This window comes from Streptomyces hyaluromycini (genome assembly GCF_002217755.1).
GTDB lineage: Bacteria > Actinomycetota > Actinomycetes > Streptomycetales > Streptomycetaceae > Streptomyces > Streptomyces hyaluromycini.
Window position 1 is genome coordinate 88063 of record NZ_BCFL01000028.1, and the last position, 109973, is coordinate 198035.

117 protein-coding genes, 3 pseudogenes and 1 riboswitch (1 of these 121 running past the window's edge) are annotated in these 109973 nt (G+C 71.6%); of the genes and pseudogenes, 69 read left to right on the forward strand and 51 right to left on the reverse strand.

Translation table 11 applies throughout. From position 1 onward, the window contains the following. Nucleotides 1–918, reverse strand: a 918-nt coding sequence (locus tag SSP29_RS57080) for an NADP-dependent oxidoreductase (RefSeq protein WP_089105442.1), incomplete at its 3' end; no start/stop codon positions are given. 530 nt (nt 919–1448) lie between these two features. Beyond that, entirely contained in the window at nt 1449–1982 is a 534-nt protein-coding gene (locus SSP29_RS37825; protein ID WP_167450092.1) for a MarR family winged helix-turn-helix transcriptional regulator, read from the reverse strand. Between the two features lie 174 nt (nt 1983–2156). Between SSP29_RS37825 and SSP29_RS37830 the strand changes: the two genes are divergently transcribed. Together SSP29_RS37830 and SSP29_RS37835 are read left to right on the forward strand one after the other, a co-directional pair. Beyond that, nucleotides 2157–2585, forward strand: coding sequence for a nitroreductase family deazaflavin-dependent oxidoreductase (locus tag SSP29_RS37830; protein ID WP_089105444.1), 429 nt, complete (start codon nt 2157–2159; stop codon nt 2583–2585). 533 nt (nt 2586–3118) lie between these two features. Beyond that, the gene (locus tag SSP29_RS37835; RefSeq protein WP_089105445.1) at nt 3119–3844 is read left to right on the forward strand and encodes a lysophospholipid acyltransferase family protein; all 726 of its coding nucleotides are present in this window, start codon (nt 3119–3121) and stop codon (nt 3842–3844) included. A gap of 83 nt (nt 3845–3927) precedes the next feature. Here SSP29_RS37835 and SSP29_RS37840 read toward each other — a convergent pair whose 3' ends face one another. The 8 genes from SSP29_RS37840 to SSP29_RS37875 all read right to left on the reverse strand — a co-directional run bounded on the left by SSP29_RS37840 (nt 3928) and on the right by SSP29_RS37875 (nt 11051). Beyond that, nucleotides 3928–5532 (reverse strand): alpha/beta hydrolase, encoded by a 1605-nt coding sequence (locus SSP29_RS37840; RefSeq protein ID WP_174856041.1) that lies wholly within the window; start codon nt 5530–5532, stop codon nt 3928–3930. A gap of 130 nt (nt 5533–5662) precedes the next feature. Continuing rightward, nucleotides 5663–6424: an urease accessory protein UreD gene (locus tag SSP29_RS37845; protein WP_089105660.1), complete on the reverse strand. Its 762-nt coding sequence runs from the start codon at nt 6422–6424 to the stop codon at nt 5663–5665. Beyond that, complete coding sequence (gene ureG / locus SSP29_RS37850) at nt 6421–7101, reverse strand: urease accessory protein UreG (protein WP_089105446.1); 681 nt, start codon at nt 7099–7101, stop codon at nt 6421–6423. Before ureG ends, SSP29_RS37845 begins: the two co-directional genes overlap by 4 nt. A gap of 181 nt (nt 7102–7282) precedes the next feature. Beyond that, entirely contained in the window at nt 7283–7960 is a 678-nt protein-coding gene (locus SSP29_RS37855) for an urease accessory protein UreF (RefSeq protein WP_089105447.1), read from the reverse strand. A 15-nt stretch (nt 7961–7975) separates the two neighbouring features. Continuing rightward, entirely contained in the window at nt 7976–9697 is a 1722-nt protein-coding gene (locus SSP29_RS37860) for an urease subunit alpha (protein WP_089105448.1), read from the reverse strand. Then, nucleotides 9690–10001 (reverse strand): urease subunit beta, encoded by a 312-nt coding sequence (locus tag SSP29_RS37865; RefSeq protein ID WP_089105449.1) that lies wholly within the window; start codon nt 9999–10001, stop codon nt 9690–9692. The genes SSP29_RS37860 and SSP29_RS37865 overlap by 8 nt, the downstream gene beginning before the upstream one ends. Nucleotides 10002–10012: 11 nt before the next feature. Beyond that, nucleotides 10013–10315 (reverse strand): urease subunit gamma, encoded by a 303-nt coding sequence (locus SSP29_RS37870; RefSeq protein WP_037782101.1) that lies wholly within the window; start codon nt 10313–10315, stop codon nt 10013–10015. Between the two features lie 163 nt (nt 10316–10478). Next, a complete protein-coding gene (locus tag SSP29_RS37875) occupies nt 10479–11051 on the reverse strand; it encodes a TetR/AcrR family transcriptional regulator (protein WP_089105450.1) in 573 nt (190 codons plus the stop codon). 73 nt (nt 11052–11124) lie between these two features. On the opposite strand from SSP29_RS37875, the gene SSP29_RS37880 reads away from it, so the two are divergent. Further along, the gene (locus tag SSP29_RS37880; protein ID WP_089105451.1) at nt 11125–11808 is read left to right on the forward strand and encodes an SDR family oxidoreductase; all 684 of its coding nucleotides are present in this window, start codon (nt 11125–11127) and stop codon (nt 11806–11808) included. Between the two features lie 69 nt (nt 11809–11877). On the opposite strand, the gene SSP29_RS37885 is transcribed toward SSP29_RS37880, so the two are convergent. After that, the gene (locus SSP29_RS37885; RefSeq protein WP_089105452.1) at nt 11878–12168 is read right to left on the reverse strand and encodes a type II toxin-antitoxin system Phd/YefM family antitoxin; all 291 of its coding nucleotides are present in this window, start codon (nt 12166–12168) and stop codon (nt 11878–11880) included. Nucleotides 12169–12307: 139 nt separating this feature from the next. Between SSP29_RS37885 and SSP29_RS37890 the strand changes: the two genes are divergently transcribed. From SSP29_RS37890 to SSP29_RS37900, 3 genes are all read left to right on the forward strand, one after another. Then, nucleotides 12308–12943: an ATP-dependent Clp protease proteolytic subunit gene (locus SSP29_RS37890; RefSeq protein ID WP_089105453.1), complete on the forward strand. Its 636-nt coding sequence runs from the start codon at nt 12308–12310 to the stop codon at nt 12941–12943. A gap of 7 nt (nt 12944–12950) precedes the next feature. Then, the gene (locus tag SSP29_RS37895; protein WP_046730013.1) at nt 12951–13259 is read left to right on the forward strand and encodes a hypothetical protein; all 309 of its coding nucleotides are present in this window, start codon (nt 12951–12953) and stop codon (nt 13257–13259) included. Nucleotides 13260–13623: 364 nt separating this feature from the next. Further along, a riboswitch (cyclic di-AMP (ydaO/yuaA leader) is annotated at nt 13624–13805 on the forward strand. Nucleotides 13806–13808: 3 nt separating this feature from the next. Further along, nucleotides 13809–14282 (forward strand): C40 family peptidase, encoded by a 474-nt coding sequence (locus SSP29_RS37900; RefSeq protein WP_089105454.1) that lies wholly within the window; start codon nt 13809–13811, stop codon nt 14280–14282. A 268-nt stretch (nt 14283–14550) separates the two neighbouring features. Here the strand turns inward: SSP29_RS37900 and SSP29_RS37905 are convergent, their stop codons facing one another. Further along, complete coding sequence (locus SSP29_RS37905; RefSeq protein WP_089105661.1) at nt 14551–15009, reverse strand: ATP-binding protein; 459 nt, start codon at nt 15007–15009, stop codon at nt 14551–14553. Nucleotides 15010–15220: 211 nt separating this feature from the next. On the opposite strand from SSP29_RS37905, the gene SSP29_RS37910 reads away from it, so the two are divergent. Next, nucleotides 15221–16081, forward strand: a complete 861-nt coding sequence (locus SSP29_RS37910; RefSeq protein WP_089105455.1) for a helix-turn-helix domain-containing protein — start codon at nt 15221–15223, stop codon at nt 16079–16081. A 9-nt stretch (nt 16082–16090) separates the two neighbouring features. Continuing rightward, entirely contained in the window at nt 16091–16318 is a 228-nt protein-coding gene (locus SSP29_RS37915; protein ID WP_089105456.1) for a DUF397 domain-containing protein, read from the forward strand. 126 nt (nt 16319–16444) lie between these two features. On the opposite strand, the gene SSP29_RS37920 is transcribed toward SSP29_RS37915, so the two are convergent. Further along, nucleotides 16445–17572 (reverse strand): 8-amino-7-oxononanoate synthase, encoded by a 1128-nt coding sequence (locus SSP29_RS37920; RefSeq protein WP_089105457.1) that lies wholly within the window; start codon nt 17570–17572, stop codon nt 16445–16447. A 147-nt stretch (nt 17573–17719) separates the two neighbouring features. Between SSP29_RS37920 and bioB the strand changes: the two genes are divergently transcribed. From bioB to bioD, 3 genes are read left to right on the forward strand one after another with little or no spacing between them, the layout of a single operon-like run. Further along, nucleotides 17720–18961, forward strand: coding sequence for a biotin synthase BioB (bioB, locus tag SSP29_RS37925; protein WP_089105458.1), 1242 nt, complete (start codon nt 17720–17722; stop codon nt 18959–18961). Beyond that, nucleotides 18954–20234: an adenosylmethionine--8-amino-7-oxononanoate transaminase gene (locus SSP29_RS37930; RefSeq protein ID WP_089105459.1), complete on the forward strand. Its 1281-nt coding sequence runs from the start codon at nt 18954–18956 to the stop codon at nt 20232–20234. Before bioB ends, SSP29_RS37930 begins: the two co-directional genes overlap by 8 nt. Nucleotides 20235–20236: 2 nt before the next feature. Beyond that, the gene (gene bioD, locus SSP29_RS37935) at nt 20237–20953 is read left to right on the forward strand and encodes a dethiobiotin synthase (RefSeq protein WP_089105460.1); all 717 of its coding nucleotides are present in this window, start codon (nt 20237–20239) and stop codon (nt 20951–20953) included. Between the two features lie 101 nt (nt 20954–21054). On the opposite strand, the gene SSP29_RS37940 is transcribed toward bioD, so the two are convergent. After that, a complete protein-coding gene (locus SSP29_RS37940) occupies nt 21055–23226 on the reverse strand; it encodes a helix-turn-helix transcriptional regulator (protein WP_245883474.1) in 2172 nt (723 codons plus the stop codon). A gap of 119 nt (nt 23227–23345) precedes the next feature. On the opposite strand from SSP29_RS37940, the gene SSP29_RS37945 reads away from it, so the two are divergent. Both SSP29_RS37945 and SSP29_RS37950 read left to right on the forward strand, forming a co-directional pair. Further along, a complete protein-coding gene (locus SSP29_RS37945; protein WP_089105462.1) occupies nt 23346–24032 on the forward strand; it encodes an esterase/lipase family protein in 687 nt (228 codons plus the stop codon). A 74-nt stretch (nt 24033–24106) separates the two neighbouring features. Then, nucleotides 24107–24790, forward strand: coding sequence for a class I SAM-dependent methyltransferase (locus tag SSP29_RS37950; RefSeq protein ID WP_089105463.1), 684 nt, complete (start codon nt 24107–24109; stop codon nt 24788–24790). 30 nt (nt 24791–24820) lie between these two features. Here the strand turns inward: SSP29_RS37950 and SSP29_RS37955 are convergent, their stop codons facing one another. Both SSP29_RS37955 and SSP29_RS37960 read right to left on the reverse strand, forming a co-directional pair. Further along, entirely contained in the window at nt 24821–25195 is a 375-nt protein-coding gene (locus tag SSP29_RS37955; RefSeq protein WP_089105464.1) for a fic family toxin-antitoxin system, toxin component, read from the reverse strand. Nucleotides 25196–25199: 4 nt separating this feature from the next. Continuing rightward, entirely contained in the window at nt 25200–25451 is a 252-nt protein-coding gene (locus tag SSP29_RS37960; protein ID WP_089105465.1) for a toxin-antitoxin system HicB family antitoxin, read from the reverse strand. 140 nt (nt 25452–25591) lie between these two features. Here SSP29_RS37960 and SSP29_RS37965 point away from each other — a divergent pair, with 140 nt between their 5' ends. From SSP29_RS37965 to SSP29_RS37975, 3 genes are read left to right on the forward strand one after another with little or no spacing between them, the layout of a single operon-like run. Then, complete coding sequence (locus SSP29_RS37965; RefSeq protein ID WP_089105466.1) at nt 25592–26380, forward strand: ABC transporter ATP-binding protein; 789 nt, start codon at nt 25592–25594, stop codon at nt 26378–26380. 4 nt (nt 26381–26384) lie between these two features. After that, nucleotides 26385–28952, forward strand: coding sequence for an ABC transporter permease (locus tag SSP29_RS37970; RefSeq protein WP_089105467.1), 2568 nt, complete (start codon nt 26385–26387; stop codon nt 28950–28952). Nucleotides 28953–28981: 29 nt separating this feature from the next. Continuing rightward, nucleotides 28982–29836: a TIGR03621 family F420-dependent LLM class oxidoreductase gene (locus SSP29_RS37975; RefSeq protein ID WP_089105468.1), complete on the forward strand. Its 855-nt coding sequence runs from the start codon at nt 28982–28984 to the stop codon at nt 29834–29836. 52 nt (nt 29837–29888) lie between these two features. Here SSP29_RS37975 and SSP29_RS37980 read toward each other — a convergent pair whose 3' ends face one another. Then, entirely contained in the window at nt 29889–30449 is a 561-nt protein-coding gene (locus tag SSP29_RS37980) for a MarR family winged helix-turn-helix transcriptional regulator (protein WP_089105469.1), read from the reverse strand. An 87-nt stretch (nt 30450–30536) separates the two neighbouring features. Between SSP29_RS37980 and SSP29_RS37985 the strand changes: the two genes are divergently transcribed. Further along, nucleotides 30537–31445, forward strand: a complete 909-nt coding sequence (locus SSP29_RS37985) for an alcohol dehydrogenase catalytic domain-containing protein (protein ID WP_089105470.1) — start codon at nt 30537–30539, stop codon at nt 31443–31445. 46 nt (nt 31446–31491) lie between these two features. Next, entirely contained in the window at nt 31492–31875 is a 384-nt protein-coding gene (locus SSP29_RS37990) for a limonene-1,2-epoxide hydrolase family protein (RefSeq protein ID WP_089105471.1), read from the forward strand. Between the two features lie 22 nt (nt 31876–31897). On the opposite strand, the gene SSP29_RS58800 is transcribed toward SSP29_RS37990, so the two are convergent. Further along, nucleotides 31898–32053 (reverse strand): hypothetical protein, encoded by a 156-nt coding sequence (locus tag SSP29_RS58800; protein ID WP_167450093.1) that lies wholly within the window; start codon nt 32051–32053, stop codon nt 31898–31900. A gap of 84 nt (nt 32054–32137) precedes the next feature. After that, entirely contained in the window at nt 32138–32299 is a 162-nt protein-coding gene (locus SSP29_RS58805; protein ID WP_167450094.1) for a hypothetical protein, read from the reverse strand. 257 nt (nt 32300–32556) lie between these two features. On the opposite strand from SSP29_RS58805, the gene SSP29_RS37995 reads away from it, so the two are divergent. The 13 genes from SSP29_RS37995 (at nt 32557) to SSP29_RS38060 (ending at nt 46401) form a co-directional block, all read left to right on the forward strand. Then, entirely contained in the window at nt 32557–33441 is an 885-nt protein-coding gene (locus SSP29_RS37995) for a hypothetical protein (RefSeq protein WP_145969000.1), read from the forward strand. Further along, entirely contained in the window at nt 33441–35597 is a 2157-nt protein-coding gene (locus SSP29_RS38000) for a bifunctional serine/threonine-protein kinase/ABC transporter substrate-binding protein (protein WP_089105473.1), read from the forward strand. The genes SSP29_RS37995 and SSP29_RS38000 overlap by 1 nt, the downstream gene beginning before the upstream one ends. Nucleotides 35598–35615: 18 nt before the next feature. Then, nucleotides 35616–37850: a bifunctional serine/threonine-protein kinase/ABC transporter substrate-binding protein gene (locus SSP29_RS38005; RefSeq protein WP_089105474.1), complete on the forward strand. Its 2235-nt coding sequence runs from the start codon at nt 35616–35618 to the stop codon at nt 37848–37850. 259 nt (nt 37851–38109) lie between these two features. Further along, entirely contained in the window at nt 38110–38544 is a 435-nt protein-coding gene (locus tag SSP29_RS38010) for a GNAT family N-acetyltransferase (protein ID WP_089105475.1), read from the forward strand. 151 nt (nt 38545–38695) lie between these two features. Next, nucleotides 38696–40030: a hemolysin family protein gene (locus SSP29_RS38015; RefSeq protein ID WP_089105476.1), complete on the forward strand. Its 1335-nt coding sequence runs from the start codon at nt 38696–38698 to the stop codon at nt 40028–40030. Next, on the forward strand, nt 40027–41040 hold the full coding sequence (locus SSP29_RS38020; RefSeq protein WP_089105477.1) for a hemolysin family protein: 1014 nt from the start codon (nt 40027–40029) through the stop codon (nt 41038–41040). Before SSP29_RS38015 ends, SSP29_RS38020 begins: the two co-directional genes overlap by 4 nt. A gap of 79 nt (nt 41041–41119) precedes the next feature. Beyond that, a complete protein-coding gene (locus SSP29_RS38025) occupies nt 41120–41902 on the forward strand; it encodes an SGNH/GDSL hydrolase family protein (RefSeq protein ID WP_089105478.1) in 783 nt (260 codons plus the stop codon). Nucleotides 41903–41911: 9 nt separating this feature from the next. After that, nucleotides 41912–42256, forward strand: coding sequence for a DUF4326 domain-containing protein (locus tag SSP29_RS38030; RefSeq protein ID WP_089105479.1), 345 nt, complete (start codon nt 41912–41914; stop codon nt 42254–42256). Between the two features lie 240 nt (nt 42257–42496). After that, nucleotides 42497–43111 carry a hypothetical protein gene (locus tag SSP29_RS38035; RefSeq protein ID WP_089105480.1) on the forward strand — a complete coding sequence of 205 codons (615 nt, stop codon included), beginning with the start codon at nt 42497–42499 and terminating at the stop codon, nt 43109–43111. A gap of 724 nt (nt 43112–43835) precedes the next feature. Next, nucleotides 43836–44411, forward strand: coding sequence for a hypothetical protein (locus SSP29_RS38045; RefSeq protein WP_089105482.1), 576 nt, complete (start codon nt 43836–43838; stop codon nt 44409–44411). Between the two features lie 201 nt (nt 44412–44612). Further along, nucleotides 44613–45035, forward strand: a complete 423-nt coding sequence (locus SSP29_RS38050; RefSeq protein ID WP_089105483.1) for a hypothetical protein — start codon at nt 44613–44615, stop codon at nt 45033–45035. A 122-nt stretch (nt 45036–45157) separates the two neighbouring features. Next, entirely contained in the window at nt 45158–45640 is a 483-nt protein-coding gene (locus tag SSP29_RS59405) for a hypothetical protein (RefSeq protein ID WP_218036958.1), read from the forward strand. A gap of 41 nt (nt 45641–45681) precedes the next feature. Next, a complete protein-coding gene (locus tag SSP29_RS38060) occupies nt 45682–46401 on the forward strand; it encodes a hypothetical protein (RefSeq protein WP_145969002.1) in 720 nt (239 codons plus the stop codon). Nucleotides 46402–46523: 122 nt separating this feature from the next. Here SSP29_RS38060 and SSP29_RS38065 read toward each other — a convergent pair whose 3' ends face one another. The 9 genes from SSP29_RS38065 to SSP29_RS38100 form a co-directional block, all read right to left on the reverse strand. Next, nucleotides 46524–46889 carry a hypothetical protein gene (locus tag SSP29_RS38065; RefSeq protein ID WP_167450095.1) on the reverse strand — a complete coding sequence of 122 codons (366 nt, stop codon included), beginning with the start codon at nt 46887–46889 and terminating at the stop codon, nt 46524–46526. 361 nt (nt 46890–47250) lie between these two features. Beyond that, nucleotides 47251–48378 carry a methyltransferase domain-containing protein gene (locus tag SSP29_RS38070; RefSeq protein WP_089105487.1) on the reverse strand — a complete coding sequence of 376 codons (1128 nt, stop codon included), beginning with the start codon at nt 48376–48378 and terminating at the stop codon, nt 47251–47253. 9 nt (nt 48379–48387) lie between these two features. After that, nucleotides 48388–49317, reverse strand: coding sequence for a radical SAM protein (locus SSP29_RS38075; RefSeq protein ID WP_089105488.1), 930 nt, complete (start codon nt 49315–49317; stop codon nt 48388–48390). 338 nt (nt 49318–49655) lie between these two features. Continuing rightward, nucleotides 49656–50006, reverse strand: a complete 351-nt coding sequence (locus SSP29_RS38080) for a DUF6415 family natural product biosynthesis protein (RefSeq protein WP_089105489.1) — start codon at nt 50004–50006, stop codon at nt 49656–49658. Nucleotides 50007–50020: 14 nt separating this feature from the next. Then, a complete protein-coding gene (locus SSP29_RS38085) occupies nt 50021–50485 on the reverse strand; it encodes a hypothetical protein (RefSeq protein WP_089105490.1) in 465 nt (154 codons plus the stop codon). An 86-nt stretch (nt 50486–50571) separates the two neighbouring features. Then, nucleotides 50572–51417, reverse strand: a complete 846-nt coding sequence (locus tag SSP29_RS38090) for a helix-turn-helix domain-containing protein (protein ID WP_089105491.1) — start codon at nt 51415–51417, stop codon at nt 50572–50574. Beyond that, complete coding sequence (locus tag SSP29_RS38095; protein WP_089105492.1) at nt 51414–52154, reverse strand: DUF6879 family protein; 741 nt, start codon at nt 52152–52154, stop codon at nt 51414–51416. The genes SSP29_RS38090 and SSP29_RS38095 overlap by 4 nt, the downstream gene beginning before the upstream one ends. 118 nt (nt 52155–52272) lie before the next feature. After that, entirely contained in the window at nt 52273–52440 is a 168-nt protein-coding gene (locus SSP29_RS58810; protein WP_167450096.1) for a hypothetical protein, read from the reverse strand. A 2-nt stretch (nt 52441–52442) separates the two neighbouring features. Beyond that, a complete protein-coding gene (locus SSP29_RS38100; RefSeq protein WP_089105493.1) occupies nt 52443–52775 on the reverse strand; it encodes a hypothetical protein in 333 nt (110 codons plus the stop codon). A gap of 258 nt (nt 52776–53033) precedes the next feature. Here SSP29_RS38100 and SSP29_RS38105 point away from each other — a divergent pair, with 258 nt between their 5' ends. Further along, complete coding sequence (locus SSP29_RS38105; RefSeq protein ID WP_089105494.1) at nt 53034–53525, forward strand: hypothetical protein; 492 nt, start codon at nt 53034–53036, stop codon at nt 53523–53525. A gap of 63 nt (nt 53526–53588) precedes the next feature. Here SSP29_RS38105 and SSP29_RS38110 read toward each other — a convergent pair whose 3' ends face one another. Beyond that, on the reverse strand, nt 53589–53957 hold the full coding sequence (locus tag SSP29_RS38110) for an NUDIX hydrolase (protein WP_089105495.1): 369 nt from the start codon (nt 53955–53957) through the stop codon (nt 53589–53591). A 143-nt stretch (nt 53958–54100) separates the two neighbouring features. Between SSP29_RS38110 and SSP29_RS61380 the strand changes: the two genes are divergently transcribed. Further along, nucleotides 54101–54346 carry a helix-turn-helix transcriptional regulator gene (locus tag SSP29_RS61380; RefSeq protein WP_167450097.1) on the forward strand — a complete coding sequence of 82 codons (246 nt, stop codon included), beginning with the start codon at nt 54101–54103 and terminating at the stop codon, nt 54344–54346. Between the two features lie 379 nt (nt 54347–54725). Here SSP29_RS61380 and SSP29_RS38115 read toward each other — a convergent pair whose 3' ends face one another. The 4 genes from SSP29_RS38115 to SSP29_RS38130 form a co-directional block, all read right to left on the reverse strand. Then, complete coding sequence (locus SSP29_RS38115; protein WP_089105496.1) at nt 54726–55130, reverse strand: hypothetical protein; 405 nt, start codon at nt 55128–55130, stop codon at nt 54726–54728. Nucleotides 55131–55274: 144 nt separating this feature from the next. Then, the gene (locus SSP29_RS38120; RefSeq protein WP_089105497.1) at nt 55275–55466 is read right to left on the reverse strand and encodes a hypothetical protein; all 192 of its coding nucleotides are present in this window, start codon (nt 55464–55466) and stop codon (nt 55275–55277) included. 6 nt (nt 55467–55472) lie between these two features. Beyond that, nucleotides 55473–55652, reverse strand: coding sequence for a hypothetical protein (locus SSP29_RS38125; RefSeq protein WP_089105498.1), 180 nt, complete (start codon nt 55650–55652; stop codon nt 55473–55475). 66 nt (nt 55653–55718) lie between these two features. After that, nucleotides 55719–55931, reverse strand: a complete 213-nt coding sequence (locus SSP29_RS38130; protein WP_150135686.1) for a hypothetical protein — start codon at nt 55929–55931, stop codon at nt 55719–55721. A 350-nt stretch (nt 55932–56281) separates the two neighbouring features. Here SSP29_RS38130 and SSP29_RS38135 point away from each other — a divergent pair, with 350 nt between their 5' ends. The 3 genes from SSP29_RS38135 to mug all read left to right on the forward strand — a co-directional run bounded on the left by SSP29_RS38135 (nt 56282) and on the right by mug (nt 58626). After that, on the forward strand, nt 56282–56506 hold the full coding sequence (locus SSP29_RS38135) for a hypothetical protein (protein ID WP_089105500.1): 225 nt from the start codon (nt 56282–56284) through the stop codon (nt 56504–56506). 132 nt (nt 56507–56638) lie between these two features. After that, nucleotides 56639–58084 carry an adenylosuccinate lyase gene (purB, locus tag SSP29_RS38140; protein WP_089105501.1) on the forward strand — a complete coding sequence of 482 codons (1446 nt, stop codon included), beginning with the start codon at nt 56639–56641 and terminating at the stop codon, nt 58082–58084. After that, entirely contained in the window at nt 58081–58626 is a 546-nt protein-coding gene (gene mug / locus SSP29_RS38145) for a G/U mismatch-specific DNA glycosylase (RefSeq protein WP_089105502.1), read from the forward strand. Before purB ends, mug begins: the two co-directional genes overlap by 4 nt. A gap of 8 nt (nt 58627–58634) precedes the next feature. On the opposite strand, the gene SSP29_RS38150 is transcribed toward mug, so the two are convergent. Next, nucleotides 58635–59345 carry an ABC transporter permease gene (locus tag SSP29_RS38150; RefSeq protein ID WP_089105503.1) on the reverse strand — a complete coding sequence of 237 codons (711 nt, stop codon included), beginning with the start codon at nt 59343–59345 and terminating at the stop codon, nt 58635–58637. 2 nt (nt 59346–59347) lie between these two features. After that, nucleotides 59348–60271, reverse strand: a complete 924-nt coding sequence (locus SSP29_RS38155) for an ABC transporter ATP-binding protein (RefSeq protein WP_089105504.1) — start codon at nt 60269–60271, stop codon at nt 59348–59350. Nucleotides 60272–60379: 108 nt separating this feature from the next. Here SSP29_RS38155 and SSP29_RS38160 point away from each other — a divergent pair, with 108 nt between their 5' ends. The 3 genes from SSP29_RS38160 to SSP29_RS38170 all read left to right on the forward strand — a co-directional run bounded on the left by SSP29_RS38160 (nt 60380) and on the right by SSP29_RS38170 (nt 63458). Then, a complete protein-coding gene (locus SSP29_RS38160) occupies nt 60380–61534 on the forward strand; it encodes a sensor histidine kinase (protein ID WP_089105505.1) in 1155 nt (384 codons plus the stop codon). Nucleotides 61535–61548: 14 nt separating this feature from the next. Beyond that, entirely contained in the window at nt 61549–62199 is a 651-nt protein-coding gene (locus SSP29_RS38165; protein WP_089105506.1) for a response regulator transcription factor, read from the forward strand. Nucleotides 62200–62300: 101 nt separating this feature from the next. Next, the gene (locus tag SSP29_RS38170; RefSeq protein ID WP_089105507.1) at nt 62301–63458 is read left to right on the forward strand and encodes an ROK family transcriptional regulator; all 1158 of its coding nucleotides are present in this window, start codon (nt 62301–62303) and stop codon (nt 63456–63458) included. A 72-nt stretch (nt 63459–63530) separates the two neighbouring features. On the opposite strand, the gene SSP29_RS38175 is transcribed toward SSP29_RS38170, so the two are convergent. Beyond that, nucleotides 63531–64292, reverse strand: coding sequence for a GntR family transcriptional regulator (locus SSP29_RS38175; RefSeq protein WP_089105508.1), 762 nt, complete (start codon nt 64290–64292; stop codon nt 63531–63533). Nucleotides 64293–64794: 502 nt separating this feature from the next. Here SSP29_RS38175 and SSP29_RS38180 point away from each other — a divergent pair. After that, on the forward strand, nt 64795–65625 hold the full coding sequence (locus tag SSP29_RS38180; protein ID WP_089105509.1) for an alpha/beta fold hydrolase: 831 nt from the start codon (nt 64795–64797) through the stop codon (nt 65623–65625). Nucleotides 65626–65996: 371 nt separating this feature from the next. Here the strand turns inward: SSP29_RS38180 and SSP29_RS38185 are convergent, their stop codons facing one another. After that, nucleotides 65997–66971, reverse strand: coding sequence for a DMT family transporter (locus tag SSP29_RS38185; RefSeq protein ID WP_089105510.1), 975 nt, complete (start codon nt 66969–66971; stop codon nt 65997–65999). A 47-nt stretch (nt 66972–67018) separates the two neighbouring features. Between SSP29_RS38185 and pdxR the strand changes: the two genes are divergently transcribed. The 5 genes from pdxR to SSP29_RS38210 all read left to right on the forward strand — a co-directional run bounded on the left by pdxR (nt 67019) and on the right by SSP29_RS38210 (nt 76234). Further along, complete coding sequence (gene pdxR, locus SSP29_RS38190; protein WP_089105511.1) at nt 67019–68449, forward strand: MocR-like pyridoxine biosynthesis transcription factor PdxR; 1431 nt, start codon at nt 67019–67021, stop codon at nt 68447–68449. Nucleotides 68450–68795: 346 nt separating this feature from the next. Next, nucleotides 68796–70376 carry an alkaline phosphatase D family protein gene (locus SSP29_RS38195; protein ID WP_089105512.1) on the forward strand — a complete coding sequence of 527 codons (1581 nt, stop codon included), beginning with the start codon at nt 68796–68798 and terminating at the stop codon, nt 70374–70376. Between the two features lie 162 nt (nt 70377–70538). Next, complete coding sequence (locus tag SSP29_RS38200; protein ID WP_089105513.1) at nt 70539–71969, forward strand: SWIM zinc finger family protein; 1431 nt, start codon at nt 70539–70541, stop codon at nt 71967–71969. Further along, nucleotides 71969–74650, forward strand: coding sequence for a DUF6493 family protein (locus SSP29_RS38205; RefSeq protein WP_089105514.1), 2682 nt, complete (start codon nt 71969–71971; stop codon nt 74648–74650). The genes SSP29_RS38200 and SSP29_RS38205 overlap by 1 nt, the downstream gene beginning before the upstream one ends. 144 nt (nt 74651–74794) lie before the next feature. Next, nucleotides 74795–76234 (forward strand): GNAT family N-acetyltransferase, encoded by a 1440-nt coding sequence (locus SSP29_RS38210; protein ID WP_245883467.1) that lies wholly within the window; start codon nt 74795–74797, stop codon nt 76232–76234. Nucleotides 76235–76348: 114 nt separating this feature from the next. Here SSP29_RS38210 and SSP29_RS38215 read toward each other — a convergent pair whose 3' ends face one another. Further along, complete coding sequence (locus tag SSP29_RS38215; RefSeq protein WP_089105516.1) at nt 76349–77527, reverse strand: trans-sulfuration enzyme family protein; 1179 nt, start codon at nt 77525–77527, stop codon at nt 76349–76351. A 59-nt stretch (nt 77528–77586) separates the two neighbouring features. Between SSP29_RS38215 and SSP29_RS38220 the strand changes: the two genes are divergently transcribed. The 6 genes from SSP29_RS38220 (at nt 77587) to SSP29_RS38245 (ending at nt 83688) form a co-directional block, all read left to right on the forward strand. Continuing rightward, complete coding sequence (locus SSP29_RS38220; RefSeq protein WP_089105517.1) at nt 77587–78078, forward strand: Lrp/AsnC family transcriptional regulator; 492 nt, start codon at nt 77587–77589, stop codon at nt 78076–78078. A 33-nt stretch (nt 78079–78111) separates the two neighbouring features. Further along, complete coding sequence (locus tag SSP29_RS38225; protein WP_089105518.1) at nt 78112–79800, forward strand: DUF885 domain-containing protein; 1689 nt, start codon at nt 78112–78114, stop codon at nt 79798–79800. A gap of 182 nt (nt 79801–79982) precedes the next feature. Beyond that, nucleotides 79983–80672, forward strand: coding sequence for a hypothetical protein (locus tag SSP29_RS38230; RefSeq protein ID WP_089105519.1), 690 nt, complete (start codon nt 79983–79985; stop codon nt 80670–80672). A gap of 143 nt (nt 80673–80815) precedes the next feature. Beyond that, entirely contained in the window at nt 80816–81043 is a 228-nt protein-coding gene (locus SSP29_RS38235; RefSeq protein WP_089105662.1) for a ferredoxin, read from the forward strand. Further along, nucleotides 81030–82424, forward strand: coding sequence for an NAD(P)/FAD-dependent oxidoreductase (locus SSP29_RS38240; RefSeq protein ID WP_089105520.1), 1395 nt, complete (start codon nt 81030–81032; stop codon nt 82422–82424). The genes SSP29_RS38235 and SSP29_RS38240 overlap by 14 nt, the downstream gene beginning before the upstream one ends. A 34-nt stretch (nt 82425–82458) precedes the next feature. Beyond that, the gene (locus SSP29_RS38245; protein ID WP_089105521.1) at nt 82459–83688 is read left to right on the forward strand and encodes a cytochrome P450; all 1230 of its coding nucleotides are present in this window, start codon (nt 82459–82461) and stop codon (nt 83686–83688) included. Nucleotides 83689–83695: 7 nt separating this feature from the next. On the opposite strand, the gene SSP29_RS38250 is transcribed toward SSP29_RS38245, so the two are convergent. Together SSP29_RS38250 and SSP29_RS38255 are read right to left on the reverse strand one after the other, a co-directional pair. Beyond that, nucleotides 83696–84211, reverse strand: coding sequence for an immunity 21 family protein (locus tag SSP29_RS38250; RefSeq protein WP_089105522.1), 516 nt, complete (start codon nt 84209–84211; stop codon nt 83696–83698). A gap of 47 nt (nt 84212–84258) precedes the next feature. Then, entirely contained in the window at nt 84259–84732 is a 474-nt protein-coding gene (locus SSP29_RS38255; RefSeq protein ID WP_089105523.1) for a rhodanese-like domain-containing protein, read from the reverse strand. Between the two features lie 134 nt (nt 84733–84866). Here SSP29_RS38255 and SSP29_RS38260 point away from each other — a divergent pair, with 134 nt between their 5' ends. Beyond that, on the forward strand, nt 84867–85313 hold the full coding sequence (locus tag SSP29_RS38260; protein ID WP_089105524.1) for an Lrp/AsnC family transcriptional regulator: 447 nt from the start codon (nt 84867–84869) through the stop codon (nt 85311–85313). Between the two features lie 93 nt (nt 85314–85406). Here the strand turns inward: SSP29_RS38260 and SSP29_RS38265 are convergent, their stop codons facing one another. From SSP29_RS38265 to SSP29_RS57085, 5 genes are all read right to left on the reverse strand, one after another. Continuing rightward, nucleotides 85407–88397, reverse strand: coding sequence for an AAA family ATPase (locus SSP29_RS38265; RefSeq protein ID WP_089105525.1), 2991 nt, complete (start codon nt 88395–88397; stop codon nt 85407–85409). 64 nt (nt 88398–88461) lie between these two features. Next, complete coding sequence (locus tag SSP29_RS38270) at nt 88462–89625, reverse strand: exonuclease SbcCD subunit D (RefSeq protein ID WP_089105526.1); 1164 nt, start codon at nt 89623–89625, stop codon at nt 88462–88464. 131 nt (nt 89626–89756) lie between these two features. Further along, the gene (locus SSP29_RS38275) at nt 89757–90383 is read right to left on the reverse strand and encodes a YigZ family protein (RefSeq protein ID WP_089105527.1); all 627 of its coding nucleotides are present in this window, start codon (nt 90381–90383) and stop codon (nt 89757–89759) included. A gap of 26 nt (nt 90384–90409) precedes the next feature. Further along, nucleotides 90410–90952: a SixA phosphatase family protein gene (locus SSP29_RS38280; protein ID WP_089105528.1), complete on the reverse strand. Its 543-nt coding sequence runs from the start codon at nt 90950–90952 to the stop codon at nt 90410–90412. After that, complete coding sequence (locus SSP29_RS57085; protein ID WP_089105663.1) at nt 90949–91680, reverse strand: hypothetical protein; 732 nt, start codon at nt 91678–91680, stop codon at nt 90949–90951. Before SSP29_RS57085 ends, SSP29_RS38280 begins: the two co-directional genes overlap by 4 nt. A gap of 776 nt (nt 91681–92456) precedes the next feature. Here SSP29_RS57085 and SSP29_RS38295 point away from each other — a divergent pair. The 3 genes from SSP29_RS38295 to SSP29_RS38305 all read left to right on the forward strand — a co-directional run bounded on the left by SSP29_RS38295 (nt 92457) and on the right by SSP29_RS38305 (nt 94359). After that, a complete protein-coding gene (locus tag SSP29_RS38295; protein WP_089105529.1) occupies nt 92457–92930 on the forward strand; it encodes a carboxymuconolactone decarboxylase family protein in 474 nt (157 codons plus the stop codon). Nucleotides 92931–93257: 327 nt separating this feature from the next. Continuing rightward, the gene (locus SSP29_RS38300; protein WP_089105530.1) at nt 93258–93668 is read left to right on the forward strand and encodes a cupin domain-containing protein; all 411 of its coding nucleotides are present in this window, start codon (nt 93258–93260) and stop codon (nt 93666–93668) included. A 67-nt stretch (nt 93669–93735) separates the two neighbouring features. After that, nucleotides 93736–94359, forward strand: coding sequence for a DUF5134 domain-containing protein (locus tag SSP29_RS38305; protein ID WP_089105531.1), 624 nt, complete (start codon nt 93736–93738; stop codon nt 94357–94359). A 127-nt stretch (nt 94360–94486) separates the two neighbouring features. On the opposite strand, the pseudogene SSP29_RS60410 reads toward SSP29_RS38305, so the two are convergent. From SSP29_RS60410 to SSP29_RS38320, 3 genes and pseudogenes are all read right to left on the reverse strand, one after another. Then, a pseudogene (locus tag SSP29_RS60410) lies at nt 94487–94594 on the reverse strand (LysR family transcriptional regulator); the annotation flags it as partial. 149 nt (nt 94595–94743) lie between these two features. Then, complete coding sequence (locus SSP29_RS60415) at nt 94744–95148, reverse strand: hypothetical protein (RefSeq protein WP_150135698.1); 405 nt, start codon at nt 95146–95148, stop codon at nt 94744–94746. A gap of 203 nt (nt 95149–95351) precedes the next feature. Continuing rightward, nucleotides 95352–95957 carry a TetR/AcrR family transcriptional regulator gene (locus SSP29_RS38320; RefSeq protein ID WP_089105534.1) on the reverse strand — a complete coding sequence of 202 codons (606 nt, stop codon included), beginning with the start codon at nt 95955–95957 and terminating at the stop codon, nt 95352–95354. 61 nt (nt 95958–96018) lie between these two features. Here SSP29_RS38320 and SSP29_RS38325 point away from each other — a divergent pair, with 61 nt between their 5' ends. The 12 genes and pseudogenes from SSP29_RS38325 (at nt 96019) to SSP29_RS38385 (ending at nt 106959) form a co-directional block, all read left to right on the forward strand. After that, on the forward strand, nt 96019–97281 hold the full coding sequence (locus tag SSP29_RS38325) for an ABC transporter permease (RefSeq protein WP_368669281.1): 1263 nt from the start codon (nt 96019–96021) through the stop codon (nt 97279–97281). A gap of 247 nt (nt 97282–97528) precedes the next feature. Further along, nucleotides 97529–97930, forward strand: a complete 402-nt coding sequence (locus SSP29_RS38330; protein WP_167450098.1) for a winged helix-turn-helix transcriptional regulator — start codon at nt 97529–97531, stop codon at nt 97928–97930. Nucleotides 97931–98438: 508 nt separating this feature from the next. Beyond that, nucleotides 98439–99104, forward strand: coding sequence for a nitroreductase (locus SSP29_RS38335; RefSeq protein ID WP_089105664.1), 666 nt, complete (start codon nt 98439–98441; stop codon nt 99102–99104). A 9-nt stretch (nt 99105–99113) separates the two neighbouring features. Continuing rightward, nucleotides 99114–99221, forward strand: a pseudogene (locus tag SSP29_RS61620) (flavin reductase family protein); the annotation flags it as partial. A gap of 335 nt (nt 99222–99556) precedes the next feature. After that, entirely contained in the window at nt 99557–99988 is a 432-nt protein-coding gene (locus SSP29_RS38345) for a GntR family transcriptional regulator (protein ID WP_089105537.1), read from the forward strand. After that, entirely contained in the window at nt 99985–100590 is a 606-nt protein-coding gene (locus SSP29_RS60425; protein WP_089105538.1) for a hypothetical protein, read from the forward strand. Before SSP29_RS38345 ends, SSP29_RS60425 begins: the two co-directional genes overlap by 4 nt. 185 nt (nt 100591–100775) lie before the next feature. After that, nucleotides 100776–100952, forward strand: a pseudogene (locus SSP29_RS57115) (methyltransferase); the annotation flags it as partial. A gap of 18 nt (nt 100953–100970) precedes the next feature. Further along, nucleotides 100971–102035 (forward strand): acyltransferase family protein, encoded by a 1065-nt coding sequence (locus tag SSP29_RS38360; RefSeq protein ID WP_150135700.1) that lies wholly within the window; start codon nt 100971–100973, stop codon nt 102033–102035. Nucleotides 102036–102139: 104 nt separating this feature from the next. Then, nucleotides 102140–102919, forward strand: a complete 780-nt coding sequence (locus SSP29_RS38365; protein ID WP_089105539.1) for a polysaccharide deacetylase family protein — start codon at nt 102140–102142, stop codon at nt 102917–102919. Between the two features lie 312 nt (nt 102920–103231). After that, nucleotides 103232–103639 carry a CoA-binding protein gene (locus SSP29_RS38370; protein WP_089105540.1) on the forward strand — a complete coding sequence of 136 codons (408 nt, stop codon included), beginning with the start codon at nt 103232–103234 and terminating at the stop codon, nt 103637–103639. A 383-nt stretch (nt 103640–104022) separates the two neighbouring features. Further along, nucleotides 104023–105660 carry an APC family permease gene (locus tag SSP29_RS38380; RefSeq protein WP_150135702.1) on the forward strand — a complete coding sequence of 546 codons (1638 nt, stop codon included), beginning with the start codon at nt 104023–104025 and terminating at the stop codon, nt 105658–105660. Between the two features lie 75 nt (nt 105661–105735). Beyond that, the gene (locus SSP29_RS38385) at nt 105736–106959 is read left to right on the forward strand and encodes a 4-hydroxybenzoate 3-monooxygenase (protein WP_089105541.1); all 1224 of its coding nucleotides are present in this window, start codon (nt 105736–105738) and stop codon (nt 106957–106959) included. A gap of 73 nt (nt 106960–107032) precedes the next feature. On the opposite strand, the gene SSP29_RS38390 is transcribed toward SSP29_RS38385, so the two are convergent. Continuing rightward, entirely contained in the window at nt 107033–107398 is a 366-nt protein-coding gene (locus SSP29_RS38390) for an ArsR/SmtB family transcription factor (RefSeq protein ID WP_167450099.1), read from the reverse strand. A gap of 63 nt (nt 107399–107461) precedes the next feature. On the opposite strand from SSP29_RS38390, the gene SSP29_RS38395 reads away from it, so the two are divergent. Then, nucleotides 107462–108592: a cation diffusion facilitator family transporter gene (locus tag SSP29_RS38395; RefSeq protein ID WP_089105543.1), complete on the forward strand. Its 1131-nt coding sequence runs from the start codon at nt 107462–107464 to the stop codon at nt 108590–108592. Here SSP29_RS38395 and SSP29_RS38400 read toward each other — a convergent pair. Both SSP29_RS38400 and SSP29_RS38405 read right to left on the reverse strand, forming a co-directional pair. After that, nucleotides 108589–109143 carry a YbaK/EbsC family protein gene (locus tag SSP29_RS38400; protein WP_089105544.1) on the reverse strand — a complete coding sequence of 185 codons (555 nt, stop codon included), beginning with the start codon at nt 109141–109143 and terminating at the stop codon, nt 108589–108591. The two genes, SSP29_RS38395 and SSP29_RS38400, sit on opposite strands and share 4 nt — an antisense overlap. A 31-nt stretch (nt 109144–109174) precedes the next feature. Continuing rightward, nucleotides 109175–109747: a helix-turn-helix domain-containing protein gene (locus SSP29_RS38405; protein ID WP_089105545.1), complete on the reverse strand. Its 573-nt coding sequence runs from the start codon at nt 109745–109747 to the stop codon at nt 109175–109177. Nucleotides 109748–109861: 114 nt separating this feature from the next. Between SSP29_RS38405 and SSP29_RS38410 the strand changes: the two genes are divergently transcribed. Beyond that, nucleotides 109862–109973 carry the 5' portion of a DMT family transporter gene (locus SSP29_RS38410; protein WP_089105546.1) on the forward strand. Its footprint extends 746 nt past the window's final position, so the window shows 112 of its 858 coding nt (coding positions 1–112); it begins with the start codon at nt 109862–109864; its stop codon lies beyond the right edge, outside the window.

The following is a 109973-nucleotide window of genomic DNA, read 5'->3' on the forward strand; positions in this document are numbered from 1 at the left end:
CCTGAGGACGATCTTGCCGTGGGTGTGGCGGCGTTCGAGCTCGGTGTAGGCCTCTCGGACCTGCGCCAGCGGGTAGACGTTCGCGATGGGCACCTCAAGATGTCCGTCGGCGATCAGGCCGGCCAGTTCGGCGAGCACCTCGGCGCCGGGCCCGGCTGCGCTCCCCCCGTCGGTCTTCACCCCGTACTTCGCCGCGGCCGCGAAATCGGCGATGGTATCGATCCGCTCGGCCGCGACACCGAGGGCGAGGGCCAACTCGACGTACCCCTGGCCGAAGGTGTCGACGAAGGCGTCGACGCCGCTCGGCGCGGCGGCCCTGATCCGGTCCGCGACTCCGTCACCGTAGGCGACCGGGATCACGCCGTGGCTCTTCAGCCACTCGTGGTTGCCCTGACCGGCCAGGCCGATGACCGTGGCCCCGGTCCGGCGCGCGATCTGAACGGCCAGCGAGCCGACGCCCCCGGCGGCTCCGGAGATGACGACGGTCTCGCCCTCCTCGGGCCGAACGGCGTGCACCGCCCCCCACGCGGTCACGCCGACGACGTACAGGCTGCCGGCCACCTCCCATGAGACCTTCTCCGGCTTGCGCGTGAGGTCGCCGGCCTCGACCAGGACCAGCTCGGCCTGGGAGGCCCGCTTGTTGCTGAACCCGATCACCTCGTCGCCGGGCGAGAATCCGCCGACCCCGGTGCCGACCTCCTCGATGACCCCGGCGAGGTCGCTGCCCTGCCCGGACGGGAACGTCGACGGGAATATCCGCGCCACCGCTCCGGTGCGGATGGCCGCCTCGCTGGGGTTGATGCCGGCCGCCTTGACCCGCACGAGGACCTGTCCGTCCGCGGGCACCGGGCGTTCCACGTCGTCGACCCGCAACACGTCGATTCCGCCGAACTCGTCGTACCTGACCGCCTTTGGCATGATCTCCGCATCTCCATTCGACTGGCACCCGCCCGGCAGCACCCCAGGCGGTCTCGTCCTGCCACGCCCGGGTCTCCGCCGCTCCCATTCGTTGCCATGTAAACAAACCAGTTTCACCCTAGGAGGCAAAGGGTTACATGTCAACAAACCCGGATGGCCCTGCGGGCGGCGCGCGACTTCGGGCCGACCGAGGCGGCCTGCGTGATCCTGTCGAGGTTGTCCGGAAGCCCGGAGTACCGGCCGCGGGCCCGCGACATGGCAGTCGGCGGCGCCGGGGCTCGGATATCGGCAGCCGCATGCCCATGCACGTCGGGGCACGCGATCAGGACCCCGTTCCGGCCACCGGGGCCGTCCCGGCCGTTGCCGTCGCCGCCGCGTGTTCCGGCCCGGTCCGGCCTCAGTTCAATGCATCAGTGGCTTCGCCGCGTCCCAGGCAGGCCGATTCGAGCGAATCCCCCTCCGCGCAGCGCTCAGCACCAGCCGCTGCCGCTACCGCTACCGCTACCGCTACCGCTACCGCGCCGACACCGTCAGCCCGCGCCGGGGCGTTCAGCGTTCCCGGGCAGGGCCGAGCTGTAGTGACTGTCGATCGTCTCGGCGCCGGAGCAGTGCTGCGCGCTGTAGTGGGCGTCGATCGCCTCGGCGATGCCGGTGAGGGCGTCGAGTTGTTCCCGGGAGAGCACATCGGCGAAGCAGTGGCGGATTCCCTCCACCCAAGCCGGCCAGGCGGCCTGGAACGCGACCCGGCCCGCATCGGTCAGCACGACGTCGTAGCCACGGGCGTCACCCTCACTCGGTGCGCGCGTGACCGTGCCGCGAGCCTCCATCCGAGAGACCTGGCGCGAGAGACGGCTGCGTTCCCAGTGCAGCGCGACCGCCATGTCGCGGGCGCGCAGCCTGTACTCCGGAGTTCTGGACAACCTCAACAGGATCACGAAGTCCGCCTCGGTCAGCCCGAAGTCGCGCGCCAACCGCCGGGCGAGCACCTCGTTGACCTCGATGCGCATGCGTTGGAACGCGATCCAGGCCCGGGTCTCCCGCTCGTCCAGCCGCTCCTGATCCATACGGCCGAGCCTACCCGGGGCGCCGACACGTACCGCCGGCCGATGCCGCTCCCACCTGCCCTCTCCCACTTTCGTTGACATGTAACTCACCGCCGAAATAGCCTGGACTTGTTTACATGGAAACAAAAATCGCGCAAGCGCATGCCCCGGTATCGCGAACAACAGGAGTTCGACATGAGCGACGCGCTCGACCGGAACGCGAGGACCATCGCGGAGTTCCGAGCGAACGAGGGCAAGGTCGGCGGGGTTTTCGAGGGCGCTCCGATCGTCCTGTTGCACCACCACGGCCGCAGGAGCGGGCGAGAGTACGTCAGCCCGGTGATGTACCTTCCGCACGAGACCGAGCCGGGCATCATCTACGTCTTCGCGACCAGGGGCGGAGCACCCGCCAACCCGGACTGGTACTACAACTTGGCTGCCGCCGGTGGCGGCACTGTCGAACGCGGAACCGAGACATACCGGGTGACGGTCCGCGAATTGCCCGGCGCTGAACGCGACCGCGTCTACGCCGAGCAAGCGCGGCGCTACCCGGGCTTCGCCGAGTACGCACGCCGAACCGCGGGAGTCCGCACCATCCCTGTTCTCGAACTTGACCGGGCGTGACCCAGAACCTGAGGACAAGACCGCTCCGCCGACGCGCGTGCACCGAGCGAACACCCGGCTCCCACAGCAGCCTCTCGGGCGTGGTCCGCACGGCCTGTGCCGTGGGGAACGTGCTCATGACCAGCTCTCCTTCGGCTTGCTCACGCGGTGACCTCGGCGACGTAGGGGCGGTTCTCCTACGTGGGCCGCGGACGATGCGCGGCAGGCCCGGGTGTCCGCTCGTAGTGACTCGCCCTCGTATCGCTGGGACACTGACCGAAGATCCAGAAATACTCGACCGCGCATGTCCCCCGGTACATTGAAGCCCCCGAGCACAGCCGCCGCCGAAGTCCCACGCATCAGCCGGCCAATGGCGTAAGGATACGAGAGCCACGTGGCACGCAAGAAGGAGTCGCTCCCGCAGAACGGCGGTCCAGGCCGGCTGAACGTGGCGGCAGATGACCACGGGCGCGCATGGGCCAACTGCCGTGCAACAAATACTGACCTGGGATAACACCAGCTCGCAGGGGAGCTGGTGAAGTGAGGGGCGAGCCGTGTTCTACTACCTGCTCAAGTACGTACTGCTGGGGCCGCTGCTGAGAGTGGTGTTCCGGCCGCGGATCGAGGGCCTGGAACATGTGCCGCCGTCGGGACCGGCCATCGTCGCCGGCAACCATCTCTCCTTCGCCGACCACTTCCTGATGCCGGCCGTCCTCAAACGGCGCATCACCTTCCTGGCCAAGGCCGAGTACTTCACGGGGCCCGGGGTGAAGGGCCGGCTGACCGCCTTCTTCTTCCGCAGCGCCGGGCAGATCCCCGTGGACCGCTCCGGCAAGGAGGCGGGCCAGGCCGCGATCCGGGAAGGGCTCGGGGTCCTGAGCAAGGGCGAGTTGCTCGGCATCTATCCGGAGGGCACACGCTCACACGACGGCCGCCTGTACAAGGGCAAGGTCGGGGTCGCCGTGATGGCGCTGCGGGCCGGTGTCCCGGTGATCCCCTGCGCGATGATCGGCACGTTCGAGGCACAGCCGCCCGGCAAGGTCATCCCGAACATCCACCCCGTCGTGATCCGCTTCGGCAAGCCCCTCGAGTTCTCCCGCTACGCCGGGATGGAGCACGAGAAGGCCGTCCTGCGTGCCATCACCGACGAGATCATGTACGCCATCCTGACCCTGTCCGAGCAGGAGTACGTCGACGAGTACGCGGCCGTCGTCAAGGCCGGGCAGGCGGCGGCGAAGGGCGAGAAGGAGCGCAAGTTCCCGCGTGCGCCGCTCAGTTGAGGCCGTACGGGCGTTGAGGTCCCCCAGGTGGGGCGAGGGGCGGCCGGAGTTTTCCGGCCGCCCCTCGCCGTCGTACGGGAGCGTTACGGCTGCGGGGTGGCGTGCGGGCCGCAGGTGACGTCCGCGCTGTCCAGCTGGCCGGTGAGCAGGTAGGTGTCGACGCGGCTGTTGATGCACGGGTTGACCAGGCCGGTCACGCCGTGCGAACCGGCGCCCTGCTCGGTGATGAGACGGGAGCCCTTGAAGCGCTGGTGCAGTTCGACGGCGCCGGGGTACGGGGTGGCGGCGTCACGCGTGGACTGCACGATCAGCACCGGCGGCAGACCCTTGTGGGTCTTGACGTTCACCGGGGTCTGCTGCTTGACCGGCCAGGTGGCGCACGGCAGGTTCAGCCATGCGTTGGCCCAGGTCATGAACGGGTACTGCGTGTTGAGCTCGGTGTTGTCGCGGTCCCACTTCTTCCAGCTGGTGGGCCACTTGGCGTCGGTGCACTCGACGGCGGTGTAGACGGCGTTGCCGTTCTCCGAGGTGATGTTGCCGGCGGTGTCGGTCAGGTCCGGGGCGGCCGCGTCGACCAGGGCCTGGGTGTCACCGGCGAAGTACTTGCTGAACACCGTGGCGACCGGGACCCACGAGGAGTCGTAGTACGGCGCGCTCTGGAAGAAGCCGATCAGCTCGGCCGGTCCGACGACCCCGCCGATCGGGTTCGCCTTGGCGGTGGCACGCAGCCGGAGCCACTTCGCCTGGACGGCGTCCCGCGTGGTCCCCAGGTGGAAGGCGGAGTCGTGCGCGGCGACCCAGTCCTCCCAGTCCTTCCAGCGGCCCTCGAAGGCGACGTCCTGGTCCAGGTTGGCCTGGTACCAGATGTTCTTCCGCGACGGGTTGACGACGCTGTCGACGATCATCCGGCGGACGTGCCCCGGGAACAGCGTCCCGTACACCGCGCCGAGGTAGGTGCCGTAGGAGACACCGAGGTAGTTGAGCTTCTTCTCGCCGAGCGCGGCCCGGATGACGTCCAGGTCGCGGGCGGTGTTCGCGGTGGTCATCTGCTGGAGCATCGCGCGGCCGGTGCGCTCGGCGCAGCCGTCCGCGTACTGCTCGGCGAGCTTGCGCTGCGCGGTCTTGTCGGCCTCGGTGTCCGGCACCGGGTCGGCCTTGGGGGCCTTCACGAACTCCTGCGGGTCCTCGCAGGAGATGGGCGCCGAGTGGCCGACACCGCGCGGGTCGAAGCCCACGAAGTCGTACGCCTTGGAGGCGTTGACCCACAGGGGGTTCTTGTTGGTGACCCGCAGCGGGAAGCGCATCCCCGAGCCGCCGGGGCCGCCGGGGTTGTAGACGAGCGCGCCCTGGCGCTCGGCCGACGTCCCCGTGCTGCCTATTCGGTCGACGGCGAGCCTGATCTGCTTGCCGTAGGGGTTCGTGTAGTCGAGCGGCACGCTGACCCAACCGCACTGGACGGGCTTGGTCAGAGCCCAGTCGGCCGGGCAGTCGGCCCAGTCGATCCCGGCCTTCGCGGCCCGTTCGGCCGCGATCGCCGCGCCCTGCTGTGCGCGGTCCTGGCCGCCGTGCCGGGCCTCGGCGCCGGCGGCGGGTGCCGCGAGCGCTCCGGTGATCAGGCTGGCCGTGACGAGCGCTCCGGCCGAGCCGAGCGCCAGCACCCGGCTCCTCGATCTGAAGTTGTCCCTCAAGTGGGCCCCTCCCCGTACATGGTTACGAATGGTCAGGGGGGATCCTTCCGGCTGTGAGGTCCCTGAGGACAGGGCCTGACAGGCGTCTTTACCAATCCGATAACCGGACTCCCGCGTCCCGCTGAGCGGATCACCCGCCCAACTGGGCCAACGCCTCGTCCAGTACCCGGCGCAGGCGCAGCGCATCGCCCGCCACCGCACTCACCAACACGGCGGGCCCGGCGAGCGGAGTGAGCGCGGCGCACTCCCCCAGCATCCGCGCCGCCATCGGCTCCACCGCGAACTCCGGCCGCACGACGACGAGTTGCCCCACCGCGCGATGTCCCGCCAGCACCGCGGGCCCGTCCCAGCCGCCGAGTGCCCCGGGCCCGCAGGCCAGTTCCTGATCCAGTACGGCTCTTCCCGCCACGCGCACGGTGAGCCGGCTGCCGAGCCGGCCGGGCTCCTCCCCGACCCGCCCGAGCACCTGCTCCTCCCGCAGCACGAGCCGCCCCCGGGCCCCGACGTCGACACGCGTGGAGACGCGCAGATCACTCCCCCTGGCCGAGATCAACTGCTCGGGCAGCCACCGCAGTTCACCGCCGTCGGCGACATCGAGCCGGACGTCGTACCGGGCCTCCTCCTTCCCCTGCCCCGGCAGGGCGATGGTCGCGGCGGCCGACCCGACACCGAGCCGGGCCCCGTCCTCGACCCGGGCCTCGATCCCGAACCGGTCCCCGCCGAGCGGCCCGCTCATCGCCCCGACGACCATCACCCGCGCCTCGGCCCCGCTCCCCCGGGTGCGCCGCAGCGCGAGCGGCCCCTCGCCCTCCAGCACCGGGAGCGAGGTGCCGCCCCGCCCGTCGTCCCGGGCGACGATCCGAGCGGTCGCGTGTACCCCGGTGAGCGTCATGCGGTCCATGCGGCGAGCCGCTCCCGCACCCACGCGGCCACGTCCGTGACGCCGGTCTCGCTACGCAACGACTGGAAGACGACCGGCAGTTCGGCCCGCTGCGCCTTGGCGTCGGCGGCCATCCGCGCCAGATCCGACCCGACGTAGGGGGCGAGGTCGGTCTTGTTGACGACGAGCAGGTCGGCGGTGGTGACCCCCGGGCCGCCCTTCCGCGGGATGTCGTCGCCTCCCGCCACGTCGATCACGAAGATCTGCGCGTCCACGAGCCCCTTGGAGAAGGTGGCGGTGAGATTGTCCCCGCCGGACTCGACGAGGATGAGGTCCAGTGGCCCGACCTCGTCCTCCAGGTCCTCCACGGCTTCCAGATTGGCCGAGATGTCGTCCCGGATCGCGGTGTGCGGACAGGCCCCCGTCTCCACGGCGGTGATCCGCTCCGGCGGCAACACGGCCTCCCTGAGCAGGAATTCGGCGTCCTCGCGGGTGTAGATGTCATTGGTGACGACGGCGAGGGACAGCTTGTCGCGCAGGGCCCGGCACAGGGCGGCGACGGTGGCGGTCTTACCGGACCCGACAGGACCGCCGAGCCCGATACGGAGGGCGCGGCGGGACCCGTCGGCCCGGTGGGCGTCGGCACTGAGGGCGACGGGACCGTGATGGTGGTCGCGGTCGAGATGCATGTACGGCTCCTTAGTAATACTTGGCCTTCCGATCGGCCTGTCCTGCAACTCCCAGCCCGTCCGGCGTTTGAGGACGAGGCCGTTCAGGCCGAAGCGGGGGTCCGGGGGCGGCAGCCCCCGGGACGGGACGGGCAGGGGCGGCGGGGGCGCTGCATCCGGCAGCGGCTCCGCCCCGGGCCCCCTACGACGCGAACAACCGCACCGCCCACCCCGCATGCCACTCCGCCCCGATCTCCATCAACGGCGCCGAAGCCGCAGGCAACGCATCGACCCCCGCCCCCGCGACCACCTCCCGCGCCGCCTCCACCGCCCGGTCGGCCACCCGGTCCACCTCCGTCGTCAACCGGGCGAGCACCCCCGTCGCCTCGAACGGATCCAGACTCAGCAACCGCACCACCGCCGTGGCCGGCCCGCTCACGCACTCGTACGCCGCGCAGTAGGCCGCGTCCTGCGCCGAGAGCCCCGCCGCCCTGGCCACCACCCCCAACACCACCGGCTGATGGGCCCCCTTGGGGAACTCCCGTGCCAGGGCGTCGAGTTCGGCCGTCGGCCAGGCCACCCGCGCGGCCCGCAGCAGCTGCCGTCCGAGCCTGCGCGCCGCACCCCGCAGCGCGGCCGACGGCGTCCGCGCATCGGCCGCCGAGTCCAGCTCCCGTACCTCCGCGCCGAGTACCGCAGCCGCGGCGAACGCCGCGGCCACCAGCCCGGCCGTGTGCAGCCGCCCCCGGCAGTACTCCTCCAGGCTCGCGGTCCCCGTGATCCGCCCGGCCTTGACGGCCGCCTCCGCCCCGCCGGAGTGCGCATGCCCTCCGGCGGGGAAGCGGCCGTCGGCCAGCACCAACAACGCTGCCCGGGACATCACAGACCTCGGCTCTCAGAACAGGAAGTAGCGCTGGGCCATGGGCAGTTCCGCGGCAGGTGTCGCCTCGACCAGTTCCCCGTCGATGTACACGGCGAAGCTGTCGGGATCGACCCGGACGCCGGGACGCGCGTCGTTCTCCCGCATGTCCGCCTTGGTCACCCCACGGGTCGACTCGATGGCGACGAACCGCTTCCCGAGCTGCAGCCGCTCCGGCAGCCCGTCCTCGATCGCCAACGGGGCGACGAAGTTGAAGGAGTTGGCGGCCGGTGCCCGCCCGATCGCCCCGTACATCGGGCGCGGCAGGATCGGCTGGGGCGTCGGGATCGACGCGTTGGCGTCGCCCATCTGGGCGTAGGCGATCTGCCCGCCCTTGAGGACGAGGTGCGGCTTGACCCCGAAGAACGCGGGCTCCCAGAGCACGAGGTCGGCGAGCTTCCCGGTCTCCACCGAGCCGATCTCCCTGGCCAGCCCCTGCGCGAGGGCCGGGTTGATCGTGTACTTGGCGACGTACCGCCGTACCCGGTGGTTGTCGGCCCGCCCGTCGCCCGGCAGCGCGCCCCGGCGCCGCTTCATCACGTGCGCGGTCTGCCAGGTCCGCAGGATCACCTCGCCCACGCGGCCCATGGCCTGTGCGTCGGAGGAGATGATGGAGATCGCGCCGAGGTCGTGGAGTATGTCCTCCGCGCCGATGGTCGACGGCCGGATCCGCGACTCGGCGAAGGCCAGGTCCTCGGGCACCGCCGGGTTGAGGTGGTGGCACACCATCAGCATGTCGAGGTGTTCCTCGGCGGTGTTCACCGTGTACGGCCGGGTCGGGTTCGTCGAACTCGGCAGCACATGCGGTTCGGAGACGACGGTCATGATGTCGGGGGCGTGCCCGCCGCCCGCGCCCTCGGTGTGGTACGCGTGGATCCCCCGCCCGCCGATCGCGGCGAGGGTGTCCGCGACGAATCCCGCTTCGTTCAGCGTGTCCGTGTGGATGGCGACCTGGATGCCCGTCCGGTCGGCGACGGTCAGGGAGGCGTCGATGACGGCCGGGGTGGAGCCCCAGTCCTCGTGCAGCTTCAGGCCCAGTGCCCCGCCCCGGATCTGGGAGAGCATGGCCTCGTGCGAGACGGTGTTGCCCTTGCCGAGGAAGCCGATGTTGAGGGGGTACTGCTCCATCGCCTCCAGCATCCGGGCGAGGTGCCAGGGGCCGGGGGTGACGGTGGTCGCCTTGGACCCCTCGGCGGGGCCGGTGCCGCCGCCCACCAGCGTGGTGATGCCCGCCGTCAGCGCCTCGTCGGCGATCTGCGGGCAGATGAAGTGGACGTGCGCGTCGACGCCGCCCGCGGTGAGGATGCGCCCGTTGCCGGCGATGACCTCGGTCTCGGGGCCGATCACCAGATCGGGGTGGACGCCGTCCATGGTGTCGGGGTTGCCGGCCTTGCCGATGCCGGTGATCCGGCCGTCGCGGATGCCGATGTCGGCCTTGACGACGCCCCAGTGGTCGATGATCACGGCACCCGTGATGACCGTGTCGGGGGTGCCGTCTGCGCGCGTAGCGCGCGACTGGCCCATGGACTCGCGGATGACCTTGCCGCCGCCGAAGACCGCCTCGTCCCCGGCGAGTCCGGGCCCGCCGGAGCGGTCCTCCTCGATCTCGACGATCAGGTCGGTGTCGGCGAGCCGGATCCGGTCACCGGTGGTCGGCCCGAACAGGTCGGCGTAGGCGGCGCGGGAGATCTCAGGCATCGAGGGCACCTCCGGTCTCGCCGCGCAGCCCGGGGACCACACGGGCGCCGGTGAGCGGGACGAGTTCGACGTCGACGGGGATGCCGGGCTCGAAGCGGACGGCGGTGCCGGCGGCGACGTTCAGCCGCTTGCCGCGCGCCGCGTCCCGGTCGAACTCCAGTCCGGGGTTGGCCTCGGCGAAGTGGTAGTGGGAGCCGACCTGGACGGGCCGGTCGGCGGCGTTGAGGACGGTCATCCGGGTGACCTCGCGGCCCGCATTGAATACGACGGGCTCATCGGCGAAGAGAATCTCTCCGGGAATCATCGGCGGCCCCCTCAGACGATCGGGTCGTGGACGGTGACGAGCTTGGTGCCGTCCGGGAAGGTCGCCTCGACCTGGACGTCGTGGATCATCTCGGGGATGCCCTCCATGACGTCGTCCCTGGTGAGCAGCTTGCGCCCGGAGGCCATGAGTTCGGCGACGGTACGGCCGTCACGGGCCCCTTCGAGGATGTGCGACGTGATGAGGGCGACCGCCTCGGGGTGGTTCAGGCGGAGCCCGCGGGCCCGGCGCTTCTCGGCGACGTCGGCGGCCACATGGATCAGCAGCCTCTCTTGCTCGTGCGGGGTCAGTTGCACGTCCCACCTCACAGTCCTCGCTCCGGACCGTGCGGGGTCCGGTTGCCGCAGCCACCCGTCCGGACACAAAACCGCTGGTGGCGTGGATGGGCAGGCTAGTTCGCCGGAGTTTCAACGACGTTAACCGGGCCGTGGTCGCGCCGAGCGGCCGCTGGAACGGCGTTCAGCGCACCGCGCGGACCACCAGATCCGCCAGCTGCCGGCCCGCCGCCTCGTCGAGGGGTGCGTGGTCGAGGAGCAGGCGGTACCAGAGCACGCCGTAGACGACGTCGGTGAGCAGTTCGGGGTCCAGGCCGGCGGCGATCTCGCCGCGCGCCTTGGCCCGTTCGAGGAGTTCGCCGAGGGCGGCGCGGCGGCTGAACAGGAACCGTTCCCGGAACGCCACCGCGAAGACCGGGTCGAGCAGGGCCTGGGCCATCAGCCCGATCAGGACCGGCCGCCGGCCGCGCTGCCGGAACGTGGCGGTCAGGAAAGCCGTGAGGTCGGCGGGGAGCGACCCCTCGTCCGGGACGGCGATCTCGGTCTCCGCCAGGTCGAGCATGGCGTCGAGCACGACGTCGGCCTTGGACGGCCACCAGCGGTAGATCGTCTGCTTGCCCACGCCCGCGCGGGCGGCGATGCCCTCGATGGTCAGCCCGGCATAGCCGTGCTCCTGCAAGCCGTCCATGGCCGCAGCGAGGATCGCGCGCCGCGACTCCTCGCTGCGCGGCCGGCCCTGCCGTCGCTCACTCGTCATGGAACCCACTTTACAAGACGCCACGTCTCGATAATCTAATAACGAGACGTGGCGTTCCGAAAAGAGGTCGAGCATGCGCGTTGTGATCATGGGTGGGACTTCCGGCATCGGTCTGGCCACCGCCCGGAGGCTGGCGGACGACGGCGCCGAGGTGATCGTCACCGGGCGCAATCCGGAGAGGCTGGCCGCCGTCAAAGAGGTCGTGGCGGCGGAACAGGTGGACAGCACGTCGGAGGAGGCGGTCGCGGCGTTCTTCGACCGGACCGGGCCCTTCGACCATCTGGTGCTCGCGTTCAGCCCGGGGGCGGCGGGCCTCGGCCCGCTGGCGGACATCGGGCTCGCGGACGTCAGGGCGGCGTTCGACGGGAAGCTCTTCCCCTACCTGTTCGCCGTCCAGCGCGCACGGGTGACCGGCTCGATCACGCTGGTCTCGGCCTCCACGGCGCGCTCGGCGCTGGCCGGGACGGTGGCCCTGGCGGCGGTCAACGGTGCGATAGAGCGGATGGTTTCACCACTGGCGGCCGAGCTCGCGCCCGTTCGGGTGAACGCGGTGTCGCCGGGCGCCGTCGACACGCCCTGGTGGGACTTCCTGCCCCGGGAGCAGCGGCAGGCGCAGTTCGCGGCGGCCGCGGAGACGGTGCCGGCCGGACGGGTGGGGCGCCCCGAGGATGTCGCCGCCGCCATCCGCTATCTCGTGGACGCCACCTACGTGACCGGCTCGGTCCTGCCGGTCGACGGAGGATTCACCGTCGCCTGACGACGTCCCGTGACACCCGATCGGCCCTCCTCCGGACGCTCCGGGGGAGGGCCGACGTCATGCCGGCGGTCAGGAGCCCGCAGCCCCCCGGTGCTCCGCCGCGATGCCGAAGCGGCCGCGTTCGGGGCGTGCGGCGGCGGCGGGCTCGCGGACCGCGGAGACCGCGCTGACCACGTGGTCCACGTGCTCCTCGGCGGGTTCCGGGAGCCCTTCGAGGCGTTCGAGGTCGGCGGCGGAGACGAGGGCGACCAGGGGCTTGCCGTGGCGCGTCACGACGACGCGCTCACCGCCGTACACCACCCGGTTGATCAGTTCGGCGAGCTCAGCCCTGGCTTGGGTCACCGGAATCTCGTAGGCCATGAACCCAGCTTAAGGGGCACCCCGGACAACGCCTCGTGTTCGGCGACAGCGGAATCCCTGTCCCAGCGTATGTACGTCCTGTACATTTTTTACAGAGAGCTCGGCCGTCGAGACGCCCAGCCACGAGGAGGGGTACGCCATGACCCGACCGTCCGCCCGCTATGTTCTGCCCGAGTTCACGGAACGCACGGCCACGGGGCAGCGCACCCTGGATCCGTACTCGAAGCTCCTGGAGGAGCGGATCGTCTTTCTCGGCACGCCCGTCGACGAGACCTCGGCCAACGACGTGATGGCGCAGTTCATGCATCTGGAGCACGCGGCTCCGGAGCGGGACATCTCGCTGTACATCAACTCCCCGGGCGGGTCGTTCAGCGCGATGGCCGCGATCTACGACACGGTCCAGTACGTGAGCTGTGACGTGGAGACGATCTGCCTCGGGCAGGCCGGGGCCTCGGCGGCGGTACTGCTCGCGGCCGGCACACCGGGCAAGCGGTCCGTGCTGCCCGGCGCACGCATCGTGCTCCAGCAGCCGTCGCTGCCGGAGCCGGTGCAGGGCCAGCCGAGTGATCTGATCATCCGGGCCGAGGAGTTGGACCGGGTCCGGACACTGCTCGAAGGGATGCTCGCCCGGCACACCGGGCGCACCCCGGAGCAGGTGCACCGGGATCTGGAGCGGGACCTGGTCCTGGACGCGCAAGAAGCACTGGCCTACGGGCTGGTGGACCGGGTCGTGCCCAGCCGCCGGGCCTCGCTCGGTCTGCCGGACGCGGGGTGAGCCGCCGATGCTGCCGCCGGAACTCCCGCCGCTGCCCGCACTGACCCGCGCCGAGGGCGAGCTGATCGACCGTTACCTGGACGTGGTGGACCTGCTGGGCCGGATCAATCCGGCGCAGAACGAGGACACCTACCGCGGGCTGCGCGCCGCGCAGGCGCTGGTGCGCGCGGCGTCCGAGCTGCGCGACGCGCTGGCCCTGATGCATCGCCGGGGCGAGACGGAGCTTCACGGGGACACGCTGGCACGGGCGTTGCGGGTGCTCGACGGTGAGCGCCGGACCGCTCGCGTCGCACTCCCGCCGGACTGCGTACGGTGACACCCGGCGGACTCCGGTCCCGTGCGTCGACGGCGCGACCGGGCCCGAGTCGAAACGATCCAAAGGAGTTACCGCCGTTCGGCGGAGTGTGGCGTGGTTTTACCTTCCCGCACAGGCCGCTCAACCCGCCCGTGCGGGGGTGCCCTTGAGCGGCTTCCGCGCAGGTCCGGGGCTACGCAGGGCAGTTGACGGAGAATCGAACACAGAGTTGTCCACCCGAACGGGTGGGTGGTGAGTAACCCCACAAATCCCCGATTCCGTTGGGATTTTCGGACACGAGTGAGTGAAGATCCCTGTCTGACGACAAGCCCCCGCCACAGCGGCGGGGCGGTCCGGGCGGACGCCGAGTCCTGCCGCCGCCCGGATTGACCCGTCGACAGAAGTGCATCGGCAGGAGTGGAGGACCCAAGCACGACGGGTCGCCGGAACGGTCACACCACGACCGGACCGAGCAGCCCTTGGGGTGAAGCCGTGGCAACACGGCCGGGCAACTTCGCCAGCCCGAATCCGACAGGTCATCCTTCACAGGCGGCTGACGAAGGGTTGCGCATGAATGCGCTCAATCGTGTTCCGTCGCTGATGGCCCGGGCCGGCACGGCCTCGGCGCTGACCATCGCCGCCGTGGGCGGCTCGATCGTGATCCCGGGTGTCGCCTCCGACGCCTCGGCCGCCACGATGGCGACGAAGGCACTTCAGGTCGCCGCCTCGAAGAAGGGCGCGCCCTACAGGTGGGGCGCCACCGGGCCGAACAGGTTCGACTGCTCCGGGCTCACGCTGTACTCGTTCAAGAAGGCCGGCAAGAGCCTGCCCCGTACGGCGGCCCAGCAGTACAACAAGACCCGTCACATCTCGGCCGGCAACCGCAAGGCCGGGGACCTGGTCTTCTTCCACTCGGGATCCAGCGTGTACCACGTCGGCATCTACGCCGGGAAGGGAAAGATCTGGCACGCCCCGAAGACCGGGGACGTGGTGAGGCTCCAGAAGATCTGGACCCGGAGCGTCTGGTACGGCCGGGTCAGCTGACCCGCTCCAGCGACCGGCCGGCAGGGGTCCAGGGCTAGGGCCTGTCCGGCGGGCCAAGCCGCAGAAAATCGGCGGCGGCTATCAGTGCCGGTGAGCGGGGTGTGGTGCGTGCAGCTGCAAGGCGGAGGAGGGAGTCGACACGGTGGGGGCACCTCCCGGCCGAAGGCTGGGGGATGTCGGCGACCGACGACAACGCGGCTGGGGGTACCCCCCTCTGGGGGAGTGCGTGGCACACTCCGCGTCTGCGGCTGGGTCCGCTGGACAGGCCCTAAGGCTCCTGCTGGCCGGCCGCGGTGACGGTCGGGGTCGGGACCGTCCAGGGAAGTTCGATGGAGACGGTCTTGCCACCCTCCCGGGTGGGGCGCACCCTGAGCTTGCCGCCGCACTCGGCGGTCAGCCAGCGGATGATGACCATGCCGCGCCCGTTGTCCTGCTGGACCGCGGCGGGAAGTCTCTTGGGGAAGCGCGGATGACTGTCCGTGACGCCGATGCGCAGCTGTTCGTCACGGTCGAGCACGAGGTCCACCGTGAAGGTGGGTGACTGCCCGAAGGTGTGCTGCACGGCGTTGGTGGCGAGTTCGGAGACGATGAGCCGGATGGTGTCCGCGGTCTCCGTCTCCGGTGGCAGTCCCCACTCCGCGAGGATGTCCAGCACATAGGAGCGGGCCGTGGAGACCGAGGCGGGATCGCTCGGCAGGGTGACGGATGCTTCCAGGTGGTCTGCCATGGCGACGTCGTCCCTTTCCTCGGGACCGGAGTCCGACACAGTGCGGATGGTTCGAGTACGGTCCCGGACTGGTGCTTCTTCGCCAGACTGCCATTACCGGGCCGGTCAGGGGAGCGATCCACCAAGATATGCATATATCTGTCGCTCGAAGCGGTGAACTCTGCTACCTCAGACCGTATTTGGGCGGCTCGGAAGGAGTAAGGAGTAGCCCATGCAGAACGGTCCCGCGGTACGCCGCCGGAAACTGGGCGCCGAACTGCGCACACTGCGCACCGGCGCCGGCCTCACGAGCGGTGAGGCCGCCCGTCTGGTGGGCTGGCATCAGTCGAAAGTGAGCCGGATCGAGACCGGCGCCAGCGGTGTGAAACCGGCCGATGTGCGGTTACTCCTGGACGCCTACGGTGTGGTCGAGGGGCAACTGCGCGAGTTGCTCCTGGTGTTGGCGGGGTCGGAGGACACGGCGGGACGGCACCACTGGTGGCACGCCTACCGCGGGGTACTGCCGCCCGCCTACCGGGATTTCATCAGCCTGGAGTCGCAGGCCAGCGCCATGCGCACACTGGAGACCTCGGTCGTGCCGGGGCTGCTGCAGACCCCGGAGTACGCGCGTGCGGTGACCCGGGCCGCCGTGGACGGGCGGGACGACGAGGCCCTGGACGCCCTGGTGGAGGTGCGTCTGGCCAGGCAGGACGTGCTGCACAACGATCCGCCGCTGGAGCTGAGCGCGGTCCTGGACGAGGCGGTACTGCGCCGGGAGGTGGGCGGTCCCGGTGTGATGGCGCGGCAGCTGGCGCGGCTGATGGAGGCCGCCCGGTTGCCCCAAGTACGGCTCCAGGTGCTGCCGTTCGCGGCCGGGGCGCATGTCGGCATCACCGGACCTTTCGTAATCTTCTCATTTCCGAGCACTTCTGATCTGGACGTGGTTGTTATCGACCAGCTGACGAGTAGCCTCTACCTGGAGCGGAAAGAAGACCTCCAGGCCTACACAGAGGCCTTCGACACGCTTCGGATCCACGCCCTTTCGCCCGAGGACTCGCTGGATTACATCGCCGTGATAGCTGACGGCACGTAAGGAGGCACCATGACCGCACTGCCTCGGAACGTACCTTCAAGTGCTGATCTGCACGGATTGCGGTGGCTGCGCAGCAGCTACAGCACCGGAGCGAACAACTGTGTGGAGACGGCACGGCCGCGCTCCGGCCCGTCGGCCGGACTGCTCGCCGTGCGCGACTCCAAGGCTCCGGCCGGACCCGCCCTGCTCTTCTCCCCCGAGAGCTGGACGGGTTTCGTGACCGCGCTCGCCGACTGATCAGCCCAAGAAGAGTCTGATCAGATTCGAACGAAATCGATCAGAATGAAACTGATCAGACGCCAAGCCGTTCCATGACCGACTCCGTATCCGCTTGCGAGCCAGGCCCGGCCGTGTCACGCCGACTCATGGTCGTGTCTCGCCGATCACACGTACAGCGCGTTCGATCTCGGCCCCGGAGAGGTCCGCACGGGCGGTCAGCCTGAGCCGTGAGATGCCGTCCGGCACCGACGGCGGACGGAAACAGCCCACGGTCAGGCCTGCCGTCCGGCAGTCGGCCGCCCACTGCACGGCCTGCTCCGGGGACGGGGCCCGCACGGAGACCACCGCGGCGTCCGGACGCACCGCTTCCAGACCCGCGGCGGTCAGCCGTGCGTGCAGTTCCGCGGCCACCTCGCGGGCCCGGGCCGCGCGCCCGGGCTCACGGCGCAGCAGCCGCAGGGCCGCCAGCGCCGCGCCCGCCGCGGCCGGGGCCAGGCCGGTGTCGAAGATGAAGGTCCGGGCCGCGTTGACCAGATGGTCGATCACCCGGGCCGGGCCCAGCACCACCCCGCCCTGGCTGCCCAGCGACTTCGACAGGGTCGCCGTGACCACCACGTCGTCGGCCCCGGAGAGCCCGGCCGCGTACGGCGCGCCCCGCCCGCCGTCCCCGAGGACCCCGAGCCCGTGCGCGTCGTCGACCAGCAGCCCGGCGCCGTGCTCCCGGCACGCCTCGGCCAGCGCGGCCAGCGGTGCCGCGTCCCCGTCGACCGAGAACACCGTGTCGGAGACGGCCACCGCGGGCCCCTCGTGGGTCCCGAGCGCCTTGCGCACGGCGTCCGGGTCGGCGTGCCCGACGACCTGGGTGGTGCCCCGGGCCAGCCGGCAGCCGTCGATCAGGGAGGCGTGGTTGAGCGCGTCGGAGACGATCAGGGAGCCGTGCGGGCCGAGCACGGTGACGGCGGCCAGGTTGGCCGCGTAGCCGGAGGAGAAGACCAGGGCGGCCTCGAACCCGCAGAATCCGGCCAGCTCCCGCTCCAGTTCGGTGTGGAGTTCGGTGGTGCCGGTCACCAGCCGGGAGCCGGTGGAGCCGCCGCCCCAGGTCCGGGCCGCCGCGGCCGCGCCCTCGGCGACCTCCGGATGGCGGGCGAGGCCCAGGTAGTCGTTGCTCGCCAGGTCCAGCAGCGGCGAGTCGGCGGGGCGGGGGCGCAGGGTCCGTACGAGTCCGGCGCGGCGGCGCTGCTCCGCCTGATCGTCGATCCAGCCGAACGCCATGGCCCCTCCGGTGATTTTGTAGGCAGTGGACAGACCCTAGCGGGACCATCAGGCACCCACCGTGTGGCAATACCCACACGTTGAACTGACAGGGTTGTGCAAACTCTCCTTGGCCCGGAGCAGCCTCGTAGTACAGGATCGGCTCTCATGGACCTGCTGAACACGCTGGTGGACAAGGGGCTTCGGCGCGAGCTGCCGACCCGCGAGGAAGCGCTCGCCGTACTGGCGACCTCCGACGACGACGTGCTCGACGTGGTGGCCGCGGCCGGCAAGGTGCGCCGGCACTGGTTCGGACGGCGCGTGAAACTCAACTACCTGGTCAACCTCAAGTCGGGCCTGTGTCCGGAGGACTGCTCCTACTGCTCGCAGCGGCTCGGCTCCTCCACCGGGATCCTGAAGTACAGCTGGCTGAAGCCCGACGAGGCCTCGAAGGCGGCCGCCGCGGGCCTGGCCGGGGGCGCCAAGCGGGTCTGCCTGGTGGCCAGCGGACGCGGTCCGACCGACCGGGACGTGGACCGGGTCGCGGGCACCATCAAGGCCATCAAGGAGCAGAACGAGGGCGTCGAGGTGTGCGCCTGCCTCGGCCTGCTCTCCGACGGCCAGGCGGAGCGGCTGCGCGAGGCGGGTGCGGACGCCTACAACCACAACCTCAACATGTCCGAGGGAACGTACGGGGACATCACGACCACGCACACGTACGCCGACCGGGTGGACACGGTCAACAAGGCGCACGCGGCGGGGCTGTCGGCCTGCTCCGGCCTGATCGCCGGCATGGGCGAGACCGACGAGGACCTGGTCGACGTGGTCTTCTCGCTGCGCGAGCTGGACCCGGACTCCGTTCCGGTGAACTTCCTGATCCCGGTCGAGGGCACCCCGCTGGCCAAGGAGTGGAACCTCACCCCGCAGCGCTGCCTGCGCATCCTGGCGATGGTGCGGTTCGTCTGCCCCGACGTGGAGGTGCGGATCGCGGGCGGCCGCGAGGTCCATCTGCGCACCATGCAGCCGCTCGCGCTGCACCTGGCCAACTCGATCTTCCTCGGCGACTACCTGACCACCGAGGGCCAGGCCGGCCAGGCCGACCTGGAGATGATCGCGGACGCCGGGTTCGTGGTGGAGGGCGCCGACGAGGTGACGCTGCCGCAGCACCGGGCCGAGGTCCAGGGGGGCGGCTGCGGATCGCACGGGGCCGAGGGTGCCGGGTGCGGGTCGCACGGGGCGGAGGGCGCGGGCTGCGGGGCGCACGCGGGCGAGGGTGCCGGGTGCGGGTCGGTGTGCGGTTCCCACGAAGGTGCGGCCGAGGCGGTGACCGTCCCCGCCAACGAGCCGCGCACCGACCTGGTCGCCGTCCGCCGCCGGGGTGCCGGAACGGACCTCGCGCCCAATGCCTGACCTGAGCGTCCCGGAGCTGCTGGACCTCGACCGCCGGCACGTCTGGCATCCGTACGGTCCGATGCCCGGCCGGGCCGAGCCGCTCGTCGTGGAATCGGCGAGCGGGGTCCGGCTGCGGCTCGCGGACGGCTCGGGCGAGTTGGTCGACGGCATGTCGTCGTGGTGGTCGGCGATCCACGGCTACAACCACCCGGTGCTCAACGAGGCCGCGCACGACCAGCTCGGCCGGATGAGTCATGTGATGTTCGGCGGGCTCACCCACGAGCCCGCCGTCCGCCTGGCGAAGCTCCTCGTCGACATCACGCCCGCCGGCCTGGAGCATGTCTTCCTCGCCGACTCGGGGTCCGTGTCGGTCGAGGTCGCGGTGAAGATGTGCCTGCAGTACTGGCGCTCCCTCGGCCGCCCCGCCAAGCAGCGCCTGCTGACCTGGCGCGGCGGCTACCACGGGGACACCTGGCAGCCGATGTCGGTCTGCGACCCCGAGGGCGGGATGCACGAGCTCTGGTCCGGGGTGCTGCCCCGGCAGGTGTTCGCCGACGCGCCGCCGGCGGAGTACGAGGAGTCGTACGCCGGGCATCTGCGGTCGATGATCGAGCGGCACGCGCACGAGCTGGCCGCGGTGATCGTGGAGCCGGTGGTGCAGGGCGCCGGCGGGATGCGCTTCCACTCCCCCGCCTACCTGCGGGTGCTGCGCGAGGCCTGCGACGCGCACGACGTGCTGCTGGTGTTCGACGAGATCGCGACCGGCTTCGGGCGTACCGGCGCGCTGTTCGCGGCGGACCACGCGGCCGTCACCCCGGACGTGATGTGCGTGGGCAAGGCGCTGACCGGCGGCTATCTGACGATGGCGGCGACCCTGTGCACGCCCGGGGTGGCCGAGGGGATCTCGCGGGGCGAGGTGCCGGTGCTGGCCCACGGGCCGACGTTCATGGCCAACCCGCTCGCGGCCTCGGTGGCCTGCGCCTCGCTCGGGCTGCTGCTGGGCCAGGACTGGCTCGCGGAGGTCAAGCGGATCGAGGCGGGGCTGCGGGAGGGCCTGGCGCCCGCCCGGGAGATCCCCGGCGTGCGGGACGTGCGGATCCTCGGCGCCATCGGGGTCGTCCAGCTCGACCACGAAGTCGACATGAAGGCCGCGACGGCCGCCGCGGTGCGCCAGGGCGTGTGGCTGCGGCCGTTCCGCGACCTGGTGTACACGATGCCGCCGTACGTCACGGGTGACGCGGACGTGGCACGGATCGCGCGTGCGGTGTGCGCCGCCGCGCGGGAGGGATGAGCATGCCGATCCTGGTGATCACGGGGACGGGCACGGAGGTCGGCAAGACGGTCACCACGGCCGCGGTCGCCGCCGCCGCGGTCGCGGCGGGCCGTTCGGTGGCGGTCCTGAAAGCCGCGCAGACGGGGGTACGACCGGACGAGCGCGGGGACGCCGAGGAGGTCGCGCGGCTCGCGGGTGCCGTGACGGCGTCCGAAGTGGCCCGCTTCCCCGAGCCGTTGGCGCCGGGCACGGCGGCCCGCAGGGCGGGGATGGCCCCCGTGCATCCGCAGGACGTGGCGGAGGCCGCCGCGAAGCTGGCCACCGAGCACGAGCTGGTGCTGGTCGAGGGCGCGGGCGGCCTGCTCGTGCGGTTCGACGCGGCGGGCGGCACGCTGGCGGACGCGGCCCGACTGCTGAACGCGCCGGTGCTGGTGGTGGCGTCGGCCGGTCTTGGCACGCTGAACACGACCGAGCTGACGGCCCGTGAACTGCGGGCCCGGGAGCTGGAGTTGCTGGGTGTGGTGATCGGCAGCTGGCCCGGTTCCCCGGATCTGGCGTCGCGTTGCAATGTCGCTGACCTTCCGGAAGTGGCCGGGGCGCCGCTGCTGGGTGCGGTGCCGGCCGGGGCCGGGGCGCTGGCGCCCGCCGACTTCCGTGCGATGGCGCCGAGTTGGCTGTCGGCGCGGCTGGACGGGAGCTGGGACGCGGAGGCGTTTCGGGGGCGGGTAGCGCCTTAGGGGCAGGCCGCGTCGGTCGAGTGCGGCGCCATCGTGGCTGGTCGCGCAGTTCCCCGCGCCCCTGAAGGGGCGCTCCACCGGCGCCCCCGACCGACGGCCTGCTACGGCGACTCCCCAAGTAGCCGTACCAGTTCGATCCGGGATCGAATCCCCAACCGGCTGAAGACCCCCCGCAGATGGTGGTCGATGGTGCGGGGGCTGAGGTTGAGCCGGTCGGCGATCTCTCGGTTGGTGGCGCCCTCGGCCGCCATCCGGGCGACCATCAGCTGCTGGGCGGTGAGCACGGCGGCCGGGTCGGTCCCGGTGTGCGGGGTCAACGGGGTGCCCAGGGCGCGGAGTTCGGCGCGGGCCTGGGCGGCGCAGTGCGGGGCGCCGAAGGACTCGAAGGCCTCCAGGGCGCTGTGCAGCCGGTCACGGGCCTCGGTGCGCTGCCGCAGCCGGCGCAGCGCACCGCCGAACAGCAGCTCGGTGCGGGCGCGTTCGAAGTCCCGGGTGCCGCGGGCGTGCAGGTCAAGGGCGGCACGGTAGTGCTGGACCGCCTCGGCGCCGGGGGCGAGCAGGGCCCGGCAGCGGGCGCTGAGCGCGAGGTCGTCGGTGCTGCGGACGGCGGTGGCCCAGCGGTGGTAGTCGGCGTGCGCGGCGCGGGCGACCCGGGTGTCGCCGGTGCGGACCGCGGCCTCGACGTAGTGCGGGGTGGCCAGGTGCCGGATGGCCCGGTGGCCGTGTCCGGGACCGAACCCGGCGAGGGCGCGCAGCCGCGCGGCGGCCGCCGGGAAGCGGCCGTTGGTCAGGTCGAGGAAGGCGAGCGCCCACTGCGCGAGGGCGGCGGGCAGGCCCAGTCCGTGCGCCAGGGCGTGCGAGCGGGCGGCCGCAGCGCGCTCCCGGCAGGCCTGTTCGTCGCCGGTGACGGCGGCGAACATGGCGAGCGCGGCCTGGAGATGGCAGGCCCCGTTGTCCTGCCCGGTGGCGTGCGCCTGGCGCAGGGCCTCCTGGGCGGCGGCCTCGGCGGCCCGCGGGCGGCCGGTCCAGAAGTCGGCGTAGGCACGGAACTCCATGGCCTGCGCTTCCGTCCCGGGGATGCCGCGGGCCCGGGCGGAGGCGGCGGCCCGGAGGGTCGCGGTGACGGTCCGGGTGTGGTCGCCGAGCATCAGCGCGGCGATGCCGGAGTGGATCAGCGGACCGGGGGCGCCGCCGGGCCCGCAGCGGCCCGCGGTGGCCTTGAGGAGGACGCGGGCGTCGGCGTAGCGGCCTTCGACGGCGCAGGCGAGTGCGGCGAGGATGCCGGACGGCGGGAGGTCCAGCCACTGGGCGAGGACATGGGCCTCGCGGCAGCGTCTCAGGTCACCGGTGTAGACGGCGGCCTCGGTGGCGAGGGCGAGGAGTTCGACGGCGTCGGCGGAACGTTCCTGCCGTACGGCGGCGGTGAGCAGGGCGTCGAAGGCCTCGGCCGCGTTGCCGGCTCTGAGGGCGAGGACGCCGTTGAGGGCGGAGTTGTCGGTACGGGCGGCGAGCCGTCTGGCCCGGTCGGGCTCCCCGGAGCACCAGGCGTCGGCGGCGGCCCGGGCGAGCAGCCGGGCCTCCTCGGCCGGGTCGGGGCAGAGGTCGGCGGCGCGTTCGGCGAGGGCGCGGGCCAGGGCGGGCCGCCCTTCGGCGCGGGCCCGGTCGGCGGCGGTGCGCAATTCCGCCGCGAGCCGGGTGCTGGGGCCGAGCGCGGCGGCGCCCCGGTGCCAGGAGCGGCGGGTCGTCTCGTCCTTGCCGCCGAGCACCCGGGCGAGCAGCAGGTGGGCCTCGCGCCGGTCGGCCGGTGAGGCGGTCCCGTAGGCGGCGATCCGGGTCCAGGCGTCCCGGAAGAACACCCCGCCGGCACTGGCGTGGGCGACCCCGGCCGCCTCGGCCGCCTCCAGCGGGCGGGTGTCGAGCCGGCCGGCGGTGACCGCCCGCAGGAAGGCGTGGGTGGCCACCGGGTACTGGTCGGCGGCGGCGAGCAGCAACAGCAGCCGGGTCTCGTCGGGCAGGACACGGATCTCCCGGCGCAGGGCATGGAGCAACCCCGGCGCCAGTTCGGCCGGTTCGACCGGCAGCGGGTCGGCGCCGGCCGCCTGCCGTTCGGTGAGACGCGGCACGAGTTCGGCCACGGCGCGCTGATCTTCGTATACGACGCGGAGCACCCGGGCGCGGACGCCCTCGGGGAGTGCGGAAGCCGGGCACGGCCCCGCGTCGGTCGGCTGCGGTGGCGAAGTGCGGTCGAGAGGTGGGGGGTTCACCGGTATCACCACACCAAAGACGTTACTGGCGAGTTAGTTGACTCGTAAAGACTGGCGACTTCGCCGATGCGGCGCGCGTAGACCCGTCCCGACACTCCTGAACAACCCCACCCGTTTCAGGAGGCATCATGCAGCGCGCCAAGCGTCGCATCGCAACCGCTCTGTCGGCGATAGCCGGTTCGCTCCTTCTGTCCCTCCCCCTGACCGCCGGTACCGCGCACGCGGCGAGTCACGAACCGATCGTGTTCGTCCACGGTCTGAGCAGCGACTCCAGCAGCTGGAACACCTGGATCTCGGACTTCGAGGCGGACGGCTACTCGTCCTCCGAGCTGTACGCGATCTCGTACGACTGGACCAAGTCGAACGTCACCACCGCCTCGACGCTGTCCGCCTACATCCAGTCCGTCCTCTCCACGACCGGCGCCTCCAAGGTCGACCTGGTGGTCCACTCCATGGGCGCGCTCAACAGCCGCTACTACCTCAAGAACCTCGGCGGGACCTCGTACGTGGACCACTTCGTCTCGGTCGCCGGGGTGAACCACGGGACGAGCGTCGCCTCGCTGTGCGGGTGGCTGTACACGTCCTGCAAGGAGATGACGACCGGCAGCTCGTTCCTGACCGCCCTGAACTCCGGTGACGAGACGCCCGGCAGCGTCTCGTACGCGGCGTACTGGTCGGACTGCGACGCGGCGATCGACCCGGACACCTCGGCGGAGCTGAGCGGGGCGACCAACGTCGACGTCGGCTGCATCTCGCACACCGACATGAACGACAACTACGGGGTGTACGAACAGGTGCGCGACTTCATCTCGTAGGACCTACTGCGGGGGTGCGGCGGGCCCGTGCGGGGGACAATCACCGTAGGCCTGCTTCCGTAGGGAGGTCCGTCATGCGGCTGCTGTCCGCCGGCGCCGGGACACCGGTGCGGGATCCCGTCCACCACCCGCTGTTCGCCCGTTTCTACGCCCGTTGCAGCGTGACCGCCGAGACCGGACTCGGCATGGCCGCGATCCGGGAGCGGCTGCTCTCCGGGCTGTCCGGGCGCGTGATCGAGATCGGGGCCGGCAACGGGCTCAATTTCGCGCGGTATCCCGGTTCGGTCGCGGAGGTCGTCGCGATCGAACCGGAGCGCACGCTGCGGCAGTTGGCGGCGGAGGCCGCCGTCCGCGCCGATGTCCCGGTGGACGTGGTGCCGGGCGCGGCGGAGGCGCTGCCGGTGAAGAGCGAGGCCTTCGACGCGGCGGTGCTCTCGCTGGTGCTGTGCAGTGTCCGGGACGTGCGGCGGGCGCTCGCGGAGGTGCGGCGGGTCCTGCGGCCGGGCGGTGAGCTGCGGTTCTTCGAGCACGGCGCGGGCGGCGGCCCGGCGATGAGGCTCACCCAGCGGGCCCTGGACCGGACGGTGTGGCCGCTGCTGAGCGGCAACTGCCATCTGTCCCGGGACCCGGTCGCCGAGCTGCGCGCGGCCGGCTTCGAACTCGGGCCCTACCGCCGGGTGTTCCTGCCGGAGAACGGCCCGCGGCTGCCCTCCTCGTACTGCGCGCTGGGCGTCGCCCGCAGGCCCCCGGAAGCCTGAAAAGCCTGGTCACGGGCTCCGCCGGACCGCTCACAGGCTCCAGCGGCGCAGTTCCTCCGCGATGTCGGCAACGCCCGCCTGGCCGTTCTTGACCAGCCGGGCGAGGTCGCGGACCTGCTCGGGCGAGGTGGCGACCTTGAGGCCGCTGGCGACCAGGTAGGCGTAGGCGACCGAGGACGCGAACAGGGCGTTGGAGCGCTCAAGGGCCGGGACGTGGATCAGAAGCTGGAGCAGGGCGGCGGCCCGGGCGTGCGGGGTGTCGTAGACGGGGACGTCGAATATCTCGGCCTGATGCCTGGCGACGGCGGCGATCAGCGCACCCCAGTCGGTGACCTGCGGGTCACCCGGGGTCTTCTGTTCGGCGAGCATGAGAAGCCAGGCGAGGTCGATCGTCAGGTCGCTCAAGGGATCAGTGACGACCTTCGGTCTTGTCAGTGATGTCGACATCGCGCGTCTCGCCGAACTCCTCGGCGAAGACGGACTCGTACTGCTTCATGAAATCGGCGGCGGCCTCGACGAACGTACGGCCCGCTTCACCCGTGTCCTGCATGACCAGTTCCTCTATGTAGCGGTTGACGCTCACACCGCGCGCGAGAGCGCGTTCGCGGGCCGCCTTGGCGGTGCCCTCGTCCACGCGCACGTTCAGCTGGGTCTTCGCCATATCTCGAAGCTAGCGCGGATGCGCTAGCAATGCCAGCGCGCATCGGAATCGAAAAGTGATACCGGCTGTGGGACGGGTCACACTACGCTCGACCCGGACAAAGAGGTCGGGTGACCGACGCATGAAACGGGGAGGCAGTCTTGTCCACAGCAGCTGCGGAGGCACCCGCCGCCGACGGGGTCGCGGCCCGTGCGCGCGGGCTGACCAAGGCGTACGGCGCGGGCGAGACGGCGGTGCTCGCACTGGACTCGGTGGACGTGGACATCGCCCGCGGCCGCTTCACCGCGGTCATGGGCCCGTCGGGCTCCGGCAAGTCCACGTTGATGCACTGCCTGGCGGGGCTGGACACCGTGTCGGCCGGTCAGGTCTGGCTCGGCGGCACCGAGATAACCGGGCTGCGGGAGCGCGAGCTGACGCGGCTGCGCCGGGACCGGATCGGGTTCATGTTCCAGTCGTTCAACCTGATCCCGACGCTGAACGCCGCCGAGAACATCACCCTGCCCATGGACATCGCGGGCAAGAAGCCCGACGAGAAGTGGCTGAACCAGGTCATCGACACGCTCGGGCTGCGGGACCGGCTGGGGCACCGGCCGACGCAGCTCTCCGGCGGCCAGCAGCAGCGGGTGGCCTGCGCGCGGGCGCTGGTCTCCCGCCCGGAGCTGATCTTCGCCGACGAGCCGACCGGGAACCTGGACTCACGGGCCGGTCTGGAGGTGCTGGGCTTCCTGCGGGAGGCGGTCGACCAGCTGGGCCAGACGGTCGTCATGGTGACCCATGACCCGGGCGCCGCCGCCCACTCCGACCTGGTGCTCTTCCTCGCGGACGGCCGGATCGTGGACCGGATGGAGGGGCCGACCGCGGACGCGGTACTCGAACGAATGAAGCGATTCGACGTCGGACGCGGGTCCGCTGGGCCCGAGGAGGACTGACCCGGTGCTGAAGGCAACCCTGCGCAGCTTCCTCGCGCACAAGGGACGGCTGATGCTGTCCGCGCTGGCCATCGTCCTGTCCGTGGCGTTCGTCGCGGGCAGCCTGATCTTCTCCGACACCGTCACCCGCACCTTCGACCGGCTGTTCGCCTCCACCTCCGCCGACGTCACGGTGGAGCCGAAGCAGGACCTCAAGTCGTCGGTGCCGACCGGCGCCGTCCAGACCGTGCCGGCCGCGCTGGCGGGCGAGGTCGCGAAGGTCGACGGGGTCGCGGACACCCACGCGGACGTCTCCGTGCAGAACATCGTGGTGGTCGACAGCCACAACAAGTCGGTCGGTCCGACCACCGGCGCCCCGACCATCGCCACCGACTGGTACCTGACCCGTCGCAGCCCCGTGAAGCTCACCTCCGGGCACGCCCCGCAGGGCGCCGGCCAGGCCCTCCTCGACGCCGACACCGCCGACAAGAAGCACGTCCGGATCGGCGACACGCTGACCGTGCAGGCCCAGCCCGGCACCTTCAAGGTCGAGATCGTCGGGATCGCCACCTTCACCACCACCAACCCCGGCGCGGCCCTGGTCTTCCTCGACCCGGCGGTCGCCGCGAAGGAACTGCTCGGCGCCACCGGCCGGGCCACCAGCATCTCGGTGGACGCGGCGCAGGGGGTGACCGACGCCGAGCTGAAGGGCCGTATCGGCGCGGCGATCGGGACCGGGACGTACGACCTGAAGACCGCCGACGAGCAGGCCAAGTCGTCGGCCGCGGACCTCGGCGGCTTCCTCGACGTCATCAAGTACGTGATGCTGGGATTCGCCGGGATCGCCACCCTGGTGGGCGTCTTCCTCATCGTCAACACCTTCTCCATGCTGATCGCCCAGCGCACCCGGGAACTGGGGCTGCTGCGCGCCCTGGGCGCCGACCGGCGGCAGGTGCGGCGGTCCGTGCTCACCGAGGCGGTGCTGCTGGGTCTTGTCGGTTCGACGCTGGGCCTGGGCGCCGGGGTCGGGCTGGCGTTCGGGCTGATCAAACTGATGAGCGCGTTCGGGATGAACCTCAAGGCCACCGAGATGGTCATCGGCTGGGGCACGCCGGTCGCGGCGTACGTCGTGGGGGTCGGCGTCACCTTCGTCGCCGCGTATCTGCCCGCCCGGCGCGCGGCCACGGTGTCGCCGATGGCGGCGCTCGCGGACGCCGAGATCGCCGGGGTGGGCAGGCCGCTCAGGACGCGGGCGATCGTGGGCGGGGCCGTCGGGGCGATCGGGGCGGCGGCCCTCGCGGGCTGTGCCGCGGCCTCGAAGACCGCCTCCGCCGCCTCGCTGCTCGGCCTCGGGGTCGTGCTGACCCTGATCGCGACGGTCATCGCCGGACCGCTGCTGGTCCGGCCGGTGATCCGGGTCCTCGGCGGGGCGTTCCCCGCCCTCTTCGGCCCGGTCGGCCGGATGAGCCAGCGCAACGCCCTGCGCAACCCGCGCCGCACCGGTGCCACCGCCGCCGCGCTCATGGTGGGGCTCGCCCTGGTCGGCGGGATGTCGGTGGCCAGCGCCTCCATGTCCAAGTCCTTCGACCAGCAGATCGACAAGACGCTGGGCGCCGACTTCGTCGTCCAGAACAGCAACTTCCTGCCGTTCACCCGGGAGATCACCGACAAGGTGCGAGGCACCGAAGGCGTGGGTCTCGTCGTACGGCAGCGGTTCGCGCCGGTGGCGGTACGGCTCCCGGACGGCAAGCGGGTCACCACGACCGCCGCCGGGTACGACGCCCAGGTCGACGAGGTCGCCCATGTCGCCTACAAGGGCGGCGACACCGCGGCCGCGCTGGCCGCCGGCAGCCTCGGCATGGACGTCACCTTCGCGAAGGACCACAAGGTGCGCCTCGGCAGCGTGCTCCCGGTCGAGTTCCAGGGCGGGAAGCGGGCCGAGATGAAGGTGGGCGCCCTCACCGACCAGGACAGCAGCGGCGGCTTCGGCACGCAGGGCGGGCTGTTCTTCGGCATCGCCACCGTGGAGAAGTACGTCCCCGGCGGCCAGGACTCCTCGCTGTACGTCAACCGGGCCCCGGCCACCAGTGCCGACCAGTTGCGCTCGCGGCTGGAGAAGACACTGGCGCCGTACCCGCAGGTGCAGGTCCGCGACCAGGCCGACTACAAGAAGCTGGTGCACGACCAGATCGCCGTGCTGCTCTACCTCGTCTACGCGCTGCTGGGCCTGGCGATCGTGATCGCGGTGCTCGGCGTGGTCAACACCCTGGCCCTGTCGGTCGTGGAGCGCACCCGGGAGATCGGGCTGCTGCGCGCGATCGGGCTGGCCCGCCGGCAGCTGCGCCGGATGATCCGGCTGGAGTCGGTGGTGATCGCGGTGTTCGGCGCGGTGCTGGGGCTCGCGCTCGGCCTGGTGTGGGGCGTGTGCGTCCAGCAGGTCCTGGCGCTCCAGGGCATGAAGGCGCTCGCCGTTCCGTGGGGCACGATCGTCGCGGTCGTGATCGGCTCGGCGGTCGTGGGCATCGTGGCCGCGCTGCTGCCCGCGTTGCGTGCCTCGCGCATGAACGTGCTGGCGGCCATCGCACACGAGTGACTCAAGTCATCGGCTTCTGAGGAGAGTTCATGCCGCGTCCGTTCCGCTTCGGGGTCAACCTGCTCACGCCCGCGTCGGCCGGCGAGTGGCGCGCGAAGTGCCGGCGCGCCGAGGAACTCGGGTACGACGTGCTCCTCGTCCCCGACCATCTCGGCATGCCGGCGCCGTTCCCCGCACTGGTCGCGGCGGCCGGGGCCACCGAGCGGCCCCGGCTCGGCACCTTCGTGCTCAACGCGGCCTTCTGGAACCCGACGCTGCTGGCCCGCGAGGTGGCGACGACCGCCGCGCTGACCGGCGGCCGTCTCGAACTCGGGCTCGGCACCGGCTATGTGCGGGCGGAGCACGACCGGGCCGGGCTGCCGTTCGGCTCGCCGGGCGAGCGGGTGGACCATCTGCGGCGCACGGTCGAGGAGTTGTCGAAGTCCGAGGGGTGCGGGGTGCCGTTGCTGATCGGCGGCAACGGCGACCGGATGCTGCGGCTGACCGCCGAGCACGCGGACGTCGCGGCCTTCGCCGGGGCCCGCCTGACGCCGGGAAACGCGGCGGGCCGCCTGGAGCCGGTCACGGCGGAGGAACTCGACGAACGGGTGGCCCGCTACGCCCGGCTGGAGGCCGGCCGCGAGGAACCCGCCGAACGGAACCTGCTCATCCAGATCGTGGCGATCACCGACGACCCGTCATCCGCGCTCGGCCCGCTGCTGGAACGGCGGCCGGAGCTGACCCTGGAACAGGCCCTCGCCCTGCCGACCGTCCTCGTCGGCACACTGGAGGAGGTCGTGCGGCAGGTGCGGGGGCTGCGCGAGCGGTACGGGTTCTCGTATCTGACCGTGCTGGAGCCGTACATGGAGGCGTTCGCTCCGGCGATCACGGAACTGTCCGCGTAGCGGAATCGGCCGGTGGGCGTGCGCGGTCGCGCGGGGATCCATCGGGTGGTCTCTAAGTCAGGCCCGGCGCCCGCCGCCGGTCACTCGCCCCGGGCGGATGCCAGTCCACCGGCGGCGGCAGCGTGCCCTGCGCGATGATGTTCGCGTAGACGCTCTCCAGCGCCTGGCTCAGCGGCCCGACGAGCTCGCGCGGCAAGCCGTCGAAGAACAGGCGACGCACGAGTTCCACGTGTCCCAGAGCCGCGGCCTCCAGCACCTGCTGGCCGTGTCGGGTCAGACTCACCTCGGTCACGCGCCGGTCGTTCGCGGACAGGCCGCAGCTCACCAGTTCCCGCTTGGCCATCCGCCGCACGTGGTGCGAGACCCGGCTGCGCTCCCAGCCGATCTGCGCGGCCAGCACCGTGATCGGCATCGGGCCCCCGTCGGCGACGCTCAGGGCCGTCAGGACGTCGTAGTCCGGCAGGGACAGATCGCTGTCGGACTGCAGCTGGCGATTCATCTCGTAGGTCAGCCGCAGCTGAACCCGGATGTACGCCAGCCAGGCTCGTTGCTGTTCGCCGTCGAGCCACCCGCCCTCGGGCACCGGCGCGCCGCCGTTGGCATTGCGTGACATATCACCTATGCTTTCTGTCCAGCACACCGTCGAGGCGTGCCCGCTCCCACATCATCTCGCGCGGACCGCCAGGAGCAGGAGGTACCGATGCCGTACGCAGCAGTGCTCACCGGATACGGATCGCCCGAGACGCTCGTGTGGTCGGAAGTCGCCCTGCCCGCACCCGGGCCCGGCCAGATCAGGATGCGCGTACACGCGGCGGGAGTCGGCCCGACCGACCTGAAGATCCGGCGCGGCGGGCTCCGAGAGGTCTTCCCGCTGCCCGACCCCGCCGTTCTCGGCTTCGAGGCCGCCGGCACCGTCGACGCCCTCGGTCCGGGCGTGACCGGCGTGTCGCCGGGTGACGAGGTCGCCGCCCAGCTGCCCGCGCTCGGCGGGTACGGCGAATACGCCCTCGCCTCGGCCTGGACCGTCAAACCGGCGACCGTCAGCTGGGCCGACGCCGCAGCGCTGCCCGCCTCGGCCGAAGCCGCCGTCGGCGTCCTGCGTCAGCTCGGCGTCACCTCCGGCGAGACTCTGCTCGTCCTCGGAGGCGGAGGCTCGGTCGGCGTGATCGCCACCCAGCTGGCCGTGTCCCAGGGCCTCACGGTCTTCAGCGCCACCGGCCCGGGCGACGAGCAGTTCGCCAAGGATCTCGGCGCGATCCCGGTCCGCTACGGACCGGCGCTCCGTGCGCAGATGCGCGCGCACGTCGGCACGGTGGACGCCGTCTTCGACGCCGGAGGCAAGGGCGGTCTCCGCGACGCTGTCGAACTCGCCGGCGGCCCCGCGCGCGTGATCACCCTCGCGGACGAGCACGCGGCCGACTTCGGCGTCGCCCTCTCCGCCCCCACCCCGGACCGTGCCCCCGACGCGGTCGAGCAGACCATGCCGCTCCTCGCTTCCGGGCGACTCCGCCTGCGTGCCCAGCGGCTGCTGCCGATGCGGGACGCGGCGCAGGCGCACGCCCTCCTCGAAGGGGGCGCAGCGCACGAAAAGCTCATCCTCACCGCTTAGCGGCCTGTCGCAGCGTACTGTCAAGATCAACCGCAAGGGGAGCCGGATGGAGAGCCCAATCGAGGTCGTGCGCAGGTTCTGCGCGGCGTGGTCGGACAACGCCGGGGCCGCCGAACTGGCAGCATTTTTCAGCGACGACGCCGTCTACCACAACATCCCGCTGGCGCCGATCACCGGCCGGGAGGCCATCGCTGACACCATCACCTCGTTCATCCGCCCTGGCCCGCCAGGCATTGAGCACATCGAGTTCCGCGTCGTCAACATCGCAGCCGACGGACCGATCGTGATGACCGAGCGGGTGGACGTCTTCAAGCTCCCTGACAAATCGTTCGAACTGCCGGTCATGGGGACCTTCGAGGTCACTGATGGCAAGATCAACGCCTGGCGCGACTATTTCGACATGAACCAGTTCACCAGCCGGATGGGATAAGGCCGGACCTCCTCGTCCTCTGTCAGCGGGTGAACTCGCCGCTGGTCAGGACGCGCAGGGCGCGCGGCAACTCGGTGGCGTGCCGGGCGTTCATCTGTACCTGGTCCAGTCTCCGGGTCTTGGCCGCCGGCAGCCCGATGGCCTCCAGGACCCAGCGGCGCACCGTCGAGGCCTCCACGACACGGGATGTCAGCCTTCTGTGTTACCGCCGCCGGCCCGGTCAGGGACGGGGCGTGAACCTGACCGGCTGCGTCTGGATCAGTCAGCCCCGTTCCACCAGGCGCTTGAGCTTGCTACGCACGCCCTCGATGTTCTTGGCGGCGATCGGCACGCCGAGCTGTTCGCACACGTCCCGACAGGCCACCGCCCGCGGCGGCGCAGCGATCAGCGTCAGGAACCGCTGGTACTCCGCGGGACCCGACACGGCAGACGGCGCGGGTTCCCTCCGGTCGTCTCCAACTAGCTTGGAATCATTGCGTGTTGAGCCGGGCGCGTTCGTGCACCGGCTACGATCCGATCGGCTCCGCAAGTCGTCGTCACCCGCGAAACCGGAATCAGAAGTCCGGGAACCGCCGGATGCCCGAGTGGCATCGGTACAGGGGCGAGGCACACGTCGACTCGGCAGTTCCCCCCGCGGCGCGGGGCATCGCACTGGACGAGCACGCGACGAGGGGCGGGATCGTGGCGAATGCGAGAGGCCTGCACATGTGCGGTGCCCTGGTGATGTGCGGGTTACTGCTGGTCGGCTGCACAGCTGGCGAAAACGGCGGCGACACGAAGGCCGGGGCGGCTGCGGACGCGCGCACGGGCGGGGCCTCGCCGACGGCCTCGCCGACCTTCGAAACGGATCCCGCGAAGCAGCCGAGGACCGCGGCCCAGGCCCGGACGCTGATCAGGAAAGTGATCGCCGGCCCGGAGCTGTTCGGGCAGGGAGTGGTGCGGACGACCCCGTACGAGAGCGACCCGAGCCGCTGGGCACTGCTGGGCGACGGCTGCGCCTGGCAGTCGGAGAACCTGCCCGCTGGCGTACTGGCCACGCTGACCCGGCACTTCGAAGTGCCCGCCGGGGGCGGCAAGGGGCCGGTGCGGCTGTCGGCCACGATCACCGTGCACCGTACGACGCTGGACGCGGCCTGGGAGCAGGCCGGAATGGTGGAGGAGTCCTTCGGCTGCCAGAAGGAGCTTCTGCGGCCGGGTGAGCAACTCACGGAACTGAGCTCGACCGTGTACGCGCGGGGTGAGGGACACAACGACTACAGCGACGAATCGCTGGAGGAGACGGGCCTGTGCGTGAGTGACTCCCGCGGCGGCCCGTATCCGTACAAGTACGACCAGGCCGCGCTGGGCCCCGTGGTGGTCAGCACCTCCGTGTGCGGGGGCCGGGGACGCGCAGTGGACGAACTGTGGACCCTTGTCCAGAGAGCCCTGCCCAGGATGCTGCTGAACGTGAAGTACGAGATCGGGAGCCCCGCCGCGTTGGGAGCCGCCTCGCCGGAGCCGGAGACCTCGGCCGGTGCGGGCACGTCGACGCCGAAGGCGACGTCGGACCCGGAGGAGGGTGCGTGATGGAGCGTCTGCTTCCCTCCGATCCGTCCCGCCTCGGCGGCCACCGGCTGCTGGGACGGCTGGGCGCCGGCGGCATGGGCGTGGTCTACCTGGCCCGTACCGAGGCCGGGGACCTGGCCGCGGTGAAGGTGATCCAGCCGGAGTACGCCGACCAGGCGGAGTTCCGGGCCCGGTTCCGCCGGGAGGTGGTCTCCGCCCGGCGGGTGGACAGCCCGTGGGTGGTGCCGGTGGTGGGCGCCGACACCGAGGCCGGGGCACCGTGGCTGGCCACGGCGTTCGTGCCGGGTCCGTCGCTGGCCGAGGCGGTCGTGGCCTGCGGGCCGCTGCCGACGCGCGCGGTGCGGATACTGGGCAAGGTGCTGGCGCGGGCGCTGGCCGCGGTGCACGACGCCGCTCTGGTGCACCGGGACGTCAAACCCGGCAACATCCTGCTCGCCCTCGACGGGCCCCGGCTGATCGACTTCGGCATCGCGCGGCCCACGGCTGCCGAGGAGACGGAACTGACCTCGGACAGCGTGGTGGTGGGCACGCCCGGTTTCCTCTCCCCCGAGCAGGCGCGGGCCCTGGAGGTCGGCCCGGCGAGCGATGTGTTCTCCTTCGGCTGCGTGCTGGCGTACGCGGCCACCGGCCGGCCTCCGTTCGGCACCGGCACGGCGGACGCGTTGCTTTACCGGACCGTCCATGACACGCCGGACCTGGACGGCATCGACGACGCCGAACTGCGCACGCTGCTTCAGCGCTGCCTGGACAAGGAGCCCGCGGCCCGGCCCACGGCGGCCGAGGCGGACACGGAACTGGTGGAGGACGCCCCGGCCGACTCCATCGACTGGCTGCCGGACGCGGTGGTCACCATGGTCGCGGACCGGTCCGCCGAGATGCTGGCCCTGCCCGGCGTCGAACCGACCGAGGTCTCCGCGGGCGACGGGCCGGACACCGGTGCCGGGGCGCCGGGGCGCCGCCGGGTCCTGGCACTGGCCGCAGGCGGCGCGGCCCTGCTCGCGGCGGGCGGCGGCGCTGCCCTCTGGGCGGCGCTGCGCGGCGACGACAAGCAGGATGCGGCGGCGCGGTCCACCGGCCGGCGCTGGGTCCTGGGCGTCCACGCGGACCTGAGCGGACCGCAGAAGGAGGCCGGGACGGCACAGGAGCGCGCCGCCCGGCTGGCCGTGGAGCAGTTCAATTCCCGCGAGGACAAGCCGTTCACCCTCGCTCTCCGGGTGGCGGATGACCGGGGTGAGGCGGCCCGGGCGGAGCAGGTGGCCAGGCAGCTGACCGGCGAGGACGATGTGCTCGCCGTCCTCGGCCCCACCGGCTACGCCTCGGCCGAGGCCGCCCTGGAGGTCTACGAGGGAGCCGGGCTCCCGGTGCTGACCGTGTCCGAACTCTCCCTCACCGCCGCGGAGTCGGCCCTGCTGGCTGAACCGAAGGCGTATTTCCGGACCGCGCCCATGGCCGCCTTCGCCGTCTACAACGCCGTCTTCACCCTGGCCGCCCTGGGTTCCCGCCGCCCGGGCCTGCTGATCGACCGCGCGGGGCGGATCACCGGCCTGGAGTCCGCGCAGATCGTCCGCGACACCTCCCGCGCCCACGGAACCGGCCTGTACGCCAGGGTCGTGCCCGCCGCCGCGCCGGACGCGTCCGTGGTGGTCGCCGACATGCTCGCCCACGACATCGACGGCTTCTTCTGCACCGGCACCCCCGAGCGCGCCGCCAAGGTCGCCCGCGCCCTGGCCGACCGGGGCTTCACGGGGCCACGTTTCCTGGACGCGCCCACGGCCACCGCGGCCTTCATCACCGCGGCGGGGGACGCGGCCGACGGCTGGCAGACCCTGACCCCGTACAGCAGCCCGGACGCCACACCCGTACGTGCCTTCGCCACCGCCTACCGCAAGCGCTACGGCAGCGCACCGGGTGTCTGGGCGCCGGAGGCCTACGACACCGCCCGCCTCGTCGCCGACCGGCTCACCGCCCTGGCCCGGGAGGGCGTCGGACGCCCCAGCCGCGCCCAGGTCACCAAGGCCCTCGCCAAGGCCCGGTTCAAAGGGCTGACCACGACGTACGCGTTCAACAAGAACAAGGAGCTCACCACGCAGCACACGTACCACTACCGGGTCGACGGCGGCCGGTTCGCCTACGTCGGCACGCTGCCCGCGTCCTGACGGCGGCGGGAGCAGGCGATGCGTGCGCTGCGGGCCGAGGACCCCGAGACACTCGGCGGGCACCGGCTGCTCGCCCGGCTCGGAGCCGGCGGCATGGGCACGGTCTATCTGGCCCGCGCCGCCGACGGGGCACTCGTCGCCGTGAAGATGATCCGCGCCGAGTACGCCGCGGATCCCGCCTTCCGGGCCCGCTTCCGCCGCGAGGTACGGCTCGCCACCGGGCTCGACGGCCGCTGGGTGGTGCCGGTGACGGCCGCCGACACCGAGGCGCGCGAGCCATGGCTCGCCACCGCCTTCGTGCCCGGCCCGTCACTGGCCGAGACGGTCGACGGACACGGCCCGCTGCCCGCGCACACCGTCGTCGTACTCGGCGCGCGTCTGGCGCACGCACTGGCCGAGGTGCACGCGGCGGGCCTGGTCCACCGCGACGTCAAACCCGGCAACATCCTGCTCGCCCACGACGGGCCCCGGCTGATCGACTTCGGCATCGCCCAAGGCACCGGCACCACCGCGCTGACCGCCCCCGACGTGATCATCGGCACCCCCGGCTACCTCTCCCCCGAACAGGCCCGGCCCCATGAGGGCGAGGTGGGCCCGCCCGGCGACGTCTTCTCCCTCGGCTGCGTGCTGGCGTACGCGGCCACGGGCCGACGGCCGTTCGGCACCGGCGACGCGGCCGCGGTCCTGTACCGCACCGTCCACGAGAACCCCGACCTCACCGGCCTGGACCGTCTCCTGCCGCCACCGGTGCACGAGGCGATCACCGGTTGCCTCGCCAAAGACCCCCGGCACCGGCCCACGGCCGCCGAACTCCGTGACGCGTTCGAGGCGGTGACCGTCCGGGCACCGGACGCCGGCCGGGCGCCGGGCGGAGCGGAGGGGCACGGCACGAGCCGGGGTGCCGGACCCCACGGGCAGGGCGACTGGCTGCCTCCCGAGGTGCTGCGGCTGGTGGCCGACCGTTCCTCCCGCGCCCTCAACCCGCCGCCGCGCCCGCCGGCCGCCCCGGACCCGTCTCCCCCGGAGCCGGTCCAGAGGCTGCCCCGGCGCCGCATTATCGCGATCGGCGGCTTGGCGGTCGCCGCCTCGGGCACCGGCGCCGCCGTACTGCTGAGCCGACGGAACACCGCGGCGCCGGCCGGCACGCCCCGCACCGTGCCGACGCACACCATCGGCTTCCAGGCCGACCTGACAGGGCTTCAGAAGGACTCCGGAACAGCGCAGGAACGCGGGGCCGCCCTCGCCGTCACCACCCACAACGCACGCGCCGACGCCTCCTTCCGCCTCGCCCTGGCCAGGTACGACGACCGAGGCGAGACCGCGCGGGCGAAGGACGCGGCCCGCAGCCTGCTCGCCCGGTCCGCCCTCCGTGCGGTCGTCGGCCCCACCACGACCGCCGCCGCACGCGCCGCGGGTACGCTCTACGCGGCCGCGTCGACACCATTCGTGCTCGTGTCGGTCGACGCCGACGAGGCCGGGCTGTCCGGGGACTCCCTACGGCGCACACTGTGCGAGACCAGGACATCGGGTTCCGAGCGCGCCCTGCCGGTCATCCTCTACCTGACCCGGGTGCACGCCACGCGCCGCACCGCCGTCATCGAGGACCAGGCCGCGGGACAGACGGCCTGGGACACCAGCCAGTACATCCGCGAGGCACCGCCCGGCGAGGGCACGGTCACCGTCCATCCCGTGGCAGCCGGCACCGACGACTTCCGCCCGGCCGTCGCCAAGGCCCTGGCCACCGACCCGCAGGCCGTCATCCACGCCGGTGTCTCCCCGAGCCGGGCCGCAGCCTGCGCCCGCGCCCTGGCCGCGGCCGGATTCACCGGTCCCCGCATGGGATTCGAGCCCGTCATGCGTCCGGCCTTCCTCGCCGCGGCGGGCGATGCGGCCGAGGGCTGGATATGCGAAGCCCCGTACACCGAACCGCAGTCGGCCGGCACCAAGGCGTCCAAGGCGTTCACCGCCGCGTACCGCAAACGCTACGGCCAGGCACCCGGAACCTGGGCCGCCGAGGCCTACGACGCCGTCGGCCTGATCGCCCGCGTCCTCGACGCACTCGGGGGCGGCGCGGGAATCGAGCCCGGCCAGGTCGCCGAACGCCTCTTCCGCACTGCCTACGACGGCGTGGCCAAGCCGATCCGCTTCACGCAGGACGCCACGCACACGCTGAACGCGGAGAAGGCGAGCTTCCTCTACCAGGCCAGGGACGGGAATTTCCGGTTCCTGGGGCGATACGACCAGGCACGATGAGCAGCAGCGACGGGAAGACCACCGCCACGGACCGGCGCGGATTCCCCGCAGCGGCTGGGCCCGTACGTCAGCACGGCCGGACACCCCCCTTGCGTTGGACCGGCGCAGGGTCCGCCGGATACACACCGCGTCCGGCATCCGCCGGAGTGGGCGATGCACAAGGGTCCGGCAGACGGGCGCGCAGCTCGCCCCCCCCCTCGGCTCCCGGGCCGGGAAAACCCGCTCGCCAGAGCTGCAAGCACACTGCTTGGCTCACCCCATGAGTGAACTTCGCATCCGCTGCGCCGCCCTCTCAGACGTCGACATCGTGCTGCGGTTCTGGCGCGACGCCGCCGAAGGAACGAGCATCAGCGACGACCGCGGCGGGGTGGACCGCCTCCTCGCCACGGACCCCGCGGCCCTGCTCCTCGCCGAACTGGACGGTGAACTCGTCGGCACGGTGATAGCGGGCTTCGACGGCTGGCGCTGCCATCTGTACCGGCTGGCCGTGCATCCCGAGCGACGCCGCCGGGGCATCGGGTCGGCCCTGCTGACAGCCGCGGAGGAGCGCTTCGTACGGCTCGGCGGGCGGCGCGGGGACGCGATGGTGCTGGTGCGCAACGAGACCGCGCACCATGCCTGGCGGGGAGCGGGGTACCAGCCCCAGGAGCAGTGGCGGCGGTGGGTGAAGCCGCTGACGGACGGCGATCACTGAGGTAACTTTGCCGATCCTTTACCATTGAGGGAGCCGTCGATCCTCGAAAGGTGCGTGAGCGTCTCCCCATGGGCGAGCCTCCCAGTCCTGCCCCCCGCCGACACCGCGCGGTCCCGTCCGCCCTGTCCGATCATGGGACGGAGGTGACCCGATGACCGAAGTGCTCCTCCTGCTGGTGGCGATCCTGCTGTCGCTCGCCTGCGGTGCCTTCGTCGCGGCCGAGTTCTCGCTGACCACGGTCGAGCGCGGCGAGCTGGAGCGCGCCGTGGAGCGCGGCGAGCGCGGGGCGGCGGGGGCCCTCAAGGCCGTACGGAGCCTGACGTTCCAGCTCTCGGGGGCGCAGCTCGGCATCACGGTCACCAATCTGGTGGTCGGCATGCTCGCCGAGCCCTCGATCGCCAAGCTGCTGGCCGGCCCGCTGGAGGCGGTGGGCGTCGGCGCGTCGGCGGCGAGCTCGCTCGCGCTGGTGATCGGCACCGCGCTGTCCACGGTGTTCCTGATGGTCGTCGGCGAGCTGGTGCCCAAGAACTGGGCGATCTCCGCGCCGCTGGCCGTGGCCAAGCGGGTGGGCAACGCCCAACGCTGGTTCAGCGCGGCCTTCCGTCCGTTCATCACACATCTCAACAACACCGCGAACCGGCTGGTACGACGGCTGGGCATCGAGCCCGCCGAGGAGCTGGCCTCCGCGCGCGGGCCCCAGGAGCTGGCCGCCCTGGCCCGGCACTCGGCCAAGCAGGGCGCGCTGGAGGCGGACACCGCCGAGCTGTTCGTGCGCACGCTCAACCTCGCCGATCTCACGGCCGAGAACGTGATGACCCCGCGCGTCCAGGTCGTCGCCCTGGAGGTCCGGGCGACCTGCGAGGACGTGGCGAACGCGACCCGGGCGACCGGCCTGTCCCGCTTCCCGGTCTACGAGGACAGCCTGGACTCAGTCGTCGGCACCGCCCACATCAAGGACATCCTGACCATGCCCGCCGAGGAGCGGTCCCGGGTCCGGGTCGCCCAGGTGATGCGCGAACCCCTGCTGGTCCCCGAGTCCCTCACCGTCGACCGCCTCCTGGACCGCCTCGGCGGCCGGCGCACCATGGCCGTCGTGATCGACGAGTACGGCGGTACGGCCGGGGTCGCCACCCTGGAGGACATCGTCGAGGAGGTCGTCGGCGAGGTCCGCGACGAGCACGACCCGCACGAGACGCCCGACCTGGCCCCCGCCGGCGCCGACGCGACGGGCCGCTCGCTCTACTCGGCCGACGGCGCGGCCCGCATGGACCAGCTCGCGCGCGTGGGCCTGCGGGCGCCCGAGGGGCCCTACGAGACGCTGGCCGGGCTGGTCGCGGCCGAGCTGGGCCGGATACCCGAGGCCGGGGACGGCGTCGAGGTCGCCGGCTGGCGGCTGGACGTGGTGGACGCGTCGGGGCGCCGGGCGGCCCGGGTGCTGCTGCACGCGCCGCTCGCCGACGAGACGGAGCAGGAGGGGCAGCGGTGACCGTCGTACAACTGCTGATCGGTCTTGCGACGCTGGTCGTGAACGCGTTCTTCGTCGGCGCCGAGTTCGCGCTGATCTCCGTGCGCCGCTCCCAGATCGAGCCGCACGCCGAGGCGGGCGACCGGCGGGCCAAGAACGTGCTGTGGGGGCTGGAGCACGTGTCCGCGCTCCTGGCCGCTGCCCAGCTCGGCATCACGCTGTGCACGCTGGTGCTGGGTGTGGTCGCGGAGCCCGCGATCGCGCACCTCCTGGAGCCGGTGTTCCACGCGCTCGGCGTGCCCGCCGGCGTCGGCCATGCCGTGTCCTTCGTGATCGCGCTGGCCCTCGCGACCTATCTGCACATGCTGCTGGGCGAGATGGTGCCGAAGAACGTGGCACTGGCCGAGCCGGTGCGCAGCGCGCTGCTCCTCGGCCCTCCCCTGGTCGCGCTGTCCCGGGCGCTGCGCCCGGTGATCTTCACGATCAACGCCTTCGCGAACGGCCTGCTCAGGCTGCTCCGGGTGGAGACCAGGGACGAGGTCTCGGCGACCTTCACGGACACCGAACTCGCCGAGATCGTCAGGGACGCCAGTGAGGCGGGCCTGATCGACGACCGGGCGCAGGAGCGGCTGCGCGACGCCCTGGAGCTGGGCCGCCGGCCGGTGCGGGACGTGGTGGTGCCGCTGGAACGCGTCGTCTACGCGCGCGTGGGCGTCACCCCGGAGGAGCTGGAGCGGCTGTCGGCGGAGTCGGGGTTCTCCCGCTTCCCGGTGGTGGACGAGGGACGGCGGATCGTCGGCTATCTGCACGTCAAGGACGCGCTGGACGCCTCGCCCCGGGACGAGGCGTTCCGGCTGCGGGACATGCGGCCGATCGCCCGGGTACGGGAGAGCACACCGCTGGACGACGTGCTCACCGCGATGCGCGGCAGCCGCACCCACCTGGCGGGCCTACTCGGCGACGACGGGCGGCTGGCGGGGCTGGTGACGATGGAGGACGTGCTGCGGGAGCTGTTCGGGCAGCACGCGTAGGCCGCACCGGCGGAGGTGCCGTCGCCGGGGGGAGTGACCGACTGGCGGGTATGCGCCCCGGGATACCATCTCTGTCGCCATGCAGAAGAACCCGGTGCTTCCCGCACACTCCAGCCTGGTCGCGATAGGCGACTCCTTCACCGAGGGCATGTCGGACCTCCAGCCCGACGGCTCCTACCGCGGCTGGGCGGACGTCCTCGCCACCCGGATGGCCGCCCGCACCCCCGGCTTCCGCTACGCGAACCTCGCGGTGCGCGGCAAGCTGATCGGGCAGATCGTCGAGGAGCAGGTGGACGTGGCGGTCGCGATGCGGCCCGACGTGATCACCCTGGTCGGCGGCCTCAACGACACGCTGCGCCCCAAGTGCGACATGGGGCGGGTCCGGGACCTGCTCACCGAGGCGGTGGAGCGGCTGACGCCGGCCTGCGAACAGCTGGTGCTGATGCGCAGCCCCGGCCGCCACGGCCCGGTCCTGGAGCGGTTCCGGCCCCGGATGGAGGAGCTGTTCGCCGTCGTCGACGAGCTGGCCCAGCGGCACGGCGCCCTCGTCGTCGACCTGTACGGCGCGCCTTCGCTGGCCGACCCCCGGCTGTGGGACGTGGACCGGCTGCACCTGACAGCCGAGGGGCACCGAAGGGTCGCCGAGGCGGTCTGGCAGACCCTCGGCTACGAGCCCGAGGACCCCGAGTGGCGCACGCCGATCCCGGCCACGGCGCCGCCCGGCTGGGTCGCGCGCCGGGTCGCGGACGCCCGCTTCACCAGGGAGTACCTCCTGCCGTGGATAGGCCGCCGCCTCACCGGCCGCTCCTCCGGGGACGGCCGCGCGCCCAAGCGGCCGGAGCTGCTGCCGTACGAGGCGTAGGGCGCTCCGGTGCCCACCCGGGTGATCAATGTCAGGGGCCGGATCCACGAGTTCGGCCCCCGGCTGGAACACGCCCCCGCGGACGTCGTCTACGTGGGCCGCCGCTGGACGATGGGCGGCTGGGACCTGCCCCGCCACCCGCTGTACAACCCCTTCGCCTACGACACCCCGAAGAAGAAGCGGGACGGCACCCGGGCCGAGGTGATGGCGATGTACCGGTCCTATCTGCTGGAGCGGCCCGAGCTGCTGGAGCTGGTGGCGGAGCTGCGCGGGAAGACCCTGGCCTGCTGGTGTGCACCGGAGCCGTGCCACGCGGACGTGCTGGCGGAACTGGCCGGCGTTCCGGAGCGGTGACGCGGCTCTCGTAGGTTCACACGAGCGGGCCTGCGGCGCTGGCCTGCACGAATCGCCAGTAGAATCCGAACTGTCGGCGTCGACCGAACCCGAACGCAGCGGCGAGACAGCCGAGGCCCACACCCGGATCTTGGAGGCCGCCGTGACCGCGCTCGGCGTCCTCACCGAGAACGACCTCGACGAGATGGAGCAGCAGCACATCGCCGAGGTGTCCGGTCTGCCGAAGCCGGGGGATCAGTCATGACCATTCCGACGAGGAGCGCCGGTCATGACCATCCGAAGTGCGGCGCGAAGAAGCGGCAGGCGGAAGGGCTGTGCGAGCGGCCGGCCGGGCGGGGGACGTCGCATCCGGGGACGGGGCGCTGCAGGTTGCATGGCGGGTCGACGCGGACGCAGTCGGTTGGGGCGGAGCGGGAGGTGTTGGAGGCGCAGGCGCGGACGTTGTTCGAGAGGGTGGCGCCGGAGGTTGTGCCGGTGGACAACCCGCTTGAGGCGTATCAGATGTTCGCTGGCCGGGTAATGGCGTGGCTTGCGCTGATGGAGCAGTTGCTGACGGATCTGGAGTCGCCGCGGTATCGGGGGGCGACGGCGGAGCAGATCCGGGGTGAGGTGCTGCTGTATGAGCGGGCGATGGATCGGGCGAATGCGGTGTTGTCGTCCTACGCGAAATTGAACATTGATGAGCGTCTAGTCCGGCTTTCCGAGGAGCAGGCGAACATCCTGGTTTCTGTGATCAAGGCGGGTCTGAATGCGGCGGGGGTGACTCCGCAGCAGCGGGAGTTGGCCCATGCGGAGATCGCGCGGCAGCTGCGTGTGGTGCGGTCGACCGAGGGCGAGGTGCGTGATGCCGGGTGATGGGATCACGTTGCGGGGTTTGCAGGGTGCGATCGCGTTGGTGTCGGCGGCGCAGGCGGGGCTGGAGGTTCCGCAGGAGCAGCTGTTGGGCGATACCCCGCCGGAGGAGGCGTTGCGGGCGTTGACGGGCCTTGCGGCCGCTTTCCTGGGGCTCGCACCGGGGGCGCCTTGGGAGGCTCTGCGGTCCGTTGGTGGCCTTGCTGCCCGGTTCGAGACGGAAGGCACGGTGGAGTGATGGGGGCGCCGTTCCCGGGCGGTCGTGCGGCGCGGGATGACCGCCCGGCCCCGGTGCCGCTATGGGACGGCGTGGGGGTGCCGGGGGCGCTCTGCGAGGAACTCACGGCCGCCTTGGATCGATTGGAGGCGTATGAGCGTGGTACGCCGCCTCCTCGGCGCCTGGGTGGGCTCACGCGAGGGACGTGGGCGGTGCGGGATGTGGTGAGGGCGGCTGCTGTGCAGTTCCGGGCGCAGCAGGAAGCCCATGCGGCTACCGCGGCCGCAACCGGCCCGGTGGTCGCGGTTCTTGCGCCTGCGCAACCAAGATCACAGTCGCGTCCAGAGGAACTCACGACCGAGCAGGCCGCGACGATCCTCCGGGTGACTGAGGCCCGTGTGCGTCAGCTGGCAGCAGCTGGGGCGGTCGAGGGCCGTAAGACGAGCCGGAATGTGTGGCTTCTGACCCCGGAGAGCGTGCGTGCCGACCGCGATGCAAGGGGTAACCGGCATGGCCACCAGGAACGCACCGAACATCGGGCAGCAGCTCGCCGAGGCGCAGCGTGAAGCGCGCGACCTGCGTATCGAGCTGGACCGGGCGGAGGGCGAACTCGCCCAGGCCCTCGAAGCCAAGGACTACGAGGCCGCGGCGGCCCTGAAGCGGAAGGCCGACGATGTCCGCCCGCACGTGCTGCTGGCGGAGGCGCAGGTGTCGGCTGTGCAGTCGACGGTGGCCGCGCTCGCCGAGCACCAGCGGCAGGAGAACGCGGCGGCGGCGGAGAAGGAACGCCAGGAGCGCGCACAGGCCATCCAGGCGGAGGCCAGGGCAGCGGAACAGCAGGCGCTGGAGGAGTCGGCGCGCCTGTTCGACGAGGCGAAGGCCGGTGTCGGCAAGCTCCGCGACCTACTGAAGCAGGCTCTCCTCGTCGAACAGCAGGCCGGCCACCACCGGCAGACCGCCTACCAGGCCCGTGTGGATGTCGGACTGGAGGCGCCCAGCATGTACGGCATCTCACGGCCGAACTACGTACAGGCCGGTGTGGATGAGTCCCGGCTGCTCACGGACATCTTCCGGCACATCGACTGACCGCCGGGGCCGCGCGTCATACGGGCGTCAAAGTCGCCGCAGCGGATGTCGTGGTGCTCACTGCTGTGGAGCCAAGGGCAGAGAGCGGGTCTTTCCTCCTTTCACCTGCTGTGACCTGTCCTGCGCCATCGGCGGCGCGCGGCCCAACACCCTCACGCCCTCAACTTCCCCACTGCCTTTCGAGCAGCCGAGGAGCCGACCATGACCAACCAACCGCGTTCCCCGTACCCGAACCCGTGGGCGCAGGCCCGCCGGATCGCCGAGGAGTGGGAAGAAGCCGGCCGCGATGGCGCAGACCGGCAGACCCAGATCGCTCGCGTGAAGGCGGCGCGTGCTCGCCGGGCGGCGGCCCTGTCGGAGGCGCGGATCAAGGCCGCGGTCGACAAGGCTGTGCGCGAGACGCTGGCGGCGCCCGGGTTCGCCGAGTCCCTCGGCCAGCTCGCCCAGGCTGCGGTGCCCGCGCAAGCAGCTCCCCAGGTCCCGGAGAAGCCGTTGCACGAGATGACGGCCGAGGAGTGGGACGCGCACCGTCAGGCGTACTGGGCCGACCGGCTGCCGAACCACAGCCGGCCGATGACGATCAGCGACCTGGTTGGCGGCCGGTACGAGGGGGACGAGGCGTAGGGCGCGGCCTATCGCTCGTCATCTCAGCCCGGCCGCCCGCCGACGGGCCGCCGAGGGGCCTGCGTGTACTGTCCTGCCGAGCTGCGACTCAGTAAATCTGACCAGGGGAGATAGGGAGGCGTGTGAACACGTGCACGACCGCGAAGGGTATTCCGTGCCGAAATCCACTCATGGTTTGGTACGGCATCGGTCCTCACCCCCTAGTCTGCGAGCGCCACGCCACCCCGGAACAGAAGGCCGCGTCAACGGCGGCGCTAGACATCCCTGTCGACATCGCTCGCGCTGACCCCGCTGCGGTGTTTCCCGGGGTGTCCATCACGCCGCAACGGCTCATCTGCGAAGTCATGAGGGGGTGGGCGGCCAAGATCCGTGGCACGAACGAGGAGTACGTGTACGCGCGCACGTTCCTCAACCGAAGCCGTAATCAGCCTTACGGTTGGCCGCTGCCTGGCAACGGCTTGTACGAGTGTCGGGAGATCGGCCCGTATGGCAAGTTCTCGTGCTTCTTCGTGGTCAAGGGCACGTTCCGCAGCAAGGTGCAGCTGGTGACCCCGGAGGAAGCCACGCGGATCGCTGGCCGGATGGGACCACAGCCCTCGGAGTGATGCCGGACCGGGCGCAACCCTGGCCGTGGAACACTCCCTTCGTGAAACTCCCTCGCGACCCCCGCTACTGGATCACCCTGGTGACGCTCGCGGTCATAGCCGCCGGAGCTGCTCTCGTCGTAGGCGCCGCCTTCGATGGCTGGACGCTGGGGCTTGGAACTCGTGACCGGGCGGTCACCGTGAACACGGCCCTGGTGATCTACACCTGTCTTCTGACCGCCGTAGCCGCCATCGTGGCACTGTGGGCCTACCGGTCCGCCACCGGCCGCCCCGCCCTAGACATCGAGATCACGTTCAACTTCAGCTTCCCGAACGAGCCCGTCTTCGTAGCGGAACGCGACGAGGACGAGGTCACGGCGTGGCGAAAACTGCAGAGCTTCAAGCAGACATGGGCGACGGTGACGCTGAACAACGCGAGCGAGTACGCTGGCAAGAACCCGGGTGTCCGGATTCAGCTAGAGGGACTGGGCAGCCTCGGACCGCAAGAGGGCTGGCAAACGGTCACCTTTGTGTCCTCCGTGGGGATCACGGCGATTCAGTGGGACGGCGGAACCGACAGCATCGTTCACGGGCAGTGGTCGCGGGCACTGCCAACACTCGATTTCAGTAACGTCCTTGAGCTCGTGCCTGGTGGCACTGCCCTCGTCGTCACCATCGTGGCGGATGGCGTCGCACCGCTTGTCAGAAAGTTTCCGGTCCGCGTTCTGGACCAAGACGAGTACAGCGTTTACACGGAGCAGCGAGCCCAGCGGCTGACGTAGGGGTAAAGCTCCCCCCTCGTCGGCTGTGGGTGTCTTGCCCACGAGCCGCCCGTCTTGATTGCGCGATCGTGTAACCCTGGGCGAACCGTTGCTCGGACGGCAACGGTTGCGGGCCCGCTCAGCTACGGTGTCGGGCCGTCTTCGTGGTCGGTCTCCGACTGCTCCGACCGGAGGGCCAGTTCCCGCAGCACGTCTGCCGACGTGATGTCGGTTTCTCCGGCGTCGTGGTACTCGGCGAGTTGGAGAAACGCTGAGGCGAAGGCTGCTGCAATGTACTGAAGAGGCACACTGAGCTGTCGGTTCAACTCGGTGGAGAACTGCTCATCTGTCCAGTTCCGCTCAATCCGAAGCGGCGGCAAGCAATCTGTTAGAAGTTCCCCCATGATGCCGGACTGGTCGTCTGCTTCTGGGTTGCGCACATGTTCTTGTGCTTGGGTCAGCACGCCCACGACGCGCTTCATCACTTCGTCGAACTCCATGTGCTCCATGGCGAGGGCCTAGACGTGGCAACGCCCCGCCCTGGTGATGTCCAACGGGCGGGGACCTGGGGACCATGTTCGCGGCGCCGGGAAGAAGGTCCCGGCAGCGGGAAGCTTCCTGCGATCCCAGGAAGTTGCAGGTCGTCCTGGTTGCGGGATCTCGTAACCGCTGGTCAGAAGGCTGGACGGACGTTATAAACGTCCAGGTCCCCGACCGGGTGTAGCTGACCGTGTCATAAAACTACGCCGATCCGTACACCAGCCCACGGGTCGGCCCCGGCCGGATGCACCTACGGCCGGGGCCTGGGACCCGCCCGCCCCCTGGTACATGGGGTGCAGGGACGGGCGGGCGATCGAGTGACGGCTGGGGCTACAGGGTGGTCGTCCAGGACCCGCGGGAGAAAGTGGTCGTGCCGTCCGTGTTGATGGCCACCTGGGCCCCGTACACCGGCAGTCCGCCCTCACGGTTGAGGCGGTGCCGGATCTTCTCCAGGACGTCCCACAGTCGGCGCGGGCCGCCCTGATGCACGGTTGGTGAGTCGAGGAAGCCGGACGCGGTAGCGCGGGCCCACGACCCGTCCTGGTGGAGCAGCCATACGGTGCGCTCGTCTCCTTCCTGGGTGACGCGGTGGTCGATGCCGGGGGCCAGGAGTTCGAGCATCGACATCACCTCCCAGGAGTCCGGCACGTACAGCAGCGGGTACCGGCTGGTGCTCACCTGGTCGCCGTCGGCGGCCAGCGCCTTCTCCCACACCTCCCCGGTGGTGTGTTCGTAGTCGTCACCGTGGCGGGTGCGCATGAAGCCGGCCGCGTCCGGAGCGATCCGGCCCTTCGCTCCGCCGTCGCCTGTCTTGTCCGCGACGAGGACCAGACCGGTCCCCGCGATCGTGGTGACGAGGCGCCCGCCGGGGCGGAGGGCTGCCAGCCACGAGGCTGGGATCGGTCGCACGGACACCGTGGACACGATCCGGTCGAACGCACCGGGTAGCGGGCCTGTGATGTCCGCGGCGGCCATCTGCGGGTTCAGGCCGATCGACGTGAGCCGTTCGGCGGCCACGTCGACGAGGTGCGGGTCCACGTCCACGCTGGTCACCATCTGGTCGCCGAGCCGCCTGCACAGCAGCGCGGTGCCGTAGCCGGTACCTGTAGTCACCAGGACCCGCGACTCATCGGTGATCATCGCGTGCCGGTACATCGAGACGACCAGGCCGGGCAGCGTCGACGACGAGGTGGGCTTCCCCTCCGTGATGGCTCCCGGTTCGGCGACGTCGGCGTGCACCGGGCCGATGCGGGTCACCAGGGTCCGGTTCGCGTAGGCCGCCCGCATCCATGCCTCGGGATCGGCCTCGCCGTCGTGTAACTCCCAGGCTCCGTCGCTGTTCTCCCACCAGTGCGGTACGAACACGTGCCGCGGGGTGCTGGCGAGGGGTTCGTGCCAGTGTGAGTCGGGCCGGACCACGTCAGCCGCCAGGCGCCGTGCGTAAGTCTGCCAGTCCATCGGGGTCTCCTAGTCGTCGTATGACGGTTCGCAGGCGGGCGTCTCGGCCGGGGAGCAGTCCGAACCGTCCTGGTCGGGGTTGCACGCCGTGACCTGCCTTCCGGGCGACGGCATGCACGAGTCCTCGTCGGGCGTGCACGCGGCCCGGTGCCGCCGCGGGATGGTCGCGGCGACCTCCGCCCACCGGGCGCTGCTGAACACCGCGGCCAGGGGGCCAGCCTTGGCGTCGCCGGCGGGCAGGAAACGGCCGAGTACGCAGGGCGTGACCGTGCCGTCCGGCAGGATCGCGGCCTTGCCGTCCGCGCAGCGTCCGCACAGCTCCGACGTGGACGGGATCGGGATGCCTGTCTTGGCCGCGTTGCCGACGGCGCGCACGTTGTCGACGTGCACCCGGTGCACGCCGAGCGCCTGCATCTCGGCGAGGGCCTCCTGGGAGCGCTGGCCGTCCCGCATGTGGATGATGCCGACCTTCACCAGGATCCCTCGGCGAGCGGCCTCGACGATGTTGGCCCGGGTCGAGTCGTGGGAGCCCACCCGGCCGGTGATCGCGTCGTGCTCGGCGGGGTCGTCGGAGTAGTACGACGTCCCGAGGCTCACCTGCGGGCGGGAGAACAGCGCCCAGTGCTCGCGCCGGACCCGGTAGAGGTTGCTGAACACCTGCACCCGCAAGCCTGCGCCCAGGGCGTGTTCGACGAGGTCGCCGAAGGCGGGGTGAAGGGTGGGTTCGCCGCCGATGAACTGCACGGTCTTCGTCCCGCCGGCGGCGGCCTGGTCGAGGACGCGCTTCCAGTCGTCGGCGGTCATGCTGCCATGGTCCCGCGTCGGACCAGCCTCCGCGTAGCAGTGGGACCCGCACGTGAGTTGGCAGCGGCCCGTGATTTCCAGTTCGAGGAACTCAGGGGTTCCCACACGGGCGGGGTGTTCGGGGGCGATCGTCATAGCGCGTATTCCTCCCGTTTTGGATGTGGCGTCCTCGCTCGGGGCGCCGGACCTCCCGCGTCACGGAGCGGGAGGGGACTCAGAAGCCGGCGTGATGGCACGCCGGCCGGACAGGCGGCGACCGAATGGCGGCTATCTCTTGCCGCCGACGGCCGGGACCTCGCCGGACGGCGAATCAACCAGGCCGTCCGAGAGCGGCCTGAGGCCGCGCAGCCGAATGTGCACCGGGCAGGCGTACCGACTGACCTGACGGCTCCCCGAGCCCTGATCCTCCACGTGGATCAGCCGCACGTTCGCGGTGTAGCCCCGGCACTAGGCGCAGAACCCGAACGCCGGCATCACGCGCCGCCGAGGTTCTCGTAGTGGTCGCACAGGGCTTTCACTGACCAGGCGAGTTTCATCGCCACCGTCATCTGTCCGGGGCTGTTGTAGCCAGGGACCAACCCCAGGCGCATGCGGGCCTCCCGGGTGCAGGCCAGGGCGCACGCGCTCGGGATGTCACCGGCCGGGAACGAGCGGGTCTTGGCCTCGATGGTGGGGATGAGTTCCTCGATCTGCCCGCGCAGTGCGCTGCTCAGCGTCTTCACCTGGTCGGCGGGAATGGGGCGGGCGTCCGGTGCGAGAAACCGGTGCGCGGTTCTACGCATGGTCTCGATGCCCGGCGCGAGCTGCTGCTGTGTCTCAGTCATGGACGCGTCCGCGGTCATTCCTGCACCCCCGCGCGGAAGCGGTAGCCGCCCGGGCCGAGCGCCGCGGCGAGGACGGCCGGATCCGTGAGGACACCGGACCCGTCCGGGTGGTTCAGCCACAGGTGCCCGAACAGCATCCGGCCGGCTGGCGGACAGTCCAGAGTCCAGCCAGACGGCTTGACGGACACCGCACGGACGTCCGCGAGTTCCTCGGCGGCATCGAGGGGGACCAGCCACCATGCGCTGTCGCCCTGGCCGTCAGCGAGGACGGGCCCACGCTTCCCTTCCGTGATGCGGGTGAGGGCCGGCATGGTGTCGATGAGCCGAGCGGTGGCGACGAGCCAGTGCGCGCCGGACGCTATGGGGGCCAGGATGTCTTTCGCCCAGGCTTCACGGACAAGTTCGGGGTGCGGGGCGCAGTTGGACAGCCACGTGTCCCCGGCCTCGTACCGCAGGGCGGTGCTGGTGGGTTGGGCCATGCCCAGGACCGTAGGTAGGGCGATTGCGCAGCCGCAGAGCGATTGCGCCGGATTGCGCGCGCCGGAATGGCGGTTGCCGCCGGTTGCTACGACAGGTGCAGAGCGGCGCTCGCGCGGCCGATCAGCCGGTGTGCCGTCGGCCCGTAGACCGCGGACTCGGCGAGCCAGTTCCACGCCTTCTCGTACAGGGCGATGGACTCCTCGTCGTCCAGCCACATCTCCGTCGACAAGGTCTCGACGATGACGAGGCGCTGGTCATAGATCCAAAAGCCGTGGGACGGGGAGCGCTTCAGCTCAGCGGCGAACGGGATGATCCCGAGTTCCACGGTGTCGATGCCGATCATCGAGCGGAGCCGGTCCAGTTGAGCGGCCATGACCTCCCGCGGGGCATTCAGCGCGTACAGGGCGCCCTCCCACAGCAGGATCCGGAAGGACCGCTCGGGCTCGTACAGGGCCTGCTGGCGGCGCATGCGCGCCCGTACCGCGTCCTCGATGTCCACGTCCGGGACGTCGCGGAAGCGGGCGTTCGCCGTGAACACGGCCCGCGCGTACTCCGGGGTCTGGAGCAAGCCCGGGACCCGGATGACCTCGACGGCGCGGAGCAGCGTGGTCTGCTCGGTCTCGACGAGGCCCTGCTCCTGGCGGGCGCGATGCCCGTTGGCGTACTGCCGGCGCAGCGACCGGTACCGGGTCTCCAGCCCAGCAAGACGTCCGGCGAGCTCGGCGGTCGCCTCGGGGCGGCCGACGGCTTCGGCCCACAGCTGGAGGTCGTCGCGGCTGGGAGTCTGTTTGCCGTTCTCCAGCCGCGAGACCTTCGAGCGCTGCCAGCCGAGCCGTTCGGCGATCCCCTTGCCGTCGTAGCCGGCCTCGGTGCGTAGCTCCCGCATGCGTGCCCCGAGGGACACGCGCCCGGATTGGTAGTCCGTGCTCACACCATGGAACGTACCTGCTCGGCGAAGTCGACGGCAGGGATCGCGTGATGCCAGGCGGCATCCCGTGCCTGACATGCGGCGAGCACCTCGGCGGGGTCTTCGGACCGGATCACGCCGAGGGTGGCGTCGTCCCCGTCGAACACGAACCGGAGCAGGGTGCGGGAGTCGATGAGCCAGAAGTCGAAGTCGGGCAGGCCGAGCCGTTCGGCGTCGCTGCGCCACAGATAGCGGATCTCGTCGCCGACGGCCACGTTGCTCGGTGCCCGGGTCAGCAGGAAACGCTGCCCCTCGGTGGGCGGGTCGTCGACGAGGCGGACACGGCCGAACGTCTTTCCCTGGGCGGTCTGTTCGGCGACGTTCCGGCGCCACGCGTCCGGCTCGTCGTGGGCGACGTCCTCGCCGGCGTGCCAGCGTGCCCACGCCTCGCTGCGCCGGTCGGTGGCGTAACCGCGACGGGTCTCCAGCCGCCAGGCGGTGTGCTTGAAGTCGGAGAAGACGTGGGCGACCTGGACGAACGGGATCACGCCCGTGGGCTCGTGGCGCGGCGCGAACCGGGTGAGCAGGTCACGGGGGACGCGGACGAACGTCTCGGACGGCTTGACGTCCCGCAGCTGTACGAGGTGTGCGGGGTCGGTCTCGCGGTCGCCCTGGACGAGGATCTCGTCGGTGCCCTCGATCTCGTACAGGGTCGGGCAGTCGCCGCCGTCGCTGGTCGTGCCAAGGAACCTGAGCGTCATCACGCCTCCGTCGCCTGGTGGTTGGGTGTTCAGGATGCGCGGGATGGCGCGAAGACGCCGAAGGATTGCGACAGATTGCGAACCTATTGCTGGTCCGGGGCATTGCGTGCAATCGCAGCTACAGGCGGTCCTCGTCCTCAAGACGCTCGATCACATTGACGACTTCCTGCAGCATGCTCCGGAACTCCTCTTGGGTGGGCTCGGCGCGGGCGAAGCGATTGTTCCGATCCCGGTCCGCCTGCACGTAGTAGTCCACCGGCAGGCCGAGCCAGCCGTAACGACGCATGGTCAGTACGAGTGCTGTGGCCTCCGAGACTTCGTGCCGCCGCGGCGATCATCCTCGATGAGTTGCAGCAGCCGCATGCACTGGTCGTATAGCCAGCGCCGGGCAAAGGCGCGTCGCTCCGTGGCTTGCGCTTCGGCGGCAGCTGCGTCAGAGCCGCGCCGGTCCTGTGTGGCGATCAGAAGAGCGACGGCGACGGCGATGATGGCGGCGACGGACTGGGCTACGCCAGCGGCATCCCCTCTTTGCCAGCCGTGCGGTGGCCACGCCACGAAGGCGGCCGCCGCGACGGTGACGGCGACCGAACCGGCGAGGACGGCGGAGTCTTGTCTGTTCACGCTGGGATCATCGCCCCCGGCGGGGCGTGGCGAGAGCGATTCACTGAAATCGGGCAGGGGTCTAACCGCATAAGGGGTGCAGTTTGGTTGCTCTGACGTGCAGTGATGCGCCCCGATGGCACGTGCTTGGCACAGCGCTTGCCTCAAGGCAGACCCGTCTACACTTGGGCGCAGAGCCTGCCGGTAAACAACGGACAACCTCACTGGTCCGGAGTAGTCCAGGTGGTTGCCGCAGTGGACGCATGCTGTCGTTTAGGCATGGCTATGGCCGCTTTGATCGTCTCTATAGCGTCTGCGCTCGGTGCCCTCGGGTCGTTGATCGTTGCGCAGAAGGCCTTCGGCTTCAGCGAGAAGGCGCGCGAGGAGACGCTGAACCTAAATAAGCGAGACCTGTTCCTGACACTGCACGAGAAGCTCTGCACGGCGGACCAACTGTGGGGCCGACGGGTCATCAGGGAGAAGATCAATAGCCCACAGGAAGCGGAGCAGTTGCGAGCGTCCGGTCATCCTGACGGACAAGCCGCAGCAGGCGCCTTGGCCATGCTCGACATGCTGAGCTTGTACGTCGACAAAGGCTTCGTGGAGAAGGACCTCGTCCTTGAAGAATGGGGTCACGTGCTTGCCGACCTTGACGGCAACGCAACCATCTTCATCGGGAACCGCGCCGCCAACCGCGACCGGAAACCGTGGGTGCATTTCCAGGACTTCTCCGCCGATGCTGTGAAGTGGGCGCGAGTGAACCCACGGTAGGGCTTCGCGACATCGCAGAAACCCTTCGCGGAGCGGTTGTAAGAACCGCGCACGGAGGCTTCTTCAGCCAGCGCCGTCGAGGTAGGCCTGCACGGGCCGGTACAGGCCGCGCGGCACATACTGGGGGACCTCGTCGCGGGCTGCCCAGGTGGCGGCGAACACCTCCCGAGGCGAGGCGGGATACGCGGTTCCCTCAAGAACTGTGCATGCCACGTACACGATGAGCCGGCCGGTGTCCGGGTGGATTCGCTCGCCGAGGACGCGTGCGGCCTTCACGGTGAGGCCTGTCTCTTCGAGCGTCTCCCGGACCGCCGCCTGCTCGGCGGTCTCGCCAGTCTCGACGGTGCCGCCGGGCAATGCCCAGAGGAGGTCACCCTCGGGGTTGCTGCGGCGGATCAGGAGGAGACGGCCCCCGTCGAGGATGACGGCCATAGCTACAGCTGGATCTCCGCTCACGCCCCTGATCTACCCGGTCTCGAACCCCTACATCGAGTGATCTTGGTGTGCGGCGTCCTGGGCAGCATGCATCCATGCCTGGTAGCCCAGCTGATCAACCACCACCTCCGCCCGGATGCATGTGGATCGACGAGGCAGCCAATCGCATGGGCGTAAGGAAGGCCACGCTCTACAAGTGGAGGCAGGCGGGCAAAGGGCCAACGTCTTTCCAGGTCGCCCGCCGGATCGTCTCCCGCATCGCCGACCTGGACGCGTACATCGAATGCCAGTATCAGGCGGCCATTAAGCCCGACCCGCAGCACGAGTACGACGCCCGACCACCGGAACCGCGGCACCCTCGACGAGGACCGAGGCGGCCCTCTTGACCTCGAAGCCCCGCCAGCTTCGCCGCCCTCGGTGGCAATACATCCTCACCATCGCATGGTGCGATGCGGGCGGTGTCGACCGCATGGTCACTGAGACCGGAACATGCGGGCCGCCACCCGGGCGGTCGCGATGTCCTTTCGAGAGTTAGGGAGGGAGGCGGCGAAGGGGAGGCCAACACCCCGGGCGCTGCCCTCCCGAGGGGGAGTAGGGCCGCGGTCATCGCATGGGGAACTGGGCGGGCACTCAGGCACCCGCGCCGAGGACGACAGCGCCACCGGCCGCACGCCAGATGGTGTGCTCCAGCGTGCGGAGGCGGGACTCGTGATCGGCGACGTCCTTGCCGACGTCGGAGAGGGCCGGGCCGATGGTGCGGTGTGGTCAGACCTTGCAGAAGTTGAGGCCCTTGAGCGCCTCGTTGATCTGCTTGCCCTGCGCCTCGGTGGTCGTGACGTCCTTGTAGGTGAAGCGCTGGGAAGCGGCCCAGTCAGCCTTGTCGCTGTCGAGTGCGCTGCACTGGTTACGCGCGGCGTCGATGGCCTTGTCCTCGTACTTCACGATGCCCGGGTTGGCTGCGGCAAGGGCGCGTAGGAGTTCGGCGCGCATGACCGCGCTCGGCTCGGGCGGGATACCGACGGCCTTCTCGGCGGCGCTGATGTCGGCGCTGGGCTTGCTGGGCGCGCTGGTCTTCGGCTCGGCAGCGTCGGTTTTGCTGTCGCTGCTGCAGCCGACGAGGGTGATGGCGAGCGCGGCCGTGATGGCAGCGATGGTGGTGCGGGCTCTCATGGTCCCCCCAAGGGTGTGCGGGTGCTGTGCGAACTCTAGGCGCCGTCGCGCTGGGTACAGGGAGGTACCTCGGTCGCATGAACGATGCAGAAAGCCCCCGTCCTCGGCGGCCGAGGCGGGGGCCATCGTGCTGGGAGGCCGCGGTCAGAAACCGCGCGGCACCTCCCGGTTGAGGTGTGCGGCGACAGGCTCCCAGCCACCCTCCGGGGTGAACCCGAGTTTGGCGAGCTCCGCGCCGAACGCGTCGATGATGTCGACGTGGGTGATCCGGCCGACGCCTCCCGGCACTGGCCGGCCGCACAGGACGGCGCACACGGTGCCGATCAGGTTGGTCACGTCGTCCTAGTGCCCGTTCTCCCACAGCCACCCCACCGCCTCGCACACCTTGGTGCTGGGGCGGAATCCGTCGGCCCTGTGCTCAATCTCGGCGGCCTCGTACTGGCCGAGGCCGTGCAAGGCAGTCGCCAGGATGTCGCTGGGCACGGCGATGTGACCGTAGGGGATGGCAGGCTGCTGGGCCATGCGGTGTGCTCCTTCGTGTCGATGCGCGCTGCACGGTGCTGTTCAAGGGCAGCAGGCGAGGGCGGGTCAGCGGGCGCCGTTGTCGTAAGTCCGCCGCCACGAGTTGTGCGCGCGTCGGCCGAGGCGCAGCCGGAGCCGGTGACCGTGGCAGCGCGGGCACGTCCGCGGCTTCCCGAACCGCTCGACCTCGCCCGTGCCCTGGCACCGCCGGCACTTCCCGAACGGCTTCACGGCGCACAGCACTGCCTGGCCGCTGAGCCAGACGACAAGGCCTGCCATCGCAACCAGCATGGGTGTCAATCCCCCTCGGGGCGGCGGTGGCAGCTGGAGGCGAGGCGGCTGGCGGCGCGCTGGCGGAGGGGGCGCGAAGCGTGCGGCGGTTGGCGCGGCGCTCACGGCGAACGAGAGAGTGCGTCACAGCGGACTCCTGTTGCGATCAGGTGGTTCCGTCAGGCCCCGTTCCGGTGTTGACGCACCGGGCGGGGCCGCTTGTGTTGTGGGCGGGTTTCCTTGCCGACAACTCCACTCTAGGGAACATCATGTTCCATCGTCAATAGCCACACCCATGGACATTGCTGCAAGTCTGAGTAACTTCATGTTCCATGACGATGGATGGAACACTATGTGCCATGGACAAGCGATCACTGACGCAGGTGGCGGAGCGATTCCGGGACGCCGAGCGGCGGACCGACATCCTTCGGCAGGAGCTGGCCGCTGCCATCCGCCAGGCAGACACCGACGGGGTCGCCCAGAAGGACATCTGCGAGGCGACCGGCTACACCCGGCAGCAGGTGCGTCGCATCGTGCTCGCCGGCGAAGGGGCCCAGGACGCCGAGACGGCCGCCGAATCCTGACGAGACGGCGGCCATCTCACATTCGTCTCACGGACTCGCGGAAGAGCGCAGGTCGGAGTGCACGCGACCTGCGCTCTCTGGACTGTACCGACGGCTCGGACCCCTCATGGACGCCGGGTAAACTCCGTACACGTGACTTCAGCCGCGCCCGCCAAGCCCCGCATTCCGAACGTCCTCGCCGGACGCTACGCCTCCGCCGAGCTCGCCACGCTCTGGTCGCCCGAGCAGAAGGTGAAGCTCGAACGGCAGCTCTGGCTCGCCGTGCTGCGGGCCCAGAAGGACCTCGGGATCGAGGTGCCGGACGCGGCGATCGCCGACTACGAGCGGGTCCTCGACACCGTGGACCTGGCCTCCATCGCCGAGCGCGAGAAGGTCACCCGGCACGACGTGAAGGCGCGGATCGAGGAGTTCAACGCCCTCGCCGGGCACGAGCACGTGCACAAGGGCATGACCTCCCGGGACCTGACGGAGAACGTCGAGCAGCTGCAGATCCGGCTCTCGCTGGAGCTGATGCGGGACCGCACGGTGGCCGTGCTGGCGCGGCTGGGCAAGCTGGCCGGCGAGTACGCCGAGCTGGTCATGGCCGGCCGCTCCCACAACGTGGCCGCGCAGGCCACCACCCTCGGCAAGCGCTTCGCGACCGCCGCCGACGAGCTGCTGGTCGCCCACGGCCGGGTCGAGGAACTGCTCGGGCGCTACCCGCTGCGCGGCATCAAGGGCCCGGTCGGCACCGCCCAGGACATGCTGGACCTGCTGGGCGGGGACGCGGCGAAGCTGGCCGAGCTGGAGAACCGGATCGCGCGGCACCTCGGCTTCTCGCAGGCGTTCACCTCGGTCGGCCAGGTCTACCCGCGCTCGCTGGACTACGAGGTGGTGACCGCGCTCGTACAGCTGGCGGCCGCCCCCTCCTCCCTGGCCAAGACGATCCGGCTGATGGCCGGGCACGAGCTGGTCACCGAGGGCTTCAAGCCGGGTCAGGTCGGCTCCTCGGCGATGCCGCACAAGATGAACACGCGGTCCTGCGAGCGCGTCAACGGCCTCATGGTGATCCTGCGCGGCTACGCCTCGATGACCGGCGAGCTGGCGGGCGACCAGTGGAACGAGGGCGACGTGTCCTGCTCGGTGGTGCGCCGGGTGGCCCTGCCGGACGCCTTCTTCGCGCTCGACGGCCTCCTGGAGACCTTCCTGACGGTCCTCGACGAGTTCGGCGCCTTCCCGGCCGTCATCGCCCGGGAGCTGGACCGCTACCTCCCGTTCCTCGCCACCACCAAGGTGCTGATGGGCGCGGTGCGCGCGGGTGTCGGCCGTGAGGTCGCCCATGAGGCGATCAAGGAGAACGCCGTCGCCACCGCGCTCGCGATGCGCGAGCAGGGTGCCGAGCGCAACGACCTGCTCGACAAGCTCGCCGCCGACGAGCGGCTGCCGCTGGACCGCGAGCAGCTGGCGGCACTGATGGCCGACAAGCTGTCCTTCACGGGCGCGGCCGCCGCCCAGGTCGGTGTCGTCGCCGGCCGGATCGAGGAGCTCGTCAAGCAGTACCCGGAGGCCGCCGGTTACACCCCCGGAGCGATCCTCTGAGCCGCTTCACGGCGGCGGAACTGGAGGCCGCCCGCGATCGTCTCGTCCCGGACGTGCTCGCGGACGGCCTCGACGTCCTGTTCTGCGGGATCAACCCCGGCCTGATGACGGCGGCCACCGGCCACCACTTCGCCCGTCCCGGCAACCGCTTCTGGCCGGTCCTGCACCTGTCCGGCTTCACCCCGAGGCTGCTGAAGCCCGCGGAACAGGGTGAGTTGCTGTCGTACGGGCTCGGCATCACGAACGTGGTGGCGCGGGCGACCGCGCGGGCCGACGAACTGACGGCCGAGGAGTACGCGGAGGGCGGCCGGCTGCTGACAGCGAAGGTCGGGCGGGCCCGGCCGAGCTGGCTGGCGGTGGTGGGCGTCACGGCCTACCGGGCCGCCTTCGCCGACCGCAAGGCCCAAGTGGGGCCACAGGAGCGGACGATCGGGGACACCCGGGTGTGGGTGCTGCCGAACCCCAGCGGGCTGAACGCGCACTGGACGCCGGCAACGATGGCGGAGGAGTTCGGACGGCTGCGGGTGGCGGCGGAGGGTTAGCGCGGGCGTCAGGCGTCCCGGCGCCGGATGCTCCACGCTCCCGCCAGCAGCGCGGCGCCCGCCCACAGTGCCGTCACCGCAAGCCCGCTCCACGGCCCCAGGGGGCCGTCCCACGTCTCCTGGAACACCACCTGGCCTGCTCTGCCCGGCAGAACATCCGCCACGGAGCCGAACACGTCGCCGATCACGAACGACACGATCAGCAGGAGCGGGATCAGGATGCCGAGGGTCGCGGTCCCGCTCCGCAGCACGGCCGTGAGCCCCGCCGCGAACAGGGCCATCAGCGTCAGGTAGGCGCCACAGCCCAGCGCGGCGCGCAGCCCTTCCGGCCAGCTCGGCCCGGCTGTTCCGAGCAGGAACCTGCCCAGCACGAGGGTGACGAGCCCGGTGACCAGTCCTACGGCGAGTACGGGCAGCGCGATCGCCGTGGCCTTCGCCGCGAACCAGCGCCGTCGGTCGGGCACCGCGGAGAGGGTGAGGCGCAGGGCGGCGCCCCGGAACTCTGACGAGACGGCCGTCGCGCCGAAGGTGACCGCCGCGATCTGTCCGAGGGACACGCCGGCGAAAGCGGAGAAAAGCGGGTCGGAGCCGCCGGAGCCGGCCGCCGAGAGCGCGGAGCACGCGACGGTGGCGGGCAGGACGGCGCACAGAGTGCCGACGAGCGAGCGGAGCGTACGGATCTTGATCCACTCGGCGTGGAGCACGGGCTGGAACGGCACGGTCAGGCCTCCTGGTGGTGCTGTGCGGTGAACTCGGCCTCCGCCGCAGTCAGATCGAGGTAGGCCTCTTCCAGGGTGGCCTCCTCCTGGGTGAGTTCGAGGACGGGGACAGCCGCGTCGGCCAGCAGGCGACCGAGGTCCTCCACGCGCGCGTGCCGTACCGTCCAGACCCCGTCCGCGTCACGCGCCGCGTCCTGACCGTGCCGGGCGAGCAGTTCGGCGAGCCGTTCGTCGTCGGTGGTGCGGACCCTCGCCGCGGGCCGCACGCGCGCGTGGATGAAGTCCCGCACCGGGGTGTCGGCCAGGAGCCGGCCGCGGCCGAGGACGATCAGGTGGTCCGCGAAAGTCGCCGTCTCGTTCATGAGATGGCTGGAGACCAGCACCGTGCGGCCTTCCGCCGCAAGTCGGCGCAGCAGACCGCGGATCCAGACGATGCCTTCGGGATCGAGGCCGTTGGAGGGTTCGTCGAGCAGCACCACCTCGGGATCGCCGAGCAGGGCGGCGGCGATCCCGAGCCGCTGGCGCATGCCCAGGGAATACGTGCGCACCCGGCGCCGGGCGACGGGCGCCAGTCCCGTCTCCGCCAGCAGTTCGTCGATCCGGCCGGCCGGGATGCGGTTGCTCGCCGCGAGGACGCGCAGGTGGTCGCGTCCGGTGCGCGAGCCGTGCGCGGCGTCGGCGTCGAGCAGGGCGCCCACCCGGCGCAGGGGCGCGCGGAGTTCGGAGTACGGCCGCCCGCCGATCGTGGCTGTTCCGGAGGTGGCGTGGTCGAGGCCGAGGAGGAGCCGCAGGGTGGTGGACTTGCCGGCGCCGTTGGGGCCCAGGAAGCCGGTGACGAGGCCGGGGCGGACGGCGAAGGTGAGGTGGTCCACGGCCCGGCGGCCCCCGTACTCCTTGGTGAGGTCGTGCACCTCGATGCTGGTCATGCCGACAGCCTCGCCGGGCAAGGGGGTTGGGATCCTCCCCCGCCGGTGGAGATCGCCTCCCCCGCTCGGGGGAGGGCCGTTGTCAGTGGGGCCTGCCACGATGTCCGCATGGCCCGCTTTCTCCGCCCGCTGCTACGGGGGACGACCTACACGCGCCTGCTGCATCTGTGGGTGCCGTTGCTCGTCGTCGCTCTGTGGCTCTTCATCGACCCGTCGACGCCGTGGGTGCCCGCGCTGCTGCTGATCCCGGTCGGGCTGATCCCCGCCGTGCGCCGGGGCGAGGGCGTGCAGGCGCGGCTGCTGCTCACCCCGGGCGAGGAGGAGTCGGGGATCTCGGAGACGCCGTCGGCGACCTGGCGGGACCGAGGGCGCACGGTGCTGTGGCTGGAGGCGCGGATGCTCCTCGGCTCGGCGGGCGCGCTGGCTTCGGTGTGGCTTCCGGCCATCGCCTTCGACCTCGGCAGACTCGCCGCCGGGCAGGTACCCGGCGGCGTCCCGTTCCTCGACACAGCGCGGCCGCACTGGGCCTACGCCCTGCTGATCCCGGTCCCGCTGATCGCCCTCTACGGGGCCGTCGTCAGCTTCGGGGAGCTGGTCACAGGGCTGGCCCGGCGGTTGCTCGGGCCGTCCGCCGCCGAGCGGCTCGCGGCGCTGGAGGAACGCACCGAGCAGCTGCTGGAACGCACGCGTATCGCGCGCGAGCTGCACGACTCCATCGGACACGCGCTGACGGTGGCGGTGGTGCAGGCGGGCGCGGCCCGGGCGGCGGGCGACCCCGAGTTCACCGACCGGGCGCTGGCCGCCATCGAGGAGACCGGCCGGAGCGCGCTGGAGGATCTGGAGCGGGTGCTGGGCGTGCTGCGCGAGTCCCGGCAGCCGGTGAGCGGGCGGCCCACGCTCGCCGACGCCGACCGGCTCCTGGAGTCCGCGCGCGCCTCGGGCGCCAAGGTGGACGCCGAGGTCACCGGCCCCCTGGAAGCTGTACCGGGGCCGGTCTCCCGGGAGGGCTACCGCATCCTGCAGGAGGCACTCACCAATGTGCTGCGGCACGCGGGGGCCGTGCCCGTGCGGGTCCGGATGACCGTGGCCCACGGAATGCTGGACCTCGAAGTCCGCAATCCGCTTCCGGGCGCGATACCCAGGCCCGGGCGGGGCAGCGGACTGCGCGGGATCCGCGAGCGGGTGGCTCTGCTCGGGGGCCGCGCGCGTACCGGACCGGACGAGGGCGACTGGCAGGTGCACGCCGAACTGCCGGTCGGTTGATCTACGCTGACCGGATGCCGGTCACCGTCCTGCTCGTCGACGACGAACCCCTCGTACGCGCGGGCCTGCGGGCCGTGCTGGAGGCACAGCCCGACATCGAGGTGGTCGGGGAGGCGGCGGACGGGGCGGCGGTGATCCCACTGGTGCGGCAACTGCGGCCGGACGTGGTCGCGATGGACGTACGCATGCCGCTGCTGGACGGGATCGAGGCCACCCGCGCGGTGCTGCGCACGGTCGCCGAGCCACCGAAGATCCTCGTGGTGACGACGTTCGAGGACGACGAGTACGTGTACGAGGCGCTGCGCGCGGGCGCCGACGGGTTTCTGCTGAAGCGGGCCCGGCCGGCCGAGATCGTGCACGCGGTGCGGCTGGTCGCCGAGGGCGAGTCCTTGCTCTTCCCGGCATCGGTGCGGCAGCTCGCCGGCCGATACGGCCAGGGCCAAGGACGAGACGGCCTGGAGTGGGCGCGGCTGACCGAGCGGGAGGCCGAGGTGCTGCGGCTCATGACGCAGGGGCTGGCCAATGCCGAGATCGCCGGGCGGCTCGTCGTCGGAACCGAGACCGTGAAGTCCCATGTGGGGGCCGTGCTGGCCAAGCTCGGGGTGCGGGACCGCACTCAGGCGGTGATCGCGGCGTACGAATCAGGCTTCGTCACGCCCCGCTGATCGCGGATCTCCGGCAGATCGGAGGCGTCCGGCACTCGCCGGGGCCCTCGGCACCGAAGTACGATCCGGCCAACGTGCAGGGTTAGCTGGGAGGACGGACGTTGGCGGGGTTGACCGGCGGTGATCCGTCTCTGCTGCGAAGGATCAATTCCGCAGTGGTGCTGCACGCGCTGCGGGCCACCGACTGCGCGACTCTCACCGAGATCACCCGGGTCACCGGGCTGTCCCGGCCGACCGTCGAAGGAGTCGTCGAAGGGCTCATCGAAGCCGGCCTGGTCGTCGAGAAGGCGGCCGAGGAGGGCGCCACCCGGCGGCAGGGTCGGCCGGCGCGGCGGTTCCGGTTCCGGGCCGAGGCCGGGCATCTGCTGGGCCTGGAGATCGGCCCGCACCGCGTCGCCGCGCTCCTGGCCGACCTGGACGGCCGAATACTGGGGGCGCAGGCCAAGGAGGTGGACGAGACGGCCGACGCGGACGAGCGGCTGGAGCGGCTGCGCACCGCCGTCGCCGACCTGCTCCGCCGGGCCGGGGTGGCGCGCAGTTCGCTGCGGGCCGTCGGGGTCGGCACACCCGGCATCGTGGAGGCGGACGGCCGGGTGCGGCTGGGCACCGCGCTGCCCGAGTGGACGGGGCTGCGGCTGGGCGAGCGGCTGAGCCGGTCCTTCAAGTGCCCGGTCCTGGTGGAGAACGACGCCAACGCCGCGGCCGTCGCCGAGCACTGGAAGGGCGCCGCCACCGAGTCCGACGACGTGGTGATGGTGCTGGCCGGGCTGAGTCCGGGCGCCGGTTCACTGATCGGCGGGCGGCTGCACCGGGGGTACGGCGGGGCGGCCGGGGAGATCGGCGCGCTGCACCTGCTGGGCCGGGAGGTGACCCCGGAGACGCTGCTGTCCACCACCGACGAGCCGCTGCACCCGCTGGACGAGCAGGCGGTCGCCGAGGTGTTCGCGCTGGCCCGCAAGGGGGACGCGCGTGCCCGGGCGGCCGTCGACCGGTTCATCCAGCGGCTGGTCCACGACGTGGCCGCGCTGGTGCTGGCACTGGACCCGGAGCTGGTGGTGATCGGCGGCTGGGCGGCGGGCCTGGACGGCGTCCTGGAGCCGCTGCGCCGTGAACTCGCCCGTTACTGTCTGCGGCCGCCCCGGGTGGCTCTCTCCCTGCTCGGCGAGGCGGCGGTGGCGACGGGCGCGCTGCGGCTCGCCCTCGATCATGTGGAGGAGCAGCTGTTCGCGGTGGACAGGACGGTCACCGCACGCCGCTGACCGGCTGACCTGGGCACATGCGTCGCGCCCCGGAAGAGATCCGGGGCGCGACCTGGTCGTGCGGCGCGGCGGCTAGGAGGCCTGCCGCTCGGGGCCGTGGTGGATCTCCACGCCGCCGGTGTCGCCGAAGGTCAGCCGGCAGGTGTCCGCGCGGTAGGTGGCGACGGAGAGCGCGGCGGTGCGGCCGGCGGCGAGGAAGCGGGTGGTGACGACCAGCACCGGGGCGCCGGGGAGACGGTCGAGCTCCTTGGCGTCGTCCGCGCGGGCCGAGCCGAGCTCCACGGCCTGGTCCTGGCCCTCCAGCTCCAGGCGCTGCAGCTCACGCAGGACCGCACGCGCGCGGGGCGCTCCGGACGGCGCGTCGATCGCCGTCAGCTCCGGAACCGAGTCCGCCGGGATGTAGAGCAGCTCGGCGGCGACGGGCTGGCCGTGCGAGACGCGGGAACGGCGCACGATGTGCACGGGCTCCTCCGCGCCGGTCTCCAGGGCGGTCGCGACGGCGGCGGGCGGCACCGCGAGGATGCAGTCCGCGGGCTGCCAGGCGTCGCCGGAGGCGCCCGGCCAGGCGTGCTCGTCGGAGCCCACCGCCACGCCCATGCGCGGGGGCGCGACCGTCGTACCGACACCGCGGCGGCGCTGCAGCCGGCCCTCCAGTTCGAGCTGTTCGAGGGCCTGGCGGAGGGTGGCCCGGGCCACGCCGAAGCGGGCGGCGAGGTCACGCTCGTTGGGCAGGATCTCGCCGACCGAGAACTCCGAGTCCAGTGCCTCACTGAGCACGGTCTTGAGATGCCAGTACTTCGGTTCCGGCACCGATTCCAGCTGCGTGGTCCCCACCCTGTCCTCCGCAATCGCCGTGGTCCGGCGGCGTTTTAGCGCCCTTGTTTATTAAAGGTTGTTGTACTTATCTGCGACCATAGGGCGGCGCACACCCTTGGTCAAGACCAATCGTCGATCCCTTGGCCAACGCATAGAAAGCGGTGCCATACACCGTTCACGAGGCGTTCGCGTGGGGGCGTTTTCGTGACATGGCAGCAAAGCTCCCGTCGCACCGCGAGAACCGCCCGGAACGGGGTGTTCACCCGAACGGCCGCAGACGGCGCCACCCCGTCCTGCCCGACACGCTCCCGCATGTCCGGCGGAATCACGCCGCGCTCCGCGCCCCCGACCCAGAATGATCCGCAGGACGGCACGGCACCCCGTTTTCAACCTGAAGTCACGCAGGGTGCGTTGACGGGTCGGGCCGACGTGCGACACACCCCGTCGGGGACTACCCGCGAGTAGCAATTGCTGACAAGCTGTCTACGGCGTCCGCCGAAGTCCCAGACGAGGAGCCCCCATGTCCGCCACCGTCTCCTTCAAAGTCCCGGCCGCGCACGGCCGGCAGGATGTGACCGTCTCGTACGCGCGCGTGGGCCGCGGCGAGCCGCTGGTCCTCATCCACGGCATAGGGCATCACCGGCAGGCCTGGGACCCCGTGGTGGACATCCTCGCGACCGAGCGGGACGTGATCGCCGTGGACCTGCCCGGCTTCGGCGCCTCCCCGGCCCTTCCCGACGGCCTCGCCTACGACCTGCCGACCACCGGCACCGTGCTCGGCGCCCTGTTCGAGACCCTGGAGCTGGACCGGCCGCACGTGGCGGGCAACTCGCTCGGCGGGCTGCTGGCGCTGGAACTGGGCCGCGAGAAGCTCGTACGGTCCGTCACCGCCCTCTCCCCCGCCGGCTTCTGGTCGCAGGCGGAGCGGCGCTATGCCTTCGGCGTGCTCATCGCCATGCGGCGGATCGCGGAGCGGCTGCCGCTCCCCCTGATCGAGCGGCTGTCCCGGTCGGCCGCCGGGCGGACGGCCCTGACCAGCACCATCTACGCCCGCCCGGCGCGCCGTTCACCCGAGGCCGTGGTCGCGGAGACGCTGGCCCTCGCGCAGGCCAGCGGATTCGCCGAGACCCTGCGGGCGGGCTCCGCCGTCCAGTTCACCGACGACGTCCCCGGCATCCCGGTCACCGTGGGCTGGGGCACCCGGGACATGCTGCTGGTGCGCCGCCAGGGGGTCCGGGCCAAGCAGATCATCCCCAAGGCCCGGCTGGTCCGGCTGCCCGGCTGCGGACACTGCCCGATGAACGACGACCCGGCGCTGGTCGCCCGCGTCATCCTCGACGGCAGCCGCTGACGCACGACCGAGCGCCGACGCGGCGTGGGCACCGGCCGACGGGCGGCTGTCGGCCGACGGCACGGTGCGACGTGGGGCTGGGGCGAACGCGGTCCCCCGGCTGGCAGGGTCGGGCAGAGCGCGGGCCGTCGCCGACCGACGGTCATCGGGGTGGGGGCAGAACAGCGTGGCATCGGTGACTGACGGTCGGCATGACGGTAGGGAGCAGCCGAACACCGACCAGCGGTCGACGCAACGGCACAAGGCACGGGCATCGGTGACCGGCGGTCGGCAGGGACGGTCCACCGGACATCACCGACCAGCGGTCGACAGGACGGCCGCACAACACCCCTCACCGACCAGCGGTCGGCATGACGCCGAAGAGCACCTGGTCAGGTTGAACGGCGGTCAGCGGAGGGGGGCGGAGTGCGGCCGGGCGCCGCCCGGAGGTCGGCGCGGTGGGGCCGACGGGCGGCCGGTGCTGGTTTGCGGCCGAGGTGGGGCAGGGCGCCGGAGCCCAGGGCGACCCCGGCACCCACCAGGACGCCGCCGACGGCCTGGGCGGGGCCGTAGGAACCCGTTCCGACGAGCGGGGCGGTGCACACGGCGGTGAGCGGGACGAGGCCGGTGAAGAGCGTCGCGCGCTCCGTGCCGATCCGCTGCACGCCCATGTACCAGCACACGAAACCGACGACGGTCACCACGGCCGCCTGCCACAGCAGCGCGGCCGTCTCCGTGGCGTCGGGCCGGCGCAGCCACGCCCCGCCGTCGAGCACGGCCCCGGTCACCGCCGCCTCGGCCGCGGCGAGGGCGCACACCGTGGCGGTCAGCAGCCGTGGACCGAGCGCCCGCAGCACCGGTCCGGCGAGCACCGCGAAGCCGACCTCACCGGCCAGGGCGCACACCGAGAAGGCGAGACCGCCGCCATCCGTCCGCCCCCAGCCCTGGACCACGAAGGCGCCGGCCGCGACCAGCAGCGCCCCGTGGAGGACGAGGCGTTGTGGCCGACGGCCGTCCAGAAGCGGGACCAGGACCGCGACCACCACCGGGGCACAGCCGACGAGGACGCCCGGGACCGCCGGTTCCGCGGTGCGCTCGGCGGCGAGGATCGCCAGGTTGAAGCCGACCATCCCGACCGCGGCGAGCAGGGCCGGCCGCAGCCACGCACGCGCCCCCAGCCCGCGCAGCCGCCCGGCCGCACCCCGCCCCACGAACGGCACGAGCAGCAGGCAGGCCAGTCCGTAGCGGAGGAACTGGCCGCCCGCGTAGGGGTAGTGGCCCAGCACGCTGTTGGCGGTGAAGGAGCCGCCGACGAGGACGTAGGCGAGCGCGGTCAGCAGGGCGCCGCGCGTGGTGGTCGCGTTCATGAGGACGACGCTAGGAACCTCGGCGGCCCGGATTAAGGTCCACTTCCATGACGTCATCGGGGACCAATCCGGGCGCCCTGCCGGGTTCCGCCGCGTGGGAGCTGCTGCTGCCGGCCGCCTCCGCGCCGGCACGCGCGCGTGGCCGTTTCCTCCAGGCAGCGCTGCGGGAGGCGATCCGCGCGGGGCGGCTCGCGCCCGGCACCCGGCTGCCGTCCAGCCGCGAGCTGGCCAAGGACCTCGGGGTGTCGCGGGGGCTGGTCACGGAGGCGTACGAGCAGCTGACGGCGGAGGGCTACCTGCGCAGCGGCCGCGGGGCGGGCACCTGGGTGGGCGGTGCCGTGCGGGCGGCGACGCCACGCGCGCGTGATCTCGCGCCGGGCCCGCACGGCGTCCGGGTGGACTTCCTGCCGGGATCACCGGATCTCTCGCTGTTCCCGCGCGCCGCCTGGGCCGCCGCACAGCGCGAGGTGCTGGCGGAGCTGCCGCACCGCGACCTCGGCTATCCGGACCCGCGCGGACTGCCCCGGCTGCGCTCGGCCCTCGCCGAACTGCTGGCCCGGCGCCGGGGCGTGGTCGGCGACCCGGAGCGGATCGTGGTCGTCTCCGGGGTGGCACAGGCGGCGGCGCTGGTCGGTTCCGTGCTGCACGCGCGCGGGATGCGCGAGATCGGCGTGGAGGACCCCGGCAGCCCGCAGCACGACGGCCTGTACGCGGCGGCCGGGCTGCGGACCGTACCGCTGCCCCTGGACGACGAGGGTCTGGCGCCGGGCCCCCTGCACGCGTCGGGCGTCCGCGCGGCGGTGACGACGCCCGCCCACCAGTACCCGACCGGGATCGCCTGCTCCGCCGGGCGCCGCACCCGGCTGCTGGACTGGGCCCGGTCGGTGGACGGGCTGCTCCTGGAGGACGACTACGACGGCGACTTCCGTTACGACCGGGCCCCGGTCGGTGCGCTCCAGGGCCTCGATCCGGAGCGGGTGGCCTACATGGGGTCGGTCAGCAAGTCCCTCGCCCCCGGACTGCGGCTGGGCTGGCTGCTGGTGCCGGAGTTCCTGGCGGACGACGTCGTCGACCGGAAGCGGACCATGGACCTGGGGCATCCTTCCGTCGACCAGGCGGTGTTCGCCCGGTTCCTGGAGCGCGGCGACTACGACCGGCAGCTGCGCCGCTGCCAGCGCGCCTACCGGGAGCGGCGGGACGTCCTGGTCGCCGCCCTGGCCGAGCACTTCTCGCACGCGCGCGTGTCGGGGATCGCGGCAGGGCTGCACGCCATCGCCGAACTGCCCGGACGATACGGGCCGGAGAGCCGCTTCGTAGGGCGGGCGGCTGCGGCCGGGGTCGCGGTGCGTCCGCTGAGCGCGTGCACACACGCGCGGGGCGACGAGTCCGCGGTACGGCTGGTGCTGGGGTACGCGCATCTGCCGGCGGCACGGATCCGGGAAGGGGTGCGGTTGATGGCGGCGGCACTCGACGGGTGACGGCGACACGGCCGGACCCGGACCGATCACGACACGGCCGGACTCGGACCGATGACGACACCGCCGGACCCGGACCGATCACAACACCGCCGGACCCGGACCGATCACAACACCGCCGGACCCGGACCGATCACAACACCGCCGGACCCGGACCGATCACAACACCGCCGGACCCGGACCGATGACGACACCGCCGGACCCGGACCGATGACGACACCGCCGGGTCCCGCAGGGACGACTTCTGCGGGGTCGGGCAGTTGTTCACTTGCGGTTTCCGTGTGCGCTGCGGCGCCCCAGTAGTTGTGGCTGTGCACAACTGGCCGGATCCCGTTCTGGAGGCCCTTCCATGTCCCTTTCGCTCCCCGGCCGCCGCAGCGTGCTGCGCGGCTCGCTCGCCGCGTCGGCGGCCCTGACCCTGCCCACGGCCCTCGGTTCGGCACCGGCGTTCGCGCTGTCCGGGCGCCCCCGCGCGGAGTGGGGCGTGCAGGCGGGTGACGTGACCGCCGACTCCGGCCTGGTGTGGGTCCGTTCGGACCGGCCGGCCCGGATGATCGTGGAAACCTCGGCCACCGAGTCGTTCCGCAACGCCCGCAGCTGGCGCGGCCCGCTGCTCGGCGCGGACAGCGACTTCACCGGCACCACGCGGCTGCACGGGCTGCCGTCCGGCGAGCAGATCCACTACCGGGTGCTGCTCGCCGACCCCGACGATCCGCGCCGCACCGGCGAGCCGGTCACCGGCACCTTCCGTACGGCGTCCGCCCGCCGGCGCCAGGGCGTGAAGTTCGTGTGGTCCGGCGACCTGGCCGGGCAGGGCTGGGGCATCAACGAGTCCATCGGCGGCTACCGCATCTTCGACGCGATGGCGAAGCTGGACCCGGACTTCTTCTTGTGCAGCGGTGACAACATCTACGCCGACGGCGTGATCTCGGCGACCCAGGCGCTGCCCGACGGCAGCCTGTACCGCAATGTCACCTCCGAGGCGAAGTCGCATGTCGCGGTCACGCTGGACGACTTCCGGGGCAACTTCCGCTACAACCTGCTCGACCAGGCGCTGCGCCGGTTCAACGCCCAGGTGCCGAACGTCATCCAGTGGGACGACCACGAGGTCCGCAACAACTGGTACCCGGGCGAGGTCATCGGCACCGGTACCGCCTACCCGGCCGGCACCAGGCTGGACGACATGGCGCTGCGCTCCCGGCAGGCGTTCTCCGAGTACTTCCCGATCTCCACGATCAGCGGCCGGCCGGACGGCCGGATCTACCGCGTCCACCACCACGGCCCGCTCCTGGACGTGTTCGTCCTCGACATGCGGACCTACCGCAACGCCAACTCTCCCGACGACCAGACGACCGACCCGCAGGGCATCCTCGGCGCCGAGCAGCTGAAGTGGCTCAAGCACGAGCTGTCCCGGTCGCGTGCGCTGTGGAAGGTGATCGCCGCGGACATGCCGCTCGGGCTGGTCGTCCCCGACCCGGTCGAGGGCAAGGCGAACTTCGAGGCCGTGGCCCAGGGCGACCCGGGCGCGCCGCTCGGCCGTGAGCTGCAGATCGCGGAGCTGCTGCGGTACATCAAGCACCGGAAGATCACCGGCACCGTCTGGCTGACGGCCGACGTCCACCACACCTCGGCCCAGCACTACGACCCGTCGCGGGCCGCGTTCAAGGACTTCGCGCCGTTCTGGGAGTTCGTCTCCGGCCCGCTCAACGCCGGTGCCTTCCCGGCGAACGCGCTGGACGGCACGTTCGGCCCCGACCGGGTGTTCGTCAAGGCGCCGACCGCCTCGAACGTGTCACCCGCGGAGGGTTACCAGTTCTTCGGCGAGGTCGACATCGACGGCGACAGCGGCGAACTGACGGTGCGTCTGCGCGAGTACGACGGCACCGTGCTGTTCACGCAGACCCTGCAGCCGGGCCGGGTCGGCCAGTAACTCCCGTACGCTTTTCACAGGGCCGCGCACCGGCGTCATCCCCCGGTGCGCGGCCCTGTCGCAGCTCCCGGCGCGGGTTCTTCCGCATCCTCGAACTCACCCTCCCGCAGCGCGTTTTCGCAGGTCAGGCCGATTGTCAGTGGCCGCCTCTACGGTTTTCCCATGACGCGATCCTCACAGGCCGTGGCCTATCGCCAACCCTCCGTGCTGCGCTCCGCCGCCGACGGCCGCCATCTCGGTCTGGAGACCTCCCGAGGGGCGACGCCCACCGGGGTCGAGGACCATCCGCGGTTCTTCGCGGGCTTTCTGACCTCGCCTCAGGTGGCCGCGGCCGGGCTGCTCGCGGTGGCCGACGTGGCGGCCGCGCGGTACTACCAGCCGCAGCTGCGCGCCTCGCTGGACCCGGTGGTGACGGGCAACGGCGACCGGCTGCGCTTCGAGTCCTTCTCCGGCTGCGGCGGGGTGTACGCCAGGCTGGACGTCCTCGGCCCGGGACTGGACGGCGGCGAGGTGGGCCACGGCACGACGAACGTCGACGTCAACAACGCGCTGCGGGAGGCCCTTTCCCGGCTCGGCTCGGACGACCCGCTCCATCTGCGGGTCGGTCCCGAGGAGTTGGCGGTCACCACGCTGGACGGCCCGGTGGTGGAGAAGAAGGTCCCGCTCCCGGACCGCTGGCTGCGCGGCTTCGTCGAGGCACAGGTCATAGCGGCCGGGTTCGAGCTGCGGGCCGAGCTCCCGGCGGACGAGGCAGTGCGGTTCCTGCGCTCGCTCCCCCGCGGCGGCACCGCGCGCCGGGGCTCGGCGGGTCCCTGCTGGGTGGTGCCGGCGGGCCGGGGGCTGCGGCCGACGACCCGTCCGGTGCCGGGCGCGGCGTGCCTGCCGGGACCGGAGCGGCTGGCCGCGCTGCAGCGGGTGCTGCGCCATGCGACGGCCCTGCGCGTCTACGGCCCGCAGGGCGCGCTCGCCGCCTCCGGTACGGCCGCGGCCTGGGAGGTGGTGCTGCCCGGCATGCGGCTCACGCTGACCCTGTCGCCGGACCCGGCCCGGGGGTTCTCCGGCGAGGGCGGCGTCCTGGACGCGCTGGCCACCGACGAGGCCGCCGAGGACGCGGAGCTGATCGCGGTCCTGCTGGCCTGGGAGCCCCGCGTCGACGTTGCCGACCTGGCCGCCTCCGCCGGGCTCACCCCGGAGCGGGTCCGCGCGGCCCTGATCCGCCTCGGCACCTCGGGACGCGTCGGCTACGACACGGCGGAGGCCGCCTACTTCCATCGCGAACTGCCGTACGACGCGGGGCGCGTGGAGCGGCACAACCCCCGGCTGCGGTCGGCCCGGGCGCTGGTGGCCGCGGGCGCGGTGGCCCTGGACGGCGAGCTGGGCACGGTGACGGCCGAGGACGGTCATGTGCACCGGATACGGGATGCGGCGGGGGTGCTGAGCTGCAGTTGTCTGTGGTGGGCGAAGTACCGGGGCGGGCGCGGGCCGTGCAAGCACGCGCTGGCGGTGCGGATGGTGCGGCGGGGGGCCGCGGTGGAGCACGAGATGAATCAGGACCTGGCACAGGACATGGCGGAGATCGGCGGGGGTGCGTGATGAGCGCGGTGCTGGAGGCGGTACGGGCGGGGCGCGTCGGGGAGACGGCCCTCCTGGTGACGAAGTTGACGGATGCCGAACGACGCGCGCTGCTGCCCGGGCTGCAGGCCCTGCGCAAGGAGCTGCGGGCCGCGCCTTGGGAGACCCGGTCCGAGCGCAGCTATCCGGCGCTCCAGGTGGCCGGGGCGATGTGCCACTCGGGAGCCGCGGCGGCCGCGACCTGGATCGCCGGGGCCGACATGCGCTGGCGGCAGGCGCCGGCGGACATGCTGCTGAAGGTGTTGGCGGACCGGGACACCGGCTGGCAGGCCGATGTGGCCCGCCGGCTGGCCGCGCGGCCGGTCTCCGCGGACGTGCCGTTCCTGCTGATGGCGGGACTGGTACGCCGCTCGGGATGCGAGGTGCCGGTGACGGACGCCTATGTGGTCGGCTGGGTCCGCCACATAGGCCGCACCTGGGGGCGTGTCCCCCTCGTCGACCGGCTGCGCGCCGAGCCGGACCTCGCGCCGCTGGTGAACGGCCTGTTCGAGCTCTCCGATCTCGGCGAGGTCCGCTGGCTGTTCGGCGAGGGGCCCGGTTCCTGGCAGAACGCCCTCGCGGAGCTGACCGGCGCGGGCGTGCTGGAGCGCAAGGCCGTGGTCGACGCCTGTGTGGCCCGTCTGCTGCGCGGCGGCGGCCCGACCGACCACCGGGTCTTCCTGCCGCTGCTGGGCCTGCTCGCCCTCACCCGGGAGGAGGTGCGCGAGCGGGTCGCCGACTGGACGGCCCTGGCCCGGGACGCCGCCTCCCCGGTGGCCGCGCACGCCCAGTCGGTCCTCGCCGCCCTCGCCCTCGACGGCGACCTCACCCCGCGGCAGCTCGCCGAGGCCTCCGAAGGGCTGCTGTTCCGCGCCGAGAAGAAGCTGGTGCGCGCCCAGCTGGTGCTGCTCGGCAAGGTGCTCGCGCGCGACGCGACCGCGGCGGCGGAGCTGCTGCCGGCCGTGGCCCAGGCGTTCGGGCACGAGGACACCCAGATGCAGGAGCGGGCGCTGAAGCTGGTGGAGCGGCATGCGGCGCGGCTCGACGGCGAACCTGCGGTTCGGTCCGAAGTCACCGTCGCGGCCGAGCAGTTGAGCCCGGCCCTGCGTGTTCGGGCGGCCGCTGTCCTGGGCATCGCGCCCGGGGCGGAGCCCGAGGCGTACGAGGAGGTGCTGCCGCTGCCCCCGGAGCCGCTCCGGCTCACGGCCCCGCCGGATTCGGCCGTGGAACTCGCCGAGGAGGTCTCGGCCCTGCTGGCGGCCGACGGGGACGGGGACGTGGCCGCGTTCGAGCGGGCGCTGGACGGTCTGGCCCGGCACGCCCACCGCGACCAGGACGCGCTGCGGGAGGCGCTCGAACCGGTGGCGGCCACCCGCTGGTGGCGGCAGCCCGAGTGGCACGGCCGACGGGACGCCGAGGAGCACTTCGCCCATACCCGACGCGGCCTCCTCGGCCCCGAGGGCGGCCTCGAACTGATCCTGGCGACGCTGTACGGGGCCGTGAGCACGGCCACCCTGCTCGCCGGGCTGCAGCACGGTCCGGCCGACCACGAGTGCGCGCGCCACGGGTTCTCCCGGGTCCTCGACGTCCGGCTGCGTGAACTGGCCTACCGGATCCGGACGGACCCGCAGCCGCTGCTGCTGGCCACGCCGTCGTGGAGCACCGGACTCCTGGAGCCGGGCGAGCTCGTCGACCGGCTCGACACCTGCCGTCGCCTCGGCGCCCGGGTGGGCGAGGCCGACTTCGCCCAGGCCCTCCTGCGGGTCCGGCGCGAGGACCGTACGGCGGCCCTGGCCGCCGCCGGGCGCGCGAGCGGCCTCGGCACGCCGGAAGGCGAGCGGCTGGCGCGCTGGCTGTCCGCCGGGGAGCCCGCCCTGCCCGGCTCCGGCCTTCGGACATCGGGTCCGCGCATCCTGATCGAGTCCGGCGAGGTCCGGGAACTCCAGACGGACTTCCCCGAGGCGTTCCGGCGGCTGGGCCGGCCGTTCACGGCGTCCGACGCGGTCCGGTACTGCTACCACTGGGGCCAGGAGAACCACCGGCACTGGCTGGCCACGCTCCCGGAGCTGCGCGAACTCGTCGCCGTACGGCTGGTGCACGACGTCTCCGAGGCCGCCCTGGACGATGAGAGGGGCGGGGCCGCCGCCCTTCCGCTGCTCGCCGAGTCCGGCGGGGTCGCGGGCGAGAGCACGCACCTGTGCGTGGCGTACGGGCTGGGCGCCCGGCATCCGGAGGACCGGCTGGCCGCGGTGGACGCGCTGCTGGTGCTCGCCGGGCGCGGACAGCTCGACACGGAGCGGCTGGGTGCCGACCTCGGCTGGCTGGTCCGGCTCGGTGCGGTGAAGCCGCTGCGGCTGGCGGAGTCGGCCCGGACGGCGGCGGCCACGGGGGCCAACACCACGATATGGGAGATGCTCCGGCACACCCTGCCCGTACTGCTCGCGGACCTCGCGACTGGGGGGACCGCGGGTGCCGCGGGTGCCGCGGGCGCGACCCGTGGGCTCGGGGAGCTGCTCTCGATCGCCGCGGACTGTGCCGAGCGGTCCGGGGCCCGTGGCGAGCTGCCTCATCTCTCGGGGACGGCTGCCCGGCCCGGTTCGGCGCGGCTGGTGGTCCAGGCCCGTCGGCTGCGGGACGCACTGGGCGTGGCGGCGGCCGCCTGAGAGGGGAAGGAATCGGTCATTTCTCAGACCTCGACAACCGGACAAACAGCCACGAAAAGAACGTAAGCATGCTTTACCCATCGGTCACAGAGCGTTTGTGATCACGCAACACCGTTGCTTCACAGTGGCTGCATGAATCGAGACATGTCTGATGTGACACGCGCACGGGACGGACGCCCCGTGCACCACTGGCGACGGGACCTCGTCGAACTCGCCGCCCTGTTCACGGCCGTCGCGGTGGCGGAGGCGGTGGCCAACCTGATCGGGCACGGGCCCGACGGTCCGGCGCTGCTGGTGATCTCGGCGCTGGTGCTGGCGGCCACGGCGGGCTTCCACGTCTGGTGGGCGAGGCGCCCAGGTCACGCACCGCCGGTGACCGATACCGATACCGGCACCCGGCCGGCCGTCACCGAGACACGGCAGGCCGGGACCGGCGCGGACACCTCGGGGGCCGGGGACCGGGCGAGCACGCTGTGGCGGCTGCGGACGACGGTGCGGGACGAGCCCGGTTCGCTGGCGGCGCTGTGCAGCGCGCTCGCCGGGCACCGCGTGGACATCCTGAGCCTGCAGACGCATCCGCTGGGCGACGGCACGGTGGACGAGTTCCTGCTGCGGGCCCCCGGCGAGCTGATCGCCGGCGAGATCACGCGGGCGGTCGCGCTGGCCGGGGGCACGGACACCTGGATCGAGCGGGCCGACGCCCATGATCTGGTGGACGCCCCGACCCGGGTCCTGGGCCTGGCCACCCGCACCGCGCTGGACGCGGCGGAACTTCCGCTGGCCCTCCGGCAGTTGTTGGGGAGGTGCACGATCCGCTCGCTCCCCGCCCACCCGGTCGGCGGGGCCCGGAGCCCCGAGACGGTTCCCGTCGAGGGTGCGCTGGAGGACACCGTGATGCGGCTGCGTGCGCCGGAGGGGGGAGTGATCACCGTGGAGCGGCCGTATCTCCCGTTCACGCCGACGGAGTTCGCGCGGGCGCGGGCATTGGTGGAACTGGACGCCCGGCTCGGACCGCGCATCCCGCGCAGCCAGGACGTGATCGCGTTGCCCGCGGGCGACGCGATCACCGTGCGCCGGGCCGACACCGGTGACCTGGAAGCGGCGAAGGCGATGCACGAGCGCTGCTCGCCGCGGACCCTCGGGCTGCGCTACCACGGCCCGGTCGGGGACGCGGACCGGTACCTGAACCACCTGCTCAGCCCGCGCTTCGGCCGCACGCTGGCCGTGCAGACCGCGTCGGGCCGGATCGTCGGTCTCGGGCATCTGCTGTGGGACGGGGACGAGACGGAGGTGGCGCTGCTCGTGGAGGACGCCTGGCAGCGGCGCGGCATCGGCGGCGAACTGCTGACCCGGCTGGTGGGGATGGCCGTGGAGGCGGGCTGCGAGAGCGTGTACGCGGTGACGCAGGCGTCCAACACGGGGATGGTGGCGGCGATGCGGGCGCTGGGGCTGCCGTTGGATTATCAGATCGAGGAGGGGACGCTGGTCATCACGGCCCGGCTGGCGGCGGAGCCGGGGGACGCCGTGACTGCCGCGGGGTGGCTTTCGAGTGCGGGCGAGTCGGGGAGGGCCGAAGCGCCGTAGTACTCACGGCCGTCCGGCGAGTGCGGGTGCGTGGGGGCTGGTCGCGCCCGCGCGGCGGGGCCGCACATGAATACAGCCCCGCGCCCCTTACGGGGCGCTACCGCTGACGGGGTGCTACAGCACCCCCAGTGCCCGGTCCAGGTCCGCCCACAGATCGTCCACGTCCTCCAGGCCCACCGACAGCCGCAGCAGTCGGTCGCTCACTCCGGCTCTGCGGCGGTCTCCCTCGTCGACGACTCGGTGGCTGATGGACGCCGGGTGCTGGATGAGGGTGTCGACGCTGCCGAGGCTGACGGCGGGGGTGATCAGGCGTACCCGGGAGACGACCTCGTGCGGGTCGTCGTACGCCTCGAAGGCGATCATCGCACCGCCCAGCCGCGGGTAGTGGACGCGGGCGACGCGCGGGTCGGCGGTGAGGCGGTGGGCCAGTTCGGCTGCGGTGGCGGACGCGGCGCGGACCCGGACCGGGAGTGTGGAGAGGCCGCGCAGCAGCAGGTAGCCGGCGAGCGGGTGCAGGACGCCGCCGGTGGCGAACCGTATCTTCCTCAGCTGCCCGGCGAACTCCTCGTTGCAGGCGACCACTCCGCCGAGCACGTCTCCGTGGCCGCCGAGGTACTTCGTGGCGCTGTGCAGCACGAGCCGTGCGCCGAGTTCGGCGGGGCGTTGCAGCACGGGGGTGGCGAAGGTGTTGTCGGCGAGCAGCGGCACCGTGCCGCAGGCGTGGGCGACGGCCCGCAGGTCGAGTTCGGCGAGGGTCGGGTTGGCCGGGGACTCGACCAGCACAAGGCCGGTGTCGGGACGCAGCGCGTCGGTGATCCCGGCCGGGTCGGTCCAGGTGACCTCGGTGCCGAGGAGACCGGCGGTGAGGAGGTGGTCGCTGCAGCCGTACAGGGGCCGTACGGCGACGACATGGCGCAGGCCGGTGGCCGCGCGGGCGAGGAGGACGGCGGACAGGGCGGCCATGCCGCTGGCGAAGGCGACCGCGGACCCGGTGCCCTCCAGGCGGGCCAGGGCGGTCTCGAAGCGGGCGACCGTCGGGTTGCCCAGGCGTCCGTAGACCGGCGGTCCCGCCGGGTCCGCGCCGTCGGTGGCGAAGGCGTCGATGCGGGCGGCCTCGGCACGGCTGTCGTACGACGGGTAGGTGGTGGACAGGTCGATCGGCGGGGCGTGCAGGCCCTGGCGGGCGAGGTCGTCGCGGCCGGCGTGCACGGCCTCGGTGGCCAGGGCGCGCGGTGCGCGGGAGGCGTGGCCGCGGACGGGCGCCGGGTCGTCGTAGGTGCTCGCTGAGTCCATGGCCGTAGGGTGAACATCCGACGGAACAGTTGGCGCGAACGCCGTGCTACGTTCGGCCCATGACCGATTCTGTCGTACTGGATCCGGTCGATCTGCATCTGCTGCGGCTGCTTCAGAACGACGCCCGGACCACCTACCGCGATCTCGCCGCCCAGGTGGGCGTGGCGCCGTCGACCTGTCTGGACCGGGTGACCCGGCTGCGCCGCTCCGGGGTGATCCTCGGGCACCGCCTTGAGCTGGATCCGGCCAAGCTCGGGCGCGGTCTGGAGGCGCTGCTGTCGGTGCAGGTCAGGCCGCACCGGCGGGAGTTGGTGGGACCGTTCGTGGAGCGGATCCGGGCGCTGCCGGAGTCGCGGACGGTGTTCCATCTGACCGGTCCTGACGACTACCTGGTGCATGTGGCCGTGGCGGACATGGCGGACCTGCAACGGCTGGTCCTGGACGAGTTCACGGCGCATCGGGAGGTCGCCCGGGTGGAGACCCGGCTGATATTCCAGCAGTGGGAGTGCGGGCCGCTGCTTCCGCCGGTGTCGTCGGCCCAATCCCCGTGACGCGCGGTGGTCCGCCGTACGAGGATGGACCGCATGTCACAGACCAACAGCCCGCTGCCCCGTCAGGTCGCCGACACCTTCGTCGACGAGCTCATCGCCCTCGATCCGATCACCGGTACTTTCCTCGGCGTCAAGGAGAGTTCGAGCCGGCTGCCCGACACCTCGCCGGCCGGCGCGGAGGCGCTCGCCCGGCTCCAGCGCGACACGCTCGCCAAGCTCGACGAGGCAGAGCGGCAGCCCGGTGCGGACAGTGACATCGAGCGTCGCTGCGCGCGCCTGCTGCGCGAGCGGCTCAGTGCCTCCCTCGCCGTGCACGAGGCCGACGAGAGCCTGCGTTCCGTCAGCAACCTGAGCTCCGTCGCGCACGCGGTGCGCCAGGTGTTCACGGTGACGCCCACCGCCACCGAGGAGGACTGGTCGGCGGTCGCCGAACGGCTGCGCGCGGTGCCGGCCGCGCTGGAGGGCTACCGGCAGTCCCTCGAACTCGGCCTGGACCGCAAGCTGTACGGCGGTCCGCGCGCCACCGCGACCTTCGTCGGACAGCTCGGCGAATGGGCCGACACGGGCGACGGCAAGGGCTGGTTCGAGCAGTTCGCGGCGTCCGGTCCCGAGGCGCTGCGCGCCGAGCTGGACGAGGCGGCCCGCTCCGCCACCGAGGCGGTGCTGGCGCTGCGCGACTGGATGCGGGACGTGTACGCGCCGGCGGTCGAGGGCGCGCCGGACGTGGTGGGCCGGGAGCGGTACGCCCGCTGGGTGCGCTACTTCAACGGCACCGACCTCGATCTGGACGAGGCGTACGCGTACGGCTGGTCCGAATACCACCGGCTGCTCGGCGAGATGAAGGCCGAGGCCGAGAAGATCCTGCCCGGCGCGGCCACGCCGTGGGTGGCGCTGGCGCACCTGGACGAGCAGGGCACCCACATCGAGGGTGTCGACGAGGTGCGGAGCTGGCTGCAGTCGGTGATGGACGAGGCCATCGAGAAGCTGGACGGCACCCACTTCGACCTGGCCGAGCGGGTGCGCCGGGTCGAGTCCCGGATCGCTCCGCCCGGCAGCGCGGCGGCGCCGTACTACACGCCGCCGTCGGACGACTTCTCGCGCCCGGGCATCACCTGGCTGCCGACCATGGGCCAGACCCGGTTCCCGGTCTACGACCTGGTCTCGACCTGGTACCACGAGGGCGTGCCCGGCCACCACCTCCAGCTGGCGCAGTGGAAGCACATCGCCGAGAACCTCTCCCGCTACCAGGCCAGCGTGGGCATGGTCAGCGCCAACGCCGAGGGCTGGGCGCTGTACGCGGAGCGGCTGATGGACGAACTGGGCTTCCTCACGGACCCGGAGCGCCGCCTCGGCTACCTGGACGCGCAGATGATGCGGGCCGCGCGGGTCATCATCGACATCGGCATGCACCTGGAGCTGACGATCCCGGACGACTCCCCCTTCCACCCCGGGGAGCGCTGGACGCCCGCGCTGGCGCAGGAGTTCTTCGGCTCGCACAGCAGCCGGCCCGCGGACTTCGTGGAGAGCGAGCTGACCCGCTACCTGTCCATGCCGGGGCAGGCCATCGGCTACAAGCTGGGCGAGCGGGCCTGGCTGCTGGGCCGGGAGCGGGCCCGGGAGCGGCAGGGCGCCGGCTTCGACCTCAAGTCCTGGCACATGGCGGCCCTGTCCCAGGGTTCGCTGGGCCTGGACGACCTGGTGGACGAGCTGTCGCAGCTCTGACGGTACGGGCCTGCGCCCGAGGAGCGGCAGGACCCGACGGGCGCCCACCGCGTGTGGGTGCCCGGCGGCGGCCGCGGCCGGGGCGGCGCAGGTCTGCCGTTCGGGGGTGCTCCGGTGGCGGTGGCCGGTGGCAGCGGGCTTGCTGGTGCCGGGGGTCACCGGACACAGGAAGCGAGCCGCGCATGCAGACCTCCACGCCCCCACGGCAGCCGTTGCAGACCCCGCGCGCCGCCGGCGTCGCCGGGATCGTCTTCGCGCTGCTGCTCGCGGCCGCCATGGTGCTGATCCGGCTGGGCATCCCGCAGGGCGCCGACGCGGTCACCGCCCAGCAGCCGGATCCCGCCCAGCTGAGCGCCGTCCGCGCGGCCCTGATGCTGGTGCCGTTCGCCGGCATCTTCTTCCTGTGGTTCGTCGGCGCCGTCCGCTCGCACGTCGGCGACGCCGAGGACCGGTTCATGGCCACCGTGTTCCTCGGCAGCGGCCTGGTCTTCACGGCCACCATGTTCGGCGCCGCCGCGGCGGCCGCGGCCGTGCTCGACACCGCTCACCCGGCGGGCACCTCGCCGTCCCGGCCCACCTGGAACTTCGGCCAGCACCTCGCGTACACGCTGATGACCGGGTACGCGATGCGGATGGCGGCCGTCTTCGCCTGTTCCGCGTCGGTGATCGGGCACCGCCTGGGCATCCTGCCGCGCTGGCTCACGCGGCTGGGCTTCCTGACCACCCTGGTCCTGCTGTTCGTGTCGGCCGCGGTGCCCTGGGCCGAGCTGGTGTTCCCGGCCTGGTCGCTGCTGCTCAGCGCGTACATCGTCATGGAGAGCTTCCGCCGCTCCGCCGCGGCCCCGGTGACACCGGCGCCCCCGGCAGCCTGACGGCTCACCCGATCGGCGGGCCCCGGCGCGCGACCGCGGGTCCTGGCTCCCATGCTGGCGTGCGGGGAGTTCTCCGCCGTCCGAGACCTGAACGACGGATCGCGGTACGCACCGGACCTGGCCACCGGAAGGGCGGAGCCATGATGCGCCTTGTCGTCGACCTCAACAGATGTCAGGGATACGCGCAGTGCGCGTTCCTCGCTCCGGACGTCTTCGCCATGCACGGCGAGGAGTCGCTCGTCTACAACCCGCAGGCCGAGCAGGAGCAGCGGGAGCGGGTGGCGCGCGCCGTCGCCGCCTGCCCGGTGCAGGCGATCACCGCCGACGGCCTGGACGGATGCGCGGGAGGGACCTCCGATGCCGCCCACTGACTATCTCGACTGGCTGCGGCGCGAGGGCCGGATCGTGGTCGTGGGTGCCTCGCTGGCCGGACTGCGGGGCGCCGAGACGCTGCGCGCCGAGGGGTTCGGCGGCGAACTCACCATGATCGGCGACGAGCCGTACGAGCCCTACGACCGGCCGCCGCTGTCCAAGGCGGTGCTGCTCGGCAGGGCGGCCCCGCACCACACCGAGCTGCCGCACCGCCGGGAGATCGACGCGAAGTGGCGGCTCGGTGTCGCGGCCACCGGTCTCGACATCGAGGCCAGGCGGGTCCGGCTGGCCGACGGCGACGAGGTCGAGTACGACCGGCTGCTGATCGCGACCGGGGTGCGGGCCCGGCCCTGGCCCAAGGAGGACGAGGCCCGCCTGGAGGGCGTGTTCACGCTGCGCACCCGGGACGACGCGGCCGCGCTGCTGCGCCGGCTCAAGGCCGGGCCGCGCCGGGTGTTCGTGATCGGCGCCGGGTTCACCGGGTCGGAGATCGCCTCGGCCTGCCGCGAGCAGGGCATCCCGGTCACCGTCGCGGAACGCGCGGGCGCACCGCTCGTGGGCGCCCTCGGCGGGGTGATCGGCGCGGTCGCGGCCGAGATGCACCGCGAGAACGGGGTGGACCTGCGCACCGGAGTCATGGTCACCGCGCTGGAGGGTGATCCGGTCGGGCGGGTGCGGGCGGTCCATCTGTCCGACGAGTCCATCGTCGAGGCGGACGTGGTGATCGTCTCGCTCGGCGCGACCCGCAACACCGACTGGCTGACCGGTTCCGGTCTCGGCGCGGGCCCGCGGGGCATCGCCTGCGACGCGGGCTGCCGTGCCTTCGACTTCCGGGGGATCGTCACCGACGACATCTTCGTCGCCGGCGATGTCGCCCGGTCCCCGCACGCGCTGTTCGGCTACCAGTTCCTGTCCCTGGAGCACTGGGGCAACGCGGTCGCCCAGGCCGAGATCGCCGCGCACAACATGATCAGCCCGAGCGCCGAGCGCAGGCCGCACCTGTGGGTGCCGGCGTTCTGGTCGTCGCAGTTCGGCGTGAACATCAAGTCGGTCGGGGTTCCGCCGATGGGCGAGCAGATCATGATCACGCAGGGTTCGCTGGCCGAACGCAGGTTCGTCGGGGTGTACGGCCACAACGGCCGGACGATCGCCGCGGTGAGCTTCGACAACACGCGGTGGCTGGAATTCTACCAGCGGGAGATCGAGCGGGGCGCGCCGTTCCCGGTGGAGTTCCCGACGGTGGACCGCCGTCCCGAGGGCCGGGTGCCGGTCGACTCCGACTTCCCGGACCCCGCCCTGCCGACGCACGGCCCCATGGTGACCCTCAGCGGCTACTCGCCGACCGACCAGCAGCTGGTCTTCCACCCCGCCCGCCACTGACCGCGCCCCGGCCCCGACGCTGCAAGGAACTGTCATGACGCAGACCTCGATGTTGCGCCAGATCACCGACTTCGCGAACCGCGCCAACCCGTACCCGCTGTACGAGGAACTCCGCAAGACTCCGGTGCTGCACGAGGAGGAGGACGGCCCCTACATCATCAGCACCTACCACGACATCGAGGCTCTGCTCCATGATCCCCGGATCAGCTCCGACGAGTCCAACGTGACCGTCGGCGGGGACGACGAGCTGTCCGGTCCGGAGGCGACGGGGCTGCCGCCGAGCTTCATCCGGCTCGACCCGCCGGAGCACGACCGGCTGCGCCGGATCGCCAACAGCTCCTTCGGGCCGCCGCACCGGCCGCACCGGATCGACGACATGCGCGGCCAGCTGGAGGAGATCATCACCGAGCTGATCGACGGCCTCGGGGACGCGCGGGAGATCGACCTGGTCGACCAGGTCGCCTACCCCTTCCCGGTCACCGTGATCTGCCGGCTGCTCGGTGTGCCGCGCGAGGACGAGCCCCGGTTCCGGGCCTGGGTCGACCCGATCGTCGCCGGGCTGGATCCCGACTCCCGCACGGCCGCCGAATCCCAGCGGACCGCGCAGGAGGCCCGGCTGCAGCTCGGCATGTACCTGAACGGGCTGGTGGAGCAGCGCACCAAGGAGCCGCGCGAGGACATGCTGTCCGACCTGGTGCACAGCAGCGGTCCGGACGGCGCCATGACGACCATGGAAGTGCTCAGCACGGCGGTGCTGCTGCTCATCGCCGGGCACGAGACGACCGTCAACCTCATCACCAACGGCATGCTGACGCTGCTGCGGTACCCGCAGTACCTGGAGCGGCTGCGCGACGACCCGGGGCTGTCGGTGCGGATCGTGGAGGAGCTGCTGCGCTACGAGCCTCCGGTGCAGCTGCTGCCGCAGCGCACCTGCATCGCCGACCTGGAGGTGCACGGGGTGACGATCCCCAAGGGTTCGCGCATCTGGTTCGTGCTGGCCGCGGGCAACCGGGACCCGCACCGGTTCACGGATCCCGACCGCTTCGACCCGGACCGCCAGGACATCCAGCATCTCGGCTTCGGCAGCGGCATCCACAGCTGCTTCGGTGCCCCGCTGGCCCGCCTCGAAGCCCAGATCGCGCTGGCCCGGCTGGCCGGCCGGCTCGACAACCCGCGGCTCGTCGAGGACCCGCCGCCGTACCGTCCGAACGCGGTGCTGCGCGGTCCGCGGCACCTCAACATCTCGGTCGACGGCATCAAGTGACGGTCGGTCAGGACTGGAGGCGGCGCAACTGCACCAGGCCCAGCCAGGTTTCCGGGCCGGGCCTGGTGTAGGCGGCGCGTACCGCGTAGGTGCCGGGCTCCAGCGGGACCCGCAGATGGTCGCCGCCCTCGGCCTCGCCGCCCGGCCAGGCCGAGTCGAACAGGACGACGGGGCCCGGAACATGCCAGCGGATCTCGTTCTCCCACACGGCGCCGTCGAGGGCGGCGGGCACCTGCGCCAGGAGTTCCTCCTCCGAGTTGGCGGCCGACCACCGTACGAAGGTGCCGTGGTCCGGCAGGAAGGACGTCGAGGCGGGTTCGTCGCCGAGTACCAGGGCCGTGCTGTCCCCGACCGGGAGCAGTCCGACATAGCCGTCGACCTCGCAGGCCCGGTCGTAGTCGGTGGCCAGGTCCTCGCTGTCGGCGCCGGCCCAGAACGGCAGGACCGTCTCCGGGACCGCCACCAGCGGGCCGCCGCCCGACTCCACCCACTCCACCGCGCCTGGATCCGCATATCGAGTCATGGGGTGAACCTACACGGACAGCGATGGCACAGGTTCGCCTCCGGGAATCAGCAACCGCAGTCGCCCGCGACGGGTGCCGTGAGCGGGTCCGGGGCGCGCCGCTCACGCCCCTGCCAGGTCGCGAACTCGAAGCCCTCACGCACCCAGTACTCGAATCCGCCGAGCATCTCCTTGACCTGGTAGCCGAGTTCGGCCAGTGCGAGGGCGGCGCGGGTCGCGCCGTTGCAGCCGGGACCCCAGCAGTACGTCACCACGGGCACGGCCTTGTCGAGGAGTTCGGCCGCCTGCTCGGGGATGAGCGCGGTGGGCAGGTGTACGGCGCCGGGGATGTGGCCCTGGTCCCAGGACTCGGTCGAGCGGGAGTCCAGGACGGCGAAGCCGGGGTCGCCGCCGGCCGCCAGGGCTGCGGCCACGTCGGAGACGTCGGCGTGGAAGGCGAGGCTCGCCCGGAAGTGGGCGGCGGCCTCGGCGGGTGCGGCGGGTGCGACCCGCAGGACGGGGCTGACGGTGCTGGCGGTCATGTCGGGCCTTTCGCTCACCGCCTGGGCGGCGGATCTCCATGCCCGGAAATCTACGGCCGGTGATACCGCTCCCTGAAGGTGCGACCCCCGGCTCCGCCCTTGTCCGGCCGGGGATTCCCTGTTATCCATCCCCCATGACCGACTTTTCCCCGGACGCCACCGACCGGCGCATTCTCGACGTCCTCCAGCGCGAGGGCCGGGCCAGCTTCGCCGAGCTGGCGCGGGCCGTCGCGATGTCCCCGAGCGCGGTGACCGAGCGGGTGCGCCGGTTGGAGGAGGCGGGCGTGATCCAGGGGTACGCGGCGGTGGTCGACCCGGAGCGCCTCGGCCTGCCGATCCTCGCCTTCGTCCGGCTGCGCTACCCCAACGGCAACTACAAGCCCTTCCACGACCTGGTCGCCGCCACCCCGGAGATCCTGGAGGCGCACCACGTCACGGGCGACGACTGCTTCGTCATCAAGGTCACCGCTCGCTCCATGCGCCACCTGGAGGAGATCTCCGGCCGGATCGGCACCCTGGGCTCGGTGACGACGAGTGTCGTCTACTCCTCGCCACTCCCCCGCCGGGCGGTCAGCACCTGAACCGCGCCCCGTAGGGGCGCGGGGAACTGCGCGACCAGCCACGACGGCGCCGCAGTCGCCAGACGGCAGATCGCGGCACTTCCAGCGGCGCACTCAGACCCCGTGCTGCAGCAGCGTCGAGCCCGATCTCCCCTTCACCACCTCCAGTTGGGCGTGGACGCGGCGGCGCAGGTCGGCGACGTGGCTGACGATACCGACGCTGCGGTCGCGTTCGCGCAGGGAGTCGAGGACGTCGAGGACCTCGTCCAGGGTCTGGTCGTCGAGGCTGCCGAAGCCCTCGTCGATGAAGAGGGTGTCGAGGCTGACGCCGCCCGCCTCGTCGGTGACGACGTCCGCGAGGCCGAGGGCGAGTGCGAGGGAGGCGAAGAAGGTCTCGCCGCCGGAGAGGGTGGCGGTGTCCCGCTCGCGTCCGGTCCAGGCGTCGACGACGTGCAGTCCGAGGCCGCTGCGGCCGCGTCCGGTGCGGTCGTCGGAGTGCACCAGGGTGTAGCGGCCGGACGACATGCGCTGCAGGCGTACGGTCGCGGCGGCGGCGACCTGTTCCAGGCGTGCGGCCAGGACGTACGACTCCAGGCGCATCCGGCGCTCGTTGTCGGCGGAGGTGCCGGCGGTGAGCCCGGCCAGGCGGGCGACCCGGTCGTACTCCTCGCGCAGCGGGGCGAGTCGGCGTACGCCCTCGGTGGCGCGGGCGGACAGCCGGTCGAGTTCGGCGCAGCAGCGGGCGGCCCGGTCGCGGGCGGAGGCGGCGTCGCGCAGGCGCCGGGCGGCCAGGGCGGCGGCGCGCTCGGCCTCTTCGAGGTCGGCGGGCGGCTGCTGGGCGGCGGCCGCGGTGTCGGCCTCCGCCAGTGCGGCACGCACCGCGGCCTCCTCGGACTGCCATGCGTCCAGGCGCCGTTGGAGTTCGCGGTGGGCGGTGTCGTCGAGGAGGGCGGCGGCCGCGGCCTGCGGGGTGTCGAAACCGGCCCGGTAGGCGGCGTCGGCGAGCCGGGCGTCGGTGTCCTTCAGATGCCGGGCGGTGTCCTCGGCGGCGCGTGCGGTGTCGGCGGCGTCGGTGAGCAGCGCCAGCTGCCGTTCCAGTTGCGCGGCCCGTGCGGACACGCTGGCGGCGCTCCCCCGGGCCTGGGTCAACTCGTCTTCCAGGGCGGTCTGTTCCGCGTCGAGGCCCTCGCGCCTGGTCAGCCGTGCGGTGGCCCGGACCTCGGCCTGCTGCCGCTCGGTCAGCCGCCGCTCGCGTTCCTGCTCGGCCAGCCGCAGTTCCTCGTGCGCCGCGTGCAGGGCGGAGCCGGCCCGTCGGGCCTGGGTGTACTCCCGCTCCAACTCGTCAGCCTGGGAGGCAAGTTGCCCGGTCGGGGTGTCCCCCGCCTCGGCGGTGGCGGCGGCCAGTGCCTCGCGTGCGGTGGCGAGCCGCCGCTCGTCCCGGTCGCGCTGCTCGTCGGCGCGCTGCTGGGCGGCGAGCGCGCGTTCCTCGGCCTCGCGGTCGACGTGGCCCGCGAACTTCTCGGCCGGCGCCGGGTGTTCGGTGGCCCCGCAGACGGCGCACGGCTCTCCCTCGGCGAGTTGCGCGGCCAGCTCGGCGGCGATGCCGTTCAGCCGCTGTTCCTTGAGGTCGAGCCAGTGCATCCGCGCCTCCACCGCCAGTTGCGCGGAGGCGAGGGCGGCGCGCTGGGCCTCGTCGGTGTCCCGGCCCAGCTCGTCCCGCAGCCGCGCCGCCGCCAGCCGCCGGCGGGCGGGGTCGCGCTGTACGGCGAGCCGCTCGGCGCGGGTCGCGGCCTCCTGGGCGGCGTCGATACCGGACTGGAGTCCCGCGCGCCTGGCGTCCCAGCCGGCAAGCCAGCCCGCGGCCTCGCGCAGGACGTCCTCGTCGTCCCGTTCCTGCCGGTCGAGGCGGCCCCGCTCGTCGACGACCTCGGCGAGCCGTCGCTCGGCCCGGCGCGCGGCCTCCAGCCCGCCCAGCTCCTCGGCGGCCCGGCGGGCGGCACCGGCGAGCCCCGCCGCACCGGCTCCCGCGAAGGTCTCCGGCAGCAGGCCACGCGCGCGCACCTCGGCGGCGGCCGCACCGCGGTGCCCCGCCTCGGCGGCCTCCCGCAGCTCCAGCGCCGGCGCCACCGCCGCCGCCTTCCGGGCCCGCTCCATCCGCGCCTGCGCCGCCCGGTGCTCCCCGGCCCGCTCCTCCAGCCGTACGGCCCGCTGCCGCGCCTCGGCGAACCGGGCCTGCAACCGCGCCAGTTCGCGTACGTCGGCCAGTGCGCGGTCGGCCGCGAACTGGGCCGACTCGGCGGCGGTGAGCCGGCAGCGGGCGACGGTGAGGCGCTCCCGTGCGGTGCTGCGGGCCACGGCCGCGGCGGCGAGGACGGCCGAGGCCAGGCCCGGCTCGCCCGGGGCCAGGTCCGGCAGCTCCATCGCGTCGCCGGCTTCCTGCTGCATGCGGTGCGCATCGGCCAGCAGCGCCGAGTCGCCCTCCCGGACCCGGGCCTCGGTCGTCTTCCGGCGCTCGGCAAGGCGCTTCTCGACGTCGGCGAAGCGCTGGGTGTCGAAGAGCCGGCCGAGCAGCTGGCCGCGTGCGCCGGCGTCGGCGCGCAGGAAGCGGGCGAAGTCGCCCTGGGGCAACAGCACGACCTGGCAGAACTGCTCGCGGCTCATGCCGAGCAGCTGGGTGATCTCCTCGCCGATCTCCTGGTGCGAGCGGCTGAGGTCCTTCCAGGCGCCGGCCGTCGCGTCGTACTCGCGCAGCCAGGTCTGGGCCTTGTCCAAAGTGGTGCCCGCGCCGCGCTTCTTGGGGCGCTCCCAGGGCGGCTGCCGGGTGATCTCCAACCGGCGTCCGGCGACGGTGAGTTCGAGGCGGACCTCGGTGCGGGTGGCCGGGTCGGCGTGGTCGCTGCGCAGGGTGAGGCCCTGGCCGCTCTGGCGGGCTCCGGGGACGGTGCCGTAGAGGGCGTAGCAGACGGCGTCCAGGACGGAGGTCTTTCCGGCGCCGGTGGGGCCGTGCAGGAGGAAGAGTCCGGCGGCGGAGAGCGCGTCGAAGTCGACGCCCTGCGAGCCGCCGAAGGGGCCGAAGGCGGTGATGTCGAGCCGGTGGAGTCTCATGCGGCCACCTCCGTGAGGCGGCGCGAGTGTGCCGTCACCGGGCCGCGCACGTGGTCGTGGTCGGTCACCGGGCCACCTCGCGTACCGCGCCGTCCGCGCGCACCGTGTCGAACGCCTCGCCCAGGACGGCCAGTTCGCGTTCGTCGGGGCCCGCGCCGCGTACATGGGCGACGAAGTCCTCGGCGATCTGCCGGTCGCTGCGGCCGGCGAGGCGGCGGGCGTAGGAGACGTCGGGGTCGTCCGGGGCCCGGTCGGGGGCGAAGACCAGGCTGAGGGTGTGCGGGAAGCGGTCGGTGAGGCGGGCCATGGGGTCGGCGGGGCGGACCGGGTCGGTGAGGGTGGCCTCGATCCAGGCGTCCTCGTGCGGGGTGAGTGCGGGGTCGGCGAGCAGGTCGTCCAGGGTGCCGCGGATGCGGGCCAGCGGGCGCGGGACCGGGCAGTCGAGGCGCTCGGCGGTGACCGCCCCGTCGGCGTCGAGGTCGACGAGCCACATGCTCTTGCGGTGGCCGGTCTCGGAGAAGGAGTAGGCCAGCGGGGAGCCGGAGTAGCGGACGCGTTCGGTGAGGGTCTGGCAGCCGTGCAGGTGGCCGAGGGCCACGTAGTCGACGCCGTCGAAGACGCCGGCCGGGACGGCGGCCACTCCGCCCACCGTGATGTCCCGTTCGCTGTCGCTGGGCTCGCCGCCGGTGACGAAGGCGTGTGCGAGGACGACGGAGCGGGTGCCGGGCGCGCGGGCGGCGAGGTCGGCGCGGACCCGGTCCATGGCGGCGGCCAGCACCGTCTCGTGCCCTGCCTTCTCGACGGCGAACTCGTCCTTCACCAGGGCGGGTTCGAGATACGGCAGACCGTAGAACGCGACGCCCCCGAAGGCGTCGGGGAGCACGACGGGCGTGCCGACGGCCGACGGCTCGGTGCGCAGATGGATGCCCGCGCGGTCGATGAGACCGGCGCCGACGCCGAGGCGGCGGGCGGAGTCGTGGTTGCCGGAGATCATCACCGTGGGCACGCCGAGACCGGCGAGCCGGTGCAGAGCGTCGTCGAAGAGTTCCACCGCGGCGAGCGGCGGCACCGCGCGGTCGTACACGTCCCCCGCCACCACCACGGCGTCGACGGAGTGCTCGCGCACGGTCGCCACGAGGTGGCCGATGAACTCGGCCTGCGCGCCGAGCATGTTCACGCGGTGGAACGTCCGGCCCAGATGCCAGTCGGAAGTGTGCAGGATTCTCACGAAACCACCCCGACCTGCACGCTTGCCCCTATTTCACGCATTTGACCCGAACAAACCGGCATGAAATGGCATGAACCGGTACGAGGACTCCCCCGTCAACACCTGCCACGCTAACGCATTTCACCCCCGGCTCACGCGTCTCCGTACGCCTCTCCGCCCAGTTCGAGGCCGGCCGTGCCCGCCGTCGCGTCGGCGAGCCAGGCTCGGAAGGCGGCCACGTCGGCGTCCGGCAGGCCGATCTCGATGGTGACGGCCTCGGCGTAGCGGACGTCGCGGACCTCGCGGCCGGTGGCGCGCAGGTCGTTCTGGACCTTCCCGGCGCGCTGGTGGTCGACGGTCACGGTGGCCAGCCGGAAGCGGCGCCGGGTGAGGGTGCCGAGGGTGTCGAGGGCCTCGCCGACCGCACCGCCGTAGGCGCGGATGAGCCCGCCGGCGCCGAGCTTGACGCCGCCGTAGTAGCGGGTGACGACGGCGACGACGTACCGCATGTCGCGGCGCAGCAGCATCTGGAGCATGGGGACGCCGGCGGTGCCGCCCGGTTCGCCGTCGTCGCTGGCCCGCTGGGTGGCGGCGTCGGCGCCGATGACGTAGGCCCAGCAGTTGTGGGTGGCGTCGGCGTGCTCCTTGCGGACCGCCGCGACGAAGTCCTGGGCCTCCTGCTCGGTGGCCGCCGGGGCGAGGGCGCACAGGAAGCGGGAGCGGTTGACCTCGGTCTCGTGCGTGCCCGCGCGGGCGACAGTGCGGTACTCGTCCTGCATCCGCCCAGCCTATGCGGACACGTCCGCTACTCCTTCCGCCCCCGGGCCACCGTCACCTCCGTCAGCAGCGCCGTCCCCGGGGCCAGGGCCGACCACGCGGTGCCGTGCCAGGCCAGGACGGCGATCGCGGACGTCGGGAACTTCTTGCGCACCTGCTCCAGAGTGTCGTCGAGGCCGTCGCCCGCGAGGTCGAGGACGAGTTCCTCCAGGCCGGGGTTGTGCCCGACCAGCAGCAGCGTCTCCACCTCGGCCGGCACCTCGCGTACGACCGCCAGCAGGTCGGGCACGTCGGCCGCGTACACCCGCCGGTCGTAGCGGACCGGCGGGGGCGTGCCCCACTGGCCGGCGGCCAGCTCCCAGGTCTGCCGGGCGCGTACCGCGGTGGAGCACACCGCGAGGTCGGGCAGGCAGTCGGACTCGGCGAGGGCACGGCCGGCGGCGGGGGCGTCGCGGCGGCCGCGGTCCGCGAGCGGGCGCAGCCGGTCCGGGACGCCCTCGGGCCAGGCCGACTTGGCGTGCCGCAGGACGACCAGGCGGCGCAGCGGGCCCACGCCCGCCCGGGTGATCACGCCGCCCGCCCGAGGTCGCGGGTGAGCTCCAGGGCGAGCAGCCGGTCGGCGTAGGCGCAGGTCTCGAAGCGGGCGCCGGGCGGGATCTCGGGCTGGTCCTCCATCCAGCGCAGCACGCCGAGCACCCCCGGCACGTCGAGGTCGTCCTCCCAGGCGTCCCGCAGCCGGCCCCGGACCTTCTCGGGCACCGGCCGCGAGGGGCTGCGCGCCCAGTGCGCCACCGACTGCCGCAGCCTGCCGAGCCGTCGTCCGGCCGCGTCGAGGGCGCCGGCGCCGAGGTGGACGGCCGTGCCGCGCGGGGCGTCGAGGAGGGCGAGCCGGAGTGCGGCGGGGTCGTCGAGCGTGCTGAGGACACCGGCGTCGGGGCCGTCGGCGGGGGCGACGGCGACGGTCACGCCGGCGCCGTCCACGGTTCCGCCCGCGGCCGTGACGTGGACGACCTGTGCCTCGCCCAGCCCCGCGGCGAGGTCGCGGCCGTCCTCGAAGGGTCGGATGCCGAGGGTGGTGGCGGCGGCGTGCAGTTCGGCCTGGTGGTGGTCGGCGGTGAGCAGGGGCAGGACCGGGGTGCCGCCGAGTTCCAGCGCGCGCAGCAGGAGGTCGGTGGTGAGCAGGACCCGCAGGGCCGTCAGGTCGTACCCGGAGGCATGGACCTCGACCCGGGTCAGGGCACGGCGGGCGGAGACGGCGGGGACGGTCTCACCGGTCTTGGCGTCGAGGATGCGCAGCACGGGCTGAGCGTAGGCGGGCGAAGGACTGCACGGAGGCACCTTGCGACGATTCAGGTCACCGTGGCGGGACATGCGGGACATGCGACCCTCCTGCCGCGCGGACTGTCCCGACGGTACTGCGCGGGCCCGGTCCGGGCCAGGGAATCAGGGTCCGGCGGCCGCTGTCGGCCACGGCGGATGTTCCCCGAGCCCAGGAGGCCGACGGTGTACGGCGACGAAGCGACGATCCGCAGGATTCTGACCGGGACGGGTGACACCTGGACGGTGGTCGGGCCGTCAGCCAACCGGGGGCAGGCGGCGTACGGGGGGGCGCAGGTGATCCGCTCCGGGACAGTCCAACCGGCTGAGGTGCGGGACACGTCCTGCGGGCTCTCGGTCGGCGCCATGCCCACGCTCCCGTCCTGGCGGCCTGACGGTCACTGCCTGCCGCTACGGACGACTGGGAGCGAGCGCGAGCGTGGATAGGGGAAGAGACCGGACTGCCGGCGCGGAGGTGCTTCCGGTGCCGGCCGGCCAGAGGTGCGCGTGGGTGACGGTGGGTGAAGTCAGCCGCTCACCACACCTAGAACCGCGCCGGTGCCACTCTTGTGACAGTCCTCAACACTGCGCCGATGTGTCCGCTGAGCCCACCGAGCACGCTGCGTACGTGCTGCGTGAAGCGTTCGGTTACGCCTACGCTGAGATCGCTGAAATCCTTCCGGGCACGGCCTCGGTGTCACACCTTGCCGGGCTGTCCGGTCAGTAGTGCGTACCAGCAGTTCTGGCTAGGAGGGCCAATGGACGCACGCCTCAACTACTACGGCAATCCCCTCGCAGGCAAGGTGCTGAAGCACCTCCTCTCCGCCAGCAAGGTGCTGTCGGACTCGACGCTGCCGGCCACCATTCAGTATCTGGTGGAGGTCCGCGCCAGCCAGATCAACGGCTGCGGCTTCTGCACCGACATGCACACCAAGGAGGCTGCCCACGCAGGCGAGACCTCGGTGCGGCTCAACCTGATCGCGGCCTGGCGGGAGGCAACCGTCTTCACCGAGGCCGAGCGCGCCGCGCTGGAGCTGGCCGAACAGGGCACCCGCGTCGCGGACGCGGCCGGTGGGGTCACCGACGAGGCCTGGGCGAACGCCGCCAAGCACTTCGATGAGGACCAGCTCGCCGCGCTGACGACCCTCATTGCCGTGATCAACGCCTACAACCGCATCAACATCATCACCCAGCAGCCGGCCGGCAGCTACAAGGTCGGCATGTTCGGCTGAGCCGGTTTCCTCGCGGCCCGGTATCGGGTGCAGGCGACCTTCGGTCGGCAAGGGCCGGCCCACCGTATACCCGACCCCTCTGTCGGCGCACTCATGGCTCGATTTCCACGGCGCGTTGCGCTCTCGATGCTGCAGCCAGCCGAATTATGCAGACCGCCGGCAGGGGGCCGGGTGATATACGGGCTCGCTGCCCGCCAGGCAAGAGGCGCGCGGCGTGTCACAGATGCGGGCCGCGCTTTGTCTTCACTGTAAAGCAAGTTTTTTGTGGACCCGGAATGGCCGACGCGAGATCGTCCGTTCCGGGCAGATCTACGGAGGTGTAGCACAATGCACGAAATGCACTCAGAGGACGGCTTCGGACCCAAGATGCTGGCGGACGTCAAGCCGCCTTTCATTCCCGAGGGCGCCTCGGGGATGACGGTCCTTGTCGAGTGGGCCCCCGGTAACCCTGGGACTCCCCCGCACCGCCACTCGGGGCCGTGTTTCGGCTACGTGCTCGAGGGAGCCGTCCGGTGGGAGCTTGAGGGTGAGCCGGAGCACGTGATCAAGGCCGGTGAGACGTTCTGGGAGCCGGGCGGTGATGTGATCCACTATCAGAACGGCAACGCCTCGTCGGATGCGCCGGCCAAGTACATCGTGTTCATGATGTGCGCGCCGGGCCAGCCGATGCTCACGCTGGTCGACGACGAGGAACTGGAGAAGCGGGCCCATCTGCGCGCCCCGCGGCCCACCGACTGACCTCCCGCCTGTGCACAGACCGGTTCCGGACGGAGCCCGTTCGGTCCGTGGGAGGACGCGGTAAGGCATGAGCGCCACCGATGTCGTGTACTGCATGCTGACAGCGCTGTTCACGGCCGCGGCCGTCCGCGCACTGCGGCATGCCCTCGTGTCACGGAGTCTTGGATGGCGCAGCCGAGTCGACCATCTCCTGCACACCGCCATGGCTCTGGCCATGGCGGTGATGCCGTGGAACTGCGGTCCCGGGCTGCCGGAGCTGCCGCAGACGGTCTTCTTTGCAGCCGCTGCTCTGTGGTTCCCGCTGACCGCTGCCGGCTGCCCTCAGCGGTCGAGACCGACCGCGACCGCACGGCGGCTGCCGTACGCGGTCGGCATGGCCGCGATGGCCTGGATGACGCTCTCCATGGCGAGCCCGTCGCACGAGCCCGTGGCCGAAGGTCTCCCGTCGGAGCGCCAGGCCGTGAACCTCGGTCACTCCGCGGGGGAATCGAAGGCCGGCACCGTGGTCACCGGAGTGCTGGCGCTGTACCTGCTTGTGAGCGCTCTTCGGTCACTCACCCGTGGCATGCCCACGCTACGCGGCGTTTCGGACGCCGTAGCCATCCCCACCGGCACGAGGGGGCCTTACGGCGGCTTCTGGGACGGATCGATGGCTTTGGGAACGGTCATCATGCTGCTCGTACACCCCTGACCGCCGTGCACCCGGACCACGCAGGATGCGGCCGACGTCGGGGGCGGGCAGAGCTCCATCGGCCGCAGCAAGCCGATCGCCCTGTCCGGAGGCGCAGGGCGCCCCCTCGGTCGAGCGCAGCAGGACAGGCGAGGTGGGCGTTCTTGTCGGTGAGGACGTCGCCCTTGACGACGGCGAACATCCCGGCGCCGGGGTCGGTGACGACGCTGCGGTGGTCGCCCTTGTGGGACAAGGTTCGTGCACTCGGTCCAGGGCAAGAGCGGGCGGCGGCTACCGTACTCACCCGAGTGGCCGCCTCGTTCGCTGCACGTGTGCTTCGCCATGGAGGCGCCCCGTCGCGGAAGGCCTCGGTGTACTGCCGGCCGACGCCAACCGGGTGTCCTGTCAGCAGGGCAACCACGGATCGGCGTCAGCGGTCTCTTCCTTGCGCATGCTGAAGGCAGCTGTGTCCGTCCTGTGTGAACCCTGCGGTATCAAGTCGGCGTTCACGCGGCGATCGCCATTGAGGACGAACGTCTCGCCCTCCTGCCCCGAGGACACCTGGACGTATTCGGCGCAGTCCACTGGGCACGCGACGAAGCAGGCTCTGTCCCTGGCGTCGGCGCAAGGCTGCCAGATCATTGCGACCCAGTGCCCGCCGGAAGCTTCCGCGGTCACCGAGCCGTCGGGTGACCCGGCGTGGAAATCAATCCCTTCGTGGGCCCTGATCGGGCGACGGGACAGGATCATTCCGGCAGCCGCGCAGGAGGCGACGGCAAAGGTCGCGAACACCAAGGTGAGGGAGATCAACTCCTCGCACCTCTCCCTGGTCTCCCATCCCGGCACGGTGGCCGACCTCTGCTCATCCGGTAAGTCGCCGGAACACGGCTTGGGTTCACTCACCCCGCCCACCCCAGCAGACGCCGGACCACGGACCCACGACCTCCGACCGCACCCCACACCCTCAGACGGCCACGAACCGCTCCGCGCAGCCCCGTAAGTTGCGAGACCGCTCAGCACTCACCGGCCGGACCCGGCCACAACGCCCGCACCGCGTCAGGCACCTCGGCCACAACAACCGGATCGAGCAGAGCCACTTGGAGGATGTAGCCGGGGAGGATGGAAAGCATCGTTGAAGCGATCGCCTCGGCCGTCGCGTTCGCCGGCAGACCACCGCGTTCCTGGTGGTCACGGACCGAGGTGACCAGATTGGCGCGGATGCGGCCCATGAGATGGTCGAGCTTTCGCGCCAGCGAGCGGTTGCGCATGGCCTCTCCCCAGACCAGAACCGCGAGGCCGGCCACGCCCTCCTCGACGGACTTCGCCCGAATCACATCGAGCAGTTCCGCCATGACCGCCCCCATGGATTGGCCCTGCCGGTTCGTGGCGACGGCGAGCGTGATGTCGAGGACATCGCGCATGTTCTCCTCGGCGATCGCGAGGATCACCTCGTCCTTGCTGGTGAAGTGTCGGTACACCGCGCCCGCGGACAGCCCCGCCTCCGCGAACAGATCCTGCATGGACGTGGAGTGGAACCCGTCGCGGAGGAAACAGCGGCGTGCCGCGTCCAGGATCTGCTCGCGGCGGGCGTCCATGTGCTGCTGGGTGACCTTGGGCATGAGGCCAGTCTAGCAAAGAAAACGAACATTCGTGTTGACGTTCGTCAACGCGCAGGCCAGAATGAGATTCAAGAAAAACGATCATTCTTTTTTACGAGAAGGGCGAGCTGTGAGGAACCCCCTGTCAGGACACCGGGCATGGCGGGAAGTAGCCATTGCCGCCATCGCGCTGCCCATAGTGATCACTCTGGCGGTGATGGCGTTCGCCTGGCCGGCGGGGCGGATCTCGCCACGCGACGTCCCGGTCGGGATCGTGGGCACCGGGCCGGCCAGCCAGCACGCGGTGGAGGGACTGACCCGTGGGAAGCCCGGCGCGTTCGACTTCCGCCTCTACCCCGACCAGCAGGCCGCGCGGTCGGCGATCAAGAGCCGGGATGTCTACGGCGCCTTCGCCGTCTCCGGCCACAGCATCACCGTGCTGAAGGCCACCGCCGCCAGCCCCTCCGTGGCCCAGCTTCTGACCGATGTCGGACAGCAGTTGGCCGACAGGGCCACCCGGCAGATCGCCCAGCAGAAGGCCGCCCGGCAAAAGGCGGACGGTACGCAGCCCCCGGCGAAGGCCCACAAGCAAGCAGCCGCCAAGCAGGGGGCCGCCGGTGCCGACTCCTCGGCGAGGGTCCTCGTGAAGGCGGTCGACGTGGTGCCCGTCGCCACGGAGGACCCCCGGGGCGTGGTGTTCAGCTCATCGGTCTTCCCGCTCACGATCTGCGGCATCCTGATCGGAGCGTTTGTCACGATGGCTCGCGGCCTGGCACGCCCGCGGCACCGAGTGCTGACACTTCTCGTCGCGTGCGCCGTCGCGGCCCTGGGCATCTATCTCGTGGCCCAGGGTTTCCTCGGGGCGCTGCCCCACAACCACGTGGCCACGTGGGCGATGTTGTCGCTCGACCTGCTCTCCATCAGCGCCACCGCCGCCGGCGTGGTCCGACTCCTCGGGCCGGCCGGCCTTGGGCTCAGCGCCGCGCTCATGGTCTTCGTGGGAAACGCCTTCTCCGGCGCCACCTCCGCTCCGGAGATGCTCCCCAAGGGCGTGGACTACGTCGGCCAGTGGCTGCCCCCCGGCGCCGGAGCCAGCCTGCTTCGCGACACCACGTATTTCGACGGCAACGCCGACGCAGGCCACCTCGCCGTCCTCGTTCTGTGGACCGTCTGCGGGCTCACAGCAGTCATGTTCGGCCACTGGGTCATCAGGGAACCCCGCGCCACGAAGACCAGTGCGACGGCTTCCGGGGAGTTGCTCCCGGCCCTGCCGGGGTCCGGCGCTGCCTTGTCGGTTCGGCGTCACGCGCACGCGCACGCCCGTCGCCACGACGGTGACGGCTGACACTGAGCGCTTCATGCGTGCAATCAGGCCCGGCAGCCAAGGACTTCAGCTCGGCGCCGAAGGCGAATGAGGCGCTGACGTAGGGCTGCTCCCGGCCTACATCGCCTCTGGCGCCATGTTCCCTGCCGGGACGGATCGCGGTCCTGGCCGTCAGCGCGGGCCGGCCTTCGGTACGACCACGACCACGGAGTACTGCGCGAGGTGTTGTACCGCGATGCCTCGCGCCGCACCAGAGCGGACACACACCATGCCCACCCCACAACACCCTCAGCCGGCACGCCGGTCCGGGCATCCGCAGTCGGCCGACACCTCTCCGGCCATCGCCCGGGCCTTCACTCTGCTCAGCAGACGCTGGAACGGCCTGGTCCTCATGGCCCTGGCCAAAGGCCCGGCCGACTTCGCACAGATTCGCGAGCGCGTCCCCGGCATCAGCGACCGCATGCTCGCCCGGCGCCTCCAGGAACTGACCGCGATCGGCCTGGTCGCCCAGGACGTCCGGCCCATGCCGTCATCGCGAACCCGTTACGCGCTCTCCGCCCACGGCAAGGCCTTCCTCATCCCCCTGGCCGTTTTGTTCTTGTGGGCGGAGGATCACCTCCCGGCGAGCAGCTCGTCGGCGTCGGATCAACCGGCACCGCCAGGCCACTGACCCCCTGTCCGCCCCGGCAGGGGGCTGGAGCTGGGCACATGCCTCCGGCGGGGATCGACCGACACCGGGATGGAGGGGAGCGCCGTTCTCGACTGCCGCAGGGCGAGGAACGGCGGTGACTTCGCTGTCGTCGACGGGATCTGACCGAGCACGCGGAAGTAGTGCGCCGGGTTCACCGGCGCACCCCCGTCGACGTGCACGAAGATCAGCTTCGGGGGCCCGACGCCACCGCCCCGGGGAGGGCCCGGAACACCTCTGTGCAGCCGGCCTCCGGCTCCGTCATGACTTTCCTGCCTCGCCGCCACCGCTGCGTCCCTTTCCGGGATGCGAGCGGGAGTCACGGCTCGCGACGATCGCAGCGCCGCGCGATGCACTTCCGCGTCGTCGGCCGTGCGAGGCGCGTCCCAGTACTACTGCCCACCATGCCATTTGGAGCATATTGTTACGTTTTGCGACCCTCCGGCCGTCAAGGGGAGGCATGGAGAGCGGACAAGGGAGATGGGTGATCTTGGACGTCTACGAGGCAGTCAGGAGCCGACGAGCGGTACGTGGATTCACCGACAGGCCCGTCTCGAGGGAGGTACTGGAGCGGGTGCTGTCCGCTGCGGCTTGGGCGCCGTCCGGGTCGAACCTCCAGCCCTGGCGCGTCTACGTGCTGACCGGCCGGCCACTGGGCGAACTCAAGGAGCTCGCCGGCGAGCGCGTGACCGCATGCGACCCCTGGGACGAGCGGGAGTACGAGATGTACCCGCCTGCACTGCAGTCCCCGTACCGCGAGCGCCGATCCGCCTTCGGCGCGGAGCGTTACAGCGCACTGGGCATCGCGCGCGAGGACTGGGAGGCGCGCCAGCGGGCCGCTTCCGCGAACTGGAACTGCTTCGGCGCGCCCGCCGCCCTGTTCTGCTACATCGACCGAGGTCTGGGCCGGCCCCAGTGGTCCGACGTGGGCATGTATCTGCAGACCGTGATGCTGCTGCTCCGCGCCGAAGGCCTGCACAGCTGCCCGCAGATGGCGTGGTCGGTGTATCGCAAGACCGTCGCGGAGGTCCTGTCACCCCCGGACGACCTCATCCTCTTCTGCGGCATGTCGATCGGATTCGAAGACGCCGCAGTGCCCTACACCCGTACAGGCCGAGCACCGCTCGACGAGACGGTCACGTTCGTCGATGACTAGTCGGCACCCGACGGACGTACCGAGAACCTGGCCCCGCACTCCTTCTTCAGCATCGCCGGCACCGATCCCCCGATCGTCCAGTTCACCTCGCTCGGCCGGAAGGACTCCCCGCGCTCGCCCTCCAGAGCGGCAGCCGCTCATGTGGCTTTGGAGTGCCGTTCACACACCACCCTGCACTGGGCCGGACGACCTCGTGGCATCGCCCATCGCGTAGGAACATCCGGAAGACGTTTGCGCGGCGCCGGGCGAGCCGTGTCCGGCGAGAACGGGTGCCGACGCCGCCCTGCGTCATGCGTGGGCTCCCAGCCCTCATATCTCACATATGCGGCATGACCCAGCAGCGGTGCTCCCATCGTGCTCGCGCGCTCATCGGCGTTTGACAGCTTCGCCTTGCTTCCACCATGCTTCCATTAATTCATTAGCACAATGATGATGGAACCGAGGAAGGCGACGTGATCGACTACCGGATCGACCGTGGCAGCGGCGTACCGGCCTATGTGCAGATCGTCGAGCAGACCGAACGGGCGCTCCGGATGGGCTTTCTGAAGGTCGGGGACAAGCTGCCCACGGCCAAGGAGGTGGTGGCGGCGACCGCCATCAACCCCAACACCGTGCTCCGGGCCTACCGCGACCTGGAGCAGGCCGGCCTGGTCGAACTGCGCCGCGGCCTCGGAACCTTCGTGACGCGATCACTCGCCCGACCCGGCGCGGAGGACGACTCGCCGCTGCGCCGGGAGGTCACCGACTGGGTGGCACGCGCGCGGGCCGCGGGCCTGGAGCGGGCCGATGTCCTCGCCATGGTCACCGCGGTCCTGGACGTCTACGACGACGAGCACGCCAGCCGCACCCCGGGCGACCGGCAGCGGAAGAAGGAGGACGCATGACCGAGCCTGACGCGCCGGCCGCGCTGTGCGCCACGGGTCTCGGATTCCGGTACCGAAGGCGGGGCGGCTGGGCCCTGCGGGACTGCGAGTTCACCGTGCCCGGCGGTCGCATCGCCGGCATCGGTGCGGCCGCCCTGGTCCTGGCCGCCGTCATCGCCGCCTACTGCCGCTCGGGCATGCTGGACGCCCTGCGCAGCGGGCTGTTCGACCACTGCGCCACCGGGCCGCTGTACTGCACCCGGTCCGGCACCGGCCAGCTCCTCCTGCTGGAGTGGACCCACTGGACCCGGCTGCTGGTCCCGCCGCACACCTACGTCAGCGCCGGCATCATCCCCAAAGCGCCGATGGGCGAGAAGTGGTCGACCGGCGACTACGGCCTGATCACCGCCTCCGGCCGCCACGACTCCGTGTTCAACTGCCCCTTCCCGTCAGGTTCCCAGCTCAAGGAGTGCATGACGGCGCACGGGTACGTCGTCCGCTTCTACGAAGCCGACCCGGCCGGTGACTACTGGACCTTCCAGTGGACCGACACCGCCGTCCTCGGCGGCCTGGCCGTCCTGCTCACGGTCGTCACCGTGCTGCTCCTGCGCCGCCGCGTCTGACCACGGCGACCGCATCGAGGCACATCCGCCTCACCACGTCATCGCCTTCATTCCGCACCGGGACTCCCCCTCTTCTGCACGGAGGCCGCTTCATCATGCCCGCCGACGCCAAGTCACCGAAGAAACTGCGCAACAACCGCGCCGCACTCACCCATAAGACCGGTTACGCCCTGCGCCGCCCCGGCCGCACCGAGGGCACCGAACACCAGGTACTGCGCTAGGACTTCTACTACCGCACCGAGACCCTCCTGGGCCTGGCACAGCGGCACGGCCTGCACGCGCGGTTCATGGAGGACTGGGAGAAGCGCCCGCACGGCCAGTCGAAGATACGCGTCAGCCACTCGCCCCTGCCCATCGCCTGAGACGGTCCTGATTCCGACATGCCGTCCCCCGAACCTCACAGCGGGCAGTCTCGCCTGACCGCGATAGACGGGCTCCGCCTGGTGGCAGCGGTGATGGTGGCCGCCTACCACTTCCTGGGCACGCCCACCCCGCACTTCTGGGGCAGGGCCGAGCTCCGGGATTCCGCCCCGCTCCTGCACGAGATCAGCCGCTACGGCTGGCTCGGCGTCGAGTTCTTCTTCCTCATCAGCGGATTCGTGATCTGCATGAGCTGCTGGGGGCGGACTCCCGCGCAGTTCGCCGTCTCCCGAGTCTCACGGCTCTTCCCGGCCTACTGGTGCGCGGTCCTCCCGGTCGTCCTGCTCGTCCTGGTCTCGCGGCCGGGCCATCGTCCCGCCGCCACGCGCATCGACCCCCGTACGGTCCTGGGGAACCTGACGATGGCCCCAGGACCGCTGGGGCTCGATCCGGTCGACGGAGTCAGCTGGACGCTCTGGGTGGAGGCGCGTTTCTACCTGCTGATGGCCGCGTTGCTGGTCTTCGGCCTGTCCTACCGGAGGGTGGTGGCCTTCTGCGGAGTATGGCTCCTGGCCGGTGTCACCGCCCTTGAACTCCGCTCACCGCTGCTCGACGAATTCGTACTGACCCGGTACACCGGCCTCTTCGTCGCCGGGATCGTGCTCTGCCTCATGCACAGGTTCGGACAGAACCTCCTGCTCTGGCTGCTGCTCGGTTTCGCCTGGTGCTACCAACTCACCGTGCTCGAACTGCGGGTGGCCGACCACGCTGCCGTACCCCCTGGCGAGGGCCGGCCTTCCTGGGCCGCCTGCGCGGTCGTACTCACCCTCTGCCTCGGGCTGCTGGCCCTCGCCGGAATCGGCCCGCTCGCCGGACTGCGACGGCGTTGGCCGGTGACCGCCGGGGCGCTCACCTACCCCTTCTACCTCGTCCACCAGAGCCTCGGAATTCCCCTGGCCAAAGGCTTGATCCGGGCGTTCCCGAGGCTGGGGCCACTGCCCTCGATGGCACGTCCGTCCTCTGCATGCTGGGGCTGTCCCTGCTCGTCCACACCCTGGTGGAGCGTGGGCTCGGACGCCTCCTGAGACATCACCTGACGCTCGACATACGGCTGCGGGACCTCACACCCGCGAAGCCGGCTCTCACCCGCACGCGGTAACCCCGGAACTCCACCGAAGAAAGGGCTCCCATGCTCTTCAGCACTCGTACAAGACGATCACGCATACTCATCGCCGTCGCGACAGCGGCGGCCGCCGTCCTGGCCGTCGCCGTGACTCTGGCCCTGACGGTCACCACCTACGATCACACCTCGCCACGCGCCGCCCGCGCCAAGGCAACGGGATCGGTGGCCGGGCCCGTCGACTGCCGCAGGGCGAAGTGCGTGGCCCTCAGCTTCGACGGCGGCCCCAGCCCGACGACTCCCAGGCTGCTGGACATCCTCAAGCAGCGGGGTCTGCACGCCACGTTCTTCGTGCAGGGCAAGGGCCACATATCGAAGTACCCCGACATCCTGCGTCGCATCGCGGAAGAGGGGAACGAAATCGGCAATCACACCTGGAACCACAAGAGGTTGACGGACCTCGACGAGGACGACGCCCGTCAGGAACTGGCCCGGACGCAGAACGCCATCGAGAGGATCACCGGTACCAAGCCCGTCCTGATGCGTCCGCCGGAGGGCCGCACCAACCGCAAAGTGGCCAAGGTCTGCCGGAACCTGGGGCTGGCGCAGGTGCTGTGGAGCGTCACCGCCAAGGACTACGAGACGACCGACTCGGCCCTGATCACCGAGCGGGTGCTCGACCAGACCCACCGCGACGGCATCATCCTGCTGCACGACCTGCACAAGGGGACCGTGCCCGCCGTCCCGGGGATCCTCAAGGCGCTGAAGCAGCGCGGCTACACCATCGTCACGGTGTCCCAGCTCCTCGCCCCCGCCAAGCCACAGCCGGGGATGGTCTACCGGCCCTGAACGACCGCGACGGACACACGCTGTCGCGCGTCGCATCGCGACGCCTCGGTCAGGGGGGCGGGACCGCTGGCGAACATCGCGAAGCACATCCCTTGCCGGCACCCGAAAATCACGGCGCAAAGGCCGCATCCGCACACGAGTGAAGCCACCTCGAAGGTGAGCCCGGCGTAGCCGGCTGCTGTCGCGAGGCACCTGGCGTCGCCGTCGGAGCCGGCCGGCCCGGATGTCCGGTTACGGCCGAGAGGAATCGTCACGGTCCACCGGCTGTTGTCGGACGCAACAGTCTCTGCATCGACCTCAAGGAGCCCGTGCGTGTACGCCGACGAAGGTACAGTCCGCAAGATCCTCACCGAGCTCGGCGACACCTGGGCGGTCGTCGGCCTGTCGACGAACCAGCAGCGTCCGGCATACGGCGTCGCCGCGGTGCTCCAGCGCTTCGGCAAGCGCATCGTGCCGGTGCACCCGAAGGCGGAGACGGTCCACGGCGAGGTGGGGTACCCCTCGCTTGACGCGATCCCCTTCGAAATCGATGTTGTCGACGTTTTCGTCAACAGTGGCCTCGCCGGCGCCGTCGCCGACGAGGCGGTCTCCATCGGAGCCAAGGCCGTCTGGTTCCAGCTCGGCGTGATCGACGAGGCCGCGTACCAGCGCACCCGTGACGCCGGCCTCGCCATGGTCATGGACCGCTGCCCGGCCATCGAGATCCCACTGCTCGGCTGACCAGCCCAGCTCACTGACCCACCTCCACACACGACGGAACCGCGCCTGTGGACACCGGACAAGGCGGCATACGAGCGGGCGCGGGCCGCGGGTCTTGACATGATCACGGACCGCTGCCCGGCCATCGAAATCCCCCACCCGGGCCAGGACCTGAGACAGATTTGAGGAAAATCTGAGCTTGCCTGTCTCACCCTCTTCTCACATATCGCCACTGAATACGGACATTCCGTAACCCGTGCTGACCAGTGCAAAAGCTTTGACCAAGACAAGAAAGATCGAGGGTCAAATCTTCGGAAACACTCTTCACCGCTTGCGGCATGCGCCCTTAAGTTGTGCCGTCTTGCTCGTTAAATCTGCGTTCAGAAACTGAGAGGCCACTTGACATGGTGAGTGTCGAGAATGCCGCGACGGAGGACATCACACCTTCGGGCGGTCTGAGGCGGGACGTCGGGCTCATCGGCCTGATGTGGGCCTCTGTGGGCTCGATCATCGGCTCCGGATGGCTGTACGGCGCCGAGAAGGCGGTCGGCGTGGCCGGCCCCGCGGCGATCATCTCGTGGGTGATCGGCGCGATCGCGATCGTGCTCCTGGCACTGGTGCACGCCGAACTCGGCGGCATGTTCCCGGTGGCCGGCGGTACGGCCCGCTACCCGCACTACGCGTTCGGCGGCCTGGCCGGCATGTCCTTCGGCTGGTTCTCCTGGCTGCAGGCCGCGACCGTGGCCCCGATCGAGGTCGAGGCCATGATCGGTTACGCCGGTCACTGGAAGTGGGCCCAGCACCTCCAGCACGCCGACGGCACCCTGACCGCGAGCGGCCTGCTGGTGGCCGTCGTGCTCATGGCCCTGTTCGTCGGCGTCAACTTCTTCGGCGTCCGGGTGCTCGCGCACACCAACAGCGCCGCGACCTGGTGGAAGATCGCCGTGCCGCTGGCCGCGATCTTCATCATCGCGATCGGCAACTTCCACCCGGGCAACTTCCACTCGGAGGGCTTCGCACCCTTCGGCGCCAAGGGTGTCCTGACCGCGATCAGCACCAGCGGCATCATCTTCGCGCTGCTCGGCTTCGAGCAGGCCATCCAGCTGGCCGGCGAGAGCCGCAACCCGAAGAAGGACCTGCCGCGCGCCACGCTCGGCTCGGTCGCGATCGGCGCCGTCATCTACGTCCTGCTCCAGGTCGTGTTCATCGCCGCGCTGCCGCACAGCACCTTCGCGCACGGCTGGGGCCACCTGCACTACAAGGGCATCGAAGGCCCGTGGGCGGGCCTCGCCACCCTGGTGGGCCTCGGCTGGCTGGCCTGGGTCCTCTACCTGGACGCGATCATCTCCCCCGGCGGCACCGGCCTGATCTACACCACCGCCACCTCCCGCGTCTCCTACGGTCTGGCGAAGAACGGCTACGCGCCGAAAATCTTCACCCGGACCGACTCCCGCGGTGTGCCGTGGTTCGGTCTCATCATGTCCTTCGTGACCGGCGTGGTCTGCTTCCTGCCGTTCCCGAGCTGGCAGCAGCTGGTCACCTTCATCACCTCGGCGAGCGTGCTGATGTACGCCGGCGCTCCACTGGCGTACGGCGTCTTCGCCGACAAGCTGCCGCAGCACGAGCGCCCGTACCGGCTGCCTCTCGGCAAGCTGGTCTCCCCGCTGTCGTTCGTGGTCGCCAACCTGATCATCTACTGGTCCGGCTGGGGCACCCTGTGGCGGCTCGGCCTCGCGATCATCCTCGGCTACCTGCTCCTCGGCGGCTACGCCTTCTACGCCCACAGCAAGAACCTGCCGGACGCGCCCCGGCTGGACTTCCGGGCCGCGCAGTGGCTGCCGGTCTACCTGATCGGCATGGGCCTGATCTCCTGGCAGGGCAGCTTCGGAGGCCAGAACAACATCGCGCTGTGGTGGGACATCCTGGTCATCGCCGCCTTCTCGATCGGCATCTACTACTGGGCCAAGGCGACCGCTTCCACGGCCGAGGACATCGAGCGCAGCATCGACGAGGTCGTGGTCACGGACGCCCCGGCGCACTGACCTCTCCTCCTCACCTGTGTCCCGTCAGCCACGGCGGCAGTGCCGTGGCTGACGGGACACCGTCATAATGCGGGGGTGACTCACCCCTCCCCCCACACCAACTCCCCCTCCGAAGAACGCCGTACGGTCGTCGTCGTGGGCGCCGGGCCCGCCGGGCTGACCGTCGGCAACATCCTGCGGGCCGCCGACGTCGACTGTGTGGTCCTGGAGACCGAGAGCAGGCAGTTCATCGAGACGCGGCCACGGGCCGGGGTCATCGAGGAATGGGCGGTGCGCGGGCTTCGACAGCGCGGCCTGGCCGACAATCTGGTGGCCCGGGCCCAGGTGCACAGCGAGTGCGAGTTCCGGTTCGCCGGCGACCGGTTCCGGTTCGACTACCGCGAACTGACGGACCATCACCACTACGTCTATCCGCAGCCGTTGCTGGTGACGGACCTGGTGCGGGAGTACGCCGACGTACGCGGCGGGGACATCAGGTTCGGGGTGCGGGACGTCACCCTGCACGGCCTGGAGACGGACCGGCCCGCCGTGTCATACCTCGACCCCGCGACCGGCGAACGGCACTTTCTGCACTGCGAGTTCGTGGCGGGCTGCGACGGGGCGCGCGGGGTGACGCGGGACGCGATACCGGACGGGCGGGTGCGGATCGCCCGGCAGGACTACGGCATAGCGTGGCTGGCCCTGCTCGCCGAGGCGCCGCCGTCCTCGGACTGCGTGCTGTTCGGCGTCCATCCGAACGGTTTCGCCGGGCACATGGCACGCAGCCCCGAGATCACCCGCTACTACCTGCAGTGCCCGCCGGGCGACGATCCGGAGAACTGGTCGCACGACCGGATCTGGGACGAGCTGCGCGAGCGCCTCGGCGCGGCCGGAGCGCCGCCGCTCACCGAGGGACGGCTGATCGAGAAGCGCCTGCTGGACATGCACGACTACGTGGTCGAACCGCTGGTGTACGGCCGCCTCTTCCTCGCCGGTGACGCCGGGCACCTGACCGCGCCGATCGCCGCCAAGGGCATGAACCTCGCCCTGCACGACGCCTTCCTGCTGGGCGACGCGCTCGCCGCGCACGTCACCAAGGGCGACGACACCGGTCTGGAGGGCTACTCCCACGCCTGCCTGCGCCGGGTCTGGGACTACCAGGAGTTCTCGCAGTTCCTGTCCGGCATCTACCACGGCACGGCCTCCGGCGATCCGTTCCTCGCGGGTACCAGCCTGGCCCGGCTGCGCAGGCTGTTCACCTCACGCGCGGCGGCGACGGCCTTCGCCGAGCAGTACCTCGGTGCGGCCACGGCCTACTGAGCACCACGCGGGGACGGCCGCCGGGCGGATGCCGGCGGCCGTCCGGACGAGGCGCTCGCCCTGCCGGCGAAGCTCAGGCGTCTGTTGCGGCAGCGGTCTCGGTCAGCCGGTGGTCCGCCACCTTCAGCGCCTCCTCGACCAGCCGCCGCAGATGACCGTGGCGCAGCGCGTACACCACCCGGCGCCCCTCCTTGCGCGTGCCGACCAGACCCGCGAGCCGCAGCCGGGCCAGATGCTGGCTGACGGCGGGCCGTGCGGCGCCGCACACCTCGGTGAGCGTGCTGACGTCGGCCTCCCCCGTCGTCAGGGCGTGCAGCAGGGTGAGCCGGGTGCGGTCGCCGAGCAGGGCGAGGACCTCGGCTGCCAGCGCGAACTGCTCCTCGCCGGGAGTGCGCGGATGCGCATGATGCGCAGGTGATAGGTGCAAGCGTGCGCTCATACGCACATAATGGCGTCGTGGGCGTCGGATGTCCACGTCCCGCGCACCGGAGAGGGGAGCCGCATGAGCGACCGGCACCACCACGAACACGCCCACACCCCCGACCGGCACGGCGAGCCCGCCCACAGCCATGCCCATGACCACGACGACGGCCAGGGCCACGGCCACCCGCACTCCGAGCCCCACTCCCACCCCGCGTCCGCCGGTCTCCGCCACCGCCTCACCCACCTTCTGACGCCCCACTCCCACGAGACGGCGGACAAGCTCGACCCCGCGCTGGAGTCCTCGGCACGGGGTATGCGGGCGCTCTGGGTCTCGCTGGCCGTGCTCGGCGCCACGGCGCTCGTGCAGGCGGTCGTGGTCGTCCTGTCCGGCTCCGTCGCCCTGCTCGGGGACACGGTGCACAACGCGGCGGACGCGCTGACCGCCGTACCGCTGGGCATCGCCTTCGTGCTCGGGCGCCGCGCGGCGAACCGCCGCTTCACCTACGGCTACGGGCGGGCCGAGGATCTCGCGGGGATCGCGATCGTGCTGACGATCACCGCGTCGGCCGCCTTCGCCGCGTGGACCGCGGTCGACCGGCTGCTGGATCCGCGCCCGGTCACGCACCTCCCGGCGGTCGCGGTGGCCGCGCTGGCCGGGTTCGCCGGGAACGAGTGGGTGGCCCGGTACCGGATCCGGGTGGGCCGGGAGATCGGCTCGGCCGCGCTGGTGGCCGACGGGCTGCACGCCCGTACCGACGGATTCACCTCACTGGCCGTGCTACTGGGGGCCGGCGGCTCGGCCCTCGGCTGGCAACTCGCCGATCCGCTGGTGGGGTTGGCGATCACCGCGGCGATCGTGCTGGTGCTGCGGGACGCGGCGCGCGAGGTGTTCCGGCGGGTGATGGACGCCGTGGACCCGGAGCTGACGGACCGGGCCGAGCGGGCGCTGCACGAGGTGCCCGGGGTGCGTGCGGTGGGTGAGCTGCGGCTGCGGTGGATCGGGCACCGGCTGCGCGCCGAGGTGGCGGTCGTGGTAGACGGCGAGACGACCGTACGGCAGGCCCACGCGATCGCCGTCGGGGCCGAGCACGCGCTGCTGCACGCCGTACCGAGGCTGACGGCGGCCCTGGTGCACGCCGATCCGGCGCCGGCGCCGGGCCAGGCGGACCCGCATCTGGCGCTGGCGCACCACACGCACGCCCACTCCTAGACGCCCAGCCCCTCCAGCACCACCGCGCCCGGCAGCTCGGCGAACGCCTTGCCGGGGACGAGGAGTTTGCCGCGCCGGCGGCCGCTGCCGACCAGGACGTAGGGCAGGTCGACGACGGCCGAGTCCACCAACAGCGGCCAGTCGTGCGGGAGTCCGATCGGGGTGATGCCGCCGTACTCCATGCCGGTCGCGCCGGTCGCGGTGTCCATCGAGGCGAACGAGGCCTTGCGGGCGCCGAGTTGGCGGCGCACCACGCCGTTGACGTCCACCTTGGTCGTGGACGGCACCAGACAGGCCGCCAGGGTGGTCTCGCCGCCGCGCTTGCCCGCCACCACCACGCAGTTGGCCGACCGCTCCAGCAGGTCGCGCCCGTAGTGCTCGACGAAGACCGCGGTGTCCGCCCACTGCGGGTCGGTCTCGACGTAGACGATCCGGTCGGCGGGCACGGCGCCGGTCCAGCGGCGTACGGCGTCGGCCACCGGCGCGGTCAGCTCGTCGAGGCAGTCGGGGGCGGGGACGGCGGTGTCGAAGTCTCCGATGGGTGCGCGCATGTCCGCACGCTAACAGCCCGGCGCGGGAGGCTCAGGGCACGGGCGGAACGGAGACCGTCATCACCATCTCCATCGGCACGTCCCCGGTGTTGCCGTACACATGGGCGGTGTTGGCCTCGAAGGAGGCGCTGGCGCCCGTCGGCACGCGGTACTCGGTCCCGTCGACGGTGAGGGTCAGTTCACCGGCGGTGACATGGACGATCTCCACCGTGCCGGTCGGGTGGGGTTCCGACGGGCTGCTCTCGCCCGGCATGAGGTGCCAGTCCCACATCTCCAGCGGGCCGGGCGCCTCGGTGCCGGCCAGCAGCCGGTTGAAGCTGCCAGCCTCGGTGTGCCACAACCGTACGGCCTTGTCCTCGGGGACGATCTGCACCTTCGGGCCCTGCTCGTAGTCGAGGAGGGTGGTGATGCTGATGCCGAGCGCGTCACCGATCTTGACGACCGTGCCGATGCTCGGGTTGGTGCGGGCCTGCTCGATCTGGATCAGCATGCCGCGGCTGACCCCGGCCCGGGCCGCGAGCACGTCCAGGGTGAAGCCGCGCACCGCCCGCCAGTGCTTGACGTTGCGGGCCAGGGACTGGGTCAGCAGGTCGAGGTCCGACACGTTCCGTCCATCGTGGGGAGCATTGAGGTCCAATATTTTAGATGACACAGTTCATCTTGGTGAACTACGGTGGGGTGTACCTGATGTTCACCGAACTGTACTGCGAGGCGGGTCGTGACAGCATTCTTCGCCCTGACCACCAGTCTCCTGTGGGGGCTGGCCGACTTCGGTGGCGGGCTGCTCACGCGACGCGCCCCGGCGCTCACGGTGGTCGTCGTGTCGCAGG

Coding starts and splice junctions, on each gene's coding strand:
- SSP29_RS37825 (WP_167450092.1), bottom strand. CDS start 1,982: ATGGATCAGGAGCGGCTGGACGAGCGGGAGACCCGGGCCTGGATCGCG.
- SSP29_RS37830 (WP_089105444.1), top strand. CDS start 2,157: ATGAGCGACGCGCTCGACCGGAACGCGAGGACCATCGCGGAGTTCCGA.
- SSP29_RS37845 (WP_089105660.1), bottom strand. CDS start 6,424: ATGACGCTCACCGGGGTACACGCGACCGCTCGGATCGTCGCCCGGGAC.
- ureG (WP_089105446.1), bottom strand. CDS start 7,101: ATGCATCTCGACCGCGACCACCATCACGGTCCCGTCGCCCTCAGTGCC.
- SSP29_RS37855 (WP_089105447.1), bottom strand. CDS start 7,960: ATGTCCCGGGCAGCGTTGTTGGTGCTGGCCGACGGCCGCTTCCCCGCC.
- SSP29_RS37860 (WP_089105448.1), bottom strand. CDS start 9,697: ATGCCTGAGATCTCCCGCGCCGCCTACGCCGACCTGTTCGGGCCGACC.
- SSP29_RS37865 (WP_089105449.1), bottom strand. CDS start 10,001: ATGATTCCCGGAGAGATTCTCTTCGCCGATGAGCCCGTCGTATTCAAT.
- SSP29_RS37875 (WP_089105450.1), bottom strand. CDS start 11,051: ATGACGAGTGAGCGACGGCAGGGCCGGCCGCGCAGCGAGGAGTCGCGG.
- SSP29_RS37880 (WP_089105451.1), top strand. CDS start 11,125: ATGCGCGTTGTGATCATGGGTGGGACTTCCGGCATCGGTCTGGCCACC.
- SSP29_RS37885 (WP_089105452.1), bottom strand. CDS start 12,168: ATGGCCTACGAGATTCCGGTGACCCAAGCCAGGGCTGAGCTCGCCGAA.
- SSP29_RS37890 (WP_089105453.1), top strand. CDS start 12,308: ATGACCCGACCGTCCGCCCGCTATGTTCTGCCCGAGTTCACGGAACGC.
- SSP29_RS37895 (WP_046730013.1), top strand. CDS start 12,951: ATGCTGCCGCCGGAACTCCCGCCGCTGCCCGCACTGACCCGCGCCGAG.
- SSP29_RS37900 (WP_089105454.1), top strand. CDS start 13,809: ATGAATGCGCTCAATCGTGTTCCGTCGCTGATGGCCCGGGCCGGCACG.
- SSP29_RS37905 (WP_089105661.1), bottom strand. CDS start 15,009: ATGGCAGACCACCTGGAAGCATCCGTCACCCTGCCGAGCGATCCCGCC.
- SSP29_RS37910 (WP_089105455.1), top strand. CDS start 15,221: ATGCAGAACGGTCCCGCGGTACGCCGCCGGAAACTGGGCGCCGAACTG.
- SSP29_RS37915 (WP_089105456.1), top strand. CDS start 16,091: ATGACCGCACTGCCTCGGAACGTACCTTCAAGTGCTGATCTGCACGGA.
- SSP29_RS37920 (WP_089105457.1), bottom strand. CDS start 17,572: ATGGCGTTCGGCTGGATCGACGATCAGGCGGAGCAGCGCCGCCGCGCC.
- bioB (WP_089105458.1), top strand. CDS start 17,720: ATGGACCTGCTGAACACGCTGGTGGACAAGGGGCTTCGGCGCGAGCTG.
- SSP29_RS37930 (WP_089105459.1), top strand. CDS start 18,954: ATGCCTGACCTGAGCGTCCCGGAGCTGCTGGACCTCGACCGCCGGCAC.
- bioD (WP_089105460.1), top strand. CDS start 20,237: ATGCCGATCCTGGTGATCACGGGGACGGGCACGGAGGTCGGCAAGACG.
- SSP29_RS37945 (WP_089105462.1), top strand. CDS start 23,346: ATGCAGCGCGCCAAGCGTCGCATCGCAACCGCTCTGTCGGCGATAGCC.
- SSP29_RS37950 (WP_089105463.1), top strand. CDS start 24,107: ATGCGGCTGCTGTCCGCCGGCGCCGGGACACCGGTGCGGGATCCCGTC.
- SSP29_RS37960 (WP_089105465.1), bottom strand. CDS start 25,451: ATGGCGAAGACCCAGCTGAACGTGCGCGTGGACGAGGGCACCGCCAAG.
- SSP29_RS37975 (WP_089105468.1), top strand. CDS start 28,982: ATGCCGCGTCCGTTCCGCTTCGGGGTCAACCTGCTCACGCCCGCGTCG.
- SSP29_RS37980 (WP_089105469.1), bottom strand. CDS start 30,449: ATGTCACGCAATGCCAACGGCGGCGCGCCGGTGCCCGAGGGCGGGTGG.
- SSP29_RS37985 (WP_089105470.1), top strand. CDS start 30,537: ATGCCGTACGCAGCAGTGCTCACCGGATACGGATCGCCCGAGACGCTC.
- SSP29_RS37990 (WP_089105471.1), top strand. CDS start 31,492: ATGGAGAGCCCAATCGAGGTCGTGCGCAGGTTCTGCGCGGCGTGGTCG.
- SSP29_RS38000 (WP_089105473.1), top strand. CDS start 33,441: ATGGAGCGTCTGCTTCCCTCCGATCCGTCCCGCCTCGGCGGCCACCGG.
- SSP29_RS38005 (WP_089105474.1), top strand. CDS start 35,616: ATGCGTGCGCTGCGGGCCGAGGACCCCGAGACACTCGGCGGGCACCGG.
- SSP29_RS38010 (WP_089105475.1), top strand. CDS start 38,110: ATGAGTGAACTTCGCATCCGCTGCGCCGCCCTCTCAGACGTCGACATC.
- SSP29_RS38015 (WP_089105476.1), top strand. CDS start 38,696: ATGACCGAAGTGCTCCTCCTGCTGGTGGCGATCCTGCTGTCGCTCGCC.
- SSP29_RS38025 (WP_089105478.1), top strand. CDS start 41,120: ATGCAGAAGAACCCGGTGCTTCCCGCACACTCCAGCCTGGTCGCGATA.
- SSP29_RS38035 (WP_089105480.1), top strand. CDS start 42,497: ATGACCATTCCGACGAGGAGCGCCGGTCATGACCATCCGAAGTGCGGC.
- SSP29_RS38045 (WP_089105482.1), top strand. CDS start 43,836: ATGGCCACCAGGAACGCACCGAACATCGGGCAGCAGCTCGCCGAGGCG.
- SSP29_RS38050 (WP_089105483.1), top strand. CDS start 44,613: ATGACCAACCAACCGCGTTCCCCGTACCCGAACCCGTGGGCGCAGGCC.
- SSP29_RS38065 (WP_167450095.1), bottom strand. CDS start 46,889: ATGGAGCACATGGAGTTCGACGAAGTGATGAAGCGCGTCGTGGGCGTG.
- SSP29_RS38070 (WP_089105487.1), bottom strand. CDS start 48,378: ATGGACTGGCAGACTTACGCACGGCGCCTGGCGGCTGACGTGGTCCGG.
- SSP29_RS38075 (WP_089105488.1), bottom strand. CDS start 49,317: ATGACGATCGCCCCCGAACACCCCGCCCGTGTGGGAACCCCTGAGTTC.
- SSP29_RS38080 (WP_089105489.1), bottom strand. CDS start 50,006: ATGACTGAGACACAGCAGCAGCTCGCGCCGGGCATCGAGACCATGCGT.
- SSP29_RS38085 (WP_089105490.1), bottom strand. CDS start 50,485: ATGGCCCAACCCACCAGCACCGCCCTGCGGTACGAGGCCGGGGACACG.
- SSP29_RS38095 (WP_089105492.1), bottom strand. CDS start 52,154: ATGACGCTCAGGTTCCTTGGCACGACCAGCGACGGCGGCGACTGCCCG.
- SSP29_RS58810 (WP_167450096.1), bottom strand. CDS start 52,440: ATGCGTCGTTACGGCTGGCTCGGCCTGCCGGTGGACTACTACGTGCAG.
- SSP29_RS38105 (WP_089105494.1), top strand. CDS start 53,034: ATGGCTATGGCCGCTTTGATCGTCTCTATAGCGTCTGCGCTCGGTGCC.
- SSP29_RS38110 (WP_089105495.1), bottom strand. CDS start 53,957: ATGGCCGTCATCCTCGACGGGGGCCGTCTCCTCCTGATCCGCCGCAGC.
- SSP29_RS61380 (WP_167450097.1), top strand. CDS start 54,101: ATGTGGATCGACGAGGCAGCCAATCGCATGGGCGTAAGGAAGGCCACG.
- SSP29_RS38115 (WP_089105496.1), bottom strand. CDS start 55,130: ATGAGAGCCCGCACCACCATCGCTGCCATCACGGCCGCGCTCGCCATC.
- SSP29_RS38125 (WP_089105498.1), bottom strand. CDS start 55,652: ATGGCCCAGCAGCCTGCCATCCCCTACGGTCACATCGCCGTGCCCAGC.
- SSP29_RS38130 (WP_150135686.1), bottom strand. CDS start 55,931: ATGGCAGGCCTTGTCGTCTGGCTCAGCGGCCAGGCAGTGCTGTGCGCC.
- SSP29_RS38135 (WP_089105500.1), top strand. CDS start 56,282: ATGGACAAGCGATCACTGACGCAGGTGGCGGAGCGATTCCGGGACGCC.
- SSP29_RS38155 (WP_089105504.1), bottom strand. CDS start 60,271: ATGACCAGCATCGAGGTGCACGACCTCACCAAGGAGTACGGGGGCCGC.
- SSP29_RS38160 (WP_089105505.1), top strand. CDS start 60,380: ATGGCCCGCTTTCTCCGCCCGCTGCTACGGGGGACGACCTACACGCGC.
- SSP29_RS38165 (WP_089105506.1), top strand. CDS start 61,549: ATGCCGGTCACCGTCCTGCTCGTCGACGACGAACCCCTCGTACGCGCG.
- SSP29_RS38180 (WP_089105509.1), top strand. CDS start 64,795: ATGTCCGCCACCGTCTCCTTCAAAGTCCCGGCCGCGCACGGCCGGCAG.
- SSP29_RS38185 (WP_089105510.1), bottom strand. CDS start 66,971: ATGAACGCGACCACCACGCGCGGCGCCCTGCTGACCGCGCTCGCCTAC.
- pdxR (WP_089105511.1), top strand. CDS start 67,019: ATGACGTCATCGGGGACCAATCCGGGCGCCCTGCCGGGTTCCGCCGCG.
- SSP29_RS38195 (WP_089105512.1), top strand. CDS start 68,796: ATGTCCCTTTCGCTCCCCGGCCGCCGCAGCGTGCTGCGCGGCTCGCTC.
- SSP29_RS38200 (WP_089105513.1), top strand. CDS start 70,539: ATGACGCGATCCTCACAGGCCGTGGCCTATCGCCAACCCTCCGTGCTG.
- SSP29_RS38205 (WP_089105514.1), top strand. CDS start 71,969: ATGAGCGCGGTGCTGGAGGCGGTACGGGCGGGGCGCGTCGGGGAGACG.
- SSP29_RS38210 (WP_245883467.1), top strand. CDS start 74,795: ATGTCTGATGTGACACGCGCACGGGACGGACGCCCCGTGCACCACTGG.
- SSP29_RS38215 (WP_089105516.1), bottom strand. CDS start 77,527: ATGGACTCAGCGAGCACCTACGACGACCCGGCGCCCGTCCGCGGCCAC.
- SSP29_RS38220 (WP_089105517.1), top strand. CDS start 77,587: ATGACCGATTCTGTCGTACTGGATCCGGTCGATCTGCATCTGCTGCGG.
- SSP29_RS38225 (WP_089105518.1), top strand. CDS start 78,112: ATGTCACAGACCAACAGCCCGCTGCCCCGTCAGGTCGCCGACACCTTC.
- SSP29_RS38230 (WP_089105519.1), top strand. CDS start 79,983: ATGCAGACCTCCACGCCCCCACGGCAGCCGTTGCAGACCCCGCGCGCC.
- SSP29_RS38235 (WP_089105662.1), top strand. CDS start 80,816: ATGCGCCTTGTCGTCGACCTCAACAGATGTCAGGGATACGCGCAGTGC.
- SSP29_RS38240 (WP_089105520.1), top strand. CDS start 81,030: ATGCCGCCCACTGACTATCTCGACTGGCTGCGGCGCGAGGGCCGGATC.
- SSP29_RS38245 (WP_089105521.1), top strand. CDS start 82,459: ATGACGCAGACCTCGATGTTGCGCCAGATCACCGACTTCGCGAACCGC.
- SSP29_RS38250 (WP_089105522.1), bottom strand. CDS start 84,211: ATGACTCGATATGCGGATCCAGGCGCGGTGGAGTGGGTGGAGTCGGGC.
- SSP29_RS38255 (WP_089105523.1), bottom strand. CDS start 84,732: ATGACCGCCAGCACCGTCAGCCCCGTCCTGCGGGTCGCACCCGCCGCA.
- SSP29_RS38260 (WP_089105524.1), top strand. CDS start 84,867: ATGACCGACTTTTCCCCGGACGCCACCGACCGGCGCATTCTCGACGTC.
- SSP29_RS38265 (WP_089105525.1), bottom strand. CDS start 88,397: ATGAGACTCCACCGGCTCGACATCACCGCCTTCGGCCCCTTCGGCGGC.
- SSP29_RS38275 (WP_089105527.1), bottom strand. CDS start 90,383: ATGCAGGACGAGTACCGCACTGTCGCCCGCGCGGGCACGCACGAGACC.
- SSP29_RS38295 (WP_089105529.1), top strand. CDS start 92,457: ATGGACGCACGCCTCAACTACTACGGCAATCCCCTCGCAGGCAAGGTG.
- SSP29_RS38300 (WP_089105530.1), top strand. CDS start 93,258: ATGCACGAAATGCACTCAGAGGACGGCTTCGGACCCAAGATGCTGGCG.
- SSP29_RS38305 (WP_089105531.1), top strand. CDS start 93,736: ATGAGCGCCACCGATGTCGTGTACTGCATGCTGACAGCGCTGTTCACG.
- SSP29_RS38320 (WP_089105534.1), bottom strand. CDS start 95,957: ATGCCCAAGGTCACCCAGCAGCACATGGACGCCCGCCGCGAGCAGATC.
- SSP29_RS38325 (WP_368669281.1), top strand. CDS start 96,019: ATGAGATTCAAGAAAAACGATCATTCTTTTTTACGAGAAGGGCGAGCT.
- SSP29_RS38330 (WP_167450098.1), top strand. CDS start 97,529: ATGCCCACCCCACAACACCCTCAGCCGGCACGCCGGTCCGGGCATCCG.
- SSP29_RS60425 (WP_089105538.1), top strand. CDS start 99,985: ATGACCGAGCCTGACGCGCCGGCCGCGCTGTGCGCCACGGGTCTCGGA.
- SSP29_RS38360 (WP_150135700.1), top strand. CDS start 100,971: ATGCCGTCCCCCGAACCTCACAGCGGGCAGTCTCGCCTGACCGCGATA.
- SSP29_RS38365 (WP_089105539.1), top strand. CDS start 102,140: ATGCTCTTCAGCACTCGTACAAGACGATCACGCATACTCATCGCCGTC.
- SSP29_RS38380 (WP_150135702.1), top strand. CDS start 104,023: ATGGTGAGTGTCGAGAATGCCGCGACGGAGGACATCACACCTTCGGGC.
- SSP29_RS38390 (WP_167450099.1), bottom strand. CDS start 107,398: ATGAGCGCACGCTTGCACCTATCACCTGCGCATCATGCGCATCCGCGC.
- SSP29_RS38395 (WP_089105543.1), top strand. CDS start 107,462: ATGAGCGACCGGCACCACCACGAACACGCCCACACCCCCGACCGGCAC.
- SSP29_RS38400 (WP_089105544.1), bottom strand. CDS start 109,143: ATGCGCGCACCCATCGGAGACTTCGACACCGCCGTCCCCGCCCCCGAC.